General features: G+C 59.2%; 111 protein-coding genes and 1 tRNA gene (1 of these 112 cut by a window edge). 64 read left to right on the top strand and 48 right to left on the bottom strand.

Going from position 1 to position 113,654, the window contains the following annotated elements; genetic code table 11:
* Window positions 1-255: 255 nt before the first annotated feature.
* From iadA to OLX72_RS15190, 6 genes are all read left to right on the top strand, one after another.
* Complete coding sequence (iadA, locus tag OLX72_RS15215) at window positions 256-1,422, top strand: beta-aspartyl-peptidase (protein WP_114870492.1); 1,167 nt, start codon at window positions 256-258, stop codon at window positions 1,420-1,422.
* A 55-nt stretch (window positions 1,423-1,477) separates the two neighbouring features.
* Window positions 1,478-2,365 (top strand): cyanophycinase, encoded by an 888-nt coding sequence (locus OLX72_RS15210; RefSeq protein ID WP_433989009.1) that lies wholly within the window; start codon window positions 1,478-1,480, stop codon window positions 2,363-2,365.
* A 22-nt stretch (window positions 2,366-2,387) separates the two neighbouring features.
* The gene (gene cphA / locus OLX72_RS15205) at window positions 2,388-5,183 is read left to right on the top strand and encodes a cyanophycin synthetase (protein WP_433989008.1); all 2,796 of its coding nucleotides are present in this window, start codon (window positions 2,388-2,390) and stop codon (window positions 5,181-5,183) included.
* 14 nt (window positions 5,184-5,197) lie between these two features.
* The gene (locus tag OLX72_RS15200; protein ID WP_114870495.1) at window positions 5,198-6,934 is read left to right on the top strand and encodes a Mur ligase family protein; all 1,737 of its coding nucleotides are present in this window, start codon (window positions 5,198-5,200) and stop codon (window positions 6,932-6,934) included.
* Between the two features lie 410 nt (window positions 6,935-7,344).
* On the top strand, window positions 7,345-9,036 hold the full coding sequence (locus OLX72_RS15195; protein ID WP_114870497.1) for a thiamine pyrophosphate-binding protein: 1,692 nt from the start codon (window positions 7,345-7,347) through the stop codon (window positions 9,034-9,036).
* A gap of 69 nt (window positions 9,037-9,105) precedes the next feature.
* Window positions 9,106-9,519, top strand: coding sequence for a VOC family protein (locus OLX72_RS15190; RefSeq protein WP_114872293.1), 414 nt, complete (start codon window positions 9,106-9,108; stop codon window positions 9,517-9,519).
* Here OLX72_RS15190 and OLX72_RS15185 read toward each other — a convergent pair.
* Window positions 9,516-12,464 (bottom strand): ABC transporter transmembrane domain-containing protein, encoded by a 2,949-nt coding sequence (locus OLX72_RS15185; protein WP_433990466.1) that lies wholly within the window; start codon window positions 12,462-12,464, stop codon window positions 9,516-9,518. The two genes, OLX72_RS15190 and OLX72_RS15185, sit on opposite strands and share 4 nt — an antisense overlap.
* A gap of 274 nt (window positions 12,465-12,738) precedes the next feature.
* Between OLX72_RS15185 and OLX72_RS15180 the strand changes: the two genes are divergently transcribed.
* The 3 genes from OLX72_RS15180 (at window position 12,739) to OLX72_RS15170 (ending at window position 13,856) form a co-directional block, all read left to right on the top strand.
* Complete coding sequence (locus OLX72_RS15180; RefSeq protein ID WP_302622773.1) at window positions 12,739-13,140, top strand: DUF3307 domain-containing protein; 402 nt, start codon at window positions 12,739-12,741, stop codon at window positions 13,138-13,140.
* A gap of 180 nt (window positions 13,141-13,320) precedes the next feature.
* Window positions 13,321-13,461, top strand: coding sequence for a hypothetical protein (locus OLX72_RS15175; RefSeq protein ID WP_162798060.1), 141 nt, complete (start codon window positions 13,321-13,323; stop codon window positions 13,459-13,461).
* Window positions 13,462-13,523: 62 nt separating this feature from the next.
* Window positions 13,524-13,856, top strand: coding sequence for a TfoX/Sxy family DNA transformation protein (locus tag OLX72_RS15170; protein ID WP_433989007.1), 333 nt, complete (start codon window positions 13,524-13,526; stop codon window positions 13,854-13,856).
* Window positions 13,857-13,865: 9 nt separating this feature from the next.
* On the opposite strand, the gene ndk is transcribed toward OLX72_RS15170, so the two are convergent.
* Window positions 13,866-14,288 (bottom strand): nucleoside-diphosphate kinase, encoded by a 423-nt coding sequence (ndk, locus tag OLX72_RS15165; RefSeq protein WP_114870501.1) that lies wholly within the window; start codon window positions 14,286-14,288, stop codon window positions 13,866-13,868.
* A gap of 135 nt (window positions 14,289-14,423) precedes the next feature.
* Here ndk and OLX72_RS15160 point away from each other — a divergent pair, with 135 nt between their 5' ends.
* The 5 genes from OLX72_RS15160 (at window position 14,424) to OLX72_RS15140 (ending at window position 20,615) form a co-directional block, all read left to right on the top strand.
* Window positions 14,424-16,283 (top strand): ABC-F family ATP-binding cassette domain-containing protein, encoded by a 1,860-nt coding sequence (locus tag OLX72_RS15160; protein WP_433989006.1) that lies wholly within the window; start codon window positions 14,424-14,426, stop codon window positions 16,281-16,283.
* Window positions 16,283-16,894 (top strand): MarC family protein, encoded by a 612-nt coding sequence (locus tag OLX72_RS15155; RefSeq protein ID WP_205388942.1) that lies wholly within the window; start codon window positions 16,283-16,285, stop codon window positions 16,892-16,894. The genes OLX72_RS15160 and OLX72_RS15155 overlap by 1 nt, the downstream gene beginning before the upstream one ends.
* Before the next feature lie 53 nt (window positions 16,895-16,947).
* Window positions 16,948-17,529 (top strand): retropepsin-like aspartic protease family protein, encoded by a 582-nt coding sequence (locus OLX72_RS15150; protein WP_433989005.1) that lies wholly within the window; start codon window positions 16,948-16,950, stop codon window positions 17,527-17,529.
* A 78-nt stretch (window positions 17,530-17,607) separates the two neighbouring features.
* A complete protein-coding gene (locus OLX72_RS15145) occupies window positions 17,608-19,089 on the top strand; it encodes a M81 family metallopeptidase (protein WP_433989004.1) in 1,482 nt (493 codons plus the stop codon).
* A gap of 104 nt (window positions 19,090-19,193) precedes the next feature.
* Window positions 19,194-20,615 (top strand): sulfatase-like hydrolase/transferase, encoded by a 1,422-nt coding sequence (locus tag OLX72_RS15140; protein WP_433989003.1) that lies wholly within the window; start codon window positions 19,194-19,196, stop codon window positions 20,613-20,615.
* A gap of 33 nt (window positions 20,616-20,648) precedes the next feature.
* Here OLX72_RS15140 and OLX72_RS15135 read toward each other — a convergent pair whose 3' ends face one another.
* Entirely contained in the window at window positions 20,649-21,110 is a 462-nt protein-coding gene (locus OLX72_RS15135) for a DNA polymerase III subunit chi (protein ID WP_433989002.1), read from the bottom strand.
* Between the two features lie 3 nt (window positions 21,111-21,113).
* A complete protein-coding gene (locus OLX72_RS15130) occupies window positions 21,114-22,592 on the bottom strand; it encodes a leucyl aminopeptidase (protein WP_114870507.1) in 1,479 nt (492 codons plus the stop codon).
* A 129-nt stretch (window positions 22,593-22,721) separates the two neighbouring features.
* Here OLX72_RS15130 and lptF point away from each other — a divergent pair, with 129 nt between their 5' ends.
* From lptF to rsmA, 6 genes are read left to right on the top strand one after another with little or no spacing between them, the layout of a single operon-like run.
* On the top strand, window positions 22,722-23,849 hold the full coding sequence (gene lptF / locus OLX72_RS15125) for an LPS export ABC transporter permease LptF (RefSeq protein ID WP_433989001.1): 1,128 nt from the start codon (window positions 22,722-22,724) through the stop codon (window positions 23,847-23,849).
* Window positions 23,846-24,949 carry an LPS export ABC transporter permease LptG gene (gene lptG, locus OLX72_RS15120; RefSeq protein ID WP_114870508.1) on the top strand — a complete coding sequence of 368 codons (1,104 nt, stop codon included), beginning with the start codon at window positions 23,846-23,848 and terminating at the stop codon, window positions 24,947-24,949. The genes lptF and lptG overlap by 4 nt, the downstream gene beginning before the upstream one ends.
* Window positions 24,949-27,111, top strand: coding sequence for an LPS-assembly protein LptD (locus OLX72_RS15115; RefSeq protein ID WP_433989000.1), 2,163 nt, complete (start codon window positions 24,949-24,951; stop codon window positions 27,109-27,111). The genes lptG and OLX72_RS15115 overlap by 1 nt, the downstream gene beginning before the upstream one ends.
* A complete protein-coding gene (locus tag OLX72_RS15110; protein ID WP_254684593.1) occupies window positions 27,108-28,325 on the top strand; it encodes a peptidylprolyl isomerase in 1,218 nt (405 codons plus the stop codon). The genes OLX72_RS15115 and OLX72_RS15110 overlap by 4 nt, the downstream gene beginning before the upstream one ends.
* A complete protein-coding gene (pdxA, locus tag OLX72_RS15105) occupies window positions 28,322-29,299 on the top strand; it encodes a 4-hydroxythreonine-4-phosphate dehydrogenase PdxA (protein ID WP_114870511.1) in 978 nt (325 codons plus the stop codon). The genes OLX72_RS15110 and pdxA overlap by 4 nt, the downstream gene beginning before the upstream one ends.
* A complete protein-coding gene (rsmA, locus tag OLX72_RS15100) occupies window positions 29,296-30,132 on the top strand; it encodes a 16S rRNA (adenine(1518)-N(6)/adenine(1519)-N(6))-dimethyltransferase RsmA (RefSeq protein ID WP_433988999.1) in 837 nt (278 codons plus the stop codon). Before pdxA ends, rsmA begins: the two co-directional genes overlap by 4 nt.
* A 3-nt stretch (window positions 30,133-30,135) precedes the next feature.
* Here the strand turns inward: rsmA and OLX72_RS15095 are convergent, their stop codons facing one another.
* From OLX72_RS15095 to prfA, 3 genes are all read right to left on the bottom strand, one after another.
* The gene (locus OLX72_RS15095) at window positions 30,136-30,720 is read right to left on the bottom strand and encodes a DUF4167 domain-containing protein (protein WP_433988998.1); all 585 of its coding nucleotides are present in this window, start codon (window positions 30,718-30,720) and stop codon (window positions 30,136-30,138) included.
* Window positions 30,721-30,966: 246 nt separating this feature from the next.
* Window positions 30,967-31,776: a peptide chain release factor N(5)-glutamine methyltransferase gene (gene prmC / locus OLX72_RS15090; protein WP_433988997.1), complete on the bottom strand. Its 810-nt coding sequence runs from the start codon at window positions 31,774-31,776 to the stop codon at window positions 30,967-30,969.
* 17 nt (window positions 31,777-31,793) lie between these two features.
* On the bottom strand, window positions 31,794-32,849 hold the full coding sequence (gene prfA / locus OLX72_RS15085; protein WP_114872296.1) for a peptide chain release factor 1: 1,056 nt from the start codon (window positions 32,847-32,849) through the stop codon (window positions 31,794-31,796).
* Between the two features lie 61 nt (window positions 32,850-32,910).
* Between prfA and OLX72_RS15080 the strand changes: the two genes are divergently transcribed.
* Window positions 32,911-33,198, top strand: coding sequence for a hypothetical protein (locus tag OLX72_RS15080; RefSeq protein ID WP_114870514.1), 288 nt, complete (start codon window positions 32,911-32,913; stop codon window positions 33,196-33,198).
* On the opposite strand, the gene OLX72_RS15075 is transcribed toward OLX72_RS15080, so the two are convergent.
* Genes OLX72_RS15075 through OLX72_RS15065 form a run of 3 tightly spaced genes read right to left on the bottom strand, consistent with a single transcriptional unit; the run spans window position 33,139 to window position 35,710 of the window.
* On the bottom strand, window positions 33,139-33,543 hold the full coding sequence (locus tag OLX72_RS15075; protein WP_368073706.1) for a DUF1499 domain-containing protein: 405 nt from the start codon (window positions 33,541-33,543) through the stop codon (window positions 33,139-33,141). The genes OLX72_RS15080 and OLX72_RS15075 overlap by 60 nt on opposite strands.
* A 22-nt stretch (window positions 33,544-33,565) precedes the next feature.
* Window positions 33,566-34,537, bottom strand: coding sequence for an agmatinase (gene speB, locus OLX72_RS15070; protein ID WP_114870516.1), 972 nt, complete (start codon window positions 34,535-34,537; stop codon window positions 33,566-33,568).
* 3 nt (window positions 34,538-34,540) lie between these two features.
* Window positions 34,541-35,710, bottom strand: coding sequence for a M20 aminoacylase family protein (locus tag OLX72_RS15065; RefSeq protein ID WP_114870517.1), 1,170 nt, complete (start codon window positions 35,708-35,710; stop codon window positions 34,541-34,543).
* Between the two features lie 64 nt (window positions 35,711-35,774).
* Here OLX72_RS15065 and mazG point away from each other — a divergent pair, with 64 nt between their 5' ends.
* The 4 genes from mazG (at window position 35,775) to OLX72_RS15045 (ending at window position 39,514) form a co-directional block, all read left to right on the top strand.
* Entirely contained in the window at window positions 35,775-36,605 is an 831-nt protein-coding gene (gene mazG / locus OLX72_RS15060; protein WP_114870518.1) for a nucleoside triphosphate pyrophosphohydrolase, read from the top strand.
* Window positions 36,606-36,675: 70 nt separating this feature from the next.
* Window positions 36,676-37,617 (top strand): nucleoside hydrolase, encoded by a 942-nt coding sequence (locus OLX72_RS15055; RefSeq protein ID WP_433988996.1) that lies wholly within the window; start codon window positions 36,676-36,678, stop codon window positions 37,615-37,617.
* A complete protein-coding gene (locus tag OLX72_RS15050) occupies window positions 37,614-38,063 on the top strand; it encodes a GNAT family N-acetyltransferase (protein WP_114870519.1) in 450 nt (149 codons plus the stop codon). Before OLX72_RS15055 ends, OLX72_RS15050 begins: the two co-directional genes overlap by 4 nt.
* Before the next feature lie 32 nt (window positions 38,064-38,095).
* On the top strand, window positions 38,096-39,514 hold the full coding sequence (locus OLX72_RS15045) for a protein adenylyltransferase SelO (RefSeq protein WP_433988995.1): 1,419 nt from the start codon (window positions 38,096-38,098) through the stop codon (window positions 39,512-39,514).
* Between the two features lie 44 nt (window positions 39,515-39,558).
* On the opposite strand, the gene OLX72_RS15040 is transcribed toward OLX72_RS15045, so the two are convergent.
* Window positions 39,559-40,434, bottom strand: coding sequence for a DMT family transporter (locus OLX72_RS15040; RefSeq protein WP_433988994.1), 876 nt, complete (start codon window positions 40,432-40,434; stop codon window positions 39,559-39,561).
* A 167-nt stretch (window positions 40,435-40,601) separates the two neighbouring features.
* Between OLX72_RS15040 and OLX72_RS15035 the strand changes: the two genes are divergently transcribed.
* Window positions 40,602-41,453, top strand: a complete 852-nt coding sequence (locus OLX72_RS15035) for a DUF533 domain-containing protein (RefSeq protein WP_114870522.1) — start codon at window positions 40,602-40,604, stop codon at window positions 41,451-41,453.
* 59 nt (window positions 41,454-41,512) lie between these two features.
* On the opposite strand, the gene OLX72_RS15030 is transcribed toward OLX72_RS15035, so the two are convergent.
* Entirely contained in the window at window positions 41,513-42,835 is a 1,323-nt protein-coding gene (locus OLX72_RS15030) for a DEAD/DEAH box helicase (protein ID WP_114870523.1), read from the bottom strand.
* A gap of 364 nt (window positions 42,836-43,199) precedes the next feature.
* On the opposite strand from OLX72_RS15030, the gene OLX72_RS15025 reads away from it, so the two are divergent.
* The 3 genes from OLX72_RS15025 to eno all read left to right on the top strand — a co-directional run bounded on the left by OLX72_RS15025 (window position 43,200) and on the right by eno (window position 46,003).
* Complete coding sequence (locus tag OLX72_RS15025; protein WP_114870525.1) at window positions 43,200-43,613, top strand: Fur family transcriptional regulator; 414 nt, start codon at window positions 43,200-43,202, stop codon at window positions 43,611-43,613.
* A 175-nt stretch (window positions 43,614-43,788) separates the two neighbouring features.
* The gene (locus OLX72_RS15020) at window positions 43,789-44,658 is read left to right on the top strand and encodes a DMT family transporter (RefSeq protein ID WP_433988993.1); all 870 of its coding nucleotides are present in this window, start codon (window positions 43,789-43,791) and stop codon (window positions 44,656-44,658) included.
* A 70-nt stretch (window positions 44,659-44,728) separates the two neighbouring features.
* Entirely contained in the window at window positions 44,729-46,003 is a 1,275-nt protein-coding gene (gene eno / locus OLX72_RS15015; RefSeq protein ID WP_114870527.1) for a phosphopyruvate hydratase, read from the top strand.
* A 31-nt stretch (window positions 46,004-46,034) separates the two neighbouring features.
* On the opposite strand, the gene OLX72_RS15010 is transcribed toward eno, so the two are convergent.
* Window positions 46,035-46,310: a glucose-6-phosphate isomerase gene (locus OLX72_RS15010; protein WP_205388943.1), complete on the bottom strand. Its 276-nt coding sequence runs from the start codon at window positions 46,308-46,310 to the stop codon at window positions 46,035-46,037.
* A 321-nt stretch (window positions 46,311-46,631) separates the two neighbouring features.
* Between OLX72_RS15010 and OLX72_RS15005 the strand changes: the two genes are divergently transcribed.
* Window positions 46,632-47,522 carry a fatty acid desaturase gene (locus OLX72_RS15005; RefSeq protein WP_114870528.1) on the top strand — a complete coding sequence of 297 codons (891 nt, stop codon included), beginning with the start codon at window positions 46,632-46,634 and terminating at the stop codon, window positions 47,520-47,522.
* Here the strand turns inward: OLX72_RS15005 and OLX72_RS15000 are convergent.
* Window positions 47,488-48,612, bottom strand: coding sequence for an anhydro-N-acetylmuramic acid kinase (locus OLX72_RS15000; protein ID WP_433988992.1), 1,125 nt, complete (start codon window positions 48,610-48,612; stop codon window positions 47,488-47,490). The two genes, OLX72_RS15005 and OLX72_RS15000, sit on opposite strands and share 35 nt — an antisense overlap.
* 63 nt (window positions 48,613-48,675) lie before the next feature.
* On the opposite strand from OLX72_RS15000, the gene tyrS reads away from it, so the two are divergent.
* A complete protein-coding gene (gene tyrS, locus OLX72_RS14995) occupies window positions 48,676-49,932 on the top strand; it encodes a tyrosine--tRNA ligase (RefSeq protein WP_114870530.1) in 1,257 nt (418 codons plus the stop codon).
* Window positions 49,933-50,126: 194 nt separating this feature from the next.
* Window positions 50,127-51,266: an aromatic ring-hydroxylating oxygenase subunit alpha gene (locus OLX72_RS14990; protein ID WP_433988991.1), complete on the top strand. Its 1,140-nt coding sequence runs from the start codon at window positions 50,127-50,129 to the stop codon at window positions 51,264-51,266.
* Between the two features lie 50 nt (window positions 51,267-51,316).
* Here OLX72_RS14990 and OLX72_RS14985 read toward each other — a convergent pair whose 3' ends face one another.
* Together OLX72_RS14985 and OLX72_RS14980 are read right to left on the bottom strand one after the other, a co-directional pair.
* Window positions 51,317-51,679 (bottom strand): Lin0512 family protein, encoded by a 363-nt coding sequence (locus OLX72_RS14985; protein WP_114870532.1) that lies wholly within the window; start codon window positions 51,677-51,679, stop codon window positions 51,317-51,319.
* Entirely contained in the window at window positions 51,676-52,023 is a 348-nt protein-coding gene (locus tag OLX72_RS14980) for a Lin0512 family protein (protein ID WP_114870533.1), read from the bottom strand. The genes OLX72_RS14985 and OLX72_RS14980 overlap by 4 nt, the downstream gene beginning before the upstream one ends.
* Window positions 52,024-52,172: 149 nt before the next feature.
* Here OLX72_RS14980 and OLX72_RS14975 point away from each other — a divergent pair, with 149 nt between their 5' ends.
* Window positions 52,173-52,928, top strand: coding sequence for an SDR family NAD(P)-dependent oxidoreductase (locus tag OLX72_RS14975; RefSeq protein WP_114870534.1), 756 nt, complete (start codon window positions 52,173-52,175; stop codon window positions 52,926-52,928).
* Window positions 52,929-52,947: 19 nt separating this feature from the next.
* On the top strand, window positions 52,948-53,415 hold the full coding sequence (locus OLX72_RS14970; RefSeq protein WP_114872299.1) for an MOSC domain-containing protein: 468 nt from the start codon (window positions 52,948-52,950) through the stop codon (window positions 53,413-53,415).
* Window position 53,416: 1 nt separating this feature from the next.
* On the opposite strand, the gene OLX72_RS14965 is transcribed toward OLX72_RS14970, so the two are convergent.
* The 3 genes from OLX72_RS14965 to OLX72_RS14955 are packed head-to-tail and all read right to left on the bottom strand — an operon-like array spanning window position 53,417 to window position 56,525.
* Complete coding sequence (locus tag OLX72_RS14965; protein WP_114870535.1) at window positions 53,417-55,225, bottom strand: ABC-F family ATP-binding cassette domain-containing protein; 1,809 nt, start codon at window positions 55,223-55,225, stop codon at window positions 53,417-53,419.
* Window positions 55,226-55,256: 31 nt separating this feature from the next.
* Entirely contained in the window at window positions 55,257-56,054 is a 798-nt protein-coding gene (locus tag OLX72_RS14960; RefSeq protein WP_433988990.1) for a GNAT family N-acetyltransferase, read from the bottom strand.
* A 15-nt stretch (window positions 56,055-56,069) separates the two neighbouring features.
* Window positions 56,070-56,525: an outer membrane protein assembly factor BamE gene (locus OLX72_RS14955; protein ID WP_114870537.1), complete on the bottom strand. Its 456-nt coding sequence runs from the start codon at window positions 56,523-56,525 to the stop codon at window positions 56,070-56,072.
* 89 nt (window positions 56,526-56,614) lie between these two features.
* Between OLX72_RS14955 and OLX72_RS14950 the strand changes: the two genes are divergently transcribed.
* From OLX72_RS14950 to OLX72_RS14915, 8 genes are all read left to right on the top strand, one after another.
* Entirely contained in the window at window positions 56,615-57,163 is a 549-nt protein-coding gene (locus tag OLX72_RS14950; protein ID WP_114870538.1) for a YceD family protein, read from the top strand.
* 189 nt (window positions 57,164-57,352) lie between these two features.
* Window positions 57,353-57,559: a 50S ribosomal protein L32 gene (gene rpmF / locus OLX72_RS14945; RefSeq protein ID WP_114870539.1), complete on the top strand. Its 207-nt coding sequence runs from the start codon at window positions 57,353-57,355 to the stop codon at window positions 57,557-57,559.
* A gap of 23 nt (window positions 57,560-57,582) precedes the next feature.
* Window positions 57,583-58,707, top strand: coding sequence for a phosphate acyltransferase PlsX (plsX, locus tag OLX72_RS14940; RefSeq protein WP_114870540.1), 1,125 nt, complete (start codon window positions 57,583-57,585; stop codon window positions 58,705-58,707).
* On the top strand, window positions 58,704-59,675 hold the full coding sequence (locus OLX72_RS14935) for a beta-ketoacyl-ACP synthase III (protein WP_433988989.1): 972 nt from the start codon (window positions 58,704-58,706) through the stop codon (window positions 59,673-59,675). The genes plsX and OLX72_RS14935 overlap by 4 nt, the downstream gene beginning before the upstream one ends.
* A gap of 98 nt (window positions 59,676-59,773) precedes the next feature.
* Complete coding sequence (gene ihfA, locus OLX72_RS14930; protein ID WP_114872300.1) at window positions 59,774-60,076, top strand: integration host factor subunit alpha; 303 nt, start codon at window positions 59,774-59,776, stop codon at window positions 60,074-60,076.
* A 15-nt stretch (window positions 60,077-60,091) separates the two neighbouring features.
* Window positions 60,092-60,910 (top strand): MerR family transcriptional regulator, encoded by an 819-nt coding sequence (locus tag OLX72_RS14925; RefSeq protein WP_433988988.1) that lies wholly within the window; start codon window positions 60,092-60,094, stop codon window positions 60,908-60,910.
* A 59-nt stretch (window positions 60,911-60,969) separates the two neighbouring features.
* Window positions 60,970-61,046, top strand: a tRNA-Pro gene (locus OLX72_RS14920).
* An 84-nt stretch (window positions 61,047-61,130) separates the two neighbouring features.
* On the top strand, window positions 61,131-62,201 hold the full coding sequence (locus OLX72_RS14915) for a 2'-deoxycytidine 5'-triphosphate deaminase (protein WP_433988987.1): 1,071 nt from the start codon (window positions 61,131-61,133) through the stop codon (window positions 62,199-62,201).
* Between the two features lie 12 nt (window positions 62,202-62,213).
* Here the strand turns inward: OLX72_RS14915 and OLX72_RS14910 are convergent, their stop codons facing one another.
* The 7 genes from OLX72_RS14910 to OLX72_RS14880 form a co-directional block, all read right to left on the bottom strand.
* Window positions 62,214-62,357 carry a hypothetical protein gene (locus OLX72_RS14910; RefSeq protein WP_162798063.1) on the bottom strand — a complete coding sequence of 48 codons (144 nt, stop codon included), beginning with the start codon at window positions 62,355-62,357 and terminating at the stop codon, window positions 62,214-62,216.
* Window positions 62,358-62,426: 69 nt separating this feature from the next.
* Window positions 62,427-63,083, bottom strand: coding sequence for an SMC-Scp complex subunit ScpB (gene scpB, locus OLX72_RS14905; protein ID WP_114870543.1), 657 nt, complete (start codon window positions 63,081-63,083; stop codon window positions 62,427-62,429).
* Between the two features lie 4 nt (window positions 63,084-63,087).
* Window positions 63,088-63,870 carry a segregation and condensation protein A gene (locus tag OLX72_RS14900; protein ID WP_114870544.1) on the bottom strand — a complete coding sequence of 261 codons (783 nt, stop codon included), beginning with the start codon at window positions 63,868-63,870 and terminating at the stop codon, window positions 63,088-63,090.
* The gene (gene nagZ, locus OLX72_RS14895) at window positions 63,863-64,870 is read right to left on the bottom strand and encodes a beta-N-acetylhexosaminidase (RefSeq protein ID WP_433988986.1); all 1,008 of its coding nucleotides are present in this window, start codon (window positions 64,868-64,870) and stop codon (window positions 63,863-63,865) included. Before nagZ ends, OLX72_RS14900 begins: the two co-directional genes overlap by 8 nt.
* Window positions 64,867-65,925 carry an SPOR domain-containing protein gene (locus OLX72_RS14890; RefSeq protein ID WP_433988985.1) on the bottom strand — a complete coding sequence of 353 codons (1,059 nt, stop codon included), beginning with the start codon at window positions 65,923-65,925 and terminating at the stop codon, window positions 64,867-64,869. Before OLX72_RS14890 ends, nagZ begins: the two co-directional genes overlap by 4 nt.
* Before the next feature lie 76 nt (window positions 65,926-66,001).
* The gene (gene argS, locus OLX72_RS14885) at window positions 66,002-67,747 is read right to left on the bottom strand and encodes an arginine--tRNA ligase (protein WP_433988984.1); all 1,746 of its coding nucleotides are present in this window, start codon (window positions 67,745-67,747) and stop codon (window positions 66,002-66,004) included.
* Between the two features lie 66 nt (window positions 67,748-67,813).
* Window positions 67,814-68,965, bottom strand: coding sequence for a deoxyguanosinetriphosphate triphosphohydrolase (locus OLX72_RS14880; RefSeq protein ID WP_433988983.1), 1,152 nt, complete (start codon window positions 68,963-68,965; stop codon window positions 67,814-67,816).
* Window positions 68,966-69,045: 80 nt separating this feature from the next.
* Between OLX72_RS14880 and OLX72_RS14875 the strand changes: the two genes are divergently transcribed.
* Window positions 69,046-69,369 (top strand): HesB/IscA family protein, encoded by a 324-nt coding sequence (locus tag OLX72_RS14875; protein WP_114870549.1) that lies wholly within the window; start codon window positions 69,046-69,048, stop codon window positions 69,367-69,369.
* 7 nt (window positions 69,370-69,376) lie between these two features.
* Here the strand turns inward: OLX72_RS14875 and OLX72_RS14870 are convergent, their stop codons facing one another.
* The 3 genes from OLX72_RS14870 to OLX72_RS14860 all read right to left on the bottom strand — a co-directional run bounded on the left by OLX72_RS14870 (window position 69,377) and on the right by OLX72_RS14860 (window position 71,989).
* Window positions 69,377-70,294: a DMT family transporter gene (locus OLX72_RS14870; RefSeq protein ID WP_433988982.1), complete on the bottom strand. Its 918-nt coding sequence runs from the start codon at window positions 70,292-70,294 to the stop codon at window positions 69,377-69,379.
* Window positions 70,291-71,367 (bottom strand): DUF6902 family protein, encoded by a 1,077-nt coding sequence (locus tag OLX72_RS14865; protein WP_114872302.1) that lies wholly within the window; start codon window positions 71,365-71,367, stop codon window positions 70,291-70,293. Before OLX72_RS14865 ends, OLX72_RS14870 begins: the two co-directional genes overlap by 4 nt.
* A gap of 73 nt (window positions 71,368-71,440) precedes the next feature.
* The gene (locus tag OLX72_RS14860) at window positions 71,441-71,989 is read right to left on the bottom strand and encodes a DUF6749 family protein (protein WP_114870551.1); all 549 of its coding nucleotides are present in this window, start codon (window positions 71,987-71,989) and stop codon (window positions 71,441-71,443) included.
* A 377-nt stretch (window positions 71,990-72,366) separates the two neighbouring features.
* On the opposite strand from OLX72_RS14860, the gene xth reads away from it, so the two are divergent.
* Window positions 72,367-73,146, top strand: a complete 780-nt coding sequence (xth, locus tag OLX72_RS14855; protein WP_433988981.1) for an exodeoxyribonuclease III — start codon at window positions 72,367-72,369, stop codon at window positions 73,144-73,146.
* Window positions 73,147-73,157: 11 nt separating this feature from the next.
* On the opposite strand, the gene OLX72_RS14850 is transcribed toward xth, so the two are convergent.
* Both OLX72_RS14850 and dksA read right to left on the bottom strand, forming a co-directional pair.
* Entirely contained in the window at window positions 73,158-74,288 is a 1,131-nt protein-coding gene (locus tag OLX72_RS14850; protein ID WP_433988980.1) for an FAD-dependent monooxygenase, read from the bottom strand.
* 76 nt (window positions 74,289-74,364) lie between these two features.
* Window positions 74,365-74,787 (bottom strand): RNA polymerase-binding protein DksA, encoded by a 423-nt coding sequence (gene dksA / locus OLX72_RS14845; RefSeq protein ID WP_114872303.1) that lies wholly within the window; start codon window positions 74,785-74,787, stop codon window positions 74,365-74,367.
* A gap of 190 nt (window positions 74,788-74,977) precedes the next feature.
* Between dksA and OLX72_RS14840 the strand changes: the two genes are divergently transcribed.
* The 7 genes from OLX72_RS14840 (at window position 74,978) to OLX72_RS14810 (ending at window position 81,066) form a co-directional block, all read left to right on the top strand.
* Window positions 74,978-75,817 carry an AAA family ATPase gene (locus tag OLX72_RS14840; protein ID WP_114870555.1) on the top strand — a complete coding sequence of 280 codons (840 nt, stop codon included), beginning with the start codon at window positions 74,978-74,980 and terminating at the stop codon, window positions 75,815-75,817.
* Window positions 75,818-75,939: 122 nt separating this feature from the next.
* The gene (locus tag OLX72_RS14835) at window positions 75,940-76,395 is read left to right on the top strand and encodes an N-acetyltransferase family protein (RefSeq protein WP_433988979.1); all 456 of its coding nucleotides are present in this window, start codon (window positions 75,940-75,942) and stop codon (window positions 76,393-76,395) included.
* Window positions 76,395-77,759 (top strand): DUF2927 domain-containing protein, encoded by a 1,365-nt coding sequence (locus OLX72_RS14830; RefSeq protein ID WP_114870557.1) that lies wholly within the window; start codon window positions 76,395-76,397, stop codon window positions 77,757-77,759. The genes OLX72_RS14835 and OLX72_RS14830 overlap by 1 nt, the downstream gene beginning before the upstream one ends.
* Before the next feature lie 2 nt (window positions 77,760-77,761).
* Entirely contained in the window at window positions 77,762-77,929 is a 168-nt protein-coding gene (locus OLX72_RS14825; protein WP_114870558.1) for an apolipoprotein acyltransferase, read from the top strand.
* 4 nt (window positions 77,930-77,933) lie between these two features.
* Window positions 77,934-79,121, top strand: a complete 1,188-nt coding sequence (locus tag OLX72_RS14820; RefSeq protein ID WP_433988978.1) for a vWA domain-containing protein — start codon at window positions 77,934-77,936, stop codon at window positions 79,119-79,121.
* Between the two features lie 48 nt (window positions 79,122-79,169).
* Window positions 79,170-80,333 carry a cytochrome P450 gene (locus OLX72_RS14815; RefSeq protein WP_433988977.1) on the top strand — a complete coding sequence of 388 codons (1,164 nt, stop codon included), beginning with the start codon at window positions 79,170-79,172 and terminating at the stop codon, window positions 80,331-80,333.
* A 37-nt stretch (window positions 80,334-80,370) separates the two neighbouring features.
* Complete coding sequence (locus OLX72_RS14810; protein ID WP_433988976.1) at window positions 80,371-81,066, top strand: M48 family metalloprotease; 696 nt, start codon at window positions 80,371-80,373, stop codon at window positions 81,064-81,066.
* A 7-nt stretch (window positions 81,067-81,073) separates the two neighbouring features.
* Here the strand turns inward: OLX72_RS14810 and OLX72_RS14805 are convergent, their stop codons facing one another.
* The 5 genes from OLX72_RS14805 to OLX72_RS14785 form a co-directional block, all read right to left on the bottom strand.
* Window positions 81,074-81,616, bottom strand: coding sequence for an RSP_2648 family PIN domain-containing protein (locus tag OLX72_RS14805; protein WP_114870562.1), 543 nt, complete (start codon window positions 81,614-81,616; stop codon window positions 81,074-81,076).
* Complete coding sequence (locus OLX72_RS14800) at window positions 81,613-82,830, bottom strand: RSP_2647 family RNA methyltransferase (protein ID WP_114870563.1); 1,218 nt, start codon at window positions 82,828-82,830, stop codon at window positions 81,613-81,615. The genes OLX72_RS14805 and OLX72_RS14800 overlap by 4 nt, the downstream gene beginning before the upstream one ends.
* Window positions 82,831-82,868: 38 nt before the next feature.
* Window positions 82,869-83,519, bottom strand: a complete 651-nt coding sequence (locus OLX72_RS14795) for a DUF6778 family protein (protein ID WP_114870564.1) — start codon at window positions 83,517-83,519, stop codon at window positions 82,869-82,871.
* A 150-nt stretch (window positions 83,520-83,669) separates the two neighbouring features.
* Entirely contained in the window at window positions 83,670-83,939 is a 270-nt protein-coding gene (locus OLX72_RS14790) for a hypothetical protein (protein WP_205388945.1), read from the bottom strand.
* Window positions 83,939-86,731, bottom strand: a complete 2,793-nt coding sequence (locus OLX72_RS14785) for a glutamine-synthetase adenylyltransferase (protein ID WP_433988975.1) — start codon at window positions 86,729-86,731, stop codon at window positions 83,939-83,941. The genes OLX72_RS14790 and OLX72_RS14785 overlap by 1 nt, the downstream gene beginning before the upstream one ends.
* A gap of 68 nt (window positions 86,732-86,799) precedes the next feature.
* Between OLX72_RS14785 and OLX72_RS14780 the strand changes: the two genes are divergently transcribed.
* The 5 genes from OLX72_RS14780 to OLX72_RS14760 all read left to right on the top strand — a co-directional run bounded on the left by OLX72_RS14780 (window position 86,800) and on the right by OLX72_RS14760 (window position 90,454).
* Window positions 86,800-87,267: a YbaK/EbsC family protein gene (locus tag OLX72_RS14780; RefSeq protein WP_433988974.1), complete on the top strand. Its 468-nt coding sequence runs from the start codon at window positions 86,800-86,802 to the stop codon at window positions 87,265-87,267.
* 148 nt (window positions 87,268-87,415) lie between these two features.
* On the top strand, window positions 87,416-87,871 hold the full coding sequence (locus tag OLX72_RS14775; protein WP_433988973.1) for a DUF2852 domain-containing protein: 456 nt from the start codon (window positions 87,416-87,418) through the stop codon (window positions 87,869-87,871).
* Window positions 87,872-87,938: 67 nt separating this feature from the next.
* Window positions 87,939-88,376, top strand: coding sequence for an RDD family protein (locus OLX72_RS14770; RefSeq protein WP_433988972.1), 438 nt, complete (start codon window positions 87,939-87,941; stop codon window positions 88,374-88,376).
* Window positions 88,377-88,451: 75 nt separating this feature from the next.
* On the top strand, window positions 88,452-89,270 hold the full coding sequence (locus tag OLX72_RS14765) for an arginyltransferase (protein WP_114870570.1): 819 nt from the start codon (window positions 88,452-88,454) through the stop codon (window positions 89,268-89,270).
* A gap of 134 nt (window positions 89,271-89,404) precedes the next feature.
* Complete coding sequence (locus tag OLX72_RS14760) at window positions 89,405-90,454, top strand: alcohol dehydrogenase catalytic domain-containing protein (RefSeq protein WP_114870571.1); 1,050 nt, start codon at window positions 89,405-89,407, stop codon at window positions 90,452-90,454.
* 85 nt (window positions 90,455-90,539) lie between these two features.
* Here the strand turns inward: OLX72_RS14760 and OLX72_RS14755 are convergent, their stop codons facing one another.
* The 3 genes from OLX72_RS14755 to OLX72_RS14745 all read right to left on the bottom strand — a co-directional run bounded on the left by OLX72_RS14755 (window position 90,540) and on the right by OLX72_RS14745 (window position 95,069).
* Window positions 90,540-92,894, bottom strand: coding sequence for a TRAP transporter large permease (locus tag OLX72_RS14755; protein ID WP_433988971.1), 2,355 nt, complete (start codon window positions 92,892-92,894; stop codon window positions 90,540-90,542).
* Window positions 92,895-92,911: 17 nt separating this feature from the next.
* The gene (locus tag OLX72_RS14750; RefSeq protein WP_114870573.1) at window positions 92,912-93,841 is read right to left on the bottom strand and encodes a TRAP transporter small permease subunit; all 930 of its coding nucleotides are present in this window, start codon (window positions 93,839-93,841) and stop codon (window positions 92,912-92,914) included.
* A 142-nt stretch (window positions 93,842-93,983) separates the two neighbouring features.
* On the bottom strand, window positions 93,984-95,069 hold the full coding sequence (locus OLX72_RS14745; RefSeq protein WP_114870574.1) for a TRAP transporter substrate-binding protein: 1,086 nt from the start codon (window positions 95,067-95,069) through the stop codon (window positions 93,984-93,986).
* 259 nt (window positions 95,070-95,328) lie between these two features.
* Between OLX72_RS14745 and OLX72_RS14740 the strand changes: the two genes are divergently transcribed.
* Together OLX72_RS14740 and OLX72_RS14735 are read left to right on the top strand one after the other, a co-directional pair.
* The gene (locus tag OLX72_RS14740; RefSeq protein WP_114870575.1) at window positions 95,329-96,777 is read left to right on the top strand and encodes a cache domain-containing protein; all 1,449 of its coding nucleotides are present in this window, start codon (window positions 95,329-95,331) and stop codon (window positions 96,775-96,777) included.
* Window positions 96,774-97,418 carry a response regulator transcription factor gene (locus tag OLX72_RS14735; RefSeq protein WP_114870576.1) on the top strand — a complete coding sequence of 215 codons (645 nt, stop codon included), beginning with the start codon at window positions 96,774-96,776 and terminating at the stop codon, window positions 97,416-97,418. The genes OLX72_RS14740 and OLX72_RS14735 overlap by 4 nt, the downstream gene beginning before the upstream one ends.
* An 83-nt stretch (window positions 97,419-97,501) precedes the next feature.
* On the opposite strand, the gene OLX72_RS14730 is transcribed toward OLX72_RS14735, so the two are convergent.
* Both OLX72_RS14730 and OLX72_RS14725 read right to left on the bottom strand, forming a co-directional pair.
* Window positions 97,502-98,155: a hypothetical protein gene (locus tag OLX72_RS14730; RefSeq protein ID WP_114870577.1), complete on the bottom strand. Its 654-nt coding sequence runs from the start codon at window positions 98,153-98,155 to the stop codon at window positions 97,502-97,504.
* A 77-nt stretch (window positions 98,156-98,232) separates the two neighbouring features.
* Window positions 98,233-98,466, bottom strand: a complete 234-nt coding sequence (locus OLX72_RS14725) for a hypothetical protein (protein ID WP_433988970.1) — start codon at window positions 98,464-98,466, stop codon at window positions 98,233-98,235.
* 230 nt (window positions 98,467-98,696) lie between these two features.
* Between OLX72_RS14725 and OLX72_RS14720 the strand changes: the two genes are divergently transcribed.
* Both OLX72_RS14720 and ilvN read left to right on the top strand, forming a co-directional pair.
* On the top strand, window positions 98,697-100,448 hold the full coding sequence (locus OLX72_RS14720; RefSeq protein WP_433988969.1) for an acetolactate synthase 3 large subunit: 1,752 nt from the start codon (window positions 98,697-98,699) through the stop codon (window positions 100,446-100,448).
* Between the two features lie 74 nt (window positions 100,449-100,522).
* Window positions 100,523-101,083 carry an acetolactate synthase small subunit gene (gene ilvN / locus OLX72_RS14715; protein WP_433988968.1) on the top strand — a complete coding sequence of 187 codons (561 nt, stop codon included), beginning with the start codon at window positions 100,523-100,525 and terminating at the stop codon, window positions 101,081-101,083.
* A 9-nt stretch (window positions 101,084-101,092) separates the two neighbouring features.
* Here ilvN and OLX72_RS14710 read toward each other — a convergent pair whose 3' ends face one another.
* Window positions 101,093-101,473 (bottom strand): hypothetical protein, encoded by a 381-nt coding sequence (locus OLX72_RS14710; RefSeq protein WP_162798065.1) that lies wholly within the window; start codon window positions 101,471-101,473, stop codon window positions 101,093-101,095.
* A gap of 237 nt (window positions 101,474-101,710) precedes the next feature.
* Here OLX72_RS14710 and OLX72_RS14705 point away from each other — a divergent pair, with 237 nt between their 5' ends.
* The 3 genes from OLX72_RS14705 (at window position 101,711) to OLX72_RS14695 (ending at window position 104,024) form a co-directional block, all read left to right on the top strand.
* Window positions 101,711-102,508, top strand: a complete 798-nt coding sequence (locus OLX72_RS14705) for a helix-turn-helix domain-containing protein (RefSeq protein ID WP_433988967.1) — start codon at window positions 101,711-101,713, stop codon at window positions 102,506-102,508.
* Window positions 102,509-102,628: 120 nt separating this feature from the next.
* On the top strand, window positions 102,629-103,801 hold the full coding sequence (locus OLX72_RS14700; protein ID WP_114870583.1) for an aromatic ring-hydroxylating oxygenase subunit alpha: 1,173 nt from the start codon (window positions 102,629-102,631) through the stop codon (window positions 103,799-103,801).
* Window positions 103,802-103,811: 10 nt separating this feature from the next.
* Window positions 103,812-104,024 carry a hypothetical protein gene (locus OLX72_RS14695; RefSeq protein ID WP_114870584.1) on the top strand — a complete coding sequence of 71 codons (213 nt, stop codon included), beginning with the start codon at window positions 103,812-103,814 and terminating at the stop codon, window positions 104,022-104,024.
* Between the two features lie 53 nt (window positions 104,025-104,077).
* Here the strand turns inward: OLX72_RS14695 and OLX72_RS14690 are convergent, their stop codons facing one another.
* From OLX72_RS14690 to OLX72_RS14665, 6 genes are all read right to left on the bottom strand, one after another.
* A complete protein-coding gene (locus OLX72_RS14690; RefSeq protein WP_433988966.1) occupies window positions 104,078-104,863 on the bottom strand; it encodes a DUF2189 domain-containing protein in 786 nt (261 codons plus the stop codon).
* Between the two features lie 107 nt (window positions 104,864-104,970).
* Window positions 104,971-106,392: an amidase gene (locus OLX72_RS14685; RefSeq protein ID WP_114870586.1), complete on the bottom strand. Its 1,422-nt coding sequence runs from the start codon at window positions 106,390-106,392 to the stop codon at window positions 104,971-104,973.
* Window positions 106,393-106,494: 102 nt separating this feature from the next.
* Window positions 106,495-107,622: a peptide chain release factor 2 gene (prfB, locus tag OLX72_RS14680; protein WP_114870587.1), complete on the bottom strand. Its 1,128-nt coding sequence runs from the start codon at window positions 107,620-107,622 to the stop codon at window positions 106,495-106,497.
* An 88-nt stretch (window positions 107,623-107,710) separates the two neighbouring features.
* Window positions 107,711-110,263 (bottom strand): penicillin-binding protein 1A, encoded by a 2,553-nt coding sequence (locus OLX72_RS14675; protein ID WP_433988965.1) that lies wholly within the window; start codon window positions 110,261-110,263, stop codon window positions 107,711-107,713.
* A 186-nt stretch (window positions 110,264-110,449) separates the two neighbouring features.
* On the bottom strand, window positions 110,450-111,670 hold the full coding sequence (locus OLX72_RS14670) for an N-acetylmuramoyl-L-alanine amidase (RefSeq protein WP_114872305.1): 1,221 nt from the start codon (window positions 111,668-111,670) through the stop codon (window positions 110,450-110,452).
* Window positions 111,671-111,743: 73 nt separating this feature from the next.
* Window positions 111,744-112,898, bottom strand: a complete 1,155-nt coding sequence (locus OLX72_RS14665; RefSeq protein WP_114872306.1) for a pyridoxal phosphate-dependent aminotransferase — start codon at window positions 112,896-112,898, stop codon at window positions 111,744-111,746.
* A gap of 67 nt (window positions 112,899-112,965) precedes the next feature.
* On the opposite strand from OLX72_RS14665, the gene OLX72_RS14660 reads away from it, so the two are divergent.
* Window positions 112,966-113,654: the 5' portion of a M48 family metalloprotease gene (locus tag OLX72_RS14660; RefSeq protein WP_114872307.1), read on the top strand. Its footprint extends 628 nt past the window's final position; 689 of the gene's 1,317 nt are visible here — the first part of the coding sequence; it begins with the start codon at window positions 112,966-112,968; the stop codon falls past the right edge of the window.

Below are 113,654 nucleotides of genomic sequence, written 5' to 3'. Positions count from 1 at the left end.
AGCGACTTCCAGAAGACATGCAATTGAACACTTGCGAACAGCAGCCGGTACATACATTCGGGCTCAAAGCACCCCTTAGCTGCGCCTTCAAAAGAAAGCTGCTCTGCGGAACAAACCTTCCAGCCGCTTGCTATTTCTAAGTGTCCGCTGCTGGCTACAGACCCACATCTGTGCTTTCTGCGAAATTGGGGATGGTTCTTTTGCTGCCTTTTGGTGCAAGAAAGGGTGTCTTCGCTCGTGATACGGATATGAAACGTGTTGAAACTCATCAAGAATGCGCGCCTCTACTCACCCGAGCCAGTTGGTTTGGGCCATATTCTTACCGCGGGTGAACGCATCATATACATCGGTAGCACGCAACCCGAATTGCCGGATCAGCTTCACGCCGAGATCTTGGATGTCGAAGGTGCAGCGGTTGTTCCGGGTTTGATTGATGGACATGCGCATATCACCGGCGGTGGCGGCGAAACCGGGCCAGCCAGCCGGGTGCCGCCGATGTTCCTGTCCTCCTTTACCCGCGCCGGTGTCACCTCGGTCGTTGGGGTATTGGGCACGGACGATCTGACGCGCAACACGCAGACGCTGGTTCAGCAGGCCTATGGGCTGCGCGAAGAGGGACTTTCGGCCTGGTGTCATACCGGTGGCTATCACGTCCCTCTGACCACCCTCACCGGTTCAGCCCGTGGCGATATCGTGTTCCTTGATCCCGTTATCGGTGTCGGCGAACTGGCGATCAGCGATCATCGGTCAAGCCAACCAACACTGGACGAGTTTCTGCGGATCGCAAGCGAGGCGCATGTCGCGGGCCTGATGACCGGCAAGGCGGGGATTGTGCATTGCCATATGGGAGACGGCGAGCGGGGTCTGTCGATGTTGGAACAGGCAATCGCGACCTGCGAAATCCCCGCGCGCGTCTTCAACCCGACCCACGTCAATCGCAACAAACCACTCTTTGAACAGGCCGTCGCGCTGGCGCGACACGGATGTTACATCGACGCGACAGCATTCCCTTGCGGGCATATCGATCCGGGTATATCGGCCGCCGATGCCTACATCCAATTCCGCGATCTGGGCGGTCGCGCGGACCGGTTCACCATCAGTTCTGACGGCGGTGGCTGCCTGCCGGCCTTTGACCGTGAAGGAAATCTGACACGGTTTGGGGTGGGATTGTCGGACACTTTGCCCGAAACGCTGCGCGAGCTTATCGACAAGGGAATACCCCTGCCCGAAGCGCTGGCTCCGTTGACGTCAAATGTCGCCGATCTGCTCAAGCTGCGCCGAAAAGGTCGTTTGAACGTAGGGATGGATGCCGATCTGGTGGTTCTTGACGAAAACACGACTGTGCGGCATGTGATGGCCCGGGGGGAATGGCATGTCCGCGATGGCCAGATGGCCCGGCGTGGCATGTATGAAAAGGTTTGAGCGTCCGCGCGGCCCCCGGTGGCTGCCCGTTCTAGCACCGGAAGGTAGTTAAGATATGTGCCCTGCACCCATTGATGCAGAGACCCCGCGCGGGTTCATCATTCCAATCGGCGGTGGTGAAGACCGCGTCAAGGAAATGCAGATTCACCGCAAATTCGTGGAACTGTCCGGCGGTGCGGATGCCGATATCATCGTGGTTCCGACAGCCTCGATGCTGGAAGAAACCGGACCGGATTATAACCGCATTTTCTCTGAACTCGGGGCCGGTCAGGTCGAGTTTTTGCCCATCTCGCGCCGCGCCGATTGCGACAATCCGGAATATGCCGAGATGCTGGACCGCGCCACCGGGATATTCATGACCGGCGGCAACCAGCTTCGGTTGTCGGCGATTCTGGGTGGCACACTTGTCGCTCAGAAAATCCGGCGGCGGAACGCGGCGGGTGTACCAGTTGCGGGAACCTCGGCCGGGGCTTCGGTCATGTCCGAACACATGGTTGCAGGCGGGAGCAGCAATTCCGCGCCAGCCGAAGGCAATATCACTCTGGCACCGGGTATGGGGCTGACCAATGCGGTCATCATTGACCAGCATTTCACCCAGCGTAACCGCATGGGGCGCCTGTTAACCGCCTCATCTTTCAACCCTTTTCTGATAGGGTTGGGCGTTGATGAAGACACGGCGGCATTCATTGGGCCTGATAACGTCCTTGAGGTTGTCGGCAGTGGAACTGTCACTGTGGTGGATGCCAGCCATCTGACGCATTCGTCGATGTGGGACGCCCGCCGCGGCGAGGCGCTGAGCCTTCTGGGACTTCGGCTTGACGTTCTGGGCGAAGGGTGCCGTTATGATCTTACCGCTCGCCAGGCTTTTCCGCCGGATGAGCATATGGCCTTCTGCACATTGCCTGAACTGTCCGGGGATGAAGTCGCCAGCGACGGGAAATAAAAGCTAACCAACGGGGAACTTCATGAAAATCATCTCGACCAATGTCTTTGTCGGCCCGAATGTTTGGGCAAGTTTTCCGGTCATTCGCCATGTTATCGACTTGGGTATTCTTGAAGAATGGCCTTCGGGGAAAATTGGTTCCGAGTATGTTGACGCGTTGATCGAGGCACTTCCCGGTCTGGCAGAACACGGCTGTTCCTATCGCGAACCCGGCGGGTTCATCCGCCGCTTGCGCGAAGATGAAGGCACCTGGCTGGGTCATGTGCTGGAACATTGTGCCATCGAAGTGCAGAACGTGGCCGGTTCAGATGTAACCTTTGGCCGAACCCGCGGCACTGGCGAACCTGGTCAGTACAACATGGTTTTTGAATACCGCCAGCGCGATGTCGGCCTGGATGCGGGCAAGCTGGCGATGGGTCTGTTGATGCATCTGTTGCCACCATCCCTCAAGGAGCAGGTGGATTACGACTTTGATCCGGATTTCAACTGGGATGACGAATTGCGCAGCTTTGTGCTGCGGGCTCAGCGCAAGGAATTTGGCCCCTCAACCAGTTCACTGGTCAAGGCGGCACAAGAGCGGGACATCCCCTGGATCAGGCTGAACTCAGGCTCGCTGGTGCAGTTCGGGCATGGGAAATACCAGAAACGCATTCAGGCAACCATCACCTCCGAGACCAAGCATATCTCGGTCGAGATTTCCTGCGACAAGGAAGATACCCACAATCTGCTAAACGATCTGGGCCTGCCGGTGCCGCAGCAGCGCATAGTTTATTCGCCGCGCGAGGCGGCAAAAGCGGCGGGACGTATCGGTTTTCCCGTCGTCGTCAAACCACTCGACGCCAATCATGGGCGCGGTGTTTCGATCAATCTGAACTCGGAATCCGAGGTTGAGGCGGGCTTTACCGAGGCCAAGGAACATTCTCGCAGCAGGGCCATTCTGGTTGAAAGCTTCGTCACCGGTTTCGATCATCGAATGCTGGTTGTGAACAACAAGCTGGTTGCAGTGGCCAAACGCGTCCCCGGACATGTCGTTGGCGACGGCACGCACACGATTGCCGAACTGGTCGACGTCGTGAACCAGGACCCGCGTCGCGGCATCGGGCACGAAAAAGTGCTGACCATGCTTGAACTCGACAATCAGGCCAAACGCCTGATGGAAATTGCGGGCGTGAACGAAGAAACCGTTTTGCCGGATGGCGAGGTTTTCTATCTCCGGTCGACGGCAAATCTGTCAACGGGAGGCACAGCCATTGACCTGACGGATGTGGTGCATCCCGACAACCGCGACATGGCTCAACGCGCCATCATGGCGGTTGGGCTGGATGTGGGCGGCGTGGATTTCCTGATCGACGACATAACCAAATCCTACAAGGAAATCGGTGGCGCCATCGTCGAAGTGAACGCAGCCCCCGGCTTTCGGATGCATGTGGCGCCGTCCGAAGGTCAGCCGCGCGACGTGGCCGGTAAAGTGATTGACATGCTTTTCCCTGCCACTCAGGAAACCCGCATCCCGATTGCGGCGATCACGGGCACCAACGGCAAGACTACGACAGCCCGAATGCTGGCGCATATCATGAAAACCAGCGGCCAGACCGTTGGTATGACCTCGACCGACGGCGTCTATGTGGACGGCAAACTGAGCGTCAAGGGCGACATGACGGGGCCCAAATCCGCGCAGATCGTGCTGCGCGATCCGGCGGTCGATTTTGCCGTAATGGAAACCGCACGCGGCGGGCTTGTGCGATCAGGTCTGGGTTATCAGCGCTCGAACGTGGCGGCGTGTCTGAATGTCTCGGCAGATCATCTGGGTCTAGGGGGCATAAACACGGTCGAGGAACTGGCCGTGGTCAAGCGCGTGGTGGTTGAAAGCGCAACGGATACGGCGGTGCTGAATGCCGATGACATCAATTGCCTGAAAATGGCCGACTACGCCGGGGCGGACCAGATATTCTATGTCACCACCAATCCGGGGCACAGTCTGGTCAAGGAACATATCAAGGCAGGCGGCAAGGCCATTGTGCTGGAAAAGGGCATGAATGGTGACATGCTGACCATCTATGACAACGGTCTTCACATCCCGGTTCTGTGGTCGCATCTGATCCCGGCGACCTTGGAAGGCAAAGCGATTTTCAACGTCCAGAATGCGATGTTCGCCGCCGCGATGGCCTATAGTTTCGAAGTGGATCTTGACAATATCCGCCACGGGCTGCGCACCTTCGACACCAGCTATTTCCAGGCACCCGGACGGATGAATGTCTATGACGAACATCCTTTCAAGGTGATCCTTGACTATGGCCACAACCCTGCCGCCCTGAAGGCGATGGCAGCGCTGGCCGATCAGTTGGAAATCAAGGGCCGCAGGCTGTGCGTTGTTGCGATGCCCGGCGACCGGCGCGATCAAGACATTGTCGATGGGGCCGCCGCGTTGGCCGGACATTTCGATCATTTCGTTTGCAAGGCAGATGACCGACGCCGCGGTCGCGGGCTTGACGAGGTACCGCAGATGATGCGTCAGGCCTTGATCGACAACGGTGTGGATGCTGCGGCCATCACGATCATCCCCGATGAAGTCAAAGCAGTGAATGCCGCGTTGGAACAGGCTGCGCAGGGCGATCTGCTGGTGATCTTTGGTGACGACACAACGCGCTGCTGGAAACAGATCATCTATTTCAATTCTGATGGTGAAGCACCCGAGGCCGCGCCGGTGGCAAGCCCCGCCGAAACCTCGTTCGAGGACATGTTCGAAAGCGACCAGAACCTGATCCGGGATGAGCGTGGCGTGCGTCTGGCCCGTGAAGTCAGCGAAGACGCAGATTGAGCGGAGGCCCCGGAATGGACCGGATCAAAGAGCTTGAGACCGCGCTGACCATTGAAAGCGCGACCTCTGACCATATTCAGGTGGATGATGCGCGGCGTCTGACCGGGCCGGGCCTGCTTTGGAACCGCCCCGGCGCAGTGGTGGACGTTTTTCTTACCGATATCGATGCCACCCGGGTCACCGCCCTGTGGGAGAAACATGCACGTCGGGTACTGGACGCGCTTGGCTGGCAGGAACAGCACCTGACCCACCGCATCTTTACGGGTGGGGTTAATCTTGCGATCTCGGCGCCCATGGATCAGCTCTATTCCGCGATCTTCGCGGCGCAAACCGCCTGGCATTTCTGTGCCGCTGAACTGTTGGCATCCGAGCCCGGAGATTTCGATCAGATGATTTCGGACGTCCAAGGCGTTATGGAAACCGAAGCCAATCCCGCGCTGATTGCCTTGATCGCGGCAGCACAGGCGCATGGTGTGGATATCCTCTGCGATGATGACGAAGTGTCAATCGGGCATGGCAAAGGCAGTCAGACCTGGCCGGTCGATGCGCTGCCCGCCGCCGACAAGGTGGACTGGCCTGCTTTGCACAATATCCCGATCGCGTTCATCACCGGAACCAATGGCAAAACCACGACAACCCGGTTGCTTGAGGCGATCGCGCGCGCTTCGGGCAGGGTCGCCGGGCTGACATCAACCGAATTTGTGCGCGTGGGTGACGATATTCTGGACCGTGGCGATTACTCGGGCCCCGGTGGCGGGCGGATGTTGCTGCGCGACAAGCGGCTGGAGATTGCCTGTCTTGAAGTCGCACGCGGCGGCATCCTGCGTCGGGGTCTGCCGACCCGCGCGGCCACAGCAGCGGCGGTCACCAATGTGGCGAACGATCATCTGGGGCAATACGGGGTCAACACTGTACCGGAACTGGCTCAGGCCAAATTCGCCGTACATCGCACGCTGGCCGAGGGTGGCGTGCTGGCCCTGAATGCCGATGACGGTTATGTACGCGCCGAGGCGGCGAATACATCGGCGAATTTCTGGTGGTTTTCGCTGGATGCGCAGAACGATCTGATCCGTCAGGCGCGTGATGCCGGCACCTGCTGCGCCTATGTGCGGCGAGGCGATATCGTCTTTTTCGACGGCACGGCGGAACAGGTGGTGATCGCCGTTTCCGATGTTCCCCTGACCATGGGCGGCGCTGCTAAATACAATATCCTGAATGCGCTGGCGGCCTTGTGCCTTGCCCTGGCACTGGGCCTGCCCGTTCAGGCGGCTCGGGATGGTTTGGCCGGGTTCAAGCCCGACGCCAAGGATAACCCGGGTCGTTGCAACGAGTTTTTGTACAATGGAGCACGGGTCTTTGTGGATTTTGCACATAACCCCCATTCGATTTCGGCCGTTTGCGATGCGCTGTCGAGCCTTCCGGCAAAACGGCGTTTCATAATGCTCAGCCATGCGGGGGACAGATCGGATCAGGATATCCGAGATGTAACTGCGACAGCGCTGAAATTCCAACCCGACGTTGTCGTCGCAACCGAACTTGAAGGGTATTTAAGAGGTCGCGAACTGGGAGAAGTCTCTGATCTGATTGAAAGGACAGCGTTGGAACTCGGGTATGAAGCAGAACACATACTCAGAGCAGCGTCGCCCACACAAGCCGCTTCAATGATACTAGAAAAGCTGGAGACGGGTGATGTCGCCTTGCTGCTGGTGCTGTCCGAACGTGATGCCGTTCTTTCGATGCTCGACAGGTAAAAACACGCAAGGCGCCAAAGCGGCCATTTGATCGCAGCATGGCAATTGGTAGTTTGGGTTCACAACGGTTGTTCGCTTCACATTCGATGAACGATCGCTGAGCGGTGTGGTTTCAACTGGTCGCTGCAACACATGCGTCAAACTTCTCAGCAGGCGTTTGGTATCGGTTTACAAAAGCGGCGTGACCAAGTTGCTTGGGCCTGCGCCCGGACAAACGTAATCGCCAGCCTAAACCGGATACAACCTGAAAGTGAGCAGGTTTTAGAATCCATCTTGCGGTCAAAATTCGCGAACCTGCTTGATTTTGGAGATTGGATTGATCCCCCCACCACCAACGTCCTTGATGCTGGGCCTTCATGCGGTAAGGTCTGCGCAGGGGCGCAACTGCGGGACATTCGGCAGGTGACAGGATGAAAAACACCATGAACGGGGCCGAGGCGATGGTCCGGATGCTGGAGGCGCATGGGGTGCGTCACATCTTTGGCCTGTGCGGGGATACCACCCTGCCGTTTTACGATGCGATGCGCCAGCTTGATCACGGGATCACCCATATCCTGACCCGCGACGAGCGCTGCGCGGCCTATATGGCCGATGGCTATGCGCGGGTCACCGGGCGGGTTGGCGTCTGCGAAGGCCCGTCGGGCGGTGGCGCGACCTATATCCTGCCCGGATTGATCGAAGCCAACGAAAGCTCTTATGCCGTGCTGGGGATCACCACGGATATTTCGGTCGGCTCTTACGGGAAATACCCGCTGACCGAGGTCGATCAGGAGGCGCTGATGCGGCCCCTGACCAAATGGAACACGGTGATCAAGCGGGCCGATCATATCCCCCGTATGGTGCGCAGCGCCTTTCGCGCGATGACAACCGGGCGGCCCGGTGCGGCGCATCTGGGCCTGCCCTATGACATTCAGTACGACCCGGTCGAGGTTGGCGATATCTGGGCCGATCCCAGACTGGCGCTTTACCCGGCCTATCCCCAGGCCCCCGAACCCGGCGCCGCCGAGGCGGCGGTTGATGCGATCCTGTCGGCGCGCAATCCGCTGATCGTGTGCGGTGGCGGCGTGGTGATCGCAGGGGCGATGGACGCGCTTGACCGGCTGGCAACCCGGCTGGACATTCCGGTCGCCACATCGATTTCCGGCCAGGGATCGCTGGCGGAAACGCACCCCAATTGCGTCGGCGTTGTTGGATCGAATGGCGGCACCGATGACACATGGGAGATGATGCAGGCCGCCGATCTGGTCGTCTTCATGGGCGCGCGGGCCGGATCCACCACCACATCCCGCTGGGAGGCGCCGGATGCCGACACACGGATCGTGCATTTCGATGTCGATCCGATGGTGATCGGCGCGAATTACCGCACCGAAGTGGGCGTTGTGGGCGATCTGCGCCTTGCGCTGGATCAGGTCAACACAGTGCTGGACCAACGCGATCAGGGCAGCGAAACCTTTGGCGGGGCCGCAGCGGTGGCAGCGATGAAACGCCGCAAGTTCGAAACCTTCCGCACATTGGCCCAAAGCAGCGAAAGCCCGATCCGGCCGGAACGGGTGATCGACACGCTGATGCAGGCGCTGCCCGAAGACGCGACGATCGTGTCCGATCCCGGCACCAGCTGTCCGTATTTTTCCGCCTATTACCAACTGCCCAAACCGGGGCGCCATTTCATTACCAACCGCGCCCACGGGGCCCTGGGCTATGCGCTGTCTGCCGCACTTGGGGTGTGGTTCGGGCGGCCCGAACGCAAGGTTGTTGCGATGATGGGCGACGGATCGTTCGGCTTTACCTGCGGCGAACTGGAAACCGTCTGCCGCGTCGGTGCGCCGATCACCTATATCGTGTTTTCCAACGCCACATTCGGATGGATCAAGGCCAGCCAGTATGCGGACAAGGACAAGCGCTATTACAACGTGGATTTCAACCGCACCGATCAGGCGGCGGTGGCCGCAGCCTACGGTGTGACATCATGGCGGGTGGAAAACCCCGACGACCTTCACAGCGTTCTGAAACAGGCGATCGCCCATGACGGCCCGACGCTGGTGGATGTTGTCTGTCAGGCGCTGGAAGAGTCCAACGCGCCGGTGCGCCGCTGGATGGGCTGACCCCTTTTGCCCGCACGGCCCGCGCGCTAACCTTGGCCCGAAATGCAACCTGAACCAAAGAGCATGCCCATGAAACTGACCCTGCATCACATTAACCTTGCCACTGAAAACGTCGAAGGCATGAACCGGTTTTACCGCGATGTACTGGGGCTTAGCGCACCGGACAGTGGATTGCCGACGCTGGAAAAGAAAAAGGGATATGCCGGTGATGTCGCCTTTGTCACCGATGGTGCGATCCAGACCCATCTGGCGCAGCGCGATGTTCTGGCAGGGTTTCGCACCGGTCATGCCGTAAACCCCGTGTCGCACGGGCATATCGCCTATCGCACCGATGATATCGACGCGTTCAAGGCGCATCTGACAGAAAAGGGCATTCCGTTTTCGGATTGGGGCAATACCGCCGTTGCCGGATGGTCGCAGATTTTCTTTTATGATCCCGACGGCAACGTGATCGAGGTTCATCAGGTGGATGATCCGGCCTAGACGTAGCTGGCCACCACCTGCAACAGTTTGAACGATGTCGCCGCGTCGTTTTCGACAACGGCCAGAAATTCCGCGGCGCCGATGCGCAGGCATTTCAGGTCGGTTTCGGCCTTCATGTCCAGTGCCCGTGGCACGTTCCGGATCAGCCCCAGTTCCCCCACAAGACGGCCCGGCCCGACCTTGGAGATCAGTTGATCCTCGGCCTTGTCCTTGGGCAGGTACAGACCGGCCTCGCCCTCAAGGATCATATAGGCGCCATCGGTGGGATCATCATCCTTTCGGAACACATATTCACCCGCCAACGCCTCGTACCAGCGCGCCCCGAAGGCCAGCAGGCGCAGTTCGCGTCGGTTCAGCCCGGAAAACAGTTCGGTCTGTTGCAGCGCCCGCACCTTGCGGGTCAGATCGGCGCTTGCGGCGCTGTCGGTGACGTCTTCGGCGCGGGCCGTGTCACTGACGATGCGGCCCTGCCGCAATTCAAAGAACACATCGAAGATGTCATTGTTCTGAAATTCAGCATTGAGATAGATCAGCGTTGTGTCCGGCAAGAGGCTGCGCAGGTTCTTGTAGACGGCCACCTGGGTTTCAAGATCGTAACTGGCCAGCGCGTTATCCAGAACAAGAATATCCGGCCGCTTGATCGTGGCACGGCTGAAAGCAAGCGGTTCCGCGTAAAGTGCGGGAAGGTTGGCGCCGCCCAGCGAAATCGGCAAATCGAAAATCAGTTCGATAACCAGCTGTTTTGCCCCGGCCTTGGCGATCGTGTCGCTGACAACGGTGCGCACATCGTCGGCACGCCCGCCTGATGCATCCGAAATCTTGCCGAACAGTGCGTTTTCCAGAACGCTAAGCCCCGGCGCAAACAGATCGGGGCGCAAGGGCGCATAAAGATGTTCCAGCAGCGTCTGAAAGTCGGCCGCGTGAGAGTGCCGCAAATCAAGCACGCGGGTCTTCATTTCATCAGGAAAGGCCGCGCCGATCTGTTCGGCGGAAATCCGGAACGGAATGATCAGCAACAGCGCCATTTCGGTATCGCTGAACCGGGCCGTTTCATCGGCGCGCGCCTTGTTCACCAGCCCGACAGCCGACTCGAACGTATCAGGGTCCAGCCCCAGCTTGCGAAACAGCGGATGATCTGTACCGTCAATTCCGAAAATCTGGCGCAAAAGATCGACGATATCCTGCGTCAGATGCACAAGACCCTGTTCCAGATCCAGCTTGCGGATCTGCGCCAGAAATTCGGTCTGGTCCGCCAGCAATTCCCGCGTGATCGGTTGGCGCGGTGACGCAAAGACAAGGTTGTCCACCACGGGAAGCGCCGGGTTGTAAAGGTCCTGATCAAAGAAATAGACGTGGCGATTCAGCCCCGCCTTGACCAGCGCATCATGGATCGCCGGACGCAGCGCAACCAGTTCCTGCGCCAGTTCGGGATGCGCGTCGCCGTCGAACTTCTGGTCCAGCCCGCGCCGGAACAGGGTTGACCCGCTGCCCATCCCATCGACCAGCTGCACCCACCAATCGCGCAGATCGGCCTCGCTCTCAAGTCCGGCAATCGCGGGATTGATCCAGTCGCCGCCCAACAGATCGGCGCTGTTTCCGGCAAGCACTGCCTCGCGCGAACGGGTGTCCTCTGCCGCCGCGGTAGGCCCGAATTTCAAAGGCATCATGACATTATCGCCGAAACTGCCCTGAAACATGACCGGACGGGATGAGGCATGCCCGATCCGCGTGGCGATCACGCCCTGATGCAAACCCGCCAGATCATGGCCTGCGATGACAACACGCCCTGAAGCGGGCATCAGTTCACGGGTCAGCAATTCAGCGAAGGCACGGCGGTCTTCTTCGCTGCTGGCTGCGATGCCGATCACAGCACCGGCGGGTAGAACCGCGTCAAGCTCTTCCAGCACCGGATTGCCGTCTTCATCGCGCACCGTCACATGATCAAGAACAATATCGCCGGTGAGATGGGGCACGTTTTCGGGTGCGCCTGTCATCAGCTTCTCGTCGATCAGGCCCTGGGGCGCAAACCGTTCGGTTATGATATCCCAGCGCAGCGACATATCCTGCACCTGATTGTAGTAGGTCAGAAGCTCTTTCCATGGCGACGAAAGATCCTTGTAGGCCGCCAGCGCCGCAACCAGAGCGCCCAGTGACACGTTGCCGCGAATGACAAGATAGCCGCCAATGGAAAAGAAAAAGAACGGAGTCAGCTGCCCCAGAAAGTTGTTCACGAATTTCATCATGAACTTCTTGTGGTAGATTTGCAGGCGGATCCGGTAAAGATGGCCCAGCCTGTCCGTCACCATCGCAAGACGATAGCGCCAGCCGCCATTGACACGCAGCGCGCTGGCCCCCATCGCATTCTCGCCAATCTCGGCCGCCAGCGCACGAATTTCGACGATGCGCTTCTTGTTCAGCAGATTGATCTGGCGCTGCATTCTTGGAATGATCCACGCCTGCACCGGGATCAGGGCACATGCCGCAAGGCCGAACCAGACACTTTGCAGGAACAAAAAGCCCAGAATGGTCAGCATCTGCCCCGCCTGCAAGACGGGTTGCGCGACAGCATCGCCCATCAATCCGCCCATCGGTTCGGATTCTGACGTGATCATCGACACCAGTTCGCCCTGACTGGTGCGTTCGAAATAGGGCTGCGGAAAGCGCAGTATCCGCGCGATCAGGCCATAGCGGAACCGGCGCAGCAGCCGTTCTGACAAAACGCCCTTCATCGTGTTGATGCGCATTTTCATCAGCCCATGCACAAGGACCGAGATCAGGAATGCGCCACACAGGATGGCCAGAAAGACCACCTGATCCAGTTCATAGCCGAACACTTCCACCGGGCTTGTGCCCGCGCCGATGGCATCGTTGATAATTCTTTTGGGCAATTCCAGGGTCAGATAAAGCACCGGAAACAGCGCGGCTGTCACGATCAGAAGAATGATCTGATCCCGCTTGGAATGCTTCCAGATAAAAGAGAAAAGCGTTGGTTCTATGGGTTCGGCCTAAAATTATCTTGGTGCAATGTGCGAATACAAAGCGCCTGAAAACAGGCCCCTGACCCTGGGTCACAATCTAGCCTTCAAAGGGCGCTTTGTTCAAACAAAACTTTGCGGCGAACATATTGGCAACGCTTCTACCCGAAAATGTGGCGGGTGGAATTGCGCGCCGCGCGGCAGACCAGTAGCATTGATCGAAACGGGATGGAGGAAATTGGCAGTGTCAGACACTGTTTTTGTGGTATTGATCTTATTGTTTCTGTTTCAAATCAAGCACATGCTGGCTGATTACTTTCTTCAGACCGAACGAATGCTCGTGGGGCGGGATCAGTATTTCCATTTGGGGCGGATGCAGCACGCACTGGTCCACGCACTGGGATCGGCCATTGTTTTTGCGATGGTTCTGACCCAGCCCGCCTTTATTCTGATCACGGTCCTGATCGAAGCGGTTGTGCATTTCCACATCGATTGGGGCAAAGCGCGTTATTCCGACAAAGCCGGATACACCCCTGCGGATGCGGGATTCTGGCGCGCTGCGGGTGTCGATCAGGCTCTGCACCAGATGACCTATGTCGGGATGCTGGCCGCCTGGGTTCTTTATACCGCGCCAGATACCGGGTAAGCGCAATAACCGGTGCGCGCCCGTGCCCGTTCTGCCATATTTGCGCGTCTGCCCTGCACCCATTTCGCAGAATAAACGCGTTACCTCCCCATGCATGCCGCAATATCAGCGGATCGTGATGGCTGACCCGTACAGTGCCTCTTGCACTTGCGGGGACAACCTGTAACGAGGATTTTAGTAATGGCACAATCGACACCACCGGCAACACCGCCGGAAAAAGGAAAACCCGAATTGCAAGACACACCGGCATCAAACACTGCCCCGGCCAATCCCAAGGACACGGCGAAAACGCCGCCGATCACGGATTACGCCAGTTTGTAAGCCGGCCGTCGCGCCGCCAAAAGACGGATGACAGCATTGCCACCGGCGCATAGGCTTGGCCCATGTCCGATCCGGTTTCTTCCATCCGCAACCTTGGCCCCGCGTTTGAGGCAAGCTGCGCGCGCGCAGGCATTCACAGCGCACAGGAACTGTACGCCCTGGGCGCCGACGCCGCCTATGCGCGGCTGCTGGAAACCGGCACACAGCCCCATTTCATAGGCTATTACGTTCTGGTCATGGGTCTGCAGGGCCGTCCGTGGAACGATTGCAAGGGCAAGGAAAAAGACGCCTTGCGCGTCCGTTTTGACGCGATCAAGGCCGCCAGCCACGACAAAGGCCGCTCCGATTTCGAAGCGGCCCTTGATAAAATCGGTGTGATCGACCGCAAGCGGTAGACCGGCAGGTCAGCCCACCAGTTCCAGACCCGAAAAGAAATACGCAATCTCGACTGCGGCTGTTTCCGGTGCGTCCGAACCGTGCACGGAATTTTCGCCAACGCTTTCTGCGAATTCGGCGCGGATGGTGCCAGCTGCGGCATCAGCAGGGTTGGTTGCGCCCATGACTTCACGGTTTTTTGCAATTGCGCCTTCGCCTTCCAGAACCTGCGCAACGATCGGGGCCGATGCCATGAATTCGCACAATTCGCCATAAAACGGACGTTCTGCGTGGACTTTGTAAAACTCGCCCGCTTGTGCCAGCGTCAGGTGAATACGCTTTTGCGCCACGATACGCAGACCTGCGTCTTCGAATTTCTTGTTGATCGCACCGGTCAGGTTGCGACGTGTGGCATCGGGCTTGATGATCGAAAATGTGCGCTCTAGGGCCATGGGGACTACTCCGGTTGTTCGGGATGCCGAAAATGGCACAAACCCGTCTTGATGAATCGCGGGTCAGGTAGCATGGCACCGCTGCGTTGAAAAGCGGCGATTGACGCGGCGCGCTGGTTGCGCCAAACCGCGCGGATGTTACGGATCACAGATATCACCTATTCGGTCGAAGGCCGCCCGCTGTTTGTCGAGGCGTCGGCCACCATTCCCACAGGCCACAAGGTGGGCCTGATCGGGCGCAATGGTGCGGGCAAGACAACCCTGTTCAAACTGATCAGGGGCGAACTGCCACTTGAAAACGGCACCATCACTTTACCCTCGCGGGCCCGCATTGGCGGCGTTGCACAGGAAGTGCCCGGAAACGAGGTGTCGCTGATCGATACGGTTCTGGCCGCCGATACCGAACGGGCCGCATTGCTGGCCGAAGCCGAAACCGCCACCGATCCGGGGCGGATTTCCGACATTCAGACGCGGCTGAGCGATATCGATGCATGGTCGGCCGAAGCGCGTGCCGCCTCGATCCTCAAAGGGCTGGGCTTTGAACATGCAGAACAGCAAATGCCCTGCTCTGCCTTTTCCGGCGGATGGCGGATGCGGGTGGCACTGGCCGCCGTTCTATTTGCGCAGCCCGATTACCTGCTGCTGGACGAACCGACCAACTATCTTGATCTGGAAGGCGCGCTGTGGCTTGAGGCCTATCTGGTCAAATATCCGCATACGGTGATGATCATCAGCCATGATCGCGAATTGCTGAACCGGTCTGTCGGGGCAATTCTGCATCTGGAAGACAAGAAACTGACCTATTACACCGGCAATTACGACAGTTTTGCCCGCCAGCGCGCGGCGCAACGCGCGGTACAGACCGCCGCCGCCAAGAAACAGGATTTGCGGCGGGCGCATTTGCAGGCCTTCGTCGACCGCTTCAAGGCCAAGGCGTCCAAGGCCAAACAGGCACAAAGCCGGGTTAAAATGCTGGAAAAGATGGAAACCATCCGCGCGCCCGAAGATGCGGCGCGCACGGTGTTCAAATTTCCCGAACCCGAAGAACTGTCGCCCCCGATCATCGCGACCGAAGGTGTTTCGGTGGGCTATGACGGCACCGTCGTGCTGGGCCATCTGAACCTGCGCATTGATCAGGACGACCGGATCGCCCTGCTGGGGCGCAATGGCGAAGGCAAATCAACCCTGTCCAAACTGCTGTCCAACCGGCTGGATCCGATGGGCGGCAAGATGATCAGCTCAAACAAGCTGCGCATCGGGTTCTTCGCGCAACATCAGGTCGAAGAATTGCGCGTTGACGAAACGCCGCTGCAACACCTTCTGCGCGAACGCGCCGCCGAAGGTCAATCCAAGCTGCGCGCGCGACTGGCCAGTTTCGGCCTTGGCCCTGATCAGGCCGACACCGAGGTGGGCCGCCTGTCGGGCGGGCAAAAGGCGCGCCTGTCCCTGTTGCTGGCCACCCTGCCCGCGCCGCATCTGCTGATCCTGGACGAGCCGACCAACCACCTTGACATCGAAAGCCGCGAGGCGCTGGTCGAGGCGCTGACCGCCTATTCGGGTGCGGTGATCCTTGTCAGCCACGATATGCACCTTCTGTCGATGGTCGCCGACCGGTTGTGGCTGGTCAAGGACGGGCGCGTGAAACCCTATGACGAGGATTTGCAGGCCTATCGCAAGATGCTGCTGAGTGCCGACAAACCCGCCAAGGACAAGGCAGCCAAACCGCAACCCAAGGCGCGCCCTGTATCGCGCGATATGGTGCTGGCGCTGAAATCGGATGTGCGCAAGGCCGAGGAACGTGTGACCAAGCTGAACGACATGCGCGACAAACTGGCCAAGAAACTGGCCGATCCGGCGCTTTATGAACAAGACAAGCTGGGTGAAATGGCCGTCTGGCAAAAGAAATACGCCGAAGTGATGGAGGCGCTGGACCGCGCCGAGGCGTTGTGGATGGCGGCCCTTGAGAAGCTTGAAAAAGCCAGTGAATCCGCGTGATGGACAGCGCGTTCCTGATCACCGCCTTTGTCACGCTGTTCGTGATCATCGATCCGATCGGCCTGCTGCCACTGTTCGCGGCGCTGACCCAGGGCATGTCGGCGCGGGACCGGCGCATAATAGGCCTGCGCGCCTGCGTTGTGGCCGGGTTCTTGCTGTGCATCTTCACCCTGTTCGGCGAGGCCGTTTTGGGTTTCGTGGGAATTTCCATGCCCGCCTTTCGCATTGCGGGCGGTATTCTGCTGTTTCTGACAGCGCTGGACATGCTGTTTGAACGGCGCACCAAACGGCGCGAAGACCGCGCCGATGACCGCCCCGACCCGTCTGTGTTTCCGCTGGCCATCCCGCTGATCGCCGGGCCGGGATCAATCGCGACGGTGATCCTGCTGGCCGCACAAAACCCCGGTGCGCAGGGTCTGACGCTGGTCATTGGTGTGATGCTGTCGGTAATCCTGGTGACATTTGTGTTTTTCCTTGGCGCCGGTGCGCTGGAAAAACTGTTCGGCAAGACTGGCATCAACGTCATCACGCGATTGCTGGGCATGTTGCTGGCCGCGCTGTCTGTGCAATTCGTGCTGGACGGTCTGCGCGATTTCGGCTTTGCCGCGTGAACCCGGGCTACGCCCACCCTATATAGGCAGGGTATGCAACGCGGAGTTTCGGAATGAACGGCGATGATTTTGGCAGAGTGATCTATCTGGTGCTGCTTGGCGCGGTCATTGCAGGCTGGTTTTTCATGCAGAACCGCAATTCCCTGAACAAAACACTGCAACATGCGGCGGTCTGGGGCTTGATCTTTATCGGCGCGATTGCGGTGGCCGGATTGTGGAACGATATCCGCAGCACACTGAACCCGGCGATGGCACGGTTCGAAGGTGATGGCACGATCACTGTGCCACGCGCCATCGACGGGCATTATTACCTGACGCTGGACATCAACGGCGCGCCGGTGCGTTTTGTCGTGGATACCGGCGCATCAGACATGGTGCTGACCCATGACGATGCCGAACGCGCAGGTCTGGTGCTGGATAATCTTGCCTATGTCGGAAAGGCACAAACCGCCAACGGCATCGTCGAGATTGCCCCTGTCTGGCTGGATCGCGTCGCGCTGGGATCAATCGTGGACACCGATGTCGGCGCCTCGGTCAATTCCGGCGATATGGGGCAATCCCTGCTGGGCATGCGCTATCTGCAGCGTTTTCAGAAGATCGAGATTTCCGGCGGTGAACTGGTGTTGACGCGCTAGGGTTAAGGGCGCAAGCATTGCGACACCTGCTTTTGGTCAACTCACCTGCAGCCTTGCGCACATCATAGGGGGGCGACAGTGACGCTTCGCATCCTGACGGCTGAAATTTCGCACGAAACGAACACGTTCAACATCCGGCCCACGGACCTTCAGGATTTTCGCAACCGGTTCCTGCTGGACGGGGCGTCTGCCGTTGCGGCGCGTGGCGCGGCGAACACAGAACTGGCCGGAGTGCTGGATACCGGCCGCCGCTACGGCTGGGACGTGACGCACGTGATCAGTGCCGCCGCCGGCCCCGGCGGGCGCGTGACGGACGATGCATTCGATCACATCTGCGCGCCCCTGATGCGAGCCGCCGAAACAGGCGCATGGGATGGCATCCTGCTGATGCTGCACGGCGCAATGGTCACCGCATCCTTCGAGGATGGCGATGGCGAAATCCTGCGGCGGCTGCGCGCCATCACCGGCCCCGATTTGCCCGTTGCCGTCACGCTGGACCCGCATGCCAATGTCAGCACGGCAATGTGCGCGCTGGCGCAGATTCTGGTGTCTTACACCACCTATCCGCATGTTGATTTTCGCGCCACGGGCCGGCGGGCGGCGGAAGTGCTGAACCGGACAATACATGGCGAAATCCAGCCCCAAACCCTGCGGGTGCACCGCCCCATGCTGGAAGAGGCGAATGGCGGGCGGACCGATATCGGGCCGATGATTGAACGCCACGCCATGGCGCGCGCTTTCGAGGCGCGCGCGGGCGTTTATGCCGTCAGCATCAATGGCGCGTTTCCCAATGCGGATATCGCCGAAGTCGGCCCAACCGTTCTGGTGACTGCCGAAATCGGGCTGACGCAAGCGCAAGACATCGGAGAAGAGATTGCCGATGATATCTGGCAGCGTCGCGATGAACGACTGAATAGCTATCTGGACGTGGCCGAAGCAGCCGAGGTTGCGCGCGTCTGGAAAACCGGCAGCGGCCCGTTGATCATCGCCGATTATGCGGACAATCCGGGGGCCGGCGCATACGGAGACGCGACCGCCCTGCTGAATGCCTTGCTGAAGGCAGATGTCAGTGACGCATGTTTCGGGCCTCTGGTCGATCCACAGGCCGCCATGATCCTGCAATCACAAACTGTCGGGTCAACCGTGACGCTGGCGATTGGCGGCAGGACCGCACCAGAGTTTGGCGGTGGCCCGCTGAATGTGACCGGTACGCTGAAATGGCGCGGCAACGGAGACGTCACAGGCAGCGGCCCCATTCTGGGCGGATTGCATCGCAGTTTCGGCGCGACGGCGGTTCTGAATGTTCAGGGCATCGATATCCTGATCGTCAGCATCGCCCACCAGATGCTGGACCTGCGGCAGTTCGAAACCTTCGGCATCATGCCCGCGGACTACCGCGTTGTCGCGCTGAAATCGATGCAGCATTTTCGCGCCGCATTTGCCCCGATCGCCGGGCGGATCATCGTGTGTGACAGTGGCGCGCTGTGCACGATGGATTACGCCAAGATGCCCTATGTCAACGTGCCCCGCCCCATGCACCCGCTGGATCAGATCGACTGATCCCGGTCTGCCCATCTTGATTTAGCCAAAGCTTGCCTATCAGGCTGGCCCCATGCAACGCTGATCCAATGCCTCCACCGCCTGCCCATCCCAAAGGACATCCGATGACAATAGGTAATGTGATCGTCATTATGACAGACGAACTGCGCCGCGATTTTCTGGGATGTTATGGCAATCCACTGGTCAAGACGCCCCATCTGGATCGCCTTGCCGCGCGGGGTGCGCGGTTTGATGCCGCCTATACCCCGTCACCCATCTGCGTGCCCGCGCGTGCGTCCATTGCAACAGGGCGATACGTGCATGAAACCGGATGCTGGTCCAACGCCCAACCCTATCACGGTGCACCGGACAGCTGGCATCACAAGCTGCGCCAGTCGGACCGCACGATATCATCAATCGGCAAGCTGCATTTTCGCAGTACCGATGATGACAACGGCTTTAGCGAGGAAATCCGCCCGCTGCATGTGCGCAACGGGCTTGGCTGGGTTCAGGGTTTGTTGCGCGATGACATGGATATGTTCGATGCCTCGGGCTTTGCCACCCATATCGGCCCCGGTGACGACCCATATACGCAATATGACAGGTCAGTGTGCGCACAGACGGTTGACTGGATCAGACAGCGCGCCGCCACACCACATGACACGCCTTGGGGGCTTTACGTGTCGTTTCTGCGCCCGCATTACCCGCTGACCTGTCCGCAGGAATTCTATGATCTTTATGACCCTGATCAGGTACCGATGCCCCGTGCCGCCACAGCGGGCAGCGGTGCGGATCACCCGATACTGGAAGGCTTGCGACAGTCCTGCAATTTCGATGCGCCGTTCACGGATGACACCCGCAGGATCGCTGTGGCGTCGTATTACGGGCTGTGTTCGTTTGTTGATCAGATGGTTGGCCAGATTCTGACCGCGCTGGAACAAGGCGGGCTTGACCAGAGCACAACCGTCATTTTCACCAGCGATCACGGCGAATGCCTGGGCGATCGCGGATTCTGGACCAAGATGGTGATGTACGAAGAGGCGACGGCCGTGCCCCTGATCATGACCGGACCGGGTATAGAACCGGGCGTGCACACTGCGCCGGTCTCCCTGATCGATCTTTACCCGACGGTTCTTGATCTGGCCGGTATCGCCCGCCCCGATGATGCCCCGCGATATGCGCGCAGCCTGCTGGCGGCGCTGGATGCGCCTGACCCGGACCGCGCGATCCTGTCGGAATACCACGATTACGGCGCGCAAACCGGCATGTTCATGCTGCGCCGGAACCAGTGGAAGCTGGTGCTATACCCCGGATATGAAAGCCAGTTGTTCGATCTGGAAACCGATCCGGGCGAAACGATTGATCTGGCGGCTGATCCGGGCCATGCAACGGTGCTGGCCGACATGACAAACGCCTTGCACAAGATCATCGACCCCGATCAGGTGAACGCGCAGGCCTTTGCCGATCAGGCCCGGCGCATCAGGGAACTGGGCGGGCGCGATGCCATTCGCGCCATGCCGGGTTTTGATCATACACCGGTCGAATAACCGGGAATATCCGGCGCGAAAACGTCCGAAAGATCAGCCTTTTTCCGCTTTCTTTTCCCAGCGCCCGCCGTCTTCGGACCAGTATTGCGCCGCACATCCCGCATCTGTCAGCGCCTTCCACTGTCCGCGGGCGTGATTCAGCGCAGTGGCATCATTGCCGTCAAACAGGACACAGACCCGTTCCAGCCTGTGCACATCTTCGGCGCTGACATCGGCACCGTCGACGGCCATCAGGCATTCGGCGTTGTTGCCGCCAACCGCATCGGTGCCCAGCAAAACCGGCTGTTCGGCGTCATGCGGGCCACCGGCCAGCCCGTGCGGCAGAAAACTGTCATCCGCTCCCAGCCACAACTGTTGATCCAGCCACGCCATGCGCGCAGGATCGCTGCCGCGCACGGCGATGCGCCAACCGGCCTGCCGCGCCTTGCCCAGCAACTGTGGCAAGGTGCGTTCCAGCGGGGTCTGGGTCAGATGATAGAAATAGACCGCGCCCATTTGCTACTTGGCCTCGAACCGGTCCTGCACCAGACGGTTCAGCGCCATGACCCCCCAACCGGTCGCGCCTTTGGGCGCATAGGCAGTTTCGGTCGTCACCGACGCCACACCGGCAATATCCAGATGAATCCACGGCGTGCCGTCCTTCACGAACCGGCCCAGAAACTGCGCCGCCGTGACAGACCCGGCAGCACGACCGCCCAGATTTTTCATATCGGCGATACGCGATTTCAGCAGATCGTCGTAATCCTGCCCCAGCGGCATACGCCACGCGCCTTCTTTTTCCGCCCCAGCCGATTTGAGGAACGCGTTACAGAACGCATCGTCATTGGAAAACACACCGGCGTTGAAATGGCCCAATCCGATGATGATCGCACCTGTCAGCGTGGCCAGATCAACCATGCCCGCCGGTTTGAAACGATCCTGGGCGTACCACATGACATCACACAGAACCAGACGGCCTTCGGCATCGGTATTGATCACTTCTACCGTGTCGCCTTTCATCGATTTGATCACATCTCCGGGGCGCGTGGCCGAACCGGACGGCATGTTTTCAACCAGACCGACCAGCCCCACGACATTGGCCTTGGCCTTGCGCAGGGCCAGCGCGCGCATCACGCCCGCCACAACACCTGCCCCGCCCATATCCATGGTCATGTCTTCCATACCTGCGGCCGGTTTCAGCGAAATACCGCCGGTGTCGAACACAACGCCTTTGCCTACCAGCGCAAGGGGTGCGTCGCCTTTCTTGCCGCCGTTCCATTGCATCACGACAACTTTGGAAGGGCTGTCGGACCCCTGCCCGACACTCAGCAAGGTGCGCATGCCCAACTGTTCCAACTGGTCTTCGTCCAGCACTTCGACCTCAAGCCCCAGATCGGACATATCCGAAAGGCGTTTGGCAAATTCCGTGGTGGTCAGCACATTGGCCGGTTCGTTCACCAGATCGCGGGTCATGAACACGCCTTCTGCCACGGCCAGAAGCGGCGCGCCAGCAGCGCTTACCTCATCCGGTTTGGACACCATAAAGCGGACATCACCCGCGGGCTTGTCATCGTCTTTCGGGGTCTTGTGATCGTTGAACTCATAGGCCCGCAACGCCAGACCATAGGCGATTTCCGCCGCTTTTGATGCAGTTCCGGCCAACACGAGCAGTGCTGCCGACCCTTTCTGACGCGCCAGTGTCGCCCCGCCCTTGCGCGCATCCTCGATCGACGTGCGGCGCGGCAGGTACAGAACGTCGACAGCCGCACAGGCCATGCCGGCGGGAAAGGCCATACTGTGCACATCACCGGGTTTGGCCTTGGAAAATGCATCGCCTTCAACCAGACGCGCCAGCGCGCCACGGGTCAGACGGTTGACGCGCCGCGCCGCCATATCAAGCCGTTTGGCGGGGTCGACAACAACCGCAACACGCCCGGTTACTGTGGCAATCTGGTCGATATCCGTCTCTTCAAAGGCAATGTTTACAACCTTGGTCATGCTCTGCTCCTGATCCTTTTGACACACAGGTAACGCGCCTCTGGCCATATGACTAGATAGCAGTTTTCCCCGGAATCAATTTGCTTTAACGTCCCGCCAAGTTCCATGTTCCCGTCCGGAGGGGCCGTAGTGTCGAAATTTGACAGATATGTCCTGTCACAACTGCTGGTATTGTTCGGATTTTTTTCGCTAATTCTTGTTGCCGTATTCTGGATCAACAAGGCGGTATCGCTGTTTGACAAGCTGATCGGCGACGGGCAATCAGCCATGGTATTCCTGCAATTCTCGGCGCTGACCCTGCCCAGCCTGATCGAGAAAATGATCCCTGTCGCATCGTTCGCAGCCACCGTTTACGTGACCAACCGCCTGAACAATGAAAGCGAACTGACCGTGATGCAGGCCACCGGCAGCAGCCCCTGGCGCCTTGCGCGCCCGGTGATCGCTTTCGGGCTGGTCATCATGGTCATGATGTCCTTTCTGACCCATCTGCTTGTGCCCATATCGGTGCAGCAACTGGGCCTGCGCGAAGCCGAAATCACCCGCAATGTCACCGCCAAACTGCTGAGCGAGGGCGAGTTTCTGCACCCCAGCAGCGGCGTCACCTTTTACATCGGGTCGATCGATCCGGATGGAGGATTGAACAACGTCTATCTGTCCGATCGCAGGGAACCATCGAAAACAGTCACCTATACATCGGCGGCGGCCTATCTTGTGCGCAACGGCACCTCGACCAACCTGATCATGGTCGATGGAATGGCACAGCAATATGTCAGCGCAACGCAACGTCTTTCCACAACAAGCTTTTCCGATTTTTCCTATGACATCAGCGCCCTGACGCAACGCGATACCGCGCGCGGCCGGACATTCCGCGAAGTGACCACGTTCGAAATGTTTGGCAAGAGGGACCAGATCAGCGCGGAAACCAATGCGCGCCCGGCGCAGGTCGCGCGCGAGATGCATGATCGGTTTGCCGCGCCGCTGTTCAGCATTGCGGCGGCTTTGGTCGGGTTTTCGACCCTGCTGATGGGCGGGTTTTCGCGCTTTGGCGTGTGGCGTCAGGCGGCTTTTGCCCTTGCCATTCTGATCAGTCTGGAGGCCGTACGCAGTGCGCTTGTCGGCCCGCTGGAACGCAATGACGATCTGTGGCCGGTGCTTTACATTCCTGCCCTTCTGGGTCTGTTGATCAGTCCGCTGTTCCTGTTCATTGCGGCACGGCCAACCCTGTTGCGGCCATCGCGATTGCGGGGGGCCACATGATCCTGCATTTCTATTTCGCGCGCCGTTTCGCAAAAAGCTTTCTGGCACTCGCCTTTATCTTTTTCTGCCTGATCGTGCTGATCGACAGCGTTGAACAAATCCGCAAATTCCGCGATCAAACCGATGTGGGTCTGCCCGAACTGGTTCAACTGACATTGCTGAACGTCCCGCAGGCTATGAATGAAATCCTGCCGCTGATCGTCATTCTTGCGACGATATTGCTGTTCATCAATCTGGCCCGCAGCAGCGAACTGGTGGTGACGCGCGCAGCGGGCCGGTCTGCCTTAAGCGCGCTGATGGCGCCGGTCGGCGTGGCACTGATCATCGGCGGCATGACCGTCACCCTGCTGAACCCGATCGTCGCGGCGACGACGAATTACTACAGCTCGCTGGAAGACGCTTACAAAAGCGACGGGTCGGCCACATTTTCGATCAGCGATGAGGGGCTGTGGCTGCGTCAGGGCGACCCGCAGGAACAGACAGTAATTCATGCCTCGCGCACCAGTGGCGAGGCTCTTATCCTTTATGAAGTGACGTTTCTGACCTTCAACGCGGCAACCGGCCATCCGGTGCGCCGGGTCGAAGCCAGCAGTGCGCAGCTGAAACCCGGCAACTGGGAACTGCGCAAGGCCAAGCTTTGGCAACTGGTTCCCGGCACCAATCCCGAAGCGAACGCCGAGTTTCATGACACGCTGGTCGTGTCCTCATCGCTGACACTGGACCGTATCCGCAATTCCTTGGGAACACGGGCCAGCATTTCGGTATGGGATCTGCCCCGCTACATCACGCAACTGGAACGGGCCGGGTTTTCTAGCCGCCGCCATCAGGTCTGGTATCAATCCGAACTGGCGCGCCCGTTGTTTCTGGTGTCGATGGTGCTGATCGCCTCGGCCTTTACCATGCGGCACACACGGTTCGGTGGCACTGGCATCGCCGTCCTGACCGCTGTGATGGTCGGGTTCGGATTGTATTTTGTTCGCAATTTCGCGCTTATTCTGGGCGAAAACGGCGAATTGCCGGTTCTGCTGGCAGCATGGGCGCCGCCTATTGCGGGCACGCTTCTGGCTTTGGGTCTGTTGCTTCATGCGGAGGACGGGTGATGCACAGACTGCTTGCCATCCTTGTTCTGCTGTTTGGTCTGGGTCAGGGTATTCACGCACAGGAAACCGCGGAACCCGCACCGGCAATTCTGGTCGCTGACAGCGTTTTCATCAGCAACAACAACACGCTGGTTGCTGAAGGCAATGTAGAGGCCCTGCAGGGCGACATCCGGCTTCGGGCACGCAAGATCACCTATGATCAATCTACGGGCAAGATGCAGATCACCGGCCCGATCATCATCCAGCAGGGTGAAAACCAGACCATTCTGGCAGATGCTGCGACGCTGGATGATACATTGCAGGATGGTCTGGTGACCGGCGCACGGCTGGTGCTGAACCAGCAATTGCAGCTTGCCGCAGTCAGCATCGCGCAATCGGGCGGACGCTACAGCCAGCTTTACAAGGCATCTGTCACGTCGTGTCGGATCTGCGACGATGGCCAGCCCCCGCTGTGGCAAATCCGTGCCAAGCAGGTTGTGCATGACCGTGCGGAACGGCAGCTCTATTTTGACGAGGCGCAGTTTCGCATTCTGGATGTTCCGGTTCTTTACGTGCCGCGCCTGCGCCTGCCCGACCCGACACTGACCCGCACGACAGGTTTTCTGATCCCGACCGTCAAAAGCACCACCCAGCTTTCGACGGGTGTGAAAGTGCCCTATTTCATCGCAATAGGGGATGACAAGGATCTGACGCTGACGCCTTATGTTTCGTCGCGCACCCGTACATTGCAGTTTCGCTACCGGCAGGCGTTTCGCAACGGCGATCTTTATGCAGAAGGCGCGCTAAGCAACGATGATCTGGAAATGGGCGGAACACGCGGATACCTGTTTGCCGATGGTGCGTTCGATCTGCGGGACGATTTCAAACTGGCCTTTGAAATCGCGGCGACCAGCGACAAGGCCTATCTGCTGGATTACGATTATTCGGACACCGACCGCCTGACGTCTTTCATTGAAATCAGCCGCACCAAGCGCGATCGCTTTTTTGCCGCGAACCTGACACATTTCAATTCCCTGCGCGAAAACGAAAGCAATTCAACACAAGCGTCCCTGGTGGGCGATGTGTTTTATGATTACCGGTTTTTTCCGACCGCAATCGGCGGCGAGGTTCGGGTGGAAAGCAACCTTCATTCGCACTACCGGTCGTCCGATCTGGCCACTGACGGGCCGGATGCCGATCTAGAGGTCGATGGCCGCGATGTTACCCGTCTCAGCACCGATGTGGCCTGGATTGAGGGGTGGAACCTGCCCAGCGGGCTACGGGCGGACGCGCGGTTGGGGGTTTCGGTCGATCTGTTCCACATCCGTCAGGACAGCACCTATAAATCATACCAGACCGAAGTTCTGCCCCAAAGCGCACTGGCGCTGCGCTATCCCATGACCCGTGCAATGCCCGGTGGCGCGGTGCAGTTTCTGGAACCGCTGGCTCAGGTTGCGTGGATCGGCAGTTCATCGAATTCGGTACCGAATGACGAAAGCACAAGGGTTGATTTTGACGAAGGAAACCTGTTGGCCCTGTCACGCTTTCCGGCGCAGGACCGGCGCGAAAACGGGCTGGTGGGGGCCTACGGGGTAAACTGGGCGCGGTTCGACGAAAACGGCTGGGATGCGCGGCTGAGTGTCGGACAGGTCATCCGCGAGACTGCCGATCTGGATTTTACGCGCACTTCGGGCCTGACCGGAACCCGTTCGGATTTTCTGGTGGCAGGGCAACTGAAAGCCAAGAACGGGTTCAGGCTAAGTGCCCGCACCCTGTTTGATGACGACCTGAATTTTTCGAAAGCGGAAATTCGATCGCTTCTGCGCACGAAAAGGGTTGATTTCATCGGCAGCTATGTCTGGCTGGCCAAGGATTTCGAAGAGGACCGCGACCGTGATGTTTCGGAACTGGCGCTGGCGGGCAGCGTGCCGATCAGCCGCCATTGGACGGCAAGCGCCAACTGGCGTTATGATGTTGTCGACTCGGGTCCGACACGGGCGGGTGCGGTGCTGACATACCGAAATGAATGTGTTGAGGTTGATCTTTCCGTTCAGCGGCGCTTTACCTCTTCGGGAAGTGTTGAGCCCTCGACCAGTTTCGGTTTTACCGTCGCCTTGCGCGGGTTTAATGTAACAACGGGCACAGAAAATTACACACGATCATGTGGGAAGCAGGCAAAATGAAAAACTCGCTGACGTTAATGCTGGCTGTCGGGACATCGCTGATGCTGTCAGGCACGATACCGGCCGTCGCACAAAACCCCTTTGAAGCCGTCATCAAGGTGAACGAAGACACCATTACGCGCTTTGAACTTGAACAAAGAGAACAGTTTTTGCGCGCGCTGAACGCCCCCGGCGACAATGCGGCCCAAGCCCGGCTTGGCCTGATCGAAGACCGCCTGAAAGCACAGGCCACCGGCGATGCCGGACTGGTCGCAGAAGAGGCCGGAATTGACGCCGGTATGGAAGAATTCGCCGGTCGCGCCAATCTGACCAAGGATGAATTTATTGCTCAGCTCAAGGAACTGGGCGTTTCGGAAGAAACCTACCGCGATTTTGTGGCCGTTGGCATCACGTGGCGCGAACTGGTGCGATTGCGCTATGGCGGACAGGTCGAAGTGTCCGAAGCCGAGATTGATCGCGCATTGGAGGCCACCGGCACGGCAGGTGTGCGCGTGCTGATTTCGGAACTGATCATGCCCGTGCCCCCGGGCCGCGAGGCCGAGATTGAGGAACTTGCCGACAACCTGTCCAAAATCACCTCAATCGAGGAATTTTCGGCCGCGGCGCGGTTGTATTCAGCGACCGCCACACGCGATGAAGGCGGCAAACTGGATTGGATGGCTTTGAATTCACTGCCACCGGTGCTGCGTCCGCAATTGCTGACTCTGGGCAATGGCGAAGTGACAGCACCCATTCCGATCCCCGATGCCATCGCCCTGTTCCAGATGCGGGGCATTCAGGAAACCCAGACACCGGCAGCCTCTTTTGCCGCGATTGAATATGCGACCTATCTGATACCGGGCGGGCGCACTGAACCCGCGCTGGCGCGGGCCGCAGAGATCAAGGCGCAAGTCGACGTGTGCGATGATCTTTATGGTGTGGCGTTCGGCCAGCCCGAAACGGTCCTCAGCCGTGAAAGCCTGCCACCGGCACAAATACCCAGCGATATCGCTATGGAACTGGCCAAACTGGATGACGGCGAAGTTTCAACCGCCCTGACGCGCGCAAATGGCCAGACACTGGTTTTTCTGATGCTCTGCGGGCGCACGACAGCAATCAGCGAAGATGAAACCCGCGAAGATGTTGCGGCGTCGTTACGTTCGCAGCGGATCAATGCGTTTTCGGATGCCTATCTGGATCAGTTGATGTCTGACGCGCGGATCATCGAAAAATGACGCATGCCCTGCGCGCACCTGTTGCGCTCAGCTGTGGGGAGCCGTCCGGCATCGGCCCGGAAATCGCGCTGAAAGCCTGGCAGGCCATCGGGCATGAGGTGCCGTTTTTCTGGATCGGTGATCCGGCGCATTTGCCCGCGGGTGCAGAATGGCATGCGATATCCGCACCAGATCAGGTAATGGCGTCGCAACAGACCACGATGCCGGTTCTTGAACACCGATTTGCCGCGCCTGCGCCAGCCGGCGTACCCGCGCCCGAAAACGCCCAAAGTGTCATTGATGTCATAGCGCGGGGTGTAGATCTTGTGCGGTCAGGACAGGCGGCGGCCCTGTGCACCGCCCCGATCCACAAAAAGGCGCTTCAGGATGGGGCGCAGTTCGCCTATCCGGGACATACCGAATATCTGGCGGCACTGGGCGGAACAGACCGTGCGGTCATGATGCTGGCCAGTGATCAACTGCGGGTCGTGCCCGTGACCATCCACATCGCGCTGGCCGACGTGCCCAAATCCCTGACGCCGGACCTGCTGCGCGAAACCATCGACATCACAGCAACCGGACTATCGCAGCATTTTGGCCTGCCGGCACCGCGGATCGCCGTTGCGGGGCTGAACCCGCACGCCGGTGAAGGCGGCGCTATGGGGAGCGAGGAACTGGACTGGATCACTCCTCTGATCCGTGAAATGGCCGCGACTGGCCTGTCCATCAGCGGCCCGCATCCCGCCGACACCCTGTTTCACGCAGCGGCGCGCGCGCGCTATGACGTGGCAATCTGCATGTATCACGATCAGGCGCTGATCCCGATCAAGACACTGGATTTCGATCGCGGGGTGAATGTCACGCTGGGCCTGCCGTTTATCCGCACTTCGCCCGATCACGGCACAGCCTTCGATATCGCGGGACAGGGCATCGCCAACCCAACCAGCCTGATCGAGGCATTGCGCTGCGCCGCGCGGATGGCCGGCAGCGCATGATTGATGCTCTGCCCCCCCTGCGCGACGTGATTGCCGCCCATGATCTTAAGGCGCGCAAATCGCTGGGGCAGAATTTTCTGCTGGATCTGAACCTGACATCAAAGATCGCGCGCCAGGCGGGCGATCTGTCGGGCTGTGATGTGCTGGAAATCGGGCCCGGTCCGGGTGGGTTGACCCGCGGCCTGCTGGCATCGGGTGCGCGCCGCGTTCTGGCCATCGAAAAAGACAGCCGCTGCCTGCCCGCGCTGGAACAGATCGCCGCCGCCTATCCGGGCCGACTGCACATTCTTCAGGGCGACGCGCTGGATATTGATCCGCTGGACCATCTGACACCGCCGATCCGGATCATTGCCAACCTGCCCTATAACGTGGGCACGGAATTGCTGATCCGCTGGCTGACACCACATGACTGGCCGCCCTTCTGGCAAAGCCTGACGCTGATGTTCCAGCGTGAGGTGGCAGAACGTATTGTCGCCACGCCCGGGTCAAAGGCTTATGGGCGTCTGACGTTGCTGGCGCAATGGCGCTGCGACGCGCGTATTGTGATGTCGCTGCCACCCGGCGCGTTTACGCCACCGCCAAAAGTATCCAGCGCCGTGGTGCACCTGACCGCCCTGCCCGCGCCCCGCTATCCAGCCGATCCCGACGTGCTGTCGCGGGTTGTGGCCGCAGCATTCAACCAGCGCCGCAAAATGCTGCGCTCGGCGCTGAAAGGGTACGGGGCCGATATAGAGGGCAAACTGGTATCCGCCGGAATAAAACCGACGGATCGGGCGGAACAAATCTCGCTTGAACAGTTTTGTGCGTTGGCCCGCGTGTTAAAGCAGGCCTAGCCGTTACTCTGCCGCTTCCGGTGCGTCGCCCTGGGCCTTTGGCTTGGGCTTGCGCCGCGCGCGGGGTTTGGCTGGTTTGCTTTCCGGTGTTTCAACCAGCCCGCTGTCACCATTGTCGGAGCGATCTGCATCGGACGTATCAACCGGCATTGGCGGCATCATCGGCGATGTCGGTGCAGTCTGCGCGGCGGGTTCGTCAGACGAATCCTGCCGTGGCGCCTGTTGCTGCTGGGGCTGTGCCGCCTGCTGGGCATCACGGTCGGCGCGTTCACGGTCGCGTTCGGCCTGACGTTCACGGTTCTGGCGTTCCTGCTCCTCGCGGCGCTGTTCCATTTCACGCATCGCTTCGCCCAGCATCCGCAGGTAATGTTCGGCGTGTTGCTGGAAATTTTCGGTCGCCACGCGATCGTTGCCCAGCTGCGCATCACGTGCCAACTGGTTGTATTTGTCGATGATCTGCTGCGGCGTACCGCGCACTTTACCTTCGGGGCCGGAACTGTCGAACACACGGTTTACAACGTTTCCGCCTGAATTTTGGGGTCTGTTACGGTTCGATTTCGACCGCGAACGGGATTTTGAAGATCTCATTAACTCTGCAAGAGCCTTATTCTCGCTGTCTTTGCACCCGTTTTGCGCCTCGTGCGCTCTTGTCATTTCCGGGCCTGCGACATGTTGGGCTTAGTATTGCACGGGACCGCCAAAGGCATCCACCGAAGCAACACCTTTGAGTAAACATGTACGGGACGTCCAGACAAGAGCTAACTGACCCGAATGCATCGAATTTGGCGAAAAAAGCACAGAATAGGCGGTAATCCCGCGCCAAATCCGGCGAAATCAGGCCCAATGGGCCAAAATGACCCGGTCGCGCCCGTCCAGATCGGACAAAACAGCGACATCCGTCCAGCCGCAGGACTCAAAGATCGCTTTGACCTCGGCACCCTGCTGCCAGCCGATTTCAACCAGAACACGGCCCCGTGGCGTCAGATGATCCTGCGCCTGCGCTGCGATGATGCGATAGGCGCTTAGCCCGTCTGATTCGTCCGTCAGCGCAAGGCGGGGTTCATGTTCGCGCAGTTCCGGCGCAACGTCCTGCATTTCGTCCGCCGCCAGATAGGGCGGGTTCGACACGATCAGATCAAACCGCCCCTTTACGTTTTCAAACCAGTCCGACTGGCGGATGTCAGTGCGATCGCTGACCTGATGCAGCACCGCATTGGCGCTGGCCTGCAAACAGGCCGCCGCACTGACATCGACACCGACACCCTGCGCATCGGGTTGTTCCGCCAGCAATGTTACCAGAATGCAGCCTGATCCGGTGCCCAGATCAAGCACGGAACGAAAGGGCACGGCCAGCGCCGCTTCGATCAGGGTTTCGGTTTCGGGGCGCGGGTCCAGTACATCGCGGCTGATCTTGAACCGGCGCCCGTAAAATGCGCGCTCTCCCACCAGATGCGACACTGGTACGCGGATTGCGCGCAAAGACACCAGATGTTCAAACCGGTCTTCGATATCGGGTGCCAGATCTTCTGGTGCGATCAGGGTTACGCGGGTCGCATCAATGCGCGCGGCATGGGCCAGCAACACCCGCGCATCCCGCGCCGGATCGTCCACTCCTGCGGCCCGCAGGCGCGCTGTCGCAGTCATCAGGGCCTCGGCGGCGGTCACGTTCCCAACTCGGCCAACTGGCGGGCCTGATCGTCGGCCTGCAGCGCATCGATCACTTCGTCCAGATCACCGGCCATCACCGCATCCAGCTTGTAAAGCGTCAGGTTGATCCGGTGATCTGTCATCCGCCCCTGCGGAAAATTATAGGTTCTGATCCGTTCCGAGCGGTCACCACTGCCCACCTGCGCGGCGCGGGATGCGCTGCGCTCACTGTCGACGCGCTGGCGTTCCAGATCGTAAAGCCGGGTTTTCAGCACCTGCATCGCGATCTCGCGGTTGCGGTGCTGTGATTTTTCCGAAGACGTGACGACAATTCCGCTGGGCAGATGGGTGATGCGCACCGCGGAATCGGTGGTGTTCACGTGCTGTCCCCCCGCCCCGGAAGAGCGCATCGTATCAATCCGAAGGTCGTTGGGATCAACGGTGATGTCTACATCCACCGCTTCGGGCAGCACGGCCACCGTTGCCGCTGAGGTGTGAATGCGCCCGCCGCTTTCGGTGGTAGGCACCCGCTGCACGCGGTGCACGCCGCTTTCGTATTTCAGACGGGCAAAGACATTTTCACCCTTCACATGCGCGACCACTTCCTTGACGCCGCCCAGTTCGGTCAGCTGTTCCTCGATGATCTCGAATTTCCAGCCGCGCGCTTCGGCATAGCGCTGATACATCCGCAGCAGATCACCGGCAAACAGCGCCGCTTCGTCGCCGCCGGTTCCGGGGCGGATTTCCACCATGGCGGGGCGTGCGTCAGCCTCGTCCTTGGGCAACAGCGCCAGTTGCAAGGCTGCCTCGGCCTCGGGCAGTTTGGCCTTTAACGCCGGTAGTTCCTCTTCGGCCAGCGCCTTCATATCGGGATCGGCCAGCATGGCGCGGGCATCCTCCATATCACGCAGGATCCGGCGGTACGCCTCGATCTGGGCCACGACGGGGCGCAGATCGGAATATTCCTTGGCCAACGCGGCAATATCACCGGAATGTGCGCCATCGGCCATCTTGGCCTCAAGAAACTGAAACCGCTGGGTGATCTGTTCAAGGCGTTCTTCGGGAACCATCGGCGCGGTGTCCATTATCAAAAGGCTTTGGTCAAGTGGCAGAGCGTGCTAATATACCGCCATGATCCGACTGTGTAGCCTAATTTTCCTGATCGCGGCGCCTGCCATGGCCGATGTCACCGGTCCGGGGGGCAAAACCGTGGAATGTTATTGCACCGACACATCCGGCAGCCGCATCGAATTGGGACAGACGATCTGCCTTCAGGTCGATGGCCGGATGTTCATGGCGCAATGCCAGATGTCGCTGAACGTGCCGATGTGGCGCGAAGTGCAGCAGGGATGCCTGTCGTCAGAGTTGGAGCGCCCGCAAAACCCGCTCCAGTCGGTTGCGGTTGACGCCCATATCTGACGTACCGAACCGCAACCGCGCATACATTTTTAACGTGTTCCCCGCCTGTTCCACCGTCGTATAATCGGGAAATCCGAAGATAAGTGAGCGTGTTTCATAGGTTATACGCCCTTCTTCAACCGATCCGGCAATCACCTTTGTGCGCGGCAAGGCACGCATTTCCTGATCTACGCGGGGCAGCGAATCCGGGCCGACCTGAACAATGCGGACCGCCCCACCGGGCACATCCTGATTGCTTTGCGCCTCGATCGGGCGATGCCAGCGGTCCGTATCTGTCGGGCCGAACCGGATATAGGCCAGTCCGGCCACGGCTAGGGCCAGAATGACCCATCCAAGCGTTGCCATCCGCATAACCCCTTGCGCCGTCCTATTTACCCTTGCCGTGGGTGTTATACCCCAGCAGGCACAGGATTTCCGTCGCCACATGCGCGCCCGCCACTGCGGTGGCCCCTGTTGTGTCATAGGCGGGCGACACTTCGACGATATCACCGCCAACGATGTTGATACCGGCGATATCACGCAGGATGATCGCGGCCTGTCCTGATGACAGCCCGCCCCAAACCGGCGTTCCCGTACCCGGCGCAAAGGCCGGATCAAGCCCGTCAATATCAAAGGTCAGATAGGTCGGGTGATCGCCCAGAATATCCCTGATCTTTTTTGCGGCGGCCACGGGGCCTTTTTCATGCACTTCGCGCGCATCGATCGTGTGCACGCCCAACGGGTCGGGGTTGGTGGTGCGAATGCCTACCTGAACCGAACGCGCCGGATCGACCAGACCCATCTTGACCGCCTTGTAGAACATCGTGCCGTGATCAATCCGGTCCATATCGTCATCGGGCCATGTATCGGAATGGGCATCGAACTGCAGCAAAGAGATCGGGCCGTATTTTTCGGCATAGGCCTTGAGGATCGGGAAACTGATATAGTGGTCCCCGCCCAGCGTCAGCGATGCGGCGCCAGCCTGAAGAATGGTTTTGATATGTGCGGTCAGCGTGGCCGGAAACTCGGACACGCGGGCATAATCAAAGGCCAGATCACCATAATCCACGATGGCCATGTCCTGCATCGGATCAAAGGGCCAGCCATAGGGCGGATCATACGGTTGCAACGTGCTGGCCTCGCGGATGGCGCGAGGGCCGAAACGGGTGCCGGTGCGGTTTGTCACCGCCTGATCGAACGGCACGCCCGTCACCGCCACATCAACACCGCGCAAATCCTTGGAATATTTGCGCCGCAGAAACGATGTGGCCCCGCCAAACGCGTTTTCAAAGCTGTTGCCTTTCAGATCATCGCGGGTAAACGCCTGATCCACCTGTTCTTTTGCCTCGTACAAAGCCATGTCTTATGCCCCCTTGACTGGTTGCGCGCGTTCCACAAGCCGCGCGAAAAACGATGCGCCCACCGGCGCAATCTCATCATTGAAGTTGTATTTGGGATGGTGCACGCCTGCGCCATCACCCTGCCCCAGCATCAGATACGCACCGGGGCGCGCTTCGAGCATATAGGAAAAATCCTCGGCCCCCATGACCGGTTCAAACGCGGCGTCTACATTGGTGTCTCCGGCCACGTCACGGGCAATCTCGGCCGCGAAATCCGCCTTGCGCGCATCGTTGATCGTGGGCGGATAGCCGAACTCGAAATCCAGTTCCGCCGTCACGCCAAAACTGGCGGCGTGCCCGGCGACGATCTCTTCCATGCGCTTGACCACCATCGCCTGAACCTCTTTGTCAAAGGTGCGCACCGTGCCGTTGATATAGGCGGTTTCGGGGATCACATTATCGGTTGTGCCGGTGTGAATCTGCGTTACCGAAATCACCAATTCGTTTGCGGTCTTGTGGTTGCGGCTGACGATGGTTTGCAACGCCTGCACGATGGCCACCGCCGCCACCACCGGATCAACACAATCTTGCGGGCGCGCGGCATGCCCGCCCCTGCCCGTCACGGTGATGTGAAACGTGTCCGCCGCCGCCATGATCGCGCCGCGCGTGGTAAAGAAATTGCCGAAATCCTTGCCCGGCGCATTGTGCAGGGCGTAAACCTCGCCGATGTCGAACCGGTCCATCACGCCTTCTTGCACCATCACTTCGCCACCGCCGCCGAATTCTTCGGCCGGCTGAAACAGCAAGGCGACACGCCCCGCGAAATTGCGGGTTTCGGACAGGTATTTGGCCGCGCCCAGCAGCATCGCGGTATGACCGTCGTGGCCGCAGGCATGCATTTTCCCCGGATGGGTGCTGGCATAGTCAACGCCGGTTTCTTCGGTGATCGGCAACGCATCCATATCGGCGCGCAAGCCGATGGTCGGGCCTGCACCCTGCCCGTTGATGATGGCCACGATACCGGTTGTCGCGATCCCTTCATGCAGTTCGTCGACACCGAATTCGCGCAACCGGTCGGCCACAAACGCCGCCGTCTGGTGACATTCCAGCCCCAGTTCCGGGATCGTATGCAGGTGACGCCGCCACGCGGTCATATCTGCGCTGAAATCAGCGATACGGTTGACAACGGGCATGGGGTGGACTCCTTGGGCGGTTTGATTTCACAGTCCATCTGACACCCAAAAGGACACAGCCGCAATGCCCGATGACACGTTGATTCACGATCCCGATGGCGGAATGGAGCGTTTGCTGGAAATCATGCGCCGCCTGCGCGATCCTCAATCCGGATGCCCCTGGGACATTGAACAGGATTTCGCCAGCATCGCGCCCTACACGATCGAAGAAGCCTATGAGGTGGCCGATGCGATCGAACGGGCCGACTGGGCCGAACTTGAGGGCGAATTGGGCGATTTGCTGCTGCAAACCGTCTATCACACCCAGATGGGGCAGGAAGCGGGGCATTTCAGTTTTGACAGCGTCGTGCGCGCCATTGCCGACAAGATGGTGGCCCGTCATCCGCATGTTTTCGGCGACGAAACCCGCGACAAATCCGCGGATCAGCAAACCGCCGACTGGGAAAAGATCAAGGCGGCAGAACGCGCGGGCAAGGATCAGGGCGGTGCGCTGGACGGGGTCGCGGTGGGCCTGCCTGCGTTGTTGCGCGCCTATAAACTGCAAAAACGCGCCGCCCGCGTCGGATTTGACTGGCCATCGACAGATCAGGTGCTGGACAAGATCATCGAAGAGGCCCGTGAACTGACCGAGGCATACGAAACCCACAGCACGGATGAAACCGAAGAGGAATTCGGTGATCTGCTGTTTGTCATGGCCAATCTGGCACGGCACATGAAGATCGACCCCGAAGCGGCCCTGCGCCGCGCCAACGCCAAATTCATCCGCCGCTTTGCCGGGGTCGAGGCGCGGCTGGCCGCGCAAGGCAAACGCCCGCAAGACAGTGATCTGTCCGAAATGGATGCGCTTTGGGACGCGGTCAAGGCGGACGAGCGCAAGGGCATGTCCGCCGACTGAAAATCGGGGCATGGACATCAGCACGACGAGTTGCGAATGTCCGCGCCAAACCCGGAATGAAGGCCGCGACATGCCCCCACGCAAGATCATCATCGACACAGACCCCGGACAGGATGACGCCGTTGCGATCCTGCTGGCGCTGGCCAGCCCGGACGAGATTGAGGTGTTGGGCATCACCGCCGTTGCAGGCAACGTGCCGCTGGCGCTGACGGCCAAGAACGCCCGTATCGTGTGCGAACTGGCAGCGCGCCCCGATGTACCCGTCTTCGCCGGATGCGACCGCCCGATGGGCCGCGCCCTTGTCACCGCAGAACATGTGCACGGCGAAACCGGCCTGAACGGGCCTGACCTGCCCGATCCGTCGATGCCGCTTCAGGACAGGCACGGCGTTGATTACATCATTGACACCCTGCGCCGCGAACCGGCGGGAACAATCACCCTGTGTCCGCTTGGGCCGCTGACCAATATTGCCACCGCCTTTGAAAAAGCACCCGATATCATCCCGCGCGTGCAAGAGATCATCCTGATGGGCGGTGCCTACTTTGCAGTCGGCAATATTACACCGGCGGCGGAGTTCAACATTTACGTCGACCCGCAGGCGGCTGATATCGTGTTCAAATCCGGCGTTCCGATAACCGTCATGCCGTTGGATGTGACACATCAGGCGCTTGTCACCCGCGCGCGCAACGATGCGTTTCGCGCCCTTGGCACGCCCGTCGGCACCGCCGTGGCGCAGATGACCGATTTTTTCGAACGGTTCGACAAAGCTAAATACGGTTCGGAGGGCGCGCCCCTGCACGATCCCTGCGTGACCGCCTATCTGATCCGTCCCGATCTGTTTTCAGGCCGCCACATCAATGTCGAGGTCGAAACAGGGTCCGAACTGACGCTGGGCATGACTGTGGCCGACTGGTGGGGCGTCACCGACCGGCCCGCCAATGCGCTGTTTATCGGACATGTCGATGCTGACGGGTTCTTTGATCTGCTGACAGACCGTCTGGCCCGGTTATGAGCGCGGCGCTGCATCTGGCAAAACCGGGCCATATCGAACAGGTCGATGCGCTGGTTGCCGCCTTCCATGCCGAGGAAGGCATTGTGATGAACGCCGAAAAAAGGCGCGCCGCTATCGCCCCTCTGCTGGATGGTATCCCGCACGGCGCGATTTATCTGATCGGTCCGCCACGTGCACCCATTGGTTATGTGATCGTCACATTCGGCTGGTCTGTGGAATTTGGCGGCATGGATGGTTTCATTGATGAAATCTATGTTCGCCCCGGCGTGCGGGGCCGCGGCATTGCCGCCGAGGTGTTGCAGACCCTGCCACGATCGCTGGCCGAGGTCGGCATGAAGGCCATCCATCTTGAGGTCGATACACAAAACCAGTCGGCGCGCAGGCTCTATGCCCGCGCGGGCTTTGCGCTGCGCGACCGGTATGCCCTGATGACGCGCAAGCTCTAGCAATCGGGGCGATTGCGCTTAGATTACGGGTCATGAGCATGCACATTCCCTTTGATAACACCTATGCCGCCTTGCCGCCGGTGTTCTTTTCGTCCCAGAAACCGACCCCGGTCAGGGCGCCCCAGCTTCTGGCTTATAACGAGGGTCTGGCAGAGCTGCTGGGCCTGCCTGATGCCGGTCAGGACGAGTTGGCGCAGGTGTTTTCCGGTAATCACCTGCCTGATGGCTCTGCCCCCATTGCCCAGCTTTACTCCGGCCACCAGTTTGGCCATTACAACCCGCAACTGGGCGACGGGCGCGCGGTTCTGCTGGGCGAAGTCGTCGGCACCGATGGCCAGCGCCGCGATATCCAGCTCAAAGGCTCCGGCCCGACGCCCTATTCGCGCTCGGGTGACGGGCGCGCATGGCTGGGGCCGGTGCTGCGCGAATATGTCGTATCCGAAGCGATGCACGCACTTGGTATCCCCACCACCCGTGCGCTGGCCGCCGTCGCCACCGGAGAGCCGGTCTATCGTGAAGGTGCGCTGCCCGGCGCCGTGCTGACCCGCGTGGCGGCCAGCCATTTGCGTGTCGGCACGTTTCAGGTGTTCGCCGCGCGCAGCGACACGCGCAGCCTGCAACAGCTGACCGATTATGCCATTGCCCGCCACTACCCCGCCGCGGACGGCCCGATGGGCCTCTTGACTGCGGTGCGCGATGCGCAGGCGGCACTGGTCGCCAAATGGATGTCCGTCGGGTTTATCCACGGTGTCATGAACACCGACAATTGCGCCATATCAGGGGAAACCATCGATTATGGCCCCTGTGCCTTTCTGGATACCTATCACCCCGACACGGTGTTCAGTTCAATCGACCGTCAGGGGCGCTATGCCTATGCCAATCAGCCCGACATCATCGTCTGGAACCTGGCGCAACTGGCCACTGCGCTGATCCAGATCATGCCGGATCGCGACGCCGCGGTTGAGGAGGCAACAGCAATCATACATGCCACTCCCACGCTGATCCGCGGGCACTGGCTGCGCCTTTTTGGCCGCAAGATCGGGCTGGCACAGGCGCAAGAGGATGACATGGCCCTGATTTCGGATCTGCTGACCCGCATGGCCCAAGAACAGGCCGATTTCACCAACACGTTCCGCGCACTGGCCGATGGCACTGCGCGCGCGCAGTTCACCGATCCAACCTCATATGATGCATGGCACAGCGACTGGCAGGCGCGCCTTGCCTCGGAACCAGATGCGCCAGCGCTGATGCGCGCCACCAACCCGGCGCTGATCCCGCGCAATCACCGGATCGAGCAAATGATCGAAGCTGCCGTTGCCGGCGATATGGCCCCCTTCCACCGTCTGCTGTCTGCGCTGGCCACACCCTATGACGACAATCCCGCTGTTGCCGATCTGGCCCGCCCGCCGCTGGAAACGGAAATCGTGCCGGCGACGTTCTGCGGCACCTGATCTTCATCTTTTCAAAAATACTTGAAGGGCAACGACCGCAACGGTCAACGCCGGTTGATCAGGTAAATCCCCGCCGCCACCAGTACCAGCGCGCCCCAGATTTCCAGACCGACAGCCTCGTTCAACAGGACCCAGCCCAGAATGACCGAAAACACCGGCGACAGAAAGCTGAACGAGGCCACGGACGCCGCCGGATAAAGCGTCAGCAGCCAGAACCAGAACAGGAACCCCAGACTGGCCACGCAAACGATCTGGAACGCCAGTCCGGCCAGGTGGATCATCTGCAGATCCCGCACCAGATCGCCCGAGGCATAGGCCAGCAGCAAAAGGATCGGCGCGGACACGGCAACCTGCCACAGCAACTGCACCTCGGGCTTGACCGTGTTCAGCTTTGTCGCCCGCACCATCAGCGCGATACTGGTCCAGCCAAGGGCCGCCCCCAGCGCCGCCAGATCGCCCTGCCAGCTGACATCGGCGCCGTCTCGGTTGGACAGCGCCCAGATCACTCCAGCCATGGCCAGCGCCAGCCCGACCACCCGCAGCGGCGTCAAACGCTCTCCGGGCAGAAACAGATGCGCGGCAATGGCCAGCCACACCGGCATCGAATAGAAAATCACCGATGCCCGCGAAACGGATGTGAAATCAAGCGCGGTGAACAGGCAGATGAATTCAAACGTAAACGCCAGGCCCGACAACAGCCCCCAGCGGCTGACACCGCGCGGCATCACCAGCGCCACGCCTTTGAGCCGCATCCAGACCAGCAGCACGACCACCGCCCCGGCAGAGCGTAACCCGGCCTGAAACACCGGGCCAAAGCCGCCGCCCGACACTTTGATGACAACCTGATTTAACGCCAGCAACAGCGCAAAAAGGATCAGCGCCGTTGCCCCGAAAGAGTCCATGGATGATTTACGTTCCATGCGCGCCACAAGGTCGTGACCGGCTGGAAATGTCAATTGCCCGCGTGCGTTACGTGCCCGCTTTAGCCCGCGCTCTGTGTGGCTGATCAGGCCGGCGGGGAATTCCCCGTGGAGTTCATCTGCGAATCTGGCATTCTTTTTTCATTTTCAACAGGGAGATTTGGACAATGAGTTTGGTTAAAACACTCGCCAAGGTGGCGATCGGCGTGGCAGTGGCCAAAGGCGCCAGCAGCATGATGAAAGGCGCAAGCGGACGCAGTGCGTCGGGCGGCGCGGGCGGATTGGAAGATTTGCTGGGCGGACTGACCGGTGCGAAAACAGGTGGCTCGGGCCGCGCCAAAAGCGCGAGTGCGGGTGGCGGGATCGAGGATCTGCTTGGCAGCCTGCTGGGTGGCAGTGCCGGAGCCGGTGCCGGCGCCGGGCTGCAAGGCGGTCTGGGCGGATTACTGGATCAACTGGGCGGCGCGCAGGCCGGCGGGTTGCAGGACATGATCGGCGGCGGCACCGGTGGAACTGCGGGCGGCAGCAACACAGGCGGCCTGCTGGAAGGTCTGGCGGCCGCGCTGGGGGGCAAGCCCGCAACGAACAACGCGGATTTCGGATCGGTTCTGAATTCACAGTTCGACCAGACGCCCCAGGAAGAAATCGAACCCTCTGCCGCACAGGAGGCCGCGGCCGGCATCATGCTGGCGGCGATGATCCAGGCGGCCAAATCGGATGGCAAGCTGGACGATGCCGAACGCACCAAGATCATCGACCGGCTGGGCGATGATGTATCGCGCGAAGAGGCCGATTTTGTGCAGGCCCAGTTGCAGGCCCCTGTCGATATCGAAGGTCTGGTGCGCCAGACGCCGCGTGGCATGGAAGCGCAGACCTATGCGATGTCGGTTCTGGGAATTGATCTGGACAGCCGGTCCGAGGCGGAATACCTGCACCGGCTGGCACAGGGCTATGGCATGAACGCTGCCACGGTAAACAGCATTCATGAAAAAATGGGCGTGCCCTCACTTTACGAATAGCCTGTATCTGCCTGTTCCGGAAAGAAAAAGGGCACCCGACGGTGCCCTTTTTTTACTGATCAGGCCGCGCGCTGGCCACCGGGTTTGCCGCCGCCCTTGCCGCCGCTTCTGCGACGACGCTGGCCACCGCCGGGTTTTCCGGCGCTGGATTTTGCGCCACCGCCGCCACCACCGCCGCCAAAGCGGCGTTTCTGGCCACCGCCGCCGGGGCGACCACCGCGACCTTTGGGCTTGTCAGGTATTTCCGAACTTTCCCAGGGCCGTCCGGACGCGACCGGCACCGGCATTTTCATCGCCTTTTCAATTGCCTTCAATTCGCCCATCTCGTCAGGCGCACAAAACGCAATCGCAGCGCCATCTGCACCCGCACGTGCTGTTCGCCCGATCCGGTGCACATAGTTTTCCGGCACATTGGGCAGATCGAAATTGTAAACATGGCGCACATCAGGGATATCCAGACCGCGCGCGGCCACATCGGTGGCCACAAGAACGCGGATCTCGCCTGCCTTGAAGGCCGCGATTGCGCGATCCCGCTGGCCCTGGCTTTTGTTGCCATGGATCGATCCCGCCGCATAACCGGCGTTGACCAGCGACTTCATCAGCTTTTCACACCCGTGTTTCGTGCGCCCGAAAACCAGCGCCAGCTCGTCGCGATGCTTGTCCAGCATTTCAATCAGCAGCTTGGGCTTTTCCGCCTTGGCAATAAAATGCACCTCTTGTGTGATCTTGTCGGCGGCTTTGCCGGGGGGCGACACTTCGACCCGGATCGGTTTGTTCAGATAGCTCGAGGCCAGTTCGTTCATCTGCTTGGGCATTGTGGCCGAAAACAGCATGGTCTGGCGTTCGGCTGGCAACATGCCCGCGATCTTGCGCAGGGCATGGATAAAGCCCAGATCAAGCATCTGATCGGCTTCATCCAGCACCAGAAAAACGGTTTCGTCCAGCCGCAGGGCGCGGCGGTCCATCAGGTCGATCAACCGCCCCGGCGTCGCCACCAGAAGATCAACACCGCGCTCCAACCGTTTGATCTGATTGTTGATTGACTGACCGCCAACAACCATCGCAACCTTGATCGGGGTGCCTTGTGCATAGGCGCGCAGGTTTTCGGCAATCTGACCCGCCAGTTCGCGCGTCGGCGCCAGAACAAGACCGCGTAAGGTTTTCGGCGCCGGGCGTCCGCCCAGTTCCAGCATCTGCGCCACAAGCGGCAGACCGAATGCGGCTGTCTTGCCGGTGCCGGTCTGCGCCAGGCCCATCACATCGCGCCCGTTCAGCGCATGGGGGATGGCCTGATTCTGGATCGGCGTTGGTTCCGTGATCCCCATTGCCGTCAGGCGGGTGATCAGGGATTTGGGCAAGCCCATGATTGAAAAATCGTTCAAAATATATCCTTCCGGCCCGCGCGTTGCGCACGGACCACTTGTTTTGCGGCACCGATAAGGGCCGCGCGTCGGGTGCGCAAAAAGCTCAACCCCGCGACAGCCGAATGCTGTCCGGGTCGTTCGTGCGCTTTGGCCCCACGCGTGATTTTGGGAACAGGTGCGATACCTTTTGGTTTCGGGGCGGGCTTTTCCCGCTCATTCTTCTGACTGCTCACGCGGCAGAAGGCATCGCTGAGGGTCACATGGGGGATCGCGCACCATAAGTCAACCTTTTGCCGATCCGGCCTGCGGGTTGAAAAGCGTCTGGAAACCGAATGGCGGACGCGGTACACCAAGGATCACGGCTAAGTTTGGGACCTTGGGCATGACTGATACGATAATCGACCGCAGCGCCGCCAAGGGCCTGCGCATGACCGAACAGCGCCGCGTGATCGCGCGCGTCCTTCAGGACAGCGATGACCACCCCGATGTTGAAGAGCTTTATGCCCGCGCCAGCGCGATCGACAGCGGCATTTCAATTGCAACCGTATATAGGACGGTCAAACTGTTCGAAGAGGCCGGACTGCTGGACAAGCTTGAATTCGGCGACGGGCGCGCGCGCTATGAAGATGCGGAACGCGACCATCACGACCACCTGATTGATATGAACTCGGGCGAAGTGATTGAATTCGTCGACGAGGAAATCGAGGCATTGCAGGAAAAGATCGCGCGCAAGCTGGGCTATGAACTGCGCGGGCACCGGCTTGAGCTTTATGGTGTGCCGATCCGCAAACCGTGATCCGATGATGCGCCCAGGCGCGGTTACCAGCGTCTGCGGCGCGCCCTGACGGGCGTTTCCCGTCCCGTATTTCTGGCAAAAAGAAAAACAGGCACCGGCAGGGCGATCTATCGGGCTTGTGTTTGACTGCGCAACGCGCCATTGGCCAGTCATCACTTTGAAAGCTTACCCCAAGATGGACAATTTGCGCGGCGCCGCCCTGATGATCTTTGCAATGCTGGGCTTTGCGATCGAGGACATGTTTATCAAACTGATGGCCGGCGCCCTGCCTGTTGGCCAGATCATCCTGATGCTGGGGATCGGCGGCGCGACAGTGTTTGCCGCGCTGACCCTGTGGCAGGGTACGCCGCTGTTTTCCCGCCTGTTTCTGACGCGGATGATTTTGCTACGCAATCTGGGCGAACTGGTGGGCACGCTGGGCTTTGTTACCGCGATTGTGCTGACCCCGCTGTCCAGTGCATCGGCGATCCTGCAGGCAACGCCATTGGCGGTCACGCTGGGCGCGGCGCTGTTTTTGCAGGAACAGGTCGGCTGGCGGCGCTGGAGCGCCATTATCGTCGGTTTTTTCGGCGTTTTGCTGATTATCCGGCCCGGGCTGGACGGTTTTGACGCCAATTCGCTGTTCGCGGTGCAAGGGGTAATCGGGCTGGCGATCAGGGATCTGGCAACGCGGCAGGTTCCACGCACAACGTCGTCCATGCAGCTGAGTTTTCTGGCTTTTCTGACATTGGTGCCAACCGGTTTCATCCTGTTGCAGGTCAACGGTGCGCCGCTTGTCGCGCCCGATCCAAAGCTGTGGGCGCTGGTCGGGGGTGCCGTTTTGCTGGGCGTGGTGTCCTATTACGCAATTGTTGCCGCCATGCGGGTTGGCGATGTGGGGTTTGTCACACCGTTTCGCTATACCCGGCTGATCTTTGCCATGTGTGTCGGGGTTCTGGTGTTCGGGGAACAGCCCGATACGCTGATGTTGGTCGGGTCCGCCATTATCGTCGGATCGGGCCTGTTTACCGTCTGGCGCGAACGCAAACTGTATAAAACCGATTAATCTACCTTTTCCTTGGCTGGCGGACGGTCTAAGACCCGCGCAACCCTTCTATGATCAAGGAACCCGGCTGATGAGCACGATTATCGATATTCACGCACGCGAAATTCTGGACAGCCGGGGCAATCCGACTGTCGAGGTCGATGTGGTTCTGGAAGACGGCACCATGGGGCGCGCGGCGGTGCCTTCCGGGGCGTCCACCGGCGCATACGAGGCGGTGGAACGCCGTGACGGTGACAAGAGCCGGTACATGGGCAAAGGCGTTCTGGATGCCGTGGCGGCGGTCAACGGCGAAATTGCCGAAGAGTTGCTGGGTTTTGATGCCACCGAACAGGTCGGCATTGACGAATTGATGATCGAACTGGACGGCACAGAAAACAAATCGCGCCTTGGCGCGAACGCCATTCTGGGGGTCAGTCTGGCGGTGGCCAAGGCAGCCGCCGATTACACCTCGCAACCGTTGTTCCGCTATGTCGGCGGCACATCGGCGCGGGTGTTGCCGGTGCCGATGATGAACATCATCAACGGCGGTGAACATGCCGACAACCCGATCGACATTCAGGAATTCATGATCATGCCGGTCAGCGCCACCAACATCCGCGATGCGGTGCGCATGGGATCGGAAGTGTTTCACACCCTGAAAAAAGAACTGTCTGCCGCAGGTCTGAGCACAGGCATCGGTGACGAGGGTGGGTTTGCACCCAACATCAGCTCGACCCGCGATGCGCTTGATTTCATTTTGAAATCTGTTGAAAAAGCCGGATACAAACCAGGTGAGGATATCTATCTGGCGCTGGATTGTGCGGCGACGGAATATTACAAGAACGGAAAATATGTGCTGTCGGGCGAAGGCAAGACACTGAGTTCGGATGAAAACGTTGCCTATCTGGCGGCGCTGGTGGCCGATTATCCGATCATCTCGATCGAAGACGGTATGTCGGAAGATGACTGGGACGGATGGAAGGCGCTGACCGATGCGCTGGGTGACAAGGTGCAACTGGTGGGCGATGATCTGTTCGTGACCAATCCGACGCGCCTGTCAGACGGAATCGCACGCGGCTGCGCCAATTCGATGCTGGTAAAAGTCAACCAGATCGGCACCTTAACGGAAACTCTTGAAGCGGTCGATATGGCGCATCGGGCGCGCTATACCAATGTGATGTCGCATCGGTCGGGCGAAACCGAAGACGCGACAATCGCCGATCTGGCCGTTGCCACCAATTGCGGACAGATCAAGACCGGATCACTGGCGCGCTCGGACCGGCTGGCGAAATACAACCAGTTGATCCGCATCGAGGAAGCGCTGGGAGAGACCGCAGATTACGCGGGGCGGTCCATTTTAAGGTAACGCACCGCCCGCGCCTGTCTGCCTGAAAGGGTTAGGGGCAAGGAGCCGAATAATAGGTTCCGTCACCGCGCGCATAGGCGCAATTGCCAGTCTGGGTGTTTTGCGCCACGGCAGTGCCCGCGGCGGCGCCCGCAAGGGCGGCAATCAGGCGCCATTCGTCATCGGCATCAAAAGCTTCGGCGGCGATCAGGCCACCCGCCGCGCCGCCTGCGACACCGGCAACGGTGCGTTGTTCGGCTGTCATGTTTTCACAAGCCGACAGGGCCAGAATGCTGGCCAGAAAACATCCGGAAATCCAACGGGTCATAAGGTATCCTTTCCCAAAACGATCCATCTGAAATCGGGCGCGCTTAAAGGCATGCAAAAACACCCGATGTCAGCCAGAACAACCTATCGCGCCGCAAAAGGTTCCCGATGATCAAAATCAATCCCGCGGCAAATCCGGCGACAACGTACCGAAACGCGGATGACAAGCGGCTGAAATTGGCCGATCCGGCTGTTAAAATCCGCACCACTGAAGGTTACACGCCGATCCGTTGCACAGTTGCGCCCGGATTTGACATTCTGCCAGCCTGAAAGGCGCAGTGCACGCTTGCCAAAGGGAGCATTTCAGCCGCACCATCCGCGCATGACCCATACCGAGATTCTGAAACGGCTAAGCGTCGCGCGAAAAGCGCATTTGCAGGAACGATCCGATCGCGCCGGCCTGACGCATCTTGCGCTGTATGTCGGGGCGTTGGCGATCAGTACGGCGGCCATTGTGATGCAGGTGCCGTTTTGGGGTTTCCTTGTTCCGGTTCAGGGCGTTCTGCTGTGCTTTCTGTTCACCCTAAGCCATGAATGCACACATCAGACTCCGTTCAAAAGCAAATGGATCAACGAAGTCGTGGGGCATCTTTGCGCGGTGCCGGTTGCCCTGCCCTTTGTCTGGTTCCGCTATTTCCATCTGGCACATCACAAATATACCAACGATCCCGAACGCGATCCCGAACTGGAAGGCGGCGGCCGCCCCAGCGGATGGCGCGGGTATCTGATCTATCTTAGCGGCTGGGGCTATTGGAGAAACGGATTGACCATGCTTTGGGTCAATGCCTTTGGCACACCGGATGCGCCCTATTTGTCTGATCGCCTGCTGCCCCGCCTTCGGCGCGAGGCGCGGATCATTCTGGCGATCTATGCCGCCGCGCTGATCAGTCTGTTCCTTACGCCACTTCTGTTCTGGATCTGGCTGCTGCCTGTGCTGGTCGGGCAACCGGTGCTGCGCGCCTATCTGCTGGCCGAACACGGGCTTTGCCCGCCGGTGGCCGATATGCTGGAAAATTCACGCACCACTTACACCACGCGCGTGGTGCGGTTTCTGGCATGGAACATGCCTTATCACGCGGAACACCACAGCTTTCCGGCGGTGCCGTTCTATCGCCTGCCGGAATTTCATGCCGATGTGCAGGCCCATCTGAAATCCACATCCGCCGGGTACGGGGAATTTACGGCAGATTATCTTCGCCATCTGGCGCGCTGATCGTGCCACCGCCCACCGCCGCACGCACGCCCGTGGTGCCGGGACAGGATGTGGGCAATCCGCGCGCCACACGCACCGCCAGATAGGCAAAGGCCTGCGCCTCCAGCATATCCCCGTTCAGGCCGACCTCTTCCACCGGGACGGCGGGGCAATCCAGCGACACGTTCAGCATTTCCATCAGCACCGGATTGTGCCGCCCACCGCCCGTCACCAGCACGCGCGCGGGCGGGCTTGGGCAATGCTGCATGGCCTCCATCACACCGGCGGCACACATTGCGGTCAGCGTGGCGGCGGCATCGGCATCGCTCAGCTCGTTCACCAGCGCGATCATGTCTGAAAAATCATTTCTGTCCAGGGACTTCGGCGGCATTCTTGCGAAAAAGGGCTCGGCAAGAAACAGCTCCAGCGCGCCCTGCTCCACCTGCCCCTGGGCGGCTGTCGCGCCATCGGCATCATAGGGCACGCCTTGGCGCGCCTGCATCAGATCGTTGACCGGCGCATTGGCGGGGCCGGTATCAAAGGCCAGCAAGGCGCCGTCCTGTTGTGGCGTATCAAAGGACGGATCGACATAGGTCAGGTTTCCGACGCCACCCAGATTGAGAAACGCCACCGGTTCGGTTGCACCAATCCACCTGGCACAGGCGAAATGGAAAAACGGCGCCAGCGGCGCGCCCTCGCCGCCCATTTCAACATCGGTGCTGCGAAAATCCCAGACCACCGGCACATTCAGATGTTCCGCCAACGCCGATCCGTCACCCACCTGCAATGTGCCCTGAAGGCGGGGCGCATGAGCCAGTGTCTGGCCATGAACACCCACCAGATCGATCCCGTCAAAACCCGACAGCACCTCCTGATGGGCGGCATCCACCACGCGGGCGGCGGCAATCACGGCATCGCCGGTCCATTGCCCCAGCGCCGCGCGCAACACCGCGCGTTCCTGATCCGAATACGGGCGATAAGCTGTCGGACCAAAGCCGAATACCGTGTGGCCATCGGTGTCCACCACGGCGGCATCGACCCCGTCCAGCGATGTGCCCGACATTGCGCCAAGGGCGCGCACCGGTTTTGCCTGTGTCCTGGCCCGATTCATGGCCTTTTCCTTTGCTTCACTGCCGCCTATACACTGCCGCGTAACGCAAGCCAGAGGCAAGACATGACGTATCACCCTAAATCGGATTTCATCGCCGTGATGATGCAACGCGGATTTCTCGCGGATTGCACCGATTATCAGGGGCTGGACGAGGCTTTGCTGAAAGGTGGCCAACCCGGCTATATCGGGTTTGATGCGACAGCCAAATCTCTGCATGTCGGATCACTGATCCAAATCATGATGCTGCGCTGGCTGCAAAAGACCGGCAACAAACCGATCACCCTGATGGGCGGCGGCACCACTAAGGTGGGCGATCCGTCTTTTCGCGCCGATGAACGCCCGCTGCTGACACCGGAAGCGATCGATGCCAATATCGCGGGCATCAAGGACGTGTTCAGCGCCTACCTGACATATGGGGACGGGCCGAGCGACGCGATGATGATCAACAACGCCGAATGGCTGGATGATCTGAACTATCTGGATTTCCTGCGCGACATCGGACGGCATTTTTCGATCAACCGGATGCTGAGTTTTGAAAGCGTCAAATCGCGGCTGGACCGAGAACAATCGCTGTCGTTCCTTGAATTCAACTACATGATCCTGCAAGCCTATGATTTCATGGAGCTTTACCGCCGATACGGGTGCATTCTGCAAATGGGCGGGTCCGACCAGTGGGGTAATATCGTCAACGGGATCGATCTGACGCGGCGCGTGATCGACGCGGAAGTCTATGGATTGACCTCTCCGCTGCTGACCACGTCGGACGGCAAGAAGATGGGCAAATCGCAATCGGGCGCGATCTGGCTGAACCCCGAAATGCTAAGCCCATACGAATTCTGGCAATTCTGGCGCAACACCACCGACGCGGATGTGGGCCGGTTCCTCAAGCTTTATACCGAACTGCCGGTTGACGAATGCGACCGTCTGGGGGCCTTGCAGGGATCGGAAATCAACGAAGCCAAGGTGCGCCTTGCCAACGAGGTGACAACCCTGCTGCACGGTGCGCATGCGGCCGAAACCGCAGAAGCGACCGCACGCGAAGTGTTCGAAAAGGGCGGTGTGGGCGATGATCTGCCGACCCTGACGCTGACGGCGGCAGACGTGGGTGAAGGCATTTCGATTGTGCAACTGATCGTGAAATCGGGCCTTGCAGGATCAGGCAAGGAAGCCAAACGCCTGATCGCGGAAAACGGCGCCCGTCTGGATGATGTGCCATTGACGGATGCGGGCCTGATGCTGAACGCCGCCGCCCTGTCCAGCCCCATCAAGCTGAGCGCGGGCAAGAAACGGCACGCTTTGGTGCAGGTGGCGGGCAGCTAGTATCTGTCCCTGCCGTGTATCCTGTTGCCGATCCGTCGGTGAACGCACTTGCGTCATCGGGTTTTCCGCGCATAGTTTGAGTGATCGGTCAAAGTAAACGCGCCCCGCGCGGCGTGCAAAGCCTGTTTGCTATGTACGTGCGGAGACGTTCAGGGGCCGGTGACACAGGTCTGCAAACGAAAGATCATGATCAAATGAACGTGCGATCCCCCGAATCCTCGCCTCTTTTGGGGCACTGCCCGCCAAGCCTGCCTGCCAAAGCCTATTATGATGGCGCGTGGTTTGATCGTGAAAGCATGGCAATATGGGCACGAAACTGGGTCTATGCGGGCCGCATTGATGCGTTCCGGCCCCGCACCATCCGCAGGATCGACATTGCCGGCGACAACGTGATCGTGGCCTGTGACGATAACAACGCCTTGCGGGCCTATTTCAATACCTGCCGCCACCGCGGGGCCGAACTGTGCAGTGCGCACCAACAGGACTATAACGGGCGCTTGATCCGTTGCCCCTATCACGCATGGGCCTATGATAACGAAGGCGCGCTGGTATCCACGGGCTATGCCACACCAACCCACGATTTTGACAAGGCACTACACGGCCTGTTTCCGGTGGCCCTGCACCAATGGAACGGCTGTGTCTTTCTGTGCCTTGCGGACACGCCGCCACCGTTTGAACCCGATATGGGCGTTGCCGCGCTGGACAACTGGCCGATGGACCGTCTTGTCACCGGTCACATTCTGGAAAAGCAACTGGCCTGCAATTGGAAGGTGTTCTGGGAAAACTACAACGAATGCCTGCATTGCCCCGGTATTCACAAGGGGCTAAGCGACATGGTCCCGATCTATCGCAAGGGCATCATGTCGGACGAGGAAGATGCGGACTGGTCCGCGGATCAGGGACACAACGCCGCTTTGAAGGACGATGCACGCAGTTGGACGGTAAACGGACAAGCCTGCGGACCTGAGTTTCCGGACCTGACACCACGCGAACGGGCCATCGCGCATAATTTTGTCACGATCTATCCATCCACTTATATCGTGGCGCATGTAGATTACGTGCGTATCGTATCGATGACTCCGCTGGCGCCCGAGATCACGCAGTTAAGGGCGGAATGGCTGTTCCTGCCCGAAACTCTGGCGCAAGCCGGTTTCGATCTGGCCAATGTCACGGATTTTGCCACAACCGTCTTGCTGGAAGACGGCGCCGCCTGCGAAATGAACCAGCGCGGGCTGAAATCATCGCGCTTTGAACAGGGCCGTCTGATGCCGCAGGAATTCGACATTCACGCATTTCACAAATGGGTGCTGAACCAGCTTGAGCCTTGGCAATAAACCTTTAGCGTTGCCTTTATCGGGCAAATGAATGCGTTCGCGGCAGCGGCTTAATCCCGCAAAACCCACCCGTCCTGCGCAGGCACAAATGCCTCGACCGCGGCAGATGCGATCACGATGGTACCGCCGGTATCGGGGTTGTGCACGTTCAACCCGCCCAGAACGGCCTGCACCTTCGCCCGCCCGCGCGGCAGATTGCGGGCCAGCGATGCGACATCAACCGCATCGGGGTCTTGCACCCCCACCGTAACCTGTACCCGCATGGCATCGTGGCTGATCCCCAATGCCTCGAACATCGGGATCGAAGAATGGCGGATCGCGTCTTCGATCGCGCGGGCGGCGGCCTTGGTGTAATCCATACCGTAAAGATCGTTGCCCATGCCCATTTCGATAATCATCCGCTGATCACTCATCCCGCCCGCTCCATATCAAAACTGACCGACAGCGCGGCATTGGCAATGATCGGGGCGTGCCCGTCACCATCGGGGCGTGCAATGTCCAGCCCGCCGTGACGCACCACGATATCAGGGCGCCCGTAAGGGAACACCGCCCTGATCACATCGATGTCCACCGCATCGGGATGTTGCACACCGATCTCGACCGTCAGGATCATCGCGTCCTTGGGAAAGCCGAACAGTTCCGCCATGTTGATCGAATTGTGCCATAGCGCGTCCTTGACCGCACGGCGCGCCGCTTCGGTGTAATCGCCGCGCCGCAACAATGTGCCCATCCCGAATTCCGTCAGTAGCCTGTGCATGGCCCACCTCCCCTTGTTCTGTCCGGCTCTTAACGCGCGATCCGAAAAACCGCCAGAGCCTGATCGGGCAGAACACGCTTTCCCGCTCTGGACTTTGCCGCCGCTGTCGTGAACAAATCTCCTCACACCCCAGCACGAAAGAAGACGCAATGCCTCTTGATCAGACCAAAGCCGTTGTCACCGGTGCCGCCTCGGGCCTTGGCGAAGCCACGGCGCGTTACTTTGCGCAACAGGGCGCGGCCGTGACGGTGCTGGACCGCGATGAAGACAAGGGTATGGCCGTGGCACAGGACATCGGCGGGCATTTCGTTCAGACCGACGTCACCGACGAAACATCGGTCAAGGCGGCAATTGATGCCGCCGTGGGCCATATGGGCGGGCTGAACGCAGCCGTCAACTGCGCCGGCATCGCCCTTGGGATCAAGACCATCGGTCGCGATGGTCCGCATCCGCTGGATGCGTTCCAGCGCACGATCGACATCAACCTTGTGGGCAGTTTCAACGTTGCAAGGCTGGCCGCACAGGCGATGGCCACCAATGATCCGGCCCCCGATGGCAACCGCGGTGTGATCATCAACACCGCGTCCATCGCTGCCTTTGACGGGCAAAAGGGGCAAACCGCCTATGCCGCATCAAAGGGCGGCATCGTCGGCATGACCCTGCCCATGGCGCGCGATCTGGCCAGCACCGGCATCCGCGTCATGACCATCGCCCCCGGCATTTTCCGAACCCCCATGCTGATCGGGCTGGGCGAAGAGATTATGGCATCGCTGGCCGCCGATGTGACCTGCCCGCCCCGGCTGGGCGATCCAGAAGAATACGCGCAGCTGGCCGCCTTTATCGTCACCGCCGGCTATCTGAACGGTGAAGTGATCCGCATCGACGGCGCACTGCGCCTGCGCTAGGCAAACAATGGGGGCCGCCATGTGGCAAGGGGAACTGCTTGAAATCCACACCGCGCCTGCGGCGCGCGCGCCGATGCAGGCCCAACCCACAGCGCAATTGATTGCAGGCGTCGGCATCAAGGACGACCGTTATTCAACGGATGTGAACAGCGGCACCTATTCGGAATTCCCCGACATCCGCGAGGTTACGTTGATCGAGATCGAAACCATCGAAGCGCTGGCGCGCGATCATGCGATCACCCTGCCCCTGCACGAACACCGGCGCAACCTGACAACCCGTGATGTACCGCTGAACCATCTGGTCGGGCGGCGGTTTTATGTGGGTGATGTGCTGCTGGAAGGCGGACGGCTGAACACGCCCTGCCGCTATCTGGATATGATCACCCAAAAAACCGTGTGTGAACTGATGGAACACCGCTCGGGCCTGAATTGCCGGATTATCAGCGGCGGCACGCTGCGCATCGGCGATATCATCCGACCGGCCTGATCTAGGCCCCAGATTTCTCTTCAAGCCGCAACCATTCATCTTCGGCTTCGGCCACCCGTTCGTGCCGCTCGACCAGCGCATCCGACGCTTTCTGGAACTTCACCGGTTCGCGCGTGAAAAGCTCTGCATCCGACAGCAGGATTTCCAGCTTGGCAATCTCGGCCTGAAGCCTCTCGATCTCGGCGGGCAGCGCCGCCAACCGGTGCTGCTCGGTAAAACTCAGACCCGGTTTTTGCGCCTGAGATTGCGTTACCTTTTCTTTTTTACGCTTTGATTTCACGACACTTTCATCGAAATCAACAGATCCGCGCTGCGCCTGATAATCGCTCCATCCGCCGGCATAAACAGTGGCCTTGCCATTGCCTTCCATGGCAATTGTGGTGGCCGCCACCCGATCCAGAAAATCCCGATCATGGCTGACCAGCAGAACCGTGCCGTCATAATCCCCCAGCAGATCCTGCAACAGGTCAAGCGTTTCCACATCCAGATCGTTGGTCGGTTCATCCAGCACCAGAACATTGCTTTCGCGCGCCATGATCTTGGCCAGCAGCAACCGTGCCTTTTCCCCGCCCGACAGCGAGCGCACCGGCGCGCGCGCCTGTGCCTCGTCGAACAGGAAATCCTTGAGGTATCCGACCACATGGCGCGGCATCCCGCGCACCAGTATCTGATCGGCCTTGCCCGACACGCGCATGTCAGGATCGCCGGTCAGGCTGTCCCACAGTGACATGTCCGGATCCAGTTGTGCGCGCGCCTGATCAAACACGGCCAGCACCAGATTGGTGCCCAGCGTGACCGTGCCGCTGTCAGGCGCCACCTCACCGGTCAGCATCTTCAGCAACGCGGTTTTGCCCACGCCGTTGGGTCCGACAAAGGCGATCCGGTCGCCGCGCTGCACCTTGAGCGAAAAATCCTCGACAATTGTTTTTTCGCCATAAGACTTTGATATATTGACGGCTTCCATAACTTTCTTGCCGGATTTCTGCCCCGTATCCAGCACCATTGCCGCTGCACCTTGCCGCCGGATCTGGGACGCAGCCTGCGCGCGCAGATCCTGCAAGGCCCGCACCCGCCCCTGATTGCGTTTGCGCCGTGCCGAAATGCCTTCGACGGCCCATCGCGCTTCGGCCTTGATCTTGCGTTTCAGCTTGTGGCGCTGGGTGTCTTCTTCTTCCCATGTGGCATCACGCCAGGCTTCGAACGCGTCAAAGCCTTTTTCCTGCCGCCGCACCATTCCCCTGTCAATCCAGAGGGTTGCACGCGTCAATGCACGTAAAAAGGCGCGGTCATGGCTGATCAGTACGAATGCGGCGCGGGTTTGCGCCAGTTCCGCCTCCAGCCAGCCGATCGCCTCGATATCCAGATGGTTTGTAGGCTCGTCCAGCAACATCAGATCCGGTGCTTCGGCCATCAGCTTGGCCAGCGCCGCGCGCCGCCTTTCGCCGCCCGATGCGGTGGCCACCGGTCTGGCCGGATCAAATTTCAACCCGGCACCGGCCCGCTCTACCCGGTAGACATCGCTTTCTTCCAGCGCGCTGGTGGCAAAATCACCCAAGGTGGCAAAGCCCGTCATATCGGGGTCCTGCTCCATATAGCCTACGGAAATACCGGGGGGCACAACAACGGTACCGCTGTCCGCCTCAACCAGTCCGGCCATCACTTTCATCAGGGTCGATTTTCCCGACCCGTTACGCCCGACAAGCGCCACGCGGTCGCCCTGCTGCACCACCAGATCCAGCCCGTCAAATACCGGATCGCCGCCAAAGGTCAGCGAAATATCGGAAAGTTGCAAGATCGGTGCGCGTGCCATAGCGCGCAGCTAACCCCACCTGGTGACAGCGTCAACGACCCCCGATCATCTTTTCGTAAATACTTCCGCCGGAGGCACCCGAACCTTGCCCCGCCACCGCCCGCAACAGTTTCTTGCGGGCCGGCGGGATCGCCGTGATTTCAAGCCCGGTGAACACATGCAGCGTATTCATGTTCCGATCGACCACCGCATGATCGCTGACCCAGCCGCCCATCAGCAGATAGGTGCGCAGCAGCGGCGGCATGCGCATCATTGCCTTTTTGACATCCGGTTTGCGCCGCAGACGGGCCGCGAACCGGAAGACATCGGGCGCCTTGATCCGGGGCAACCAGCGCGGCGGCGCCAGATGGCGGGCCTGCAACATCGCAAATGTATCCAGATAATCCTTGGTTTCGGTACCGGCAAAGGACGAACAGCCAAACAACAGTCCGATCCCGCTCTCGTCGACATAGGTTGTCATGGCCCCCCACGCCACGCGGATGATATCGGGATCACCATAGCCCGGCCGGATACAGAAGCGCCCCAGTTCGGCCATGCGGTGCGGGTAGGCTTCCAGCGCCGCAAGTTCATAATACTGAGCCGAATAGCTGCTTGATATCTCGCGTCCGTTTTGCAGCGGCAACAGCCTGAAACAACAGACAAGTGTTCCTGTCGCCGCTTCGATCACCAGAAAATGCAGGCATCTTTCATCAAAAATATCGCAATCCAGCCCGTCATCATTTGCGGACCGGAACGCTTGCGCACGCAGGGATTGGGCGGCAATCAGATCGGCCTGACATGCGGCCTGACGGATCAGGTATTTACCACGCAACCACAGCTGACGCGGCATCCCGACGTCCCCGCCCTAGCCGCCGAATCCGCCGGTGCCGATCTGGCCGATATTTCCAAGCAGTTGCCGGATAAAGGTTTTGCCTTCGGTCGAACTGCTGGTGACACGCCGGCTCAGGACAACCGGGCGACCGTCCTGCAACCCGTACCGTTCAATGTTGGTGACGATGCCGCTGCTGTTAAAGCTGATGGCGACAAGCTGTCGTTCCATCACTTCGGGCCGGCGAAAGGCAAAGGTGCGCACCTGCTTGCGGACATAATAATATCCGTCATCATTCAGAACGCCGCCCGCCGAGGGAATACCGATGGTTTCCTGGACGCTGTCCTTGTTGTCGACCCCGACGACGATCTCGGCAAGCTCTGCGTCGGTCGGGACGTAGCCATGATTCCGGTATGACGCCGCACAGGCCCCAAGGGCCATCAGGGCGGTGGCGACCACAGCCCATTTCAGTCCGGCTCTTATCCTCGACATGGCATCCCTCTTGCATTCGCATCTTGTGCCTTGGTATCCCGATTACAGAAGGTTCGCCTCCGGTTCAAGAAACGAAAGTGCATATCAGGATGAGTTTGCCCCAGAGCACAACACGCGCGCTGCGTGTCGCGGATTTGTCGCACAACGCGGCAACGCCGTTCGATCTGCGCCCCGATGCGGCGGCCCTGCAGGATATCGCACGTGATCTGGGCCTGCTGGCCCTGCGCAAATTGTCGTTTCAGGGCACAGTGTCGGCTTTGGGCCAGCACGATTGGGAATTGCAGGCAACCTTGGGCGCAACCGTTGTGCAACCCTGTGTCGTGACATTGGAACCAGTGACAACGCGGATTGATGTTCCGGTGGTGCGCCGCTTTATCAGGGATTTTGTGAAACCCGACGCGCCAGAGGCGGAAATGCCCGAGGACGATACCATCGAACCCCTGGGCACATTTATCGATCCCGAGCTGGTCATGACCGAATCTCTGGCGCTGGCGCTGCCCGATTACCCCAGAAAAGAAGGGGCCGATCTGGAGCATTCGCGTTTTGCCGAACCCGGAACCACCCCGATGAGTGATGATGAAGCCAAACCTTTTGCAGGCCTTGCAGGCTTGCGTGACAGTCTGAAAAAAGATCCCTGACAGCGCCTGTGTGTGTTTGGAGTGACGCGATCCAGAAATCGCTTGCGCCGGGAACAAATAACAGTATTTTCGCGCCTTCATCGTATTTAGAGTTGGACATGACGCAGGCTTGGGCCTAAACGCACGTCACGCTCGTGAAACGCGGCCCGATGCCGATCTTGGCAGGCCCATAATATCTGAGGTTGAGACATGGCTGTCCAACAAAACAAAGTATCCAAGTCACGCCGCAACAATCGTCGCGGCCATGATGCCCTGGTTGCTGCGAACCCGAACGAATGTGCAAACTGCGGCGAACTGAAACGTCCGCATCATATTTGCGCGGCCTGCGGGCACTATGACGACCAGGAAGTTGTCGCTATGGTGGACGAGGTCGATCTGGACGAAGACGCGGCCTGACCTAAAGGCACAAAGGCATTCGCATGACGGCACAGCCCGATCAGACAGACGCGAAGGCCAGGCGCATTATCCTATCTGTTGATGCAATGGGTGGAGATCAGGGACCGGCGACAGTTGTCGCCGGTATTGCCGAATCTGCGCGTCTGAATCCCGAAATCGGGTTCATTCTTCATGGCCATGCGGACGAACTGAACGCACTGGTTGCCAAACGCAAACCGTTGCAGGGCCGGTGCGAGATCCGGGATGCGCCCGATGTGGTGTCGATGGATGACAAACCGTCATCCGTTGTGCGCAACGGCAAGACAACGTCCATGTGGTCAGCCATCGAATCGGTGCGCGCGGGCGAAGCAACTGTTGCCGTGTCCTGTGGAAACACCGGTGCGTTGATGGCACTGGCAATGATCCGCCTGCGCAAGCTGCCCGGCGTGAACCGCCCCGCCATCGCTGTTCTTTACCCCTCGCGCAATCCGCAGCGGTTCAACGTGCTGCTGGATGTCGGCGCCGATGTGCGCGCTGACGCCCGCGATCTGCTGCAATATGCGATGATGGGCGCGTCTTACGCGCGCAATGGTCTTGATCTGCGCCGTCCGCGCATCGGCCTGCTGAATGTCGGCACCGAAGAACACAAAGGCCGCGCCGAAATGAAAGAGGCGCACGAGTTGATCGGTCAATATGCCGACACTGCCGCCTATGAATTCGTCGGCTTTGTCGAGGGCGGCGATATTTCCGGTGATATTGCCGACGTGATCGTCACCGACGGGTTTACCGGCAATGTCGCGATCAAGACCGGCGAAGGCACCGCGCAACTGATCGGGGACCTGTTGCGCGAAGCTTTCAAATACTCTCCACTGTCGCGTCTGGCGTCATTGCTGGCGCTGACATCCCTGACCCGACTGAAGAAACGCATTGATCCCCGCCGCGTGAACGGCGGTGTGTTCCTGGGCTTGAATGGCACCGTGGTCAAATCCCACGGGTCCGCCGATGCGACCGGCGTGTCAGCCGCGGTCAAGCTGGCATTCCAGCTTGCACAACTGGGTTTCACGGAAAAACTGGCGGCGCGGGTTGCATCCACCGGTCTGCTTGACCAAGATGTCGATACAGGCACATCGGCAGAACAAGCCGAACACACGAACGGACAAAAAGAATGACAAGACGCGCCGTGGTCAAAGGCGTCGGGCACTATCTACCCGAACGGATCGTTCCTAACAGCGAATTCGAAAAAACGCTGGATACTTCAGATGAATGGATCAGGTCCCGTTCCGGGATCGAACGCCGCCATTTCGCCGCCGAAGGTGAAACAACTTCGGCAATGGCGACAAACGCGGCGCGTGCTGCGTTGCAGGATGCCGGGCTGGAAGCTGACGACATTGATGCCATCGTACTCGCCACATCCACGGCAGATCTGACATTTCCGTCAGCCGCCACGATGGTGCAGGCCGAACTGGGCATGACCAAGGGCTTTGCCTTTGATGTGCAGGCCGTGTGTGCAGGGTTCGTCTTTGCCCTGTCAAACGCTGCTGCCCTGATTGCATCACAACAGGCCAACAGGGTGCTGGTGATCGGCGCGGAAACCTTCAGCCGCATCATGGACTGGAGTGATCGCGGCACCTGCGTCTTGTTTGGGGATGGCGCCGGCGCACTGATTCTGGAAGGTCAGGACGGCACCGGCACCGCGCAGGATCGCGGTATTCTGTCGACCGATCTGAACAGCGACGGCCGCTATCGCGACCTGTTATACGTTGATGGCGGGGTCAGCACCCACTCAACCGGTTATCTGCGCATGCAGGGCAATCAGGTCTTTCGCCACGCCGTTGAAAAACTGGCCAGCACCGCGGAAACCGCGATGCAACGAGCCGGCGTTGAAACCGACGAGGTTGACTGGATCGTGCCACATCAGGCCAATATCCGCATTATTCAGGGCACCGCCAAGAAAATGGGTGTGCCGATGGAAAAAGTTGTCGTCACCGTACAGGACCACGGCAACACGTCGGCGGCATCCATTCCGCTGGCCCTGTCGGTCGGGAAGGCACGCGGCCAGATCAAACAGGGAGATCTGATCGTGACCGAGGCAATCGGCGGCGGTTTGGCCTGGGGTGCCGTCGTTCTGCGCTGGTAATTGGTTGCATTTCATCGCTTAATCTTGTCCCCACAAGCCATTGATATTGACTCGGAATTTCCAAAGACCCTATGGTTGCCAAAACAAAGGGGATGGAAATGGCGGATAAGACGTTGACCCGGATGGACCTGAGCGAAGCTGTGTTCAGCGAAGTCGGCCTGTCGCGCAATGAAAGCGCCCAGCTGGTTGAAAGTGTTCTTGAGCATATGTCGGACGCGCTTGTGCGTGGCGAACAGGTCAAGATTTCATCTTTTGGCACCTTCAGTGTACGAGATAAGTCAGCCCGCATCGGGCGCAACCCAAAGACCGGGCAAGAGGTTCCGATCAACCCGCGCCGGGTTCTGACCTTTCGGCCATCGCATCTGATGAAAGATCGCGTCGCTGACGGCAACAAGCGCTAAGGAACGCGCGCGGATATGGCCAAATCCCCCGACGCCTTTCGCACCATTTCAGAGGTGGCAGAGTGGCTGGGTGTTCAGGCCCATGTCCTGCGGTTCTGGGAAAGCAAATTCAGTCAGGTGAAACCCGTCAAACGCGCGGGCGGGCGGCGGTATTACCGACCCTCGGACATGTTGCTTCTGGGGGGCATTAAGAAACTGCTGCACGATGATGGCGTAACCATCAAAGGTGTGCAGAAAATCATTCGCGAACAAGGTGTTGGGTTCGTTTCCGATCAATCGCCATCGCTTGATGATCTGACAATGGCGCAATTGGATAACGAAGCGCCAGCGCGTGACGCGCCGGAAAAAACCGCCCCTGCCAAAGATGATAACAGCACGGTGGTGCCCTTCCAGAGCCCGGCGGACACAGCCAAGCCAGAGCCGCAAACCGAAGACAGCGATGCCGTCACGGCCGATGCAGCGCCCGAGCCGGAAACCGATCAGCAAAGCGCAACACCCGACGCGCCAGATGCCGACGTACCTGCGCCAGAGCCGGAAGAACAACCCGTTCGATCCGATGACGAAGTGGCGGAACAGGCGCCGGTGGCAAAACCGCCCGAGCCGTTACCCTCTTTCATGCAGCGGCCAACCGCGACCGACACCACGAAACCGAAACCGCGTGTTGTCGAAGCTTTGGATGGCCCCGACGAACAGGATATCGAGGCCGTTCCGGGTATTCTGGCCAAGGCCGCGAAACTGCACAGATTGCGCGCGGCAGACCTGTCAGCCGTCCGGCAATCCTATGCGCGGCTCGAATCTCTGCATGCGCGTTTGACCGGGACGGGCAAAGAGTAGTCACAAGTGGCAATTCCCCCTTGCTCCTGCGCGCATTTCCACTATGAACGGCACATCGTCGGGCTATGGCGCAGCCTGGTAGCGCGTCCGTCTGGGGGACGGAAGGTCGCAGGTTCGAGTCCTGCTAGCCCGACCAAATTCATCCGACGATATATCCCCGACACCATGGCCACAGATGTGGCCGGGCTGTCCGGGGTGCGTTGATCGCGAAGGGATTGAAATGACTGGCGTAATTCCAAACCAGCACCTGTCGAAAATGATCGCCGATGGCGTGATTGCAGGCCAGCCCGCCATTGAGGATGCGCAAATCCAGCCGGCAAGCCTTGATTTGCGTCTGGGCAGTGTCGCCTACCGCGTACGGGCATCGTTTCTGGCTGGTGCAGGGCGAACTGTCGCTGAGCGGTTGCAGGAATTTGAAATGCACCGTGTTGATCTGACAGACGGTGCGGTTCTTGAAAAAGGCTGTGTTTACGTTGTGCCCCTGATGGAATCACTGGCCCTGCCGGACGGGATGCAGGCGGTGGCCAACGCCAAAAGTTCGACCGGACGGCTGGATCTTTTGACCCGCACCATCACTGATGGCGGCGTGGAGTTCGATCGTATCGCTACGGGCTATCACGGACCGCTTTATGCTGAAATCTGTCCACGCTCGTTTTCGGTACTGGTGCGGCCCGGTATGCGGCTGAACCAGATCCGGTTTCGCGTCGGCCATGCGGTACTGGACGATGCTGCATTGAACGCCTTGCACGCACAATCACCACTGGTTGACGGCACGGCGGTGATTGATGACGGGTTGGGTTTTTCCGTTGATCTGAAACTGCCAGGCACTGATCTGGTCGGCTATCGTGCCAAACCCCATACCGGCGTGATCGATCTGGACAGAATCGGCCACTACAACCCGGCCGAATACTGGGAAGACGTGCGCACAACAAACGGCCAGATCATTCTGGATCCCGGCGCGTTTTATATTCTTGTCAGCCGTGAAGCCGTGCACATTCCGCCGGAATATGCGGCCGAAATGGCCCCCTATCTGGCCATGGTCGGCGAATTCCGGGTGCATTATGCAGGGTTTTTTGACCCCGGTTTCGGCCATGATGCCGCTGGCGGGGCCGGTTCGCGCGGCGTGCTGGAAGTGCGCTGCCACGAAGCGCCCTTTGTTCTGGAACATGGTCAGGTGGTGGGGCGTCTGGTCTATGAACGGATGCAGGACGTGCCCACACAGCTATACGGCGCAGGCATTGCGTCAAACTATCAGGGTCAGGGCCTGAAGCTGTCCAAACACTTCAAATAGCGCGCGACAGGTCTATTCGATCAGGTCACGCGGTTGCTGGGCCTTTGGTTTGCGGCCTATTTTGGCCGCCTGACCCATCCCCATGTTGATACCCTTGTTGATCGCCTTCCGCATGACAATGCGGATGACCATGTTGATGATCTGGTTCATGTTCATGTCTGCCTCCACAGCTCGTTTTATTGTTATATAGCCGGTAATCATGAAGATTTCTGGGCACCGGCCCGATCAATCTTCAAAAAGTTCCGACTGGCCTTCGTTGGTTTCTTCTTCTTCGTCGCCTTCGCCCATTAACGGCACCGTTCCGGGCGGTGCGCGATTTTCCAGCAAGCCGGCTGCCCGCAATTCCTTGAGCCCGGGCAGATCCCGCGCGCTTTCCAATCCGAAATGGTCCAGAAATTCCTGGGTGACGACAAATGTGACCGGTCGCCCCGGTGTCATTTTCCGCCGCCCGAAGCGGATCCATTCAAGCTCCAGCAACTGGTCCACAGTACCGCGCGACACGCTGACGCCGCGAATTTCTTCGATCTCGGCCCGTGTGACGGGCTGGTGATAGGAAATGATCGCAAGGGTTTCGATCGCGGCCCTGCTCAGCTTGCGGGTTTCGACTGTTTCCTTTTGCATCAGGAACCCAAGATCGTTGGCGGTGCGCATCGCATAGGCATCGCCGATCTTGACCACATGTACGCCGCGCCCTTCATAGCGTTTGCGCAGATGCACCAATGCCTCGGCAGCATCGCAGCCATGGGGCATGCGGCTTTCCAGCTCCTTGACACTTACCGGTTCGACACTGGCGAACAGAACCGCCTCGACCATGCGTTCCTGTTCCGCAAGCGGCGGAGCTTCGAACAGTGTTTTGTCTTGTTCTTCATAATCTTGCGACACTGTTCTAATCCCTTTTGCGCAGCTGGATCGGAGCAAACAATTCCGATTGCCTGATTTCCAGGGCGCCTTCTTTTACCAGTTCCAGGGTCGCTGCAAAGGTGGATGCGGTCGCACTGCGCCGGCGTTGGGGATTACTGCTCCAGCCATCCGGCAGGTAACTTGACAGATCGGTCCATTCGCCACCATAGCCGATCAGGCCGCGCATCCGGTCCAGCGCCTGTTCCATGGTGAATACAGCATCGCGATCCATGACATAGGGGCGGAACTCGTCGCGCGTGCGGATACGGGCATAGGCCTGCATCAGGTCCAGCAGCGTCGCGCTATAGCTGACCTTGCGGGTACGTTCGACGGTTTGCGGCACGCCGCGCGCAAAAAAATCACGCCCCAGACGGTCGCGCGCCATCAGCCGCGCAGCAGCATCCCGCATCGCCTGCAACCGTTCCAACTGAAACGCCAGATGTGCCGCCAGTTCTTCTCCTGACGGGCCTTCTTCGGCGGGATCGGGGGGCAACAATAGACGCGATTTCAAAAACGCCAGCCACGCTGCCATCACCAGATAATCCGCGGCCAGTTCGATCCGCAGCACTTTGGCTTTTTCCACGAATTCAAGATACTGACGGGCCAGTTGCAGCACGGAAATCTTGCGCAAATCCACTTTTTGCGTGCGCGACAGTGTCAGCAACAGATCAAGCGGGCCTTCAAACCCGTCAACGTCGACTATCAACGCCTCTGCGGCCATCCTGTCGGATACCGACAGTGTATCTTCCTGAAAACTGTCCTCAGCCATATACCTGCCCGTTCAAAAGCGCTTCAAGCTGGGCTTCACAAGACGCAATGTCAAGCGGCTGGGGCGGCTTTCGTGCGGCCAATGCCGCCTCGGCACGTCTTTGCGCGGCATCGCCCATCTCGCCGGCGGCTTGGGCAACTTCGGCGCGTTCCGCCAGCGTTCCGTTGCAATGCAGAACCACATCGCACCCCGCCGCAATCGCCGCGCGGGACAGATCGCCCAGATTGCCCTTAAGCGCTTTCATTGAAATATCATCGGTCATGATCAGACCGTCAAATCCGATATCCTCGCGGATCAGGCTCATCATGCGGGGCGATATCGTGGCGGGTGCATCATCAACGGCACTGTAAACCAGATGCGCGGTCATCCCCATGGGCAGATCGTTCAGCGCCTTGAACGGCGCAAAATCCCGCGCTTTTAGGTCGTGCAGATCATCATCGACATGGGGCAGATCAAAATGGCTGTCTTGCGTCGCGCGGCCATGGCCCGGAATGTGCTTTAACACCGGCAGAACGCCCCCGTCCAGCAGGCCCTGGGCAACCGCCCTACCCAGTGACGCAACACTGTCGGGATCTGTTCCGTAACAGCGGTTGCGCAGAAACGCGTGGGTGCAATCGGCGGCGACATCCACCATCGGGGCGCAATTGCTGTCGATACCCAGCGCGTGTAGTTCCTGCGCGATCAGGCGATAGCGCAGATACATCGCCTCTTGCGCGTTGTCTTTGGCAAGATGTACGAAATCCAGCGGCGGCATCCAGTCGCGCCAGTGCGGGCGGCGCAGGCGCTGCACCCGCCCGCCTTCCTGATCGATGGTGATCGGGGCATTGCGCCCCACAGCCGCGCGAAAATCATCACACAGGGCGCGCACCTGATCCGGCGTATCGATATTGCGGGCAAACAGGATAAAACCGAACGGGTTAACATCGCGGAACAGGGCAATCTCTTCCGCGCTCAGCCGAAACCCGTCTGCATCCAGAATGCTCGCTCCGAACCGTGTCACCGCGCAATGACCGGAATGCAATCCGCGTTCTCCGCCACAAGTGCGGAACAGAACCGGCGCGCATCGCTCAGGTCTTCAAAGCCGACAGCCCGCAGGCGGTAAAAAATGCGCCCACCACTTGAGGCGCGTTGGATAACGCTTTGTTTATCTTCCATATAGTCCGAAAAATTTCCGGTCAGGCGGCCCCATTCGGATTTTGCCACCTCTTCGCTTTCGAAGGCGCCAAGCTGAACCATGCGTGTGCCGGGGGCGATACTGTCCGCATCCAATGGCTCAAGTGATGTGGCCACGGCTGCCACCTGCACAACGTTTTCCAATTGCGATTGCGTCGGGCGCGGCTTGGGCCGCAGGGAATTTTGTATACCGGATGCATCGTCAACGTCTGGCTCGACCGTTTCTGCAACCGCCGAGGTGATCTCTTCCGCTTCCGCTTCGGGTTCGGCCGCAACTTCGGCAACCGAGGTGACAACGGGCGAACCTGCGGTCGGGGGAACGTTGCTTAATGGCTCTACCCCGTTGGTCAGTTCTGCCACCAGTGCCTCGATGGAACGCGCCTGCGCTTCCTGCTCGGTCAGCGCCGCGGGGGCTTGCGTTTCGTCCGCATCGGACCGCGCTATGGCTTCCGGCTGTTGTTCTTCAGCAACGTCTGGCACGGCGTCAACCGCGCCTGATGCCAGAACGGGTGTATCTTCCGCGGCAAGATCAACTGGGCGCGGCGCCAGAACCAGACGATCTGCCGGCGCTTCTGCCGATCCTTCTGCCGCCACCGAGTTCACGGCCAGCCCCTGATGATCTGCCTGCGCGCCACCCGGATCCTTGGGAGCAATCCGCATTGCGCCTTCAACCGCGCGCACGACAGGAATGCCACTGACGTCCCTGATGAACAGCTTGTATCCCCAAACTCCGATACCCGCGATCAATGCCACCGATACCGCCGCGCCGACAAAATTAGTCAGCTGGCCCAGCGGCTTGGCCGCCGATGTTAAACTTCTGGATGCTGCGTTTTGTAAATCCGAATCGTAAGCGCCTTGCGCGCTTGCCCAATCTGCCGCCATTTTTTGCCTCGCTGCCCAAACGATGCTCTGCCGTTCGGGTCCGGTTACTTGCTCTGTCCCGGCGCGGTGCGTTTTTCTATCGCATTTCCTGTGCCGGATTAACGCCAAGAATACCAAGACCTGACGCAATTACAACGGAAACAGCGCGCGCAAGGGCGATTTTCGCCTGTGACGTGGCCACATCGTCTTCCTGAATGAAGCGCAGCGCGGGTTCGTCATTGCCCCGGTTCCACAAGCCGTGAAGTTCACCCGCAAGTTCATAAAGGTAAAAGGCCACCCGATGCGGTTCATGCGTGCGCGCAGCAATTTCGACCAGACGGGGCCATTCCGCCAGCTTTTTGGCCACTGCCTGTTCCGCCTCGTGCGTCAGGCCGCCAAGATCCGCCTTGGCCAGCGTCGCATCTTCGACGTCCATACCGGCCTCGGACGCTTTGCGCAGCACGCTCATTACGCGCGCATGGGCATATTGGACATAAAACACCGGATTTTCCCGGCTTTGTTCCAGCACCTTGTCAAAATCGAAATCCAGGGGTGCATCGTTTTTGCGGGTCAGCATGACAAACCGTGTCACATCCGCCCCCACCTGATCAACGACATCACGCAGGGTGACAAATGTTCCCGCGCGCTTGGACATCTTGAACGGCTCACCGTTCTTGAACAACCGCACCAGCTGGGTCAGCTTGATATCCAGCGGCACCCGCCCGTCAGACAAGGCCGACACCGCCGCCTTCATCCGTTTGACATAGCCGCCATGATCCGCGCCAAACACATCAATAAGTGCATCGAAACCCCTGGAAACCTTATCATAATGATAGGCGATATCCGGCGCGAAATAGGTCCAGCTGCCGTCCGATTTCTTGACAGGACGGTCCACATCATCGCCATGCGCTGTCGAGCGGAACAGCGTTTGTTCGCGTGGCTCCCAGTCTTCCGGCATTTTGCCCTTCGGGGGTTCCAGAACGCCCTCGTAAATCAGCCCCTTGCCCTCTAGATCGGCGATCGCCGCCTCGATCCGGCCAGTGCCATACAGCGATTTTTCGCTGTAGAAAACATCCATTTCGACGCCCAGCGCCGCCAGATCGGCGCGGATCAGATCCATCATTGCGTCAGTTGCAAAATCACGCACGTCCTGCAGCCAGACCGCTTCGGGCTGATCCACCCAGGCATCGCCAACCTTGTCCTTGAGCGCCTGCCCGACCGGCACAAGATAATCACCGGGATAGGTGCCATCGACAAAGGCCACTTCCTGTCCGTGCGCTTCAAGATAGCGCAGATAGACCGACCGCGCCAAGACATCGACCTGTGCGCCGCCGTCGTTGATGTAATATTCGCGCGTCACGTCAAATCCGGCGAAATCCAGCAGCGATGCCAGCGCATCGCCAAACACCGCCCCGCGCGTGTGCCCGACATGCAAAGGCCCTGTCGGGTTCGCGCTGACATATTCCACGTTCACCCGGGCGCCCTGCCCCATGTCCGAACGGCCAAAGCCGGTGCCAAGATCGAAAACACCGTGAACCACGTCCTGCCAGACCTTGGGCGCAAGGCGCAGGTTCAAAAACCCGGGGCCTGCCACTTCGGCGGTGCTGATCCGGCTGTCGGCCAGCAGCAAGGCCGCCAGAGCATCCGCAATCACACGCGGATTCTGCCCTGCGGGTTTCGCCAGAACCATGGCGGCATTGGTTGCCATGTCGCCATGCGCGCTGTCGCGCGGCGGTTCAACCGTCACATTGGACATGTCCAGCCCATCGGGCAGCGCACCTTGCGCTACCATTGACTGAAGGCTGTCGATGACCAGAAGGCGCAGGTCGGAAAAGATATTCATTGTCGATAGGTTCCTGTTGCGGACGTGCGTCGGGTTTATCAGGCCTGCGGGCCGCGTCAACGCAGCTTAGGGCGTGTCTGCACACAGGCGCGCATGTTCCTGAAGTGCAAAACGATCCGTCATGCCGGCAATATAGTCCGACACAATGCGGGCAAGCGCCACCCTGTCATCGGCAGCCGCCGCAACGTCCTTGTGCCAGCGTTTCGGCAACAGCCCCGGATTCGCCAGAAACATCGGGAACAGGTCTTCGACCACCTTGGTGACTTCGGCGCGTTTGATCATGACAGACGGCGCCCGATACATGCGGGCAAACAGAAATGTGCGGATCTGCTGCAAATCAGCCCACAAACCGGGCGAAAACCGGATCACCGGGCGCCCCAGATGCCGGATGTCACGCACATCCTGCGCGCCCGATTGCGCCAACGCCCTGCCGGATGTTTCGATCACATCCGACACCATCACACCAAAGACCCGGCGCAATGCCTCATGCCGGCGGCGATAGGCGTCTGTGTCGGGGTAAAGCCGGTCGACCTGCGCATAGGCGGCACCGATAATCGGCAGCTCCGCAATCTCGGCCTCGGAAAACAAGCCGGCACGCAGCCCGTCGTGCAGATCATGATTGTTATAGGCGATATCATCCGACAGCGCCGCCACCTGCGCCTCGGCGCTGGCGTGGGTATCCAGCTCCAGATCATGCACCGCGTTATAGCCGGCCAGCGCATGTGGCAGCGCGCCTGTGACCGGACCGTTATGTTTGGCAATCCCTTCCAGCGTTTCCCATGTCAGGTTCAGCCCGTCAAAGGACGCATAGTGCCGTTCCAGCGACGTGACGATCTTGATCGCCTGCGCATTGTGATCAAATCCGCCATAGGGTCGCATCATTTCGTGCAGCGCATCTTCGCCGGTATGTCCGAACGGGGTGTGCCCCAGATCATGCGCCAGTGCGACCGCTTCGGTCAGCTCTGCGTTCAGGCCCAGCGCGCCGGCAATGGTGCGCGCCACCTGCGCCACTTCGATCGAATGGGTCAGACGTGTGCGGTAGTAATCGCCCTCATGCTCAACAAACACTTGGGTCTTGTGTTTCAAACGGCGGAACGCCGATGCATGAATGATCCGGTCCCGGTCCCGCTGAAAGCAGGAACGAAAGGTACTTTCCTCTTCCGGTACGCGCCGTCCCCTGCTGCGTGCCGGATCTGAGGCAAAAGCTGCACTCATCATCACCTCGGTCCTTGTGGCCTGTCCCTTGGGTTTCTATATTGCAGGCACGTCCAAGTTGAAACCGTATCAAGGGCCAGAGAATGCAATTGCCTCCGAAAGTAACAGAACGCGCTTTTGCCCGGCTCGCCGAAATCGGCGCCGCGGATCAGGGTCAAGCGCTGCGCGTCGCGGTTGAAGGCGGCGGATGCTCTGGTTTTCAGTACGAAATCGCACTGGATCAGCCCGCCGAGGATGATCTGGTACTGGAAGGTGCCGGGCAAAAGGTGGTGATTGATACGGTATCCCTACCGTTTCTGGAAAATGCCGTTATCGACTTCAGCGAAGAATTGATCGGTGCCCGGTTCGTGATCAACAATCCCAACGCAACCAGTTCCTGCGGCTGCGGCACATCGTTTTCGATGTAACCCCTACCTATGCGCGGGCAGTGCGCATCCGCTCTGCCCCCGGTGCAAGCTGTTCCCACACCAGAAACAGGCTGGTCAGCACGACAAGTCCGGCCCCCAGATAGGTGCCCGCAGCAGGCACTTCGCCAAAGAAAACGGCACCAAGCAGCACCATCCAGACGAATTGCAGGTTCAGCAAAGGTGTCACCGCATAGGCGGCCAGCAGACGCAACGCGACAACAAGAACCCAGCGCGCCACAAACAGCAGTGTGGCATAGGCAAAAACCCAAATCAGGTCTGCGGGTGGCATCGGCACCCAGACAAACGGCAAGGCCACTGCCATGATCGCGAATACAGCAAGATTGGGATAAAACACCTGCGCCAGCGCATTGTGTTCATACTGCCCGATAAAGCGGGCCATGATCATCGACACAGTTCCCGCCACACTGGCCAGCAGCGCAAAACCGTGCCCGATCGACACCCCCGACAGGCCGGCAGGAAACAGGAACAGCATCCCGACAAAGCCCATGCCCAGCGCGCCCCATACGATTGGTCGCACATGTTCGCCCAAGATCAGACCCGACAGAATGCCTGACAGGATCGGCATCAGCCCGATAAACAGGAATACTTCGGCAAAGGGCAGCGCGCGAAATGCATAAAAGAACGCAGTGCAGGCAATGACCGTTGCACCCGCCCGCACCGCCATTGCGCGCGGGCATCGCGTGCGCAACCCGGCCTGCGATCCTTGCAATTGGTTCAGGGCAACCGACAGCACCACCACGACCAGACCGGAAAGGCAAAACAACTGCGGCGCGGCATAGCCACCCGCGATGAATTTCGTAATCGCATCGGCCCCCGAAATCAATCCGGTATAGATCAGCACCAGCCCGGTGCCCAATCCCGTTGCCCCCAGAAGCGGCCGCCATGACTGCGCGCGCGCACTCATCCCGATACTCCCTGCAGTCCGGTTCTGGCGAAGCCTTCAAAAAACGCATCGAACTTGTCTGTCGATTGCTCTGCTTCGCACAGGATGTCAGTTCCGGTGTCGCTCAGGGCGGCCTGCACGACCTCGCGCATCCTTGTCCAATCGGCGCTGCGCTGGTCATCGAGACGGAACATGCATTCCGACATTTCGCGCAACGGCCCGGCGCAGGGGGGCGCGCGGAAAAAAGCCATACGCGCAGGCTCGGCCGGTTTTGCGAACCTCTTGCGTCCGGAGACCGCCATCAACCAGTTGCAGACAAAATAGTCGTGATAGTCGTCCTGCGCGCTGACATGTGGCCCGGTCTCGACCGAAAAGAGATGGGTTTCCCGTTCCAGCCAGCCTTCCCATATTTGCGAGGGTGTCTGCCCCGCATAGCGCAGCGCCACACAGATTTCAGCCAGCAAATCGGCATTCTGATCCAGATAGGCCAGCAATCCCGCAAACTCGAGACTGGTTATCGCATCTGTGTCCAATAGAGGATCGCGCCGGCCATATTCGCTGAGGTAGAATACCGCGTGTGTCAGCTCGTACGCGGCTTTTTTGTTGGGCATGGCAAATGTTGCATGGCGGGCGATAAAGTGGCGCATCCGCGTTTCCAGGCCTGTGTCATTCGGCAAAGGATCAACACCCCGGCGCATCATTAGGCGGCGTGCTTCAAGGCGTTGCAGATCAGACAATTCGGCTTCTGCCATGCCTTGGCGTGCCACCCAATGCGCCAGCGCCTCGCCCTTGGTGCCGGCCACGCCCAGATCTTCGAGATCCAGACAGATTGACAACAAAAAGCGGTAATATTGCGGGAAAAACCCCATCCGTTTTTCCACCTGCTCGTAAAATCCGCCATGCGCCTCAAGTGCCGACGTGTCCGGGCGGATGCCGGTACATTCCAGAATGTTCAGAAGTTCGGCGTTTTCCTTAAGCCAGTACACATCATCCCCAAACCGGCGGTGCTGTGCAAAGCAGCGCAATGTGGCGGCTATACAGTCCTTCTGGCCTTGGCGCGCAGAGGGGGCGTTCAGTTGGATTACGTTCGACATTTCAATCATCCTTGTCGTTTCGGGCCTTCTGAACGCCCCGCTTCCAGTTTTCACGTCTTCAATTCACGCTGGATCAGGCACCCGATGTGAACATCTCCGTCCGTTCGCCGGTGATTGCAGCGCTTGTGGCGCACGGTGCGGCCCCCGAGGTGAAGAGCTGTGTCGCCTCGCCTGTGGATGCATCGGACGTGGCTGTTGGCGCGGCACCGGATGTGAACATTCCTGTCTCGTCACCGCCAACAACGGTGGCCAAAAGGATTGGCGCAGCCCCCGAGGTGAACATCTGAGTGCCTTCGCCGGTGACAATGTCCGACAAGACAGACGGCGCGGCACCGGACGTGAACAGATAGGTGCCTTCGCCGGTGGCAATGCCGGAGGATGCAGCAGGTGCGGCGCCAGATGTGAACATCTGTGTGCCATCGCCGGTCAGTGCGGTCGCACCACCCATCGGGGCCGCACCGGATGTGAACATTTCCACGCTGTCGCCCATCAGGGCGGTTGCGAACGCAGAGGGGGCTGCACCGGACGTGAACATTTCGGTTCCCGCCCCGTCAAAAAGCGCAGCGTCGCTTTCGATGGTGGCGGCAGCAAAGGTGTCATAGGTTTTCAGTTGAGCTTGCATATGGTCGTCTCCCAAGTTGAATTTACAGCCTCTTCACGCTTGCACGTAAAAGGCGAGTTATAAATAGTATTTTCAACCCTGAATAATTACCTGTCGAGTTATCCTTATCAGCATCGCTGGCCAAACCTATGACTTTGTCATCAAAGAATTTTCTGGTGCGCGCGCGAAAAAAACTTATCCACAAGCCTGTTTTTGCCAGCTTTTTGGGGCGGTTGCGTTGATCAGAGTTTTGATGGCCACGAATCGTGCACAGGTGGCGGCAGACAGCGGACTGCCCGATTCTATCGCCAGCCCCGAACCTGCGACGTGCAACCTGCTCTTGTGACGTCGGGCGGCATCGGCGATACAAGGCGGGCATCTGCCAGACCGGGGTCATCATGAAAATTGCCAGCTTCAACATCAACGGTATCAAAGCGCGCATTGCCGCCCTGCCCGACTGGCTGGACGAAGCCAAACCCGATGTTGTCGTCTTGCAGGAAATCAAAAGCGTCGACGAAGCGTTCCCGCGCGACCTGTTTGAAGACCGTGGTTACAACGTCGAAACGCACGGCCAAAAATCGTTCAACGGCGTGGCCATCCTGTCAAAACTGCCGCTGGAAGACGTTTCGCGCGGGCTGCCGGGGGACGACGAAGATGAACAGGCCCGCTGGATCGAAGCCACGGTCGTGGGCAAACACGCGGTGCGTGTCTGTGGGTTGTACCTGCCCAACGGCAATCCGGCACCGGGCCCCAAATTCGATTACAAACTGGCATGGATGGCGCGGCTGCAACATCGCGCGGCGCAATTGCTGTCTGATGAAATGCCTGCCCTGATGGCCGGTGATTACAACGTGATCCCGCAGGCCGAAGACGCCGCGCGCCCGGATGCGTGGCGCGAGGATGCGCTGTTTCGCCCCGAAAGCCGCGCGGCATTTCAAAGAATTCTGAATCTGGGCTTTACCGATGCGTTCCGCGCCCGCACCCAAGGCCCCGGGCATTACAGCTTTTGGGACTATCAGGCCGGAGCATGGAACAAGAATGACGGCATCCGGATCGATCATTTCCTGCTGACCCCCCAGTGCGCCGATCTGTTGCTGGACTGCCAGATCGACAAGGATGTGCGCGGCCGGGAAAAGCCGTCAGATCACGTGCCAATATGGGTCGAACTTGACGCCTGAACCCAGCGGAATCAAAGACGCGTCACATCGTGGTCGTAAATCCAGGCAAAACGCGCAGACAATCGCGGCCCCATCACCGCCATAGCCGTTTGCGCCAGCCAGCTGACCGGCGGCGCGTAATGAAAAGTGCGCGCATTTCCGGACGCTGCTGCAACAACCCGTGTGGCACGGGGTTGCCGCACCGCCTGATAGCGCGCCAGACCGGCATCAACCGATGTGCTGCCTGATACGCAGCTTGCCAGCACCCACGCATCTTCCAGCGCAAGACAGGCCCCTTGCGCCATGAACGGCAGGGTCGGATGCGCCGCATCGCCCAGCAAAGCCAGCCCGCCCTTGTGCCAGACCTGCGCCACCGGATGCAGATAAAGCGCCCACAAGTGGGTTTCCTGAACCCCCGCCAACAGGTCGGCGGTTGCGCCAGTAAAATCGGCAAACCGGGCGCGCAAATCATCAGGATCGCCGGACAGTCGCCAGCCTTCTTCTGTCCAGTCCGCGCGCTCTTCGACAGCGACGATGTTCATCAAACTGCCGCCGCGCAGCGCATAAGACACAACATGCCGTCCCGGCCCCATTGTCAGAACGGCGTGTGACGGTGCGTCTTGGGGCGAAAACGGCACAACGGCGCGCCAGGCAACCTGCTTTGAAAATTGTGGCGCGGCGTTGCCGTTCAGCGCCGCGCGCAAATTGCTTTGCCCCCCATTTGCGCCAACAACCAGATCAAAACACCCCATCTCCCCAACGCGGCCGGTCTGAAGATCGACATCGGTGATGGCCTGACCCAACTGAAACGTCACACCGGCGTCTGCGGCCCGCGCAACAAGCAGGTCAAGCAGATCCGCACGGTGAAAATACCATGTCGGGCCTGCCTGTGGCGGCGGCACAAACGAAATCCTGTTGGGCCGGCGATAATCGCGCAGTTCTGTGCCCGACGATTGCGCTGCCCCGTCCGGCGTGTCTTGGACGGCCCCCAAGGCGCGCAGCACACACATGCCATTTGCGCTGATCTGCAAGCCGGCGCCGACTTCGCTAAGGGAGGCGGCCTGTTCGAATACTGTGACAGTGGCGCCCCTCTGGGCAAAGGCGATTGCGGCTGCCACCCCGCCGATGCCGGCACCGATCACTGCAACATTCATCGAATTCATTGTCATACTTCTATGGACCATAAAAAAACGCCGCGGCTGTGGCCACGGCGTTCTGGAAATCTACGATCACGCCGGATCAATCGTCGCGGTGAACTTTTTCGCGACGCTCATGTTTTTCCTGTGCCTCAAGGCTCATCGTGGCGATGGGGCGTGCATCCAGACGTTTCAGCGAAATCGGTTCGCCCGTGACCGAGCAATAGCCGAATTCGCCGTCTTCGATCCGGCGCAGGGCGGCATCGATTTTCGACACCAGCTTGCGCTGACGGTCGCGTGTGCGCAGTTCCAGCGCGCGATCTGTTTCCTCGGATGCACGATCTGTCACATCGGGAATGTTGCGCGTGCCGTCCTGCAATCCTTCGATGGTATCGCGGCTGCCCGCCAGCAATTCGGCGCGCCAGTTCAGCAGTTTGCGGCGGAAATATTCAACCTGACGTTCATTCATGAACGGCTCGTCCTCGGCCGGCGTATATTCTTCCGGCAGAATCAAATCCTGTTTCATTTTTGCTCCCACGGTCTTGCGAAGACCTGTCATACTCTATCCTCAGACGGATGGCTGTGTTTGAGGGGCGTTTACCGCACCGTTCGGCAATTGTCACTACACAATCATTTCAAATTGGCCCTGCGATTGCAGCCATGAACAGCGCAGGCTAAGATGCGGCAGAACAGGCATAAAAAGGCACCCAGACCCCATGAAATTCCAAGGTACGGCCGAATACGTGGCCACAGATGATCTGACAATTGCGGTGAACGCGGCAGTGACACTGGAACGGCCATTGCTGGTCAAAGGCGAACCCGGAACCGGCAAGACAGAACTGGCCCGCCAGGTGGCGTCTGCCCTGGGCCTGCGCATGATCGAATGGAACATCAAATCCACCACGCGGGCGCAACAGGGGCTTTATGAATACGATGCCGTCAGTCGCTTGCGCGACAGCCAGCTTGGCGAAGAAAAAGTGCACGATGTGTCCAACTACATCCGCAAAGGCAAGCTGTGGCAGGCGTTCGAGGCCGATGAAAAAGTCGTTCTGCTGATTGATGAAGTCGACAAGGCCGATATCGAGTTTCCCAATGATCTGCTACAGGAACTCGACCAGATGGAGTTTCATGTTTATGAAACCGGCGAAACCGTTACGGCCCGCCATCGCCCGGTTGTCATCATCACATCGAACAATGAAAAAGAACTGCCCGATGCGTTTTTGCGCCGCTGTTTTTTCCATTACATCCGTTTTCCGGACGAACAGACGATGCGCAAGATCGTCGATGTGCATCACCCCGGAATCAAGGATGCCCTGCTGACCACGGCGCTGACCCAGTTCTACGAAGTACGCGAAACCGCAGGGCTCAAGAAGAAACCTTCGACCTCAGAAGTGCTTGACTGGTTGAAACTGCTTCTGGCCGAAGACCTGAGCGCTGAAGATTTGAAGCGCGATGGTGCCAATGCGCTGCCGAAACTGCACGGTGCCCTGCTCAAGAACGAGCAGGATGTGCATCTGTTCGAACGTCTGGCGTTCATGGCGCGCGGACAGCGCTAGGGGCCCGGTTTTTCGCGATATCCATGCTATGATCTGGTCGCCTTGCGCGAACTGAGGTATTCGAAACCCAACAGAGCGACGTGCAGGAATTGCCACATCCGCTTTAACAAAGAGGTATTACAATGGCCGACGCGCCTTCGCTGATCATTCGCCCCTTGCAGGAAACCGATCGCGCCGAATGGGCCGAGATGTGGACCGGATATCTTGAATATTACGAAACCTCAGTGCCCGATGAAATATATGACAGCACCTTCGCCCGCCTGCTTGGGGATGATCCACGCGACTTTAACGGGCTGGTTGCCGAAAAAGAGGGCCGCCTGCTGGGGCTGACGCATTTCCTCTTTCACCGGCACGGCTGGAAGGTCGAAGACGTGTGCTATCTTCAGGATCTGTACACCCGTCCAGAGGCACGCGGCGAAGGCGTGGCTGGTGCATTGATCAATGCGGTTTATGACGCCGCGGACAAGGCCGGGGCACCTTCGGTTTACTGGCTGACACAGGATTTCAACGCAACCGCGCGCAAACTTTATGACAAGATCGGCGTTCTCACGCCGTTCATAAAATACCAGCGCCCGTGATGCGCCTGCTGCTGATCCCCTTTTGTCTGGCGCTGGCGGCGTGCGGATCGACTGCGCCCAAAGACACGCCGACACGGGCGCAGATCGCAGATAGCACGCTGCCGCCGATGAAAAGTTTCGGCGCCACCAGCCCGGTACGTTCGACACGCCCCAACGGCAACATCGCCTATGATTTCCTTGATCTGTCTTTCCAACTGGAAAGCGGTCGGGAACTGCCGGTGTTCAGCCGCTTTGAAACGCCCGTTACCGTCCGTGTCACCGGCACGCCTCCTGCCAGTCTGGGCCCCGATCTGTCGCGTCTGATCCGACGGTTGCGCAACGAGGCCGGGATCGACATTTCGCTAAGCCAGACAGCCACCGCCAACATCACGATCGAGGCCGTGACACGCGCCGAAATCCGCCGCGCCCTGCCGCAGGCGGCCTGTTTCGTGGTTCCGAACGTATCCAGCCTTGCCGAGTACCGCTCGAACCGCAGATCGCAAAAAACCAACTGGGCCACGCTTCGGACACGCACGAAAATGGCCATTTTCCTGCCCAACGATGCAAGCCCGCAAGAAATCCGCGACTGCATGCACGAAGAACTGGCACAGGCTTTGGGGCCGCTGAACGATCTTTATCGCCTGTCCGACAGTGTGTTCAACGATGACAACATCCATACCGTGCTGACAGGGTTTGACATGACGATCCTGCGCGCGACCTATGCCCCCGAATTGCGCAGCGGCATGACGCGTGAACAGGTGGCCGCGCGCTTGCCTGCCGTTCTGGCCCGCATCAACCCGGCCGGCAACCGCGCTGCAATCCGCCAGCCCGCCCCGCCATCGCGGGCGTGGATCAGTGCGATTCAATCCGCCCTTGGCCCCGGATCAAGCGCCGGCACAAGACGGCGGTCCGCGGCAGAAGCCCTGAAAATCGCACAGGCACAGGGCTGGCAGGACAACCGCCTGGCCTTTAGCCATTATATATCCGGCCGTCTGATCCAAAGCGCCAACCCGCTGGCCGCCTTTGATCAGTTCATCAAAGCCGACCGCGCCTATGCCCGGCTGCCCGACACAGAATTGCACCGCGCCTATGTGGCCGCACAGATTGCGGCCTATGCGATCAGCGACGGTGAAGGCGCGATTGCCCTGCGCATCGTCGATCCGTTTATCGGCACGGCATCGCGATACGAAAACGCCGCATTGCTGGCTACACTGATGCTTATGCGCGCCGAAGCGCTGGACCTGACCGGTCGTGCGTCCGAGGCGCAGCGTGTCAGGCTGGACAGTCTGGGGTGGGCGCGATACGGATTTGGCCCAGATTGGGCTGTACGTGGCAAAATGCGCGAGATAGCGCAGATCAGCCCGCTTCAAAGGGATGACGGATAGATATGATCGTAATTGTAGCAGCACTGGCCGGGGCGATTATCGGCGGCACCACCGCCGCACGGCGTAAAGGGTCGCGCCTTGACATCGCCCAATACGCGGCATCCTTTGCCATTGCCTTTGCCGTTGTCGGTATGATCGCGACAGTCATCATCCACCGCGCGGCCGTTTGATCTCATGTTTCTGCCGTTTTTCGAAAGCTTGCGCAAAAACGGTGTTCCGGTTTCCCTGCGCGAATTCCTGAGCTTTTTGGAAGGCATGAAGGCAGGGTTGGCCACCTATGATGTCGAAGCGTTCTATTATCTGGCCCGCATTTCAATGGTCAAAGACGAGCGCAACATCGACAAGTTCGACCGCGCCTTTGCCGCAGCGTTCGAAGGGCTGGAAAGCATTTCGCTGGATCAGGTTCTTGAGGCGGTCGATATTCCCGGTGACTGGCTGGAAAAGCTGGCGGAAAAACATCTGAGCGACGCAGAAAAAGCCGAAATCGAGGCATTGGGCGGCTTTGACAAGCTGATGGAAACCCTGAAAGAGCGTCTGAAAGAGCAACAGGGCCGCCATCAGGGCGGTAACAAGTGGATCGGCACCGCGGGCACATCGCCCTTCGGGGCCTATGGCTACAATCCCGAAGGGGTGCGGATAGGCCAGAAAGAATCGCGCCACCAGCGCGCCACCAAAGTGTGGGACAAGCGTGAATTTAAGAACTTGGACGACACAGTTGAACTGGGTACGCGCAACATCAAGGTCGCGCTGAAGCGTCTGCGCCGCTGGGCGCGCGACGGGGCGGCGGAAGAGCTTGACCTGAACGGCACGATCCGTGCCACGGCCGAACACGGCTATCTGGATTTGAAAACACGCCCCGAACGGCGCAATGCGGTCAAGGTATTGCTGTTTTTGGATGTGGGCGGGTCGATGGATCCTCATATCAAGGTGGTGCAGGAACTGTTTTCCGCCGCGCGCGCCGAATTCAAGCATCTGGAAAATTTCTATTTCCACAACTGTCTTTACGAAGGCGTGTGGCGCGACAACCGCCGCCGCTGGAACGCGCAGATTTCCACCCACGAGGTGCTGCGCACCTACGGCCCCGATTACAAATGCATCTTTGTCGGCGACGCTTCCATGTCGCCCTATGAAATCGCCTATCCCGGCGGGGCGAACGAACACTGGAACGCCGAGGCCGGACAGGTCTGGCTGGCGCGTGCCCGCGATCAGTGGGCATCGCATCTCTGGATCAATCCGGTGCCGGAAAAATATTGGGGCTACACCCATTCCATCGGCATGATTCAGGATATCTTTGGCGCGGGTCGCATGGTTCCGATGACATTGTCAGGTCTGGAAGCGGGCATGAAAAGCCTGACACGCTAGGCGCGCGAAACGCTTGTCGCAGACGCGCGCGCGCCTTAGCGTGATGCCATGACGGATGCCCCTGTAACCCATATCGATCCCGTGGCCTTTGCTGCTGATCCCTACCCGGTTCTGGCAGAAATGCGGCGCAATGCACCCGTCACCTACGTGCCCGAACTGCGCGCAACCCTGTTTACACGCCGCGATGATATCCACGTTCAGGAAAAACGGATCGATCTGTTTTCCAGCCATCAGCCCGACGGCCTGATGACCCGCCTGATGGGCACCAACCTGATGCGCAAGGACGGCAGCGATCACATGGTGGAACGGCGCGCCCTGTTTCCCGCGCTAAGCCCGAAAACAGTGCAGACCTATTGGCTGCCCCGGTTCAAAAATGCTGCAAATTCGATCCTGAATACTCTGAAACCAAAGGGATATTGCGATCTGGTCACTGACTTTGCGATGCCGGTATCTGCCGAAGCGCTGAAAGCGATCACCGGTCTGACAGAAATGACCGCAAGCGAAATGGATGGAGTATCCCAAGCCATGATCGACGGCTGTTCGAATTATGGCGGCGATCCGGATGTAGAACGGGCCTGCCATGTCGCAACCGCGTTGATCGATACGCATATTGACAGGATTCTGGCGCGCGCCCACCCTGCCGGTGACAGATCGGCGCTGGCGGTGCAGCGTGCTGCACACCTTCCGATGGACAGCCTGCGCGCCAATATCAAGCTGATCATTTCCGGCGGGCAGAACGAACCGCGCGATGCCATTGCGGGAACCATCGCCACCCTTCTGGCCCATCCAGACCAACTACAACGGATCACCACAGGCAAGGCGACCTATCAGGATGCGTTTCTGGAATATGCACGCTGGATGTCACCCATTGGCATGTCGCCGCGCCGCGTAGCCCGTAACGACATTGTCAATAACATAAGCTTCACCAAGGACAGCACTGTTTTCTTTATGTTTTCATCTGCCGGTCGGGATGAAAGCCATTTTGAAAACCCCCACCTCTTCGACATCACCCGCGATACCCAGGCATCGATCCCTTTTGGCGCGGGGCCGCATTTTTGCGCCGGTGCTGCCGCCGCGCGCGCCCTGATCAGCCAGGTGGCCCTGCCGATGGCCTTTGCCGCACTGCCTGATCTGCACCTGACTGGGCCGGTGCGCTATCACGGGTGGGCCTTTCGCGGCCCTGTATCAGTGCCGGTCGCGTGGTCTGCATGACCTTGCCGAAGGCCGCGCAACGCCCCATATCTATCCCATGATCAAGGTGATGCCCATTCTGCTGGCCGTTTTGTATGGCCTTGCCGTGTACCGGTTTTCGGTCTGGCGGACGTCTGGCGAACTGAACAGCAAATCCACTATCCTGGCCGATCCGCACCTGAAACCGCTGACCGATAAAATGGCGGCGGCGCTGGATCTGGACCGGATCAAGGTGTTCATCTACGAAATTGATCCGGTCAACGGCCTTGCCGCACCGGACGGGCGGATTTTCATCACCCGTGGCTTTTACCGCAAATTCAAACAGGGCGAGGTGACCGGAGAAGAGCTTGCCTCGGTGATCGCGCATGAACTGGGGCACGTTGCCTTGGGCCATTCACGCCGCCGGATGATCGATTTTTCAGGGCAAAACGCATTGCGTACAGCTTTGGCGATGGTTCTGGGCCGCTTCCTGCCCGGTGTCGGCGTCTGGGTGGCCAATATCGTGGCCTCTACCCTCGCCGCGCGCCTGTCACGGTTCGACGAATACGAAGCGGATGCCTATGCCGCAGCCTTGCTGACCAAGGCCGGTATCGGTGTCGGGCCGCAAAAAGAACTGTTTCGCAAACTGGAAACCCTGTCGGGTGCACGGGCGGGTGTGACCCCTGCGTGGCTGCTAAGCCATCCGAAAACCAAAGAACGGATTGCCGCACTTGAGGCGCTGGAACAGAAATGGGCGTCTCACCCGAACACGTGATGCGGCCCTAGGTTTCCAATGCCTTGCCCAGACGCGGCAGGCGGGCCTTTTTCAATAACGTCCGCATTGTCCAGGTCTGTCCCGACATCGCATTGGCCTGCGCCAGCACATCATGCGCGACCTGACCCAATACATCGGAATGTTCCAACCACAGCTGATAAAGAAACCCGTCCGGTTCGATCCGGTCAAGCCCTTCCTCGGCCAATATGTTACGGGGAAAATCTTTTCTGTTCAGTGTCATAATGGCGTCTGCTGATCCTGATATTGCGGCCGCCAGAACATGCACATCATGGCTGTCCGGCAAATAAAGCCGCGCTTCAAGCGAAGGTCGCCATTCCACCTCTGCATCGGGCCAAGCGGATTTCGTCAGGGCAATTTCACCTTGGGCCTGTGCAACGCCATCAGGGCCAAGTTTGGCAGCGGCGCGCACCCATTCTTCCAGAATGCGGGCGGACCATAGCGGCGTGAACAGACCCGCCCGCGCGACGCCCAGCACCATTTCCCGCAGCACGGTCGGATACAACACGCAGGTATCGATCAGAACCTTCACAGGCGGAAAAACAACGATTTCAGATAACCGCTTTCCGCCAGTGCGGGCATTTGCGGATGGTCCGGACCGGCAAATCCGGTATGGATCAGCGCACTGCGCCGCCCCGCACGGCCTATCCCGCGAATGGATGCCCCGCGAAACGCCGCCAGATCGGCCGCATGCGAGCAGGAACACAGGCCCAGATACCCACCGGGCCGGACCAGCCCCGCGGCCAGCCGCGCCACCCGTTCATAGGCACGCAGCCCCGCCGCCAAGGCCGGTTTGGACGGCGCAAATGCCGGCGGATCACACACCACCAGATCAAAGCTGGTCCCCTGTTGTGCAAGTGCTTCAAGCACTTCGAATGCATCGCCCTGCGTGGTCTGGAACCGATTGGCCATGCCCATTTTTTCGGCCCCCATCTGCGCCAGTGCAAGGGCGGGCGCCGACCCGTCAACCGCCTGAGCGCGTGCGGCCCCGCCCGCCAACGCCGCCAGTGAAAAGCCACCAACATGCGAAAAAACATCCAGCACATCGCCATCGCGCGCCAGTCCCGCTGCAAACGCATGATTGGGGCGCTGATCGAAATACAGCCCGGTTTTTTGCCCGCCGGTCACATCCGCCATGTAGATTGCACCATTCATCGGCACGGGTACCGGTGCATCAGAGGCTGCCCCAATCACGACCTTGTTTTCGTCATCAAGCCCTTCCAGCGCGCGGGTGCGGCCCGAAGCGTTCTTCAGAACCGTCGTCACGCCCGTCACGTCGACAAGCGCCTGCGCAAGATCGCCCAGACACAGATCGGCCCATGCCGCGTTGGGCTGCACCACGGCCACATCGCCGAAACGGTCAATCACAACACCGGGCAGCCCATCGGCTTCGGCATGGATCAGGCGGTAAAACGGCTGTTCGTACAACCGCGTGCGCATCGACAACGCATGGCGCAGATGCTGCGCGAACCAGACTTTATCGATCACGGCTGTGGTATCGGCATCCAGCATTCTGCAAAAGATTTTCGACGACGGATTAACGGCAACCAGCCCCATAGGCCGGCGCTCACCATCCTCGAGAACAGCAAGTGTACCGGCGGCCAGCGCCTTGGTGCGCCGGTCCAGCACAACTTCGTTGGCATAGACCCACGGCATGCCGTGGCGGATCGCGCGGGCATTGGCTTTGGGCAACAACCGAACGACGGGCCGGTTTTCGGGGGCGGGATCTGGGGAAAGCGCTGTCATGGCGCTGTCCTAGTCTGTCTGTGCGCTTTGTGAAAGCCCTAGGTGTTGTTGATCGTCTGAAGAACCCCCAGACGGGCATTGCTGTAACCGCCGGGAACGCTCAACTCCACAACAATTACGTTTGCCAAGTGGTTGGTAATACGAAATTTTTGTGTAAACCCTTGTGCATCCGCGGCAATCGCATCATCGCCGCCATATCCGGGAAGATCCGCCTGAACGATACGGGGTTCGCCCACGGCTTGCCCGGTTTGTGGATCAAGCAGCGTCACCTTGAAGGTAATCGAATGCACCCCGCCCACCGAATAGCGCGCTTTTTGCGTCAGGGCGTGAAAGCGTAATACTTCAATGTCGAGATCGTAAGTTGACGGACCGTCCAGCGTGGCCACACCGCGCCCGATACCGTCCTCGAATATCGCCTTAACCTGCGCCCGGCGATCACCGGGCGGGTCTTCGCGCCAAACGATGTCACCCGACGGGTAATATCTGTTTTCCTCGGACACAACCAAGGTATCGGGCACGCGAATGGTGACGTTCGAAATACTGAGGTCCGCATCGGGATTGGTGATCACGATGTCGGAATTGGCAGCTTGCGATATGGCATCGGCATCGGCTGAATTCTTGCGCGCAGACGCGCACGCGGACAGCGACAGCCCCAAAGCCAGGATTATGATTGCTCGTACAAATATCATCTTTACAGTTACCTTTCTGGCCCGGACTCCGGGAAACTTGCATTGTTGTCCATAGTTACAAAATCTGGCCGATTTACGATGATTTCGCAGCATAAAGGCGACAATTAGGCGATAAACCGCGCGTTTTCACCTGTTTTTTTTGCGGGCCCGTCAATTGCGCGGGCGCGAGCGCCAACCGCCACGGCGCCGTGGTGCCTGCATCGCGTGCAACCCTTCTTTCATCACACCCGTCATCGGGTGCTCGGGCGCGGTGGTGCCGTATTGCCCGATCAATGCCCTCAGGGCCGCTGCCGTATCATTTTCCAGCGGAACACTCAGCGCCCAGTCCAGAAAGATAGAACGGCATTCCCCGGCACTTATCCCGTCAATCCGGTAGGCCTCGAAAATCAGGCCCTTGGGGTCGTGTTCATCACCTTTCATCACTCGTCTTCCATTTCCGTCACGGCAAAATGCGCGTCTATCGCCTGTGCTGCTGCCTGCCAAGCCGACGCCAGATCGGCCGACAGCGCATCCAGATCGCTATGGCCGGTCTGTCGCGTCAGAAAGGCCGCGCCGCCCTGCCCGATCTGGTCGGAGTTCGGCAGCGTCTCGCTCAGCAGGCGGATCGACAATTGCGTGGTCCAGCTAAGCCGGTAGGCATGCAGCAATGCTGCCTTGCCTGCGTCATCCAGCCAGCCGATTGCGACAGCCCCGTCCAATCCCGATGCAACATCACGCGCCGGTCCGCCCTGTACCAGGGCGCCTGCTTGCGCCACAAGTTCGATATCCTGCATCCGGCCCGGTCCGATCTTGGTATCCCAAGGGCCATTCGGCGTTTTCGCAGCGGAAATTCTGGCCCGCATCCGGGCCACTTCGGCGCGCACGTCTTCGGGGTCGCGCAGTCTGGACAGGATATCGGTGCGAAACTGTTCAATCTCGGCACCAAGGTCCGGATCACCGGCCACCACACGGGCACGCGTCAGCGCCAGATGTTCCCATGTCCATGCCTGATTTTCCTGATAGTCGCGAAAACTGGCCAACGATGTTGCCACCGGCCCCTGATTGCCCGACGGGCGCAGGCGCATATCAACTTCGTACAACCGCCCCTGAGACATGCGTGCCGTCAGGGCCGTGATGAACGCCTGCGTCAGACGCGCATAATAGGGGCGCGCCGCCAACGGGCGGCGGCCATCGGACATTTCAACTCCATCAGCATCATAGATCACGATGACATCCAGGTCAGAGGACGAGGACAGCTGCCCTACCCCAAGCGAGCCCATTGCCAGAACCGACGCACCGCGCCCAGGCGGGGTGCCGTGTTTGGTCGAGAATTCGGCAACCACAACCGGCCACAGCCCGGCCAGAACTGCCTGCGCCAGATCGGCATAATGCTGCCCGGCAGTTACGGCATCCACCAGTCCACGCAGATGATGAACACCGATACGGAAATGCCATTCCTTGGCCCAGCGGCGGGTGGTGTCCAGTTTCGCCTCGTAATCGGGCTCACGTTCAAGAATAGTGTCCAGATCCGCCTTTAACGCGTCCAGTCCCGGCCAGTCTGCAAAGAAATCGCCACCGATGACGGCATCAAGCACCCCGGCATTGCGCGCCAGATGTGTAGCCAGCGCCGGCGATGTGCCGACAATATCGACCAGAAGATCGATCAGGACGGGGTTCGCCTCGAACAGCGAAAACAGCTGCACGCCGGCCGGCAATCCGGCCAGAAACCCGTCAAGCGCGCTCAGGGCTTCTTCGGGTTTGGCGGCGCGGGACAACCTTGACAGGATTTCGGGGCGCAGGCGTTTGAAAATCTGCACGGCACGATCAGAGCGGAACGCCGGATAGCTGTACCAGCGCGTCATAACGTCGGTTTCGAATTCCGGTTCGGGCTCGGGGGGCGGGGAAGCGCTGGCATCGGGCGCAAAAAACCCTTCGGTCAGCGCATGAACTTCTGTCAGACGTTCAAGAATATCCTTTTCAAGCGCCGCGCGGCTGGTGCCCATCATTGCGGCGATCCTGTCAAATCCGGCTTCGGAATTCGGCAGATCATGGGTTTGCGCATCATGCACCATCTGCAACCGGTGTTCGACCATACGATGCGCGCGGTAGTGATCGCTCAGCCGTGTCGCCACATCCTCGGGCACCCAGCCCTTGGCAGCCAGCACCCGCAATCCGTCAACCGTGCCGCGCACACGCAGATCGGTATCCCGCCCGCCGGCAATGATCTGGCGTGTCTGCGTAAAGAATTCGATCTCGCGGATGCCGCCGCGCCCCAGTTTCATGTTATGCCCCGGCAGGCTCATCGGGCCGCCCAGACCTTTGTGTTCGCGGATCCGCAGGCGCATGTCGTGGGCATCCTGAATCGCGGCGAAATCCAGATGACGGCGCCACACGAACGGGGTGAGATCGCCCAGAAACCTGTTGCCAGCCGCCAGATCGCCCGCTGCCGGACGTGCTTTGATATAAGCGGCGCGTTCCCATGTGCGCCCCAGACTTTCGTAGTAACGCATCGCCGCTTCCATCGCGATGCACACCGGGGTGACGGCAGGATCGGGGCGCAGACGCAGATCGGTCCGGAATACGTAGCCATCACCGGTCAGGTCATTCAACGCGGCACTCATCTGTCGGGTGGCGCGGATAAATGCGGTGCGGGCATCGTGAAAATCGTCCCGGTCAAACCTGCTTTCGTCAAACAGACAGATCAGATCAATATCCGAGGAATAGTTCAGTTCCCGTGCGCCCATCTTGCCCATGGCCAGAACGACCATACCGCCGGCGGTTTCGATATCATCCTCTGTCATTCCGGGAAGTTTCTTGCGGTTGATCTGGGCGGCAATGGCCGTTTTCAACGCCCGGTCACAGGCCAGATCTGCCAGATCGCTAAGCGTGGCAGTGACCTGCTCAAGGGGCCAAACGCCCCCCAGATCGGCCAGAGCCGTCAGCAAGGCGATACGTCGCTTGGCCTGTCGCAACCCTGTGTTCAGCGCATCCGGCGACAGGGCAGAAATCCGCGCAAATTCCGCCGTCACAGCGTCTTCCGGGGCGTCCAGTGCCTCGGGCAGCCAGGCGGCTTCCTTTTCGATCAGACCGCATAGATAGGGGCTGCATCCTGCCGCACCGCCCACCAGATCGGCCAGAACACCCGACAGTTCAGGCAAGGCGGCGCGCGCCTCATCTCCGCGATCCGGATCGTAGGCGACGGGCATGGACGTGATACGGTTCGAAAAACTCATGGTTCAAGGAATGCGGCGCAGGTTATATGCCGTCAATAGCAATTAAGACATGATCGAAAGGCGACATTGTGAGCAAAAGTCTGACCCGGGTGCGCGCCGCACTGGCCGCGGCGCAGCTGCGTGAAACGATCCGCGAAACCAGCGATGCCCGCACCGCGCAGGATGCCGCAGCGGCCATCGGGTGCGATGTGGACCAGATTGCAAAATCGATCATTTTCGCCCGTCAGGACGATGGGCAAGCCATTCTGTTCCTCACAGCCGGTGGCAATCAGGTCGATCTGGACGCCGCCGCACAGGTGGCAGGGGCACAACTGGGCAAGGCGGATGCCAACGCGGTGCGCGCCCAGACCGGTTTTGCCATTGGCGGTGTGTCGCCGTTGGGGCATCTGACCCCGATCCGCTGTTTCATGGACCCGCGATTGACCGAATTTACCGAAATCTGGGCAGCAGCAGGCACCCCGCGGCATGTTTTTGCCGTCGCACCAGCCGATCTGATCCGCGCGACGAATGCACAGGTTGTTGATTTCACGTCGTAAATCAAAAAAATGTAAAAAAGATTCACATAGGGTCTTGCAAGGCCGACAGGGAATTCCAATCTATTAGATGTGAAGGGGATTTACATTCCTTCCAATTCTTGGACTTCCTTGCGGCGATAGTGCCGTACCCAACAACGGAGAACCCGAAATGTCTACTGTTACACACCCAACCCAGATGACCGGCCCGCGTTTCGGCTGGTTGTCCAGAACCGAGGCGTGGCTGGACGACAAAGGCAAAGGTGCCTGGATCGCGGCCATGGTGCTGGGGTTCATCTTCTTCTGGCCCGTTGGTTTGGCCCTTCTCTTTTACATGATCTGGAGCAAACGCATGTTCAATTCTTCCTGTAGCCGCCGCACAAACGCAAAGGCATGGTCGCGCACCGCAAGAACGGCAATGTCCACCACCGGCAACAGCGCCTTTGACGCCTACAAGGCCGACACATTGCGCCGCCTGGAAGAAGAGCAGATGAATTTCGAAAGCTTTCTGGAACGTCTGCGCGAAGCCAAGGACAAATCCGAGTTTGACCAGTTCATGGACGAACGCGCCCGCAAGGCGAAATCGGATGCCACCAATGCAGACGACACATCTGACAAAACCATCTGACCCTGATACACCCGGTGCGGCCCCCTTAAGCGGGGGCCGACCCGTTTCAACATATCACAGGCCCGAAATGACCCATTTGCCCGATCCCGTTTACCAGTCGGAATTCTATTCCAGCGTACCAGCCAAACGTCTGCTGGCATGGTGTTTCGATACCATTGTGATCCTGCTGATCTGCGTGATCATCGGCCTGCTGACGGTGACGCTGGCGTTCTGGGTTTTTCCGCTATTGGTTCTGACAGTCAGCTTCATTTATCGGCTTTTGACGATTTCAAACCGGTCCGCGACATGGGGCATGCGCCTTATGAACATCGAATTCCGCCGAAATGACGGCATGAAATTCGACTTTGCCACGGCGTTTCTTCACAATCTGGGCTACATCTTTTCTGTAGGATTACCGCTGATCCAATTGGTTTCTGTCGTGCTTATGGCAACATCACAGCGCGGTCAGGGTCTGACCGACATGGTGCTTGGAACCACTGCCCTGAACCGGCGTGGGCCGGTTTAAGAACCCTGTAATATCAACGCTTGGCCTGACGCAAATCCATTGTTATCATCCCGACATTCTGACGTCGGACCTGAAATGCGCCACACGCTTCCCATAGCGCCCCAATTCTATGTGACGGCCCCGCAACCGTGCCCCTATCTGGACGACCGGATGGAGCGCAAGCTGTTTACCGCGTTGCAGGGCGAGAACGCGGAAAAGCTGAATGACAGCTTGTCCCAGCAGGGATTCCGCCGGTCACAGAATGTGCTGTACCGTCCGTCCTGTGCGGATTGTTCCGCCTGTTTGTCGGCGCGCATTGATGTGTCGGCGTTTCGCCCATCCAAAAGCCAGAAACGCACATTGCGGCGCAACGCGCGTATCACCCGCCGCGCCACGGCGCCATGGGCCACAGAAGATCAATATGCGCTGTTTCGCAGCTATCTGGACAGCCGCCATGCGACCGGCGGTATGGCCGATATGGATGTGTTCGAATTCGCCGCGATGATCGAGGAAACCCCGATCCGAAGCCGCGTGGTGGAATATACCGATCAAAGCACTGGTCAGCTTGTCGGTGTCAGCCTGACAGACGTTCTGAGCGACGGGCTGAGCATGGTGTATTCGTTTTTCGATCCCGACCGGCCCCGCAACAGTCTGGGCACCTACCTGATCCTGGATCATATCGAAATCGCGCGTGATGCGGGGCTGCCTTATGTCTATCTGGGCTACTGGGTGCCCGGCAGTCAGAAAATGGGCTACAAGGCCAAGTTTTCCGGGCTGGAAGTCTACTTTGGCGGTGCATGGCAGAAAATGCGCGATCCTGCGGCCTACAGTTCCGACCGCCACCCGCTGTCGACGGACCCGATTGCCGAACAGGTTGCCAACATCTTTCTGCCGGACAAGCATCCGACGCGCTGACGAGCGCGCGCACGCTCAACACGATCACACTGCTTTTCGATGTCTTGTTTGTGCCTGCATTTGTCGAGATTGACACAGGCGGGGCAAGGCACCTTCCGGTATTCATCAGGAAACCCTGATGCAAAGTGTTCCCGATGAAAGCTGCTGTCCTCCACCGGTTCAACGACGATATTCCCCTGGAAACGGTGAAAGACCCCGAATGCCCGCCGGACGGGGTGATCGTGGGCGTAAAGGCCTGCGGCGTGTGCCGTTCGGATCACCACACCTGGGTCGGCGCAGAAGCAGACCTGTCCCTGCCCCATGTCATGGGCCATGAATTCGCAGGCATCATTCAGGAGGTCGGGGCAGATTGTACTAGCTTCCAAAAGGGCGACCGTGTCACGGCCCCCTTCATTCTGGGCTGCGGGCACTGTCCTGATTGCGTTGGCGGCCAGCCGACGATCTGTGAAAGCCAAAGACTGGTCGGGTTCACCCAATGGGGTGCCTTTGCCGAACGTGTCGCGGTGCAGACCGCTGATTTCAATCTGGTCAGACTGCCTGACAGCGTGGATTATGCCGAAGCCGCCGGAATGGGGTGCCGCGTCACGACCGCGTGGCGCGGGTTGCGGGAACGGGCAAATCTTCAACCGGATGAATGGATTGCCGTGCATGGCTGCGGCGGTGTGGGCCTGTCGGCGATCATGCTGGCATCGGCACTGTCCGCCCGCATTGTCGCGGTGGATGTGTCGGAGGACGCATTGAAAAAGGCCAGGAACCTGGGCGCAGAGGTGTGTATCAACGCCGCTCAGGTCGCGGACGTCGCCGAGGCTGTCCGCGACGCAACGCAAGGGGGCGCGCATGTCTCGGTCGATGCGCTTGGCATTGCTGCAACCTTTGAAAACTCTCTGCGCTCTTTACGCAAACTGGGTCGTCATGTGCAGATCGGCATGCCGGTGGGCCCCCACGAAACCGTATCATTGCCATTGCTGGAACTGGTCTATGCCAGACAACTGGCGATTTTTGGAATGCGCGGCCTGGGTGCCGCTGGCTTTTCAACGCTGTTTGACATGGTCCTGAAGGGCAAGCTGAACCTTGGGCAACTTGTAACAGACCGCATTGCCCTGTCTGACGTTGGCAAGACACTCAAGATGATGGACCACGGCCAGACCGCAGGCATTACCGTGGTTGACCGGTTCACCGAATAGCGCCCGCACCCTTGCCAGACATTCACAATAAAGAAGGGGGCGCATTCGCCCCCTTCGTTCGTCACAATGCCTGCTTGCCGACTGTCTAGTTCGGCATCAGCGCGGGCACGATGGTCACGATCGCGGGGAAGAACCACAGGATGGCCAGCCCGACGACCTGAATAAGCACAAAGGGCGCGACACCCCGGTAGATATGCCCTGTCGTCACCTCTTTTGGCGCGACCCCGCGTAAGTAGAACAGGGCAAAGCCGAAGGGCGGTGTCAGGAACGAGGTTTGCAAGTTCACCGCAATCATGATCGTGACCCATTTCGGGTCAAACGATCCGCCGTAGATCACCGGCCCGACAATCGGAATGACGATGTAAATGATCTCAAGAAAATCAAGCACAAAACCCAGAACGAACAAGACCACCATGACCAGCAGGAACACCCTGAATTCGTTATCAAAGCTTTTCAGGAACTGCTGGATATAATGCTCTCCGCCGAACGAGATCACCACAAGGTTCAGCAATTGCGATCCGATCAGGATGGTGAACACCATCGATGTCACCTTGGCCGTTTCGCGGACAACCGGGCTCAGAATGCCGCTGCGGAACAGTGTCCAGCACGCGAACAGCAAACCGAACATCGCATAAAGATACGTTCCGTAAGCCACAAAGAACGCGATCCAGTTTTCAAACGTCACGACATCCTGATTGATCCGCAGATCGAAATTCACGCCGACCAGAATACAGATGATGATTGCAAAGGTAGACCAGATGATGACCTTGGGCGTTTTCTGTTCATCCTTCAGTTTGCGATAGGCGGCCAGCATGATCGCACCGCCAGCGCCCAAAGCCGCCGCGGGTGTCGGGTTGGTGATCCCGCCAAGGATCGAACCCAGCACGGCCACGATCAGAACCAGCGGCGGAAACACGACACGGATCAGTTCGTTCTGGGTCAGGCGCCCCACTGCCTGACGACACCCGTAAAGGATCATTGCCAGAGGGATCGCCAGCATCAACAGAGTGATCCCGGGTGTGGTTGTGGCAGAGACAAACAATATGTCCACCATCACCGCCAGCACGACACCGATCCCGCCGATCAGCAACGGCTTGGGATCGGACGAAGGCGAAATCCCCCGCGCCGTGGTCAGAACCAGCGACATCAGGATCAGCAGGATCGCGATACCGGTTCCGATGGGCGCCACACCGGCCAGCTTTTCGGCCTGCGCCTCGGCGTATTCTTCGTCGCTCAGGCGTTCGCTTTGAACAACGCCGCCCGCATCATCAATCGCCTGCTGTTCGGCCACGGCGATGTCCCATGCCTCTTGTCCGTGCAGATCGATCATCGACGCCTTGCATTCGTCGCCGACGCGCGTGCGCAGGCTGGCGCCTTCGCCGATGTCGGAAAAGGTAGATACAGTCAGATTCTGGCTGCCGATCATGTTGACACTGCCCAGCAGGATCGCCCCGCCGATCAGGGCAATCGGTGCTGCCAGAAACCATGTCAGGCCTTCACCGCGGGTGATCGGTTCCTTGTTGCTGGATCCCATTTCGACGGCAGGCGCCTTTTCGGGGTTCATCAACGCATATCCAAAGGCGTAAAGCGCATAGAGCAGCGCCAGCATGATCCCCGGCAGCAGCGCGGCCTGAAACAGCGTGCCGACCGACACAACCGCCGGTTCGCCCAGAAAGGTCAGCGCGTCGGTACATCCGGCAGCAACCGCGCGTTGTTCCTGCGCGGCGGAATACAGATCGCCCGCCAATGTGCCCAGCAGAACGATCACGATCGAAGGCGGGATGATCTGCCCCAATGTGCCCGATGCGGCAATCACACCCGTGGCGATTTCAGGGGAGTAATTGTTGCGCAGCATGGTTGGCAGGGCGAGCAGACCCATGGTGACAACCGTCGCGCCGACAATCCCTGTCGAGGCGGCCAGAAACGCGCCCACAACCACAATCGACACGGCCAGACCACCGGGCAACGGGCCGAACACGCGCGCCATTGTGGTCAGCAGATCATTGGCGATCTTGGAGCGTTCCAGCGTGATCCCCATCAGAACGAACATCAGAACCGCCAGCAGCGTTTCGATGGACTGACCGGCCAGCACGCGTTCGTTCATCCTGTTGACAACAAAGGACACGTTGCGATCCAGCGCGGTTTCCCATCCTTGCGGGAATACCGGTTCGGCGATGCGTGGCATATCCGGATATCGGAAAATCGATATACTGTCTGCCTTGACCCCGGAATTCACCAGATCCCGATAGGCCTGGCTGCCAGTGTCGATCGCGGCATGTATCAGCAAACCAGCGCTGTCCAGCGCGGCGATGATGCCGAAAGAAATCACACCGGCGCCGGCAATGGCAAAAGCCACCGGAAACCCCGACAGAATACCGCCAAACAGGCAGATACATACAATAATCAGGCCAACTTCGACGCCATCAAGACCAAAAAACATCAGAACCGTCCCGTAGATTAATGTGCGCCTTCATAGGCTTCTTCACCTTCGCCCAGGGTATCCCTGTCGAGGTATTTGTTTTCGCTTTCCGGACCTTCACGCCATTCAAGGTAGGACCGGTAGAACATCGAAACCGCTTGCAAAAAGATCATCGCCGCAAAGGCGCACAACAGCACTTTGAACAGGAAATAGCCGTTAAAGCCGTTCGGGCTGAAGCCGATGGTTTCCACGTTCCAGCGCATCGCGCGCGATTTCAGCAGCAGACGGTCCAGCGTGTCGGACGCGGACGGCTTTGGCACGATCAGGTGGCGCCACATGAAATACCAGCCATACATCCATGTCAGGACAGCCATCGGCATCATGAAGAAAAGAGAACCGAACATGTCGATGATTTTTTTGGTCCGGAATTTGACGACGGAATAGAACAGATCGACCCGCACATGCCCGCCCTGCACAAAGGTGTAGGCCGCACAAAGACAAACCACCAACGCGTTGTAAAGCTTGAGCTCTTCGGCAAACCAGCTGATATCGAATTGCAGCGGAATACCAAAGCCGATGGAAATGTCGGGGCGCGTGAAAATACGCTGCATGAACACGATGACGATCTGTTGCAGTACCATCAACAGGCCCGCCCATGCGAAAAAGCGGCCCACCGTGTTGGCAAAGCCTTCCAACACGCGGACATAGCCCCACATGATCTGGTGTCGCCACATGCCCAGCGCCGTCAGCACAAAGAACGCGGCCAGAATGACAAAGAAAAATTCGACCGAACCGCCATAATATACAAAGCGCATGACCGCTTCTTTATTGGTCCAGTCCAGCCAGAGGCCGGGATTGGTGATCGCGTAGCCGAAATTGTAAAACGCTTCGGCAAGATTGGTGAAAAACCACATCACTCCGTCTGCAAGCGCGCCAAATACGCTGGCGCCATCGGCGTTTTCTTCCATCCCGGTGTCCCCTCCCAACAGCGCAAAAGCGCGTGTCTGGTCGTCTATAATGTTCTGACCTGCAAAAAACAGGCGTCTTCAAGTGTCGAAAGACAGCGCCAGTCAGCGCTGTCTTTCCATTCTTTTGATCCGCTATGGCAGATCAGCCTCCCAGAACGCGGTTACGCTGAGCAACGTAGTAGCCGTCCGATTGCAGGATCCAGTCCGAGCTGGCCGCAAGCGATGCTTCAAAGCTTGCACGGATTTCGGCAAACAGTTCGTCGCTCATGTTTTCGTCCATGACTTCCTTGGATGCGGCACCGAATGCGTCCCACACATCGTCAGGGAACTGCATGGTTTTTACGCCCTGCGCCTGAAGACGCTTCAGCGCGGCACCGTTGTTGGCCAGTGTTTCGGCCAGCTGGGTATGCGTTGTCGCCATGGCGGCGTTGGCCACGATGGCCTGATGCGCAGGTGACAGATCGTTGTAGACGTCAAGGTTCATACCAACGGCCAGACCCGAACCCGGCTCGTGGAAACCGGCGGTGTAGTAGACTTTGGCCACCTCCTGGAAACCGGCGCGTTCATCCGCAAACGGACCAACCCATTCCAGACCGTCCAGAGCACCCGAAGACAGCGCCTGATACAGCTCGCCGCCGGGAATGTTCTGAACCGATGCGCCCAGTTTGCCCAGCACCTTGCCGCCCAGACCGGGCATGCGGAACTTCAGACCGTTAAAGTCGTTGGCCGATGTGATTTCGTTACGGAACCAGCCGCCCGACTGCGAACCGGAGTTGCCCGCAAGGAACGAACGCAGGTTAAAGATTTCACCCAGCTTGTTGTGCAGGTCCTGACCGCCACCGTGATGGTACCAGTTGGTCAGTTCTTGCGCTGTGCCGCCGAACGGAACGGCCGTGAAATAGGCATATGCCGGATGCTGGCCGATGAAATAGTAATCTGCCGAGTGATACAGATCGGCCTGACCGGACGACACTGCGTCAAACACTTCGAACGCACCCACCAGTTCGCCCGGTGCTTTCTTGTCGATGGTCAGTTGACCATCGGACATGGCGCCAACCATTTCTTCAAAATAGGTGGCGGCATCGTCAAGAACCGCAAATCCGCGCGGCCATGATGTGACCATGGTCAGGGTCCGCTGGCCTTGCGCGTATGCAGGTGCCGCCAGTGTTGTTGCCGCGGCGGCCGAGCCACCCAATGCGGATGTTTTCAAAAAGGAACGACGATCCATTAAGCAATCCTCCCAGATATAAGATGCCCTGCGCACAGCCAAAGCCAGACACACGGGCGGATCGTTTCGAGTGTCGCCACCATATGTAGACCGTTACGATTGTGAATACCTAGTACTGCGTAGAGCGCGCCGTTTTTTCGGAATTTTCTTTGGATCGACGCCATTTTTTGACCAAGACCGGAGTACATGCCGCGCTTCATGTGCGCCTGACGCCGCGCTTGCCCTTTGATTTGCGCGCGATTCGCCGTAACGATCCCTTATGCGTTCGCTTTTTGCACGATTCCGGCCCAACTATGCCCAAAAACTGGCCTTGGTGGCATCGGTTCCACTTATTTTGGCCGTGGCTGCGATTGCGGCCTTGGTGGCTGTCCAGTCGCGTACCCTGGCGGAACGCGAAATCAAATCGCTTGAAAACCAGTTGATCGAGGCAAAGAAAGCCGAATTGCGCAATTACGTAACGCAGGCGCGCAACGGGTTCTATTTCATCTACGGGTCCGCCCAGCCCGATGACCAGCAGGCCAAGGATCAGGTCGCACAGATCCTTTCGGCGATGATTTACGGCACCGAGGGTTTTTTCTTTGTCTATGATTACGACGGCACCAATCTGGTCAGCCCGCGCCAGACCGACCGGATCAATCAGAACTGGGCGGGTCTGACTGACAGCGAAGGCACCCCAATCGTTGATGAATTCATCAATCTGGCCCGCAGCGGTGCCGGATATCACACCTTCCTGTGGCCCAAACCCTCGACCGGAGAAGAAGCGCAGATGGTGGCCTATGTCACCGGCTTTCAAAGCTGGCGTTGGGCTGTGGGCACCGGCGTGTTCATCGACGATGTGCTGGCCACCGTGGCCGCCGCCCGCGCCGAGGTTGAAACCCGCGTGGAACGCACGTTCTTTTACATCGGGGCAATTACACTGGCGGCGCTGCTGGCGGTTTTCGTATCGGGCATGGTGATCAATATCCGAGAACGGCGTCTGGCCGATGCAAAGCTGAAAAAACTGACCCAGCGTGTCTTTGATGCCCAGGAAGAAGAACGCGGGCGCGTGGCCCGTGAATTGCATGACGGCATCAGCCAGATCCTTGTCGGGGTGCGCTATGCGCTGGATACTGCACGCCGCAGGCTGGGCGCACAGGATACCGGGGCCGCCGCCCCGCTTGACAAAGGCATCGAAAATCTGGCCGAGGCCATTACCGAAGTCCGCCGTATCAGCCGCGATCTGCGCCCCGGCGTGCTGGATGATCTTGGGCTTGGCCCCGCCCTGAAAACGCTGGTGGACGAATTCAGCGCCCGCACCGGTATCGAGACAGAGTTTGACACGGTGGTGTTTCGCAACCGGCTGGGTCCGGACGCAAAAATCGCGCTTTATCGTATCGCGCAAGAGGCGCTGACCAATATCGAACGCCATTCCGGTGCGACCCGCGTCAGCGTTGACATCCGTGGCCATAAAAAAGGCGCGACCCTGCGCATCGCCGACAACGGCAGCGGCCTGTCAGACAGCGAAGACCGCCGCGCAACAGGGCTGGGTTTGCGCAACATGCAGGAACGCATTGAACAGCTTGACGGCACGTTGCGCATCTTCTCAGCCCGCAGCGGGCAATCTGGCGAGGGCACAATTATCGAGGCTCAGGTGCCGTTGACCCATCTTTTGCCACCGCAATCGAGCACCGAAACACCCAAAGAACCACCGAAAAAGGCAAGCGCATGACCGATCCTGTCTCTGTTCTGATCGTCGATGATCATCCCATGGTCGCCGAAGGCATCCAGTCCATTCTGGAAAGCTATGATGACATTCGTGTTGTCGGCACGTTGTCCAACGGGCGCGAGGCGGTGGAACAGGTGGCGCATCTGAAACCGGATGTGATCCTGATGGATCTGAACATGCCCGAACTTGGCGGATTGTCGGCCACGGAAATTCTGCTGGAGCAGGCCCCCGACACCCGCATTCTGATCCTGTCGATGCATGACAGCCCCGAATATATCGCATCCGCCCTGTCGCACGGGGCGATGGGCTATGTGCTGAAAGACGTACCGACAGACGAGATCAAGCAGGCGATTGATACAGTGATGCAGGGCAATCGCTACTTGTGCACCGGTGCCAAGGGATCGCTGGAACCCAAACCCGGCACCGAGCGCGAGGCGCTGACCGGGCGGGAACAGACCATCCTTTTGCAACTGGCCCAGGGCAAATCCAACAAGGAAGTGGCGCTTGATCTGGATATTTCCGTGCGCACCGTTGAAACCCATCGCAAGAACATCAAACGCAAACTGGGGATTTCCAGCACCGCCGGGCTGACCCGCTATGCGATGGAACACGGCGTGTTGCAGGGCACCGGCGCAGGATTGTAACGGCAACACTATCCGCACGCGCCCGGTCACGACCTTGGATCAATCTGCGGTGCAGAACCGTTAACGGGCCAAACCTGTTGCTTTCACGTTCCGGTTTGTGCCGCAGATGCATCTGACCTGAAGGCGGCAACCTGAAAACAGAAATACGTCCACGTTGCGATGCCGACAAACTTGAACCCTTCTTCCAGCGCCTGCCCCAGCCCGTAGTCTATTGGCAGGATTTCCTGCACAGCATCGACAAGCACAGACATCGCCAGCGACGTCATCGCCAGCAGGAACGCAGCCCCGTCAATTTCGAAAATCTTGGCGCGAAACCGTTTCAGCACGTACCCGATGAAAATCGCATAAAGCGGCACTATGATGCCTTCCGCAATGTAGCGGTCATGGATCAGGAAAAAGTCATCGACAGCCAGAAAAAACGAAAACCCGCCAATCAGGATCAGCAAGGTCCGGTGCGTATCGCCCACCGGAAAATCATCAGTCGCGATGCGGAAGAAACAGAAGGCCGCGCCTGACACCCATAACCAGCTGCCGATGTTGGACAGAAACCCCAGAAAGCTGGACGTGTCCGTCTGCTGTGCCGGATCTCTGGTCATTTCGATATAGCTGAAGCCCGACATCGACATGATCCAGACAGTGATCACATAAAACAAGGCAGCAGGCACGCTGCATATCAAAAGACACCGCACCACATTTCCCCAAAGAACGGTCTTTTGCATATCGGTTGTTTTGGTCACGTACTGCCCCTTTGGCTTCGCAAGACATGTTGATGTGTCTTCGGATTTGCTTCGATAGCCGTTATCGAGGGGGCAGATCAAGCCTGCACCCTTGTCCGTTCGTTCCCGATGAAGGGAACCGTACCGGCATTTCGCCTGCCAAAAGGAATAGGCGCAAACGCGGATCTTCGGACCAGACGCGCTTTTGTGTGCAATGAAAGCACCTCCAAGCCGTTGCCGATTTGTGTAGATTCACGCAAAATTCGCGCATCGTTTTCCCAAATCAACCAAAAACGACGATTTTTGCGCAATAAACCGAAAGAAAAATGCATCCCTGCGACATTTTTTGTGCGATTTGCCTGTTGACGGCCCCGCACCCCGCTCCTAAAGTCCGCGCGACACGTAAGGAAGCCTTTGAATATGACAGAACTAGTCGTCATCGTAGGAAGACAGCGCATGGGCCGGTAACGGTACACCATATTGGTTCCCATGCGCCCCCGCCCGAACGGGGGCTTTTTTATGCGCACAAGAAAGACACGTCTGATTAAACGGAGCAACGCAGATGACACGTCAAATGACCGGAGCGAAAATGATTGTCCAGGCCCTCAGGGATCAGGGTGTGGATACAGTCTTTGGCTATCCCGGCGGTGCCGTGCTGCCGATCTATGACGAGATTTTTCAGCAAAACGATATTCGCCACATTCTGGTGCGCCACGAACAGGGCGCGGCACATGCCGCCGAAGGCTATGCCCGCGCCACCGGAAAGCCGGGTGTGTGTCTGGTGACATCCGGCCCCGGCGCGACCAATGCCGTAACCGGTATGACAGATGCCCTGATGGACAGTATCCCGATCATCGTTCTGACCGGACAGGTACCAACCTTCATGATCGGGTCCGATGCCTTTCAGGAGGCCGATACTGTTGGCATCACCCGCCCCTGCACCAAACACAACTGGCTGGTGAAAGAGACCGACAAACTGTCCGAAGTCATTCACGAAGCGTTTCACGTTGCCACCGCCGGACGCCCCGGCCCGGTTCTTGTGGATATCCCCAAGGACGTCCAGTTTGCGACCGGCAGCTATACAGGCCCGAAACAAAAGACCAGCCGCTACCAGCCGCAGGTCAAGGGCGATATGGAAGAGATTACCGAACTGGTGGCGGCGCTGGAAAAAGCCAAGAAACCGCTGTTCTACACCGGCGGCGGCGTGATCAACTCTGGCCCTGCGGCCAGCCAGTTGTTGCGCGAACTGGTGGATGCGACCGGCATTCCCATCACCTCAACCCTGATGGGTCTGGGCGCCTATCCGGCGTCGGGCAAGAACTGGCTGGGGATGCTGGGCATGCACGGCCTGTACGAAGCCAATCTGGCGATGCACGATTGTGATCTGATGATCAACATCGGCGCCCGGTTTGACGACCGGATCACCGGACGTCTGGATGCGTTCAGCCCGAAGTCGAAAAAGGCCCACATCGATATCGATCCGTCTTCGATCAACAAGGTGATCAAGACCGACATTCCAATCGTGGGCGATGTGGCCCATGTGCTGGAAGATATTCTGAAAGTCTGGAAGGCGCGCGGCCGCAAAACCAATGCCGAAGGCATCGCCAAATGGCATGCCCAGATTGATGAATGGCGCAAGGTGGACTGTCTTGCGTTCAAGCAAACAGGCAAGGTGATCCGTCCGCAACACGCCCTCGCGCGGCTGGAAGCATTGACGAAGGACCGCGACCGCTATGTCTGTACCGAGGTGGGACAGCACCAGATGTGGGCCGCGCAATACCTGAATTTCGAAGATCCCAACCGCTGGATGACATCGGGCGGTCTGGGCACTATGGGCTATGGGTTCCCCGCCTCCATCGGCGTGCAGATGGGCCATCCTGATGCCTTGGTGATCAACGTCGCAGGCGAAGCAAGCTGGCTGATGAACATGCAGGAAATGGGCACGGCCGTTCAGTACCGCCTGCCCGTGAAACAGTTCATTCTGAACAATGAACGTCTGGGCATGGTGCGCCAGTGGCAGGAATTGCTGCACGGCGAGCGCTATTCGGAAAGCTGGTCAGAGGCATTGCCCGATTTCGTCAAACTGGCCGAAGCGTTCGGGGCCAAGGGCATCCGGTGCAGCGATCCGGCTGATCTGGACGATGCGATCATGGAGATGATCGACCATAAAGGGCCGGTCATTTTCGACTGTCTGGTTGAAAAGCATGAAAACTGTTTCCCGATGATCCCGTCCGGCAAGGCGCATAACGAAATGCTGCTGGGTGAGGCCGAAACCCAGGGCGTCATCGACGCCAAGGGATCGGTGATGGTTTAGACGCGTTTCCTGATCGGAAACCCAACGGGAACAGCCGGATCGACCGGCAAAAGAACTTCAGGAAAGGCACATAAATGTCTGCTCTCAAAATCAAAAAAGGCGCAACCAGCCATTCGGCCTACAACCTGCGCCCGAACTTTTCGGATGTCGAGGAAAAGCACACGCTGGCTGTTCTGGTGGACAACGAAGCAGGTGTTCTGGCGCGGGTGATCGGCCTGTTTTCAGGGCGCGGTTACAACATCGACAGCCTGACCGTCGCCGAAGTGGATCACACAGGACATCTGTCGCGCATCACCATCGTCACATCCGGCACACCGCAGGTGATCAATCAGATCAAGGCGCAACTGGGCCGGATCGTACCGGTGCATGAAGTTCACGATCTGACGGTCGAAGGTGCGTCGGTTGAACGCGAACTGGCGATGTTCAAAGTGGCCGGCGCGGGTGACAAGCGTGTCGAAGCGCTGCGCCTTGCCGACATTTTCCGCGCCAGCGTGGTCGACAGCACGCTGAACAGTTTTATCTTTGAAATTACCGGCGCGCCTGAAAAGATCGACGCCTTTGCCGATCTGATGCGCCCCCTGGGTCTGGTCGAGGTGGCGCGCACCGGTGTCGCCGCCCTGCCCCGCGGCGAATAGATCAGGAACCTACTGATTGGCCGAGGCTGGCGGCAACAATCCGCTGTCCCCGGCCGGATGTTCAAGCATAGGTCCGGCAAACTCGATCCCGCGCGGCTTGAAGGGTACGATTTCGGCGGATTCCGTGCGGGCTGGCTGCGCGCCGGAAACATCTGTCAGCGTTCCTGCCAGATCAGGGTACAGCCCGTCCGCGACCAGCCTTGGGTTATGGGCGTAACGCAAATGTCGGTCCACCGTCAGATCAAACTGAACCAGATCACCCGCGTCCATCAGGAAATCCTGCGCGGATGAATCCTGCGATCTGGTGTAGAACGCAAGGTCGCCATGGTCCTCGCACCAGATGACCGCTTTTCGATCTGTCGTGTCGCTCCAAAGTACTACGCCAATCATGTTCATTCCCAGATTAAAATTCCCTTTCAGTTTTCATGATCACCTGCCGAAACAACATTACTAATACCGTGTCGCCCTCTTGCATTTTGTGTCCGCACCGCTAGGGTTGTGTCGCGAACTGGCGTCATGTGCGACGCTAATTAGCGTCAAAACTGTAAGAACTGATTGCTTTTTGTGGAATACACCCCGCGACCGGCACTATCCGATCTATATTACGCCCGTTAAAAAGAACTGAAGATGACAAAACCCGCACGATCGCCCGCTGAGCTACGCAATATGTTTGGCGCTAATTTGCGTCATCTTGCCAGCGCCTACCCGTCCATTTCGGAGTTATCGCGCCAGTTGGGCATCAACAGAACCCAGTTCAACCGTTACCTGTCCGGCGAAAGCTTTCCCCGGCCGGATGTTCTGGCCCGCATCTGCGCGTTTTTCAACGTCGATGCACGGGTGTTGCTGGAACCGGTGGCGCAACTGAACGGCAATCATGAACTGTTCAACACTCCGGTATTGCGCGACTTTCTGGGCGACAGCGTCCGAAATGTGACAACAGAAATGTTCCCGGACGGATTCTACCGTTTTTCGCGCCGCAGCTTTGTGAACGAAGAACTGATGCTGACAGGTTTGGTGCTTGTGTTCAGAAAAGACAGCAACACTTACATCCGTGGCTACGAACCCAAAGAAGCCATGCGCCAGCAAGGCCTGCCTTTTGATCTGAAGAACCGTGAATTCCGTGGCTTTGTCATGCATCAGGAAGATGGGGTTGCAGCGTTCGTATCGCGTCGCAATTCGATGACATGTTCGTTCAATTATCTCAGCCGCGTGCCGTCCTACGAAAACAATTTCTGGGTCGGATACGCCACGCGTACCGTGCGCGAATCCGTCACCAGCACCCGGATTGCCCGAATGGTTTATGAACATATCGGAACAGGCACGGCCGCGGCGCTGAAATGCGCGCGCGATACAGGGTTCTGCGGTGTCGAGGATCTGTTGCCGTTTCATCGTCGCCTGCTGCAACTGGATCAACCGTTTCAATAGATCTCCGCGTGTCGCCTGTGGCAAAACCGCGTCGCCTTCGGACAAGCCGATACAGGCATTTTCCGTAAAGTCCTCCGATAGTTCAACGCGCGCCTGCGCCTGCCTTCGGAGTCGCCTTTCATGAATCCCACCTTTACCGATCTGAGCGCGGTGCGCCGCCCCATCGCGCAAGCCCGTGGCCTGCCCAACGCCCATTACATCGACGATGCGGTGATTGCCGAAGAAAACCAGGCTGTGCTGGCCAAACAATGGGCCGGACTGGCCGTCGCTGCCGATGTGCCGGAACCGGGTGATGCGGTGCCAATGACCTTTCTGGGGATGCCGCTGCTGCTGGTGCACGCCAAATCGGGCGCAATCAAGGTGTTTCAGAACACCTGCCGCCACCGCGGCATGATCCTGGTCGAAGAACCGCGCAAGATCGAAGGCGCGATCCGCTGCCCCTATCACAGCTGGTGTTATTCCACCGAAGGCAAGCTGGTCAGCACGCCCCATGTCGGCGGACCGGGGCACAACACCCACGCCGATATTGATCGTGCCCTGCTGGGCCTGATTGAAGTGCACAGCCATGTCTGGCGCGATGTCGTCTGGATCAACCTCAGCGGTGACGCACCGGCCTTTGAAGAGGCCTTTGCCGATCTGATCCAACGTTGGGCCGATTTTGACAAGCCGATGTATCACGGCGGCCCCAACAGCCGTTTCCAGCTTGAGGTGAACTGCAACTGGAAGCTTGCGGTGGAAAACTACTGCGAGAGCTATCACCTGCCGTGGGTCCATCCGGGCCTCAACAGCTACTCCCGGCTGGAAGACCACTACAACATCGAAGAACCCGGCAAGTTTTCAGGCCAGGGCACGCTGGTCTATCGACAGCTCAAGGCCGAAAACGGGGCCGTGTTCCCCGATTTCCCCGATGTCGGCACAAAATGGAACGAAGCGGCCGAATATGTCGCGGCCTATCCCAACGTACTTCTTGGCGTTCATCGCGATCATGCGTTCGCGATCATCCTTGTCCCCGAAGCCAAGGACCGCACCATCGAACACGTGCATCTTTATTATGCAGAGCCCGACACAAGCGACGAAATGCGCATGTCCAACGCCGCCCTGTGGAAAGGCGTGTTTGTGGAAGATGTCTTTGTTGTTGAAGGCATGCAGCGCGGGCGGCTTGGTTCCGGATTCGATGGCGGAAAATTCTCGCCCGCGATGGACGGGCCAACCCACAACTTTCATGACTGGGTCGCCACACAGGTGATTGCGCACCGCGATGCGATCAGCGCGCCGGCTCAGGCAGCAGAATAGGGAACGCGCCATGAATGCTCTGGACCAGCGCTTGCTACAGGCCCACGCCGCGGATGACCGTCTGGCGCTGGTACCGCTTTACACACAGGCGGCCGATACCGCACCGGATCTGGATGCCGCCTGTTTTTTCCTGACCCATGCCTATGTCTATGCCCTGGAACAGAACCACGCAGATGCGCGCGCGCTTCATGCCCGGCTTGTGGCGCAGGGCCGCGAAGAATAACAGCAAGTACCTTTTTTGCCGGAAATACCGGGGGTGATTACCGCCCCTGCCCGTCACTCCGCAGGGACGGCCATTGTGACCATCTGGCGATACAAATGCCATGTGGCGTGACCCAACAGCGGCAAGACAACCAGAAGGCCCACAAACCACGGGATCAGCGCCAGAAACGTGATGCCGGCAATCAGCGCCGCCCATGCCAGCATCGGCACCGGATTGGCCACGACGGACTTGAAACTGGTGATCATCGCCGTGACGAAATCAACCTCGCGGTCCAGCAGCAAAGGCAGGGCCACCACCGTGATCATGTACAGGATCAGCGCAAAGACCGCGCCCACGATCGTTCCGAATGTCAGCATCATGATGCCGTTCGCGCTTAAGAAAACATCAGGGGATGAAAACACGTTTGTCATCGTCGACAGGCCAAGGAACAGCGCAAAAATCATGTGACCCAGAAAGAACCAGAACATGAAAATCACGATGATGATCGCGCAGATCGAGGGCAGTTGCCGCTTGCTTTGCAGCAGGATCACTCCGAACACACCGCTCCAGTCCAGCGGCTCTCCTGCCTCCAGACGGCGCGACACCTCGTAAAGGCCGACAGCGGCAAACGGGCCGATCAGCGGAAAGCCCATCACCGCCAGAACCAGCCAGAACGTGTGCCCGGTCTGATAAGTGATCCACGCAATCGCCCAGCCGGCCAGGACATAAAACCCCGCAAACGCCAACCCGTAAAGCGGGGCGCGGCGGATATCCTGCCATCCACGCGCCAAAGCTTCGCGCAGCATCGCGCCGTTGACAGGGGCCAGTGGCGGAACGCCAAGCTCAGGTGTCTCTGCCATATGTTGCGCCTCCCCGCGCGATCAGTGCCTTTTCGCGCGCACCCGCCATAGTTACCGACAGAAAAAACGGTTCGCGCCCCAAGATCAAGCCCCTGCTGAAATGCCCGTTACATCTTTGGCGGCTGAGTATTCGGCCAATCCGTGGCGCGGTGATAGGCGTGGCCCAGTTGCAGCGCGCCCAGATCATCACCGAACGCCCCGAACATCTGCATGCCCATGGGCAATCCGGTCGCGCCAAAGCCAACAGGAATATTTAGGCTGGGCAACCCGATCAGACTGACCGGCACGACACATTCCATCCAGCGGTGATAGGTATCCATCTTGACCCCGTTGATGCCCTGCGGATACCGCCAGTCGATCGGAAACGGCCAGACCTGCACAGATGGCATGATCAGCGCATCATAGGTTTCAAACAGCGCCGCTGCCGCCCGAAACCAGTCTGACCGGATTTCGCTGGCACGATAAATATCGGCCGTGCTTTGATTTTGGCCACTTTCGATTTCCCATAGGGTTTCATCTTTCAAAAGCGCCCGTTTGGCCGGGTCTTCATAAAGCGCCCGCATCGACCCGGCGCGCGCAAAGCCCCGCAATGCGCACCAGCTGTCCCACAGGGCGCTGGCGGAAAACGGTGCCGGTACCTCTTCGACCTGACAGCCCTGAGCGACAAAGACGTTCAGGGCCGCACGCCCGATATCAAGGATTCCCGGTTCGACCTGAAAGGCGCCGCCCCAATCCCCCAGCCATCCGATCCGCCGCCCGCGCACTGGTGCCTCCAGTTGCGGGCCAAGCGCGGTATGGGCCATCCCGTGCGGCTGGCGCGGGTCCGGCCCCGCGATGACATCCAGCAGTGCTGTCAGATCCGCAGGCGAGCGCGCCATCGGTCCATCCGTCACCAGTTGGTTCAGATACATATCGCCTGCCGGTTCGTTGGGCACCCGCCCCCAAGTCGGGCGGAACCCGTAGACATTGGCCCATGCCGCCGGATTGCGCAGGCTGCCCATCGCATCAGACCCGTCTGCCAGCGCCAGCATCCGCGTCGCCAGCGCCGCAGCAGCCCCGCCCGAGGATCCGCCAACGCTGCGGTCCGGCGCATAGGGATTTCGCGTCGCGCCATAGATCGGATTGAACGTATGAGAGCCCATGCCAAATTCCGGCACATTGGTTTTGCCAATGAATATCGCACCCCCCGCCCGCATCCGTGCTGCCAGCACCTCGTCCGTCTGTGGAACATGATCGGCAAACAACGGCGATCCGGTGGTAGACCGGATGCCTTGCACCTCGACCGTGTCTTTCACAGCCATGGGCAGGCCGTGCAGCACGCTTTTTCGCGGCGCAGTCGATATTTCTGCATCCGCTGCCCGCGCCTCGGCCAGCAGGTCATCGGCGTCGCGCAAAGCAACAATGGCGTTGATGTCCGGATTGATCCGGTCAATCTGCGCCAGCGTGGCGCGCATCAGTTCTTCTGCACTGATCTCCTTGCGGTCCAACCGGTCGGAAAGATCACACGCCGTCGTGTTCAGCACGTCCACACCACATCCCCTTCTAAAGTTCAGCGAACGATAGAAGCCGCGCCCACGCAGCGCAACATCCCGAAAAGATGTTCAATGCTGATCGGTCTTGTGTGGTGGCGTTCAGTCCGCGCCGCGCGCCTCGGCACGGGATTTGCCGCTGGCATTCAACGCCAGTGTGGCCCCCATCAACCCGTCCAGATCGCCGTCAAGCACGCCCTTGGTATCGGATGTTTCGTAGTTGGTGCGCAAATCCTTGACCATCTGATAGGGCTGCAACACGTAAGATCTGATCTGGTTGCCCCAGCCTGCGTCACCCTTGTTTTCATGGGCTTCGTTGATGGCTGCGTTGCGTTTGTCCAGTTCCATCTGATAGAGGCGCGACTTCAGGGCCTTCATCGCGATATCACGGTTCTGATGCTGCGATTTTTCCGAAGATGTCACTACGATCCCGGTCGGATGGTGGGTAATGCGCACCGCCGAATCCGTGGTGTTCACATGCTGCCCGCCCGCGCCCGAACTGCGATAGGTATCGATCCGGATATCAGCCGGATTCACCTCGATTTCGATATTGTCATCGACAACGGGATACACCCAGACCGAACAGAATGACGTGTGCCGCTTGGCGGCGCTGTCAAACGGGCTGATGCGCACCAGCCGGTGCACGCCGCTTTCCGATTTTAGCCAGCCATAGGCGTTCAGGCCGGAAATCTTGTAAGTCGCCGATTTGATCCCGGCCTCTTCGCCCGCACTTTCGGACTGAAGTTCAACCTTGTAGCCCTTGCGTTCGGCCCAACGCACATACATGCGTGCCAGAATGTTGGCCCAGTCACAGCTTTCCGTACCACCCGCACCGGCGTTGATTTCCAGAAACGTGTCATTTGCATCGGCTTCGCCATCCAGCAGCGCCTCAAGCTCTTTCTGCGCGGCCTTGATCGCAAGCGCCTTCAGTGCGACCTCGGCTTCGGCAACAACGTCCTGATCGTCCTCCATCTCGCCCAGTTCGATCAGTTCGATATTGTCACTCAACTCCTGCTTGATGCTGGAATAGGTCTCCATCGCGTCCACAAGCGCCTGCCGGTCCCGCATCAGCTTTTGCGCGGCTTCGGGGTTGTCCCACAGGTTCGGATCTTCAACGCGGGCATCAAATTCTTCCAGCCGGAACGGTGCCGTTTCGACATCCAGCCGCTGCCCCAGCAGGTCCAGCGACTTCTGAATTTGATCCACAGTGTTTTGGGCGTCTGCGCGCATCCGGCAATAACCTGTCCTAGAGTGATGGAAATGCGGTGATAAACCAGCCCCGCAGCGCGGGCAAGCGGTGCCGGTCGCTTAAATGGGTCTAGTACAATCCACCGGAACTGACCGTGCCGAAATCCGCCTTGGGTCCGACCACCGCCGTTTCACCGGACGATGTCGTGACCTGTCGTCCGCTTTCGATCACTTCTTCGAACAACGGCAGGTTCGATCCCATGGCAAATCCGCCATCAAATGTCAGGCCGAATATCGGTTCTTCCCCGTCACGGAAATACTCTGCGACAACATTGGGGCCGGACGCTTCATTCGGCAGGCGGGCACCGGTGAAACGATCGATCTTGATGAATGTCCCGCCAGGCGGGATGGCAAACTGACCGCCGCCATATTTGGCCGTCGCCTCGGTCATGAATTCCTGAAACACAGGACCGCACATTGCGCCGCCAAACGCGCTGCGCCCCATCGGGCGCGGCCTGTCAAAGCCGATGTAGCAACCGGCAACGATGTTGCTGGTAAACCCGATAAACCAGACATCGCGCGCATCGTTGGTGGTTCCGGTCTTGCCCGCAACCGGCACACCCAGCTTGACATATCCGCTGGCAGTGCCGCGTTCCACAACGCCGGTCATCATCGATGTCAGCTGATAGGCCGTGACCGCGTTCATGATCTGGTCGCGGTTGGACACGATGCGCGGCCCCAGCCCGCTGCGAATGTCGGGATCGGAACAATCCGAACACACGCGCTGGTCATGGCGGTAAATGGTTTTGCCGTACCGGTCCTGTACCCGGTCAACCAACGTGGGCTGCAGCCGTTCGCCACCATTGGCAAACATCGCATAGGCCGTCACCATCTTGTAAAGCGTCGTTTCTTCGGACCCAAGCGCGTTGGCCAGAAACTGGCCCATATAGTCGTACACGCCGAACCGTTCGGCATAGGCCGCCACAACATCCATCCCGACCTCTTGCGCCAGCCGGATAGTCATCAGGTTGCGCGACCGTTCAATACCTGTGCGCAGCGGCGTTGGCCCGTAATACTGATTGGACGCATTGCGCGGACGCCACAGCCCCTGGGGTGTGTTGATCTCGATCGGGGCATCAATCACGATCGTCGCGGGGGAATACCCGCTGTCAAGTGCTGCGGCATAAACGAACGGCTTGAACGAAGATCCCGGCTGGCGCTGTGCCTGGGTGGCGCGGTTGAACACGGAATGCTGGTAGGAAAACCCGCCCTGCATCGAAATCACCCGTCCTGTATTGACGTCCATCGCGACAAAGCCGCCCTGCACTTCGGGCACCTGACGCAGGGTCCAGCGGATAAAACTGCCATCGCTGTCATCCGTCATCCGGCGCACCAGAACAACATCGCCGACCTCGACCAGATCACCTGCAACCTTGGCCTTGCTGGAAAGCGATCCGTCCGGACGCCGCTTGCGCGCCCATTGTACATCCTTGGCCGGAATTAAATGGCCATCGGCGTCGTCTTCCACACCTTCGATGCCGATGCGCGCATCATTGTTGCCCACCTCAAGCACCACAGCCGGATACCACTGGCTCTCAAGGTCAACATCGCGCGCCACTTTCACCTTCGCCAATGCAGCGCGCCAGCTTTCCTCGTTCGCCAACAGTGCCGGATCGATCTTCTTGCCGGTGCCGCGCCAGATACCGGTTCCACGGTCATATTTTTCCAAACCGCGCCGCAGGGCATTGGCCGCAATCGGTTGCATCTGCGCATCGATGGTCGCGCGCACGGTCAACCCGCCGGTGAAAAACTCGCCCTCGCCGAAATCCTCGCTCAGCTGCCGGCGGATTTCGTCGGTAAAATAATCGCGCGGCGGCAAAGCAGTGCGGAAGCTTTCGAAATCGCCATTCTGCACCGAACGCAACGGCGCCGCGCGTTCCGCCTCGTAGGTTTCCTTGTCCAGATAGCCGTTTTCGAACATCTCTTTCAGCACGAAATCACGGCGCGCCAACAAACGCTCCTTTTCGCGCACCGGATGATAGTCCGATGGCGCCTTGGGCAAAGAGGCCAGAAACGCCGCTTCATGCGGTGCCAGCTCGCTCAGGCTCTTGTTGAAATAGGTCTGCGCAGCGGCCGCCACGCCATAGGAATTCTGGCCCAGAAAAATCTCGTTCAGATAAAGTTCCAGAATGCGCTCTTTGTCCAAGGTTTCTTCCAGCCGCGCGGCCAGAATGATTTCCTTGATCTTGCGCTCTGCCTGACGGTCCCCCGACAAAAGGAAGTTCTTCATCACCTGCTGCGTGATCGTCGATGCGCCGCGCACGGTCTTGCCGCGGGTCTTGATCGCTTCGAACCCGGCGGCCGCAATGCCGCGCGCGTCATAACCGGCATGGGTATAGAAATTCTTGTCTTCGGCAGAAATGAACGCCTGTTTCACCAGATCTGGGATCGACTCGGCCGGAACGAACAAACGCCGTTCACGGGCAAATTCATCGATGATCTCGCCCTCGCCCGAATAAATCCGGCTGATCGTGGGCGGTTTATACTGTGCAAGGGATTCATGGCTGGGCAGATCGCGCCCATACATCCAGAAGATGCCCCCGATGGTCAGCGCAACAGCGGCGATGCCTAGCGTCAGAACGCTGAAAATCGCACCGAAAAATGACAGGATGAATCGAAACACGCGCACAGCCTTACCTTGGGGACTGCCTCTATATAGGGTGCCACATGCGGGGCGTCAAAACACGAGTGTGGCGCGCGCGGCCATTTCCCGCCACGTCACACTCCACCTATAATATCAAAGTCATTAAGCCGCGTTTCTTTTTGCCGAAAATAAGGAACCGACGGTAGCATCCGGGACAAAGCAGGGTTATTGCCGCACAAGGTCACGTACCGCCTCGTCCAGCACCGCCCAGTCCTGCAATCCCTGCCGGATACCGCGCGCCATACGGGCGCGCCATTCCGGATCACGCAGATTGTCCAGATCGCGATTGCTTGACAAAAATCCCAGCTCGATCAGTACAGACGGGATATCGGCGGCTTTCAGCACGGAAAACCCGGCATGGCGGATGGCACGGTTGTTCATCGGTCCGCCCGCCTTTTCCATGGCGTCCGCCAGCGCCCGCGCAAGCGCTTTGGTTCTGGGCTTGGTTTCCTGCCGCGCCAGTTCCAGCAGAATGCCGGTTACCTCGTCATCCGACCCCGACAGATCGACACCCGCCAGAACATCCGCTCGGTTGTGACGCTGAGCCAGACCTTCCGTTGCCTTGTCCGATGCCTCGTCCGACAGCGTGTAGATCGTCGCGCCGTGCGCCTGCCCTTCCGATAGGGAATCCGCATGAAGCGAGAGGAACACATCCGCACCCGCGCGATGGGCAATGGCGATGCGTTCCTGCAGCGACACAAAAACATCCGCATCCCGCGTCAGCACCACTTCAAATCCGCCCGAACGCACCAGAACCTCGCGCAACTCGCGCGCGAACTGAAGCATCAAAACCTTTTCCACATCACCATCGCGTTCGGCGCCGGGATCAACGCCACCGTGACCCGGATCGATCACCACGATCAGCGGATCATCGGCGGTGCGCGGCGCGCGCGCGGGCAGATCGGCAGGCGCCGGCAAGGCCCATTGCAGATCGGACGGTGCCCCCGACCGGGCGGCATAGGTATCCGCGTCAGTTGTTCGCAGTGTAATCCGCAGATGCGCGGTTCCGGTTGTGATGTCGGTGTCCAGCCCGGCCTTGTCCAGAACCATCGGCTCTGTCAGATCGGCAATCAGGCGCGACCATCCGGGCCGGAACGGACCGAACCGCACATCGCTGATGCGCTTGCTGTCAAGCAGTGCGTCCTGCGACACTCCGGACCAGTCGACCTCTTGAAAATCAATCACCAGACGGCGCGGATCAGCAAGGCTGTAAACCCGATAAGGCACCGCCTGACTAAGGTGCAGATCGATATTGGTGGTGCCCCACCACCCGTCCGTGATGGCACTTTGATCGCTATCGACACGCGCCAGCGCGCTCAGATTCTGCGCGACACCGCTGAGCGGCCACAGGCCGAATGCCAATAGGAAAAGAAAAAGCCTGATCATCTGCCCGCCGCACATTTGCGTTTTGCCGGCATCCTACCCGAGCACGGCCGCGAATGGAATCGTCCAAAGCTAATTAATTGCTGGCATCACGCTGCGCCATGAACACGGTAAGCCGCGCCAGACCCTCCTGCATGTCTTCGGTGGATCCGGCATAGGAAAACCGCAGCGTCGTATGCCCCCGCACCGGATCGAAATCCAGTCCCGGCGTAACGGCAACACCGGCTTTTTCCAGAATTTCCGCTGCAAAGGCGCGGCTGTCGCTGGTCAGATCCGACACATCGGCATAAACGTAAAACGCGCCGTCAGGCGGTGCAAAGCGGGAAAATTCGGCCTTGGGCAAGCCCTTTAGCATCAGGGTGCGGTTCGCCTTGTAAACATCCATATTCGCTTGCAATTCCGCGTCACAGTCCAGTGCCGCGAGGGCCGCGATCTGGGCCGCATGGGGCGCGCAGATAAACAGGTTCTGCGCCAGCCGTTCTATGGTGCGCACATGATCCGGCGGCACCACCATCCAGCCGACGCGCCATCCTGTCATGCTGAAATATTTGGAAAACGAATTGATGACATAACATTGATCCGTGATTTCCAGCGCGCTGACCGCCTTGGCCTGATATTCGATCCCGTGATAGATTTCGTCGGATATGAATGCGGCTGATTGCGCCTGTGTGGCCGTGATCAGATCTGTCATTGCAGCACGGTCCAGCATGGTGCCCGTCGGGTTGGCGGGCGAAGCCACCAACAGCCCGGCCAGATCCAGCCCAGCAAAATCGGATGGTACAGGTTGCAGCCGGTTTTCCGGTGCCGTGGGCAGATCGACGGGCTGCAACCCCAGCGCATGCAGGATCTGGCGGTACGAAGGATATCCCGGCGCGCCGATGCCGACACGATCCCCGCTATCGAAGAGGGCCGTGAAAGACAGGATAAACGCCCCCGACGACCCGGACGTGATCACCACGCGTTCCGGATCAAGATCGACATTGTACCAATCCCGGTAAAGCTGCGCAATCCGCGCCCGCAAAGCAGGCAGACCCAGTGACACCGTATAGCCCAAAGACTGGTGTTCCATCGCCTTGGCCAGCGCCTGCGTTGCGCCGCTGGGCGCACCGGTGGCCGGCTGGCCCACTTCCATATGGATGATCCGGCGGCCTGCGGCCTCGGCCCGGCGGGCGGCCTCCATGACATCCATCACAATAAAGGGATTAACCTGAGATCGGGTTGAGTTTTTCACCGGAACACTCCTAAATGCGATCATGGATTTCTGGCGCCCCTTTCACCGCGAAACTGTCGCTGCGTCAATGCGCGCGCAGGGTGCCTTGCGCCTGTTTTTCGCCTTTGCACTGGCGCTGTTGGTCGCGCTGCCTGCACATGCCGTTCAGCTTTTGCGCGATCCAGATATCGAACACGCGCTGCGCAAACTGGCCGAACCGGTGTTGCAAGCGGCGGGCCTGAACCCGAACCGGGTGCGTATTCTGATTGTGAATGACAGTGCGCTGAATGCCTTTATCATCGATTCCGATGCGATTTTCATCAATTACGGGCTGATCCTGAAGCTGGACGAACCCGAGATGCTGCAAGGGGTCATAGCCCACGAAGCCGCGCATATCGTCAACGGCCATATTTCCCGCCGGATGGCAAATCTGCGCAACGCCCGAACGGTTTCGGGGCTGGGTATGGCCTTGGCAGCAGTCGCAGCCGCCAGTGGTCAGGGCGAGGCCGCAACAGGGCTGGCTCTGGGCACCAGTTCTTCAGCGCAGCGCAGCTTTCTGGCGCACACCCGCAGCGAAGAGGCATCGGCCGACCAGTCTGGCGTGCGGTTCCTGAAACGTGCCGGCATCAGCCCCAGTGGCATGCTGAAAGTCCTGCAAATTTTCGAAGGGCAGGAACTGCTGATTGGCGGGCGGCAGGACCCTTATGCACGCTCGCATCCGCTGAGCCGTGACAGGGTGCGCGCGATGGAAGCCTTTGTCGCGGCCTTTGGCGACAC

The organism is Sulfitobacter sp. TBRI5, from assembly GCF_051013555.1.
GTDB lineage: Bacteria > Pseudomonadota > Alphaproteobacteria > Rhodobacterales > Rhodobacteraceae > JL08.
The sequence above is the reverse complement of the archived record's forward strand: the minus strand, read 5'-3'. Positions and strand labels throughout refer to the sequence as shown.

What these genes read in the sequence shown, in the direction of transcription:
- OLX72_RS14815 (WP_433988977.1), top strand. Translation starts at nt 79,170, where the DNA reads ATGACGGATGCCCCTGTAACCCATATCGATCCCGTGGCCTTTGCTGCT.
- OLX72_RS14950 (WP_114870538.1), top strand. Translation starts at nt 56,615, where the DNA reads ATGAGTTTGCCCCAGAGCACAACACGCGCGCTGCGTGTCGCGGATTTG.
- OLX72_RS15095 (WP_433988998.1), bottom strand. Translation starts at nt 30,720, where the DNA reads ATGAGATCTTCAAAATCCCGTTCGCGGTCGAAATCGAACCGTAACAGA.
- ndk (WP_114870501.1), bottom strand. Translation starts at nt 14,288, where the DNA reads ATGGCCCTAGAGCGCACATTTTCGATCATCAAGCCCGATGCCACACGT.
- OLX72_RS14790 (WP_205388945.1), bottom strand. Translation starts at nt 83,939, where the DNA reads ATGAAAGGTGATGAACACGACCCCAAGGGCCTGATTTTCGAGGCCTAC.
- OLX72_RS14990 (WP_433988991.1), top strand. Translation starts at nt 50,127, where the DNA reads ATGAACGTGCGATCCCCCGAATCCTCGCCTCTTTTGGGGCACTGCCCG.
- argS (WP_433988984.1), bottom strand. Translation starts at nt 67,747, where the DNA reads ATGAATATCTTTTCCGACCTGCGCCTTCTGGTCATCGACAGCCTTCAG.
- OLX72_RS15020 (WP_433988993.1), top strand. Translation starts at nt 43,789, where the DNA reads ATGGACAATTTGCGCGGCGCCGCCCTGATGATCTTTGCAATGCTGGGC.
- prmC (WP_433988997.1), bottom strand. Translation starts at nt 31,776, where the DNA reads ATGACTGCGACAGCGCGCCTGCGGGCCGCAGGAGTGGACGATCCGGCG.
- OLX72_RS14910 (WP_162798063.1), bottom strand. Translation starts at nt 62,357, where the DNA reads ATGAACATGAACCAGATCATCAACATGGTCATCCGCATTGTCATGCGG.
- OLX72_RS15025 (WP_114870525.1), top strand. Translation starts at nt 43,200, where the DNA reads ATGACTGATACGATAATCGACCGCAGCGCCGCCAAGGGCCTGCGCATG.
- OLX72_RS14875 (WP_114870549.1), top strand. Translation starts at nt 69,046, where the DNA reads ATGCAATTGCCTCCGAAAGTAACAGAACGCGCTTTTGCCCGGCTCGCC.
- OLX72_RS14935 (WP_433988989.1), top strand. Translation starts at nt 58,704, where the DNA reads ATGACAAGACGCGCCGTGGTCAAAGGCGTCGGGCACTATCTACCCGAA.
- OLX72_RS14775 (WP_433988973.1), top strand. Translation starts at nt 87,416, where the DNA reads ATGTCTACTGTTACACACCCAACCCAGATGACCGGCCCGCGTTTCGGC.
- OLX72_RS15140 (WP_433989003.1), top strand. Translation starts at nt 19,194, where the DNA reads ATGACAATAGGTAATGTGATCGTCATTATGACAGACGAACTGCGCCGC.
- OLX72_RS14745 (WP_114870574.1), bottom strand. Translation starts at nt 95,069, where the DNA reads ATGGATCGTCGTTCCTTTTTGAAAACATCCGCATTGGGTGGCTCGGCC.
- OLX72_RS15010 (WP_205388943.1), bottom strand. Translation starts at nt 46,310, where the DNA reads ATGACCCGTTGGATTTCCGGATGTTTTCTGGCCAGCATTCTGGCCCTG.
- OLX72_RS14705 (WP_433988967.1), top strand. Translation starts at nt 101,711, where the DNA reads ATGACAAAACCCGCACGATCGCCCGCTGAGCTACGCAATATGTTTGGC.
- OLX72_RS14825 (WP_114870558.1), top strand. Translation starts at nt 77,762, where the DNA reads ATGATCGTAATTGTAGCAGCACTGGCCGGGGCGATTATCGGCGGCACC.
- OLX72_RS14710 (WP_162798065.1), bottom strand. Translation starts at nt 101,473, where the DNA reads ATGATTGGCGTAGTACTTTGGAGCGACACGACAGATCGAAAAGCGGTC.
- OLX72_RS15045 (WP_433988995.1), top strand. Translation starts at nt 38,096, where the DNA reads ATGAGCATGCACATTCCCTTTGATAACACCTATGCCGCCTTGCCGCCG.
- OLX72_RS14740 (WP_114870575.1), top strand. Translation starts at nt 95,329, where the DNA reads ATGCGTTCGCTTTTTGCACGATTCCGGCCCAACTATGCCCAAAAACTG.
- OLX72_RS14810 (WP_433988976.1), top strand. Translation starts at nt 80,371, where the DNA reads ATGATCAAGGTGATGCCCATTCTGCTGGCCGTTTTGTATGGCCTTGCC.
- OLX72_RS14695 (WP_114870584.1), top strand. Translation starts at nt 103,812, where the DNA reads ATGAATGCTCTGGACCAGCGCTTGCTACAGGCCCACGCCGCGGATGAC.
- OLX72_RS15035 (WP_114870522.1), top strand. Translation starts at nt 40,602, where the DNA reads ATGAGTTTGGTTAAAACACTCGCCAAGGTGGCGATCGGCGTGGCAGTG.
- OLX72_RS15065 (WP_114870517.1), bottom strand. Translation starts at nt 35,710, where the DNA reads ATGCCCGTTGTCAACCGTATCGCTGATTTCAGCGCAGATATGACCGCG.
- OLX72_RS14975 (WP_114870534.1), top strand. Translation starts at nt 52,173, where the DNA reads ATGCCTCTTGATCAGACCAAAGCCGTTGTCACCGGTGCCGCCTCGGGC.
- plsX (WP_114870540.1), top strand. Translation starts at nt 57,583, where the DNA reads ATGACGGCACAGCCCGATCAGACAGACGCGAAGGCCAGGCGCATTATC.
- OLX72_RS14690 (WP_433988966.1), bottom strand. Translation starts at nt 104,863, where the DNA reads ATGGCAGAGACACCTGAGCTTGGCGTTCCGCCACTGGCCCCTGTCAAC.
- OLX72_RS15080 (WP_114870514.1), top strand. Translation starts at nt 32,911, where the DNA reads ATGATCCGACTGTGTAGCCTAATTTTCCTGATCGCGGCGCCTGCCATG.
- OLX72_RS14765 (WP_114870570.1), top strand. Translation starts at nt 88,452, where the DNA reads ATGCGCCACACGCTTCCCATAGCGCCCCAATTCTATGTGACGGCCCCG.
- OLX72_RS15115 (WP_433989000.1), top strand. Translation starts at nt 24,949, where the DNA reads ATGCACAGACTGCTTGCCATCCTTGTTCTGCTGTTTGGTCTGGGTCAG.
- OLX72_RS15110 (WP_254684593.1), top strand. Translation starts at nt 27,108, where the DNA reads ATGAAAAACTCGCTGACGTTAATGCTGGCTGTCGGGACATCGCTGATG.
- OLX72_RS15210 (WP_433989009.1), top strand. Translation starts at nt 1,478, where the DNA reads ATGTGCCCTGCACCCATTGATGCAGAGACCCCGCGCGGGTTCATCATT.
- OLX72_RS14760 (WP_114870571.1), top strand. Translation starts at nt 89,405, where the DNA reads ATGAAAGCTGCTGTCCTCCACCGGTTCAACGACGATATTCCCCTGGAA.
- rsmA (WP_433988999.1), top strand. Translation starts at nt 29,296, where the DNA reads ATGATTGATGCTCTGCCCCCCCTGCGCGACGTGATTGCCGCCCATGAT.
- OLX72_RS14755 (WP_433988971.1), bottom strand. Translation starts at nt 92,894, where the DNA reads ATGTTTTTTGGTCTTGATGGCGTCGAAGTTGGCCTGATTATTGTATGT.
- OLX72_RS15050 (WP_114870519.1), top strand. Translation starts at nt 37,614, where the DNA reads ATGAGCGCGGCGCTGCATCTGGCAAAACCGGGCCATATCGAACAGGTC.
- OLX72_RS14820 (WP_433988978.1), top strand. Translation starts at nt 77,934, where the DNA reads ATGTTTCTGCCGTTTTTCGAAAGCTTGCGCAAAAACGGTGTTCCGGTT.
- OLX72_RS14800 (WP_114870563.1), bottom strand. Translation starts at nt 82,830, where the DNA reads ATGACAGCGCTTTCCCCAGATCCCGCCCCCGAAAACCGGCCCGTCGTT.
- OLX72_RS14890 (WP_433988985.1), bottom strand. Translation starts at nt 65,925, where the DNA reads ATGGCGGCAGATTGGGCAAGCGCGCAAGGCGCTTACGATTCGGATTTA.
- speB (WP_114870516.1), bottom strand. Translation starts at nt 34,537, where the DNA reads ATGGCTTTGTACGAGGCAAAAGAACAGGTGGATCAGGCGTTTACCCGC.
- OLX72_RS15055 (WP_433988996.1), top strand. Translation starts at nt 36,676, where the DNA reads ATGCCCCCACGCAAGATCATCATCGACACAGACCCCGGACAGGATGAC.
- OLX72_RS15135 (WP_433989002.1), bottom strand. Translation starts at nt 21,110, where the DNA reads ATGGGCGCGGTCTATTTCTATCATCTGACCCAGACCCCGCTGGAACGC.
- OLX72_RS15005 (WP_114870528.1), top strand. Translation starts at nt 46,632, where the DNA reads ATGACCCATACCGAGATTCTGAAACGGCTAAGCGTCGCGCGAAAAGCG.
- OLX72_RS14955 (WP_114870537.1), bottom strand. Translation starts at nt 56,525, where the DNA reads ATGTCGAGGATAAGAGCCGGACTGAAATGGGCTGTGGTCGCCACCGCC.
- OLX72_RS14925 (WP_433988988.1), top strand. Translation starts at nt 60,092, where the DNA reads ATGGCCAAATCCCCCGACGCCTTTCGCACCATTTCAGAGGTGGCAGAG.
- prfA (WP_114872296.1), bottom strand. Translation starts at nt 32,849, where the DNA reads ATGGTTCCCGAAGAACGCCTTGAACAGATCACCCAGCGGTTTCAGTTT.
- OLX72_RS14830 (WP_114870557.1), top strand. Translation starts at nt 76,395, where the DNA reads ATGCGCCTGCTGCTGATCCCCTTTTGTCTGGCGCTGGCGGCGTGCGGA.
- OLX72_RS15130 (WP_114870507.1), bottom strand. Translation starts at nt 22,592, where the DNA reads ATGACCAAGGTTGTAAACATTGCCTTTGAAGAGACGGATATCGACCAG.
- mazG (WP_114870518.1), top strand. Translation starts at nt 35,775, where the DNA reads ATGCCCGATGACACGTTGATTCACGATCCCGATGGCGGAATGGAGCGT.
- OLX72_RS14970 (WP_114872299.1), top strand. Translation starts at nt 52,948, where the DNA reads ATGTGGCAAGGGGAACTGCTTGAAATCCACACCGCGCCTGCGGCGCGC.
- OLX72_RS15200 (WP_114870495.1), top strand. Translation starts at nt 5,198, where the DNA reads ATGGACCGGATCAAAGAGCTTGAGACCGCGCTGACCATTGAAAGCGCG.
- OLX72_RS14900 (WP_114870544.1), bottom strand. Translation starts at nt 63,870, where the DNA reads ATGGCTGAGGACAGTTTTCAGGAAGATACACTGTCGGTATCCGACAGG.
- OLX72_RS14720 (WP_433988969.1), top strand. Translation starts at nt 98,697, where the DNA reads ATGACACGTCAAATGACCGGAGCGAAAATGATTGTCCAGGCCCTCAGG.
- OLX72_RS14915 (WP_433988987.1), top strand. Translation starts at nt 61,131, where the DNA reads ATGACTGGCGTAATTCCAAACCAGCACCTGTCGAAAATGATCGCCGAT.
- OLX72_RS14835 (WP_433988979.1), top strand. Translation starts at nt 75,940, where the DNA reads ATGGCCGACGCGCCTTCGCTGATCATTCGCCCCTTGCAGGAAACCGAT.
- OLX72_RS15155 (WP_205388942.1), top strand. Translation starts at nt 16,283, where the DNA reads ATGGACAGCGCGTTCCTGATCACCGCCTTTGTCACGCTGTTCGTGATC.
- prfB (WP_114870587.1), bottom strand. Translation starts at nt 107,622, where the DNA reads ATGCGCGCAGACGCCCAAAACACTGTGGATCAAATTCAGAAGTCGCTG.
- xth (WP_433988981.1), top strand. Translation starts at nt 72,367, where the DNA reads ATGAAAATTGCCAGCTTCAACATCAACGGTATCAAAGCGCGCATTGCC.
- OLX72_RS14700 (WP_114870583.1), top strand. Translation starts at nt 102,629, where the DNA reads ATGAATCCCACCTTTACCGATCTGAGCGCGGTGCGCCGCCCCATCGCG.
- OLX72_RS14965 (WP_114870535.1), bottom strand. Translation starts at nt 55,225, where the DNA reads ATGGCACGCGCACCGATCTTGCAACTTTCCGATATTTCGCTGACCTTT.
- rpmF (WP_114870539.1), top strand. Translation starts at nt 57,353, where the DNA reads ATGGCTGTCCAACAAAACAAAGTATCCAAGTCACGCCGCAACAATCGT.
- OLX72_RS15170 (WP_433989007.1), top strand. Translation starts at nt 13,524, where the DNA reads ATGTCCGATCCGGTTTCTTCCATCCGCAACCTTGGCCCCGCGTTTGAG.
- OLX72_RS15160 (WP_433989006.1), top strand. Translation starts at nt 14,424, where the DNA reads ATGTTACGGATCACAGATATCACCTATTCGGTCGAAGGCCGCCCGCTG.
- dksA (WP_114872303.1), bottom strand. Translation starts at nt 74,787, where the DNA reads ATGAAACAGGATTTGATTCTGCCGGAAGAATATACGCCGGCCGAGGAC.
- pdxA (WP_114870511.1), top strand. Translation starts at nt 28,322, where the DNA reads ATGACGCATGCCCTGCGCGCACCTGTTGCGCTCAGCTGTGGGGAGCCG.
- OLX72_RS15150 (WP_433989005.1), top strand. Translation starts at nt 16,948, where the DNA reads ATGAACGGCGATGATTTTGGCAGAGTGATCTATCTGGTGCTGCTTGGC.
- OLX72_RS15040 (WP_433988994.1), bottom strand. Translation starts at nt 40,434, where the DNA reads ATGGAACGTAAATCATCCATGGACTCTTTCGGGGCAACGGCGCTGATC.
- OLX72_RS14985 (WP_114870532.1), bottom strand. Translation starts at nt 51,679, where the DNA reads ATGAGTGATCAGCGGATGATTATCGAAATGGGCATGGGCAACGATCTT.
- ilvN (WP_433988968.1), top strand. Translation starts at nt 100,523, where the DNA reads ATGTCTGCTCTCAAAATCAAAAAAGGCGCAACCAGCCATTCGGCCTAC.
- OLX72_RS15000 (WP_433988992.1), bottom strand. Translation starts at nt 48,612, where the DNA reads ATGAATCGGGCCAGGACACAGGCAAAACCGGTGCGCGCCCTTGGCGCA.
- lptG (WP_114870508.1), top strand. Translation starts at nt 23,846, where the DNA reads ATGATCCTGCATTTCTATTTCGCGCGCCGTTTCGCAAAAAGCTTTCTG.
- OLX72_RS14880 (WP_433988983.1), bottom strand. Translation starts at nt 68,965, where the DNA reads ATGATGAGTGCAGCTTTTGCCTCAGATCCGGCACGCAGCAGGGGACGG.
- OLX72_RS14860 (WP_114870551.1), bottom strand. Translation starts at nt 71,989, where the DNA reads ATGCAAGCTCAACTGAAAACCTATGACACCTTTGCTGCCGCCACCATC.
- OLX72_RS15075 (WP_368073706.1), bottom strand. Translation starts at nt 33,543, where the DNA reads ATGGCAACGCTTGGATGGGTCATTCTGGCCCTAGCCGTGGCCGGACTG.
- OLX72_RS14865 (WP_114872302.1), bottom strand. Translation starts at nt 71,367, where the DNA reads ATGTCGAACGTAATCCAACTGAACGCCCCCTCTGCGCGCCAAGGCCAG.
- OLX72_RS14850 (WP_433988980.1), bottom strand. Translation starts at nt 74,288, where the DNA reads ATGAATTCGATGAATGTTGCAGTGATCGGTGCCGGCATCGGCGGGGTG.
- OLX72_RS14960 (WP_433988990.1), bottom strand. Translation starts at nt 56,054, where the DNA reads ATGCCGCGTCAGCTGTGGTTGCGTGGTAAATACCTGATCCGTCAGGCC.
- OLX72_RS14870 (WP_433988982.1), bottom strand. Translation starts at nt 70,294, where the DNA reads ATGAGTGCGCGCGCGCAGTCATGGCGGCCGCTTCTGGGGGCAACGGGA.
- OLX72_RS14750 (WP_114870573.1), bottom strand. Translation starts at nt 93,841, where the DNA reads ATGGAAGAAAACGCCGATGGCGCCAGCGTATTTGGCGCGCTTGCAGAC.
- ihfA (WP_114872300.1), top strand. Translation starts at nt 59,774, where the DNA reads ATGGCGGATAAGACGTTGACCCGGATGGACCTGAGCGAAGCTGTGTTC.
- OLX72_RS14795 (WP_114870564.1), bottom strand. Translation starts at nt 83,519, where the DNA reads ATGATATTTGTACGAGCAATCATAATCCTGGCTTTGGGGCTGTCGCTG.
- OLX72_RS14980 (WP_114870533.1), bottom strand. Translation starts at nt 52,023, where the DNA reads ATGCACAGGCTACTGACGGAATTCGGGATGGGCACATTGTTGCGGCGC.
- OLX72_RS14725 (WP_433988970.1), bottom strand. Translation starts at nt 98,466, where the DNA reads ATGCATTTTTCTTTCGGTTTATTGCGCAAAAATCGTCGTTTTTGGTTG.
- eno (WP_114870527.1), top strand. Translation starts at nt 44,729, where the DNA reads ATGAGCACGATTATCGATATTCACGCACGCGAAATTCTGGACAGCCGG.
- OLX72_RS15190 (WP_114872293.1), top strand. Translation starts at nt 9,106, where the DNA reads ATGAAACTGACCCTGCATCACATTAACCTTGCCACTGAAAACGTCGAA.
- OLX72_RS14735 (WP_114870576.1), top strand. Translation starts at nt 96,774, where the DNA reads ATGACCGATCCTGTCTCTGTTCTGATCGTCGATGATCATCCCATGGTC.
- cphA (WP_433989008.1), top strand. Translation starts at nt 2,388, where the DNA reads ATGAAAATCATCTCGACCAATGTCTTTGTCGGCCCGAATGTTTGGGCA.
- OLX72_RS14785 (WP_433988975.1), bottom strand. Translation starts at nt 86,731, where the DNA reads ATGAGTTTTTCGAACCGTATCACGTCCATGCCCGTCGCCTACGATCCG.
- OLX72_RS14840 (WP_114870555.1), top strand. Translation starts at nt 74,978, where the DNA reads ATGAAATTCCAAGGTACGGCCGAATACGTGGCCACAGATGATCTGACA.
- tyrS (WP_114870530.1), top strand. Translation starts at nt 48,676, where the DNA reads ATGACGTATCACCCTAAATCGGATTTCATCGCCGTGATGATGCAACGC.
- OLX72_RS14670 (WP_114872305.1), bottom strand. Translation starts at nt 111,670, where the DNA reads ATGATCAGGCTTTTTCTTTTCCTATTGGCATTCGGCCTGTGGCCGCTC.
- OLX72_RS14770 (WP_433988972.1), top strand. Translation starts at nt 87,939, where the DNA reads ATGACCCATTTGCCCGATCCCGTTTACCAGTCGGAATTCTATTCCAGC.
- OLX72_RS15175 (WP_162798060.1), top strand. Translation starts at nt 13,321, where the DNA reads ATGGCACAATCGACACCACCGGCAACACCGCCGGAAAAAGGAAAACCC.
- OLX72_RS15195 (WP_114870497.1), top strand. Translation starts at nt 7,345, where the DNA reads ATGAAAAACACCATGAACGGGGCCGAGGCGATGGTCCGGATGCTGGAG.